We start from the raw sequence: 115343 nt of genomic DNA on the forward strand, positions 1-115343 counted from the left end.
CGGCACGACCTACTGGTGGCGCCTGCGCTCGGGCGGCGGCACGCAGTGGAGCGCGACGCGCTCCTTCGTCGTCGACGCCGTGCCTCCGGCCTTCTCCGGACCGCAGATCGCCACCAACTCCGCCACCGGCCCCTGGACGGCGCTGCCCGCCGCCGTCTACATGTCCTCGAACGTCGTCACCCTGCGGCTCAACGTCCAGGACGCCCTGGCCGGTCTCATGGCCTCCACCGGCGTGCCGCAGGGCCTCGCCGGGCAGTGGCACCTCGACGAGTCCTCCGGCGCGGCTCTTCTCGACGCCTCCGCCCTGCGCCTGGACGGGTCGCTCTTCGGTTATCCCCAGTACGCGGCGGGCCGGCGCGGCTCGGCGCTCGTGCTCGGCGGCGCGGGGCAGTACGCCGACTTCGGCGACCAGAGCGCGCACAACTTCGGCGCCGGCGCCTTCTCCGTCAGCTTCTGGCTCAAGACGACCCAGGCGGGCGCGCGCGGCATCCTCGCCAAGGACGATACGCTCAACGCCGGCTACCGCGTCGGCATCAACGCCGGCCGCATCCAGGCCTACATCTACGACGGAGCCGCCAGCGTCATCGTCAACGGCACCCGCCTCGTCAACGACAACGGCTGGCACCACGTCGCCATGGTCCGGACCTCCGCCTGGCTGCAGGTCTACATCGACGGCGTGCTCGACAAGCAGAGCGCCTCCGCGGCGGTCGGCAGCACCGACTTCGCCACGCCCCTGCAGCTCGGCGTCTGGAACTCCCTCTTCTTCACCGGAACGGTCGACGAGCTGCGCCTGTTCTCCGTCGCCCGCTCCTCGGTCGAGGTGCTCGGCGAGTACGAGAGCGACCAGCTCGCCGCCCACGAGCGCGGCAAGGCCTACGCCGTGGCCTACTCCACGACCGCCGGACTCTCCTGGACCTGGGTCTCGACGACGAGCCTGTCCCTCGCCGGCTCCTTCAACACCGACAAAGCCGCTCGGGTCCTGCAGGCCTCGAGCATCCATCTCGTCTGCTCGACGGGATCCTTCGCCGGCACGAACAGGATCGCCGTCGCCGTCTCGGACTACGCGGGCAACGTCTCCACCGCGGTCTACACGGTCTACGTCGACACCGTCATCCCGCCGGTCAGCCCGATCGTCGCCGCCGTGGGCTCCTCGAGCATCACCGTCAGCTACGGCCTCGTCGGCGCCGACGGCTACGTCGTCGAAGCCTCCACCCGTTCGGACTTCGCCGCCTCGTCCATCGTCTCCTCCGCCTCCCTGACGACGCTCAACGCTCTCGCGCCGCAGGATCTCGACCCGAACACGACCTACTATCTGCGCGCCGGCGCCATCTGGGGCGCGACGACGAGCTACGCCTACGCGACGCCGAACTCGACGGCGACGCTCGCCCGCGCGCCCTCGAACCTCCAGGTCTTCGCCGTCTTCGTCACCTCGATGACCGCGAACTGGCGGGCGATGCCGAGCGCGGCCCTCGCGGGCTCCTCGAGCAGCGCTTCGGGCTACCTCCTCCAGGTCTCCAGCTACAGCGACTTCTCGCAGGCGGTCCAGTCGAGCGCGACCCCGAACATCGCCCTCTCGACGATCCCGGCCGTCGGCCTCTACGGCGGAAAGACCTACTGGTTCCGCGTCGCCGCCTACAACCACAACGGCGTGCCGAACTTCAGCGGCCTCGTCTCGCAGCTGCTGCCGGTGGTGCTCTCCATCGACATCCCGAACGCGACGGTGGACCTGGGGACGCGCCTGCTCGGCGACGACATCGTCGTCGCGACCCGCACCTCGGTCCTCAACGACGGCAACGTCCGCGAGACCTACACCCTGCGCGCGACGAGCGTCACGGCCGGGAGCCCCTGGGCGATCGCGGCCGCCGCGGGCGACGACCAGTACGTCCTCTGGAGCATCTTCGACGGCACCGTCCAGCCCCTCACGGGAGCCTTCCTGGCCGAGGACCGGCTGACCCACGCCGACCAGGTCTGCACCGGCACGCGCTTCACCAACGGCGCCGTCAGCGGCGTCGGCGTCCCCTACGGGACGCTCGAGTACCTCTGGTTCCGCTTCGCGATGCCCACCGGCACCACGACGCGCGTCCAGCAGGACTTCCAGGTCACCGTCACGGCGGAGGAGGCGCCATGAAACCCATGAAAGGCGCGAACCGGCGCGTCACGGCTCCGGCGGCCTCGATGCCCGCCGCCCTGCGGCTCCTCGCGGTCCTGCCGCCCGCCCTGGTCCTCGTTTGCGCCCCGGCCCTCCTGGTCGACGCCTTCTCGCTCCCGAAAGCCGCCCTGCTGCGCTTCGGAGCCCTCCTCCTCCTCGCCCTGGCCCTGCGCCCCGGGACCGCGCTCGCCGAGCGCTCCCTGCACGACGACGCGCCGCTGCTGGCCTGGCTCGGGGTAGGACTCCTCTTCACCTTCGCATCCATGGACTCGTCATTGAGCTTCTTCGGCCGCTATCAGATGTACATCTGGGGCTTCTGGACGCTCGCGAGCCTCGCCGCCGTGCACGCGGCCGCTTCCCGGCTCGATCCGGAGCGCACGCCGCGGGTCCTCTTCGCCGGCACCTGCGCGGCCGCCGGCGCCGCCGTGCTCCTCGCCTTCCCGATGAGCGCGGGGGGGCGGCCGCACTCGACGCTCGGCACGACGCTCAACTACGGCGGCTTCCTCTCCATGGCCCTCCCCCTCCTCCTGTGCGCGTCCCTCACGGAACGCCGCGGAGCCCTCCGGGCGCTCGCGGCGGCGGCCTTCGCCCTGGCCGCCTACCAGCTGCTCGGGACGCTGAGCCGCGGCGCCTGGCTCGGCGCCCTCGCCGCTCTCGCGCTCTGGGCCGGGCTCAACCGCGGCCTCCTTCGCCGCGGTCCGGGACGCCCCGTGCTCCTGGCCCTGCTCCTCGCGGCCGCGGCCGCGGCTGCGGCGCTGGGAGCGGGCGCCGTCCGCCAGCGCGCCCGCGTCTTCCTCAGCCCCTCCGAACAGAGCGCGAGCACCCGCCTCGAGCTCTGGAGGATGTCCGCGCGGATGGCGCTCGACGCGCACGGCTGGGGCAGCGGGCTCGACAGCTTCGGCCTGCGCTCTCCCCGCTACGAGAGCCCGGAGATGCGCCAGCGCGCGGCGAACCTCTTCATCTCGACCTACGCCCACAACGAGGTCCTGCAGGTCCTCGTCACCCTCGGTCTCCCCGGCCTGGCCGCCTACCTCTGGCTCTGGGGCTCCTGGATCCTCGCCGCCCTGCGCCGCCTGCGCGCCGCCTCGGAGGAGGAGCGCCCGGTGCTCTCCGCGCTCCTCTGCGCCGCGCTCGCGCTCTGGGTGCACTCCCAGTTCAACTTCCCCAGCATCTCCACCCTCGCCCTCCAATGGGCCTTCCTGGGGAGCCTGTCGGCCGTCCCGGGCCGCCCGGCCGCGGCGAGCCGGCCGCGCCTCGCCCGCTCCCTGCTCGTCCTGGCCGCCCTCGCCGCGGCGTTCTGCGCCTCCGAGCTTGCGGCCGACGGGCTCATCCGCTCCGCCCGCTCGGCGACCCTGCGGCGCGCGTACCCCCTCGCCGTCGCCCGCGCCGAAGCGGCCGTACGGCTCGATCCCCGCGGGGAGGGCTACGCGATGGCGCTGAGCGACGCGCTGCGCCGACGCGCCCTCTCCTCGGCCGACGCGGCCGTCAAGCGCGCCGACCTCGCGCGCGCGATCGAAGTCACCCGCCGTGACGCGGAGCGCCACCCCTTCTTCGCCGACTCCTGGCACAACCACGCGATGGCGCTCATGTGGAGCGCCCTGGACCTGCGGAAGCCGGACGCGGCGGAGGCGGTCGAGGCCGAGCGCGTCGAGCTCAAGGCCGCGGGCCTCGCCCCGACCATCGCGCAGTTCTGGAACGCGGTCGGAGAGATCCGCCACTTCCGCGGCGACCTCGCGGGCGCGAAGAAGGCCTGGCTCGAGGCCGTCCGCGTCGACCCGGGCCACCGCAAGGCGAACGCCTGGCTGGAGAACTACGTGGAAGAGGACGTCTTCCTCGCGGCGCCGCAGGACCTCGAGGTCCGCGGTCTCTCTCCGGAGACGGAGACCGACCTGCGCGCGGCGGGCAAGCCGCTGCTCAAGATCGCCAACCTGCGCGAGCGGGACCTGCGCCTGCAGGTGCGCCGGGTCTTCGGCTGGGGTTCGCTGGCGCGCTGCCCCGAGGGCTGGCCCGAGGCCGCCGAAAGCGTCCCCTTCACGCCGGAGGCGGAGGAGTTCACCCTCGCGCAGAACGGGGTGCGCGTCCTTTCCTTCCGGCTGCGCGCGCCGCGGGGACGCGCCTGCTTCCTCGTGCGCGTGCGCTGCATCGATTTCGAGGTCCCCGTGGACCGCACCGTCCAGGTGCTCACGGACACGGCCGTTCAGGAGAAGCCATGACGATCTTCAACGCCGCGCTCGTTTTCGCAGCCCTCCTCCTCCCCGCGCGGGAAGCCGCCGCCCTCGGGCTCTCGACGACGATGGGCCGCGTCTTCGTGAACAACGTGCCGGTCGGCTCGACCGTGAGCGTCCGCGACCTGAGCGGCGTCAGCTACAAGCTCACCAACACCTCGATGAACGCCGAGGACGTCGAGATCGCGGTGCTCAAGCCCTCCGCCGAGGAAGGCATCCTCCTGCCCGGCTACGAGCCCATCCCGGACGCCGGCTGGGTCTGGCTCTCGCAGAACCGCTTCCACCTGGCCCCCGGCCAGCAGGCGGTGGCCGACGTGATGATCGACATCCCCAAGGACCCGAAGCACCTGGCGAAGAAATACCAGGTGAGTCTGTGGGCGCGCAGCGTGACCGAGGGACGCTTCCTCGCCGTCGGCCTCAAGAGCCGGCTCATGCTGGACGTCTCCTCCAGGCTCATGACGGCCGACGAGATGAAGCGCTCCGACCAGATCGCCGAGAACCTCGACTTCCACTTCAGCCCGCCGGACCTGCGGCTCGCGGACGTCCCCCTCGGACGCAGCGTGGACGTCCGCAAGGAGCTCAGAAAGAGCTTCAAGCTCATCAACCTCTCCGACAAGCCGATGCGCATCAAGCTCAAGCCCATCGCGCGCGTCCTCGCCGGCCTGGGGAGCGCCCAGGGCGTACTCGACGACGTCGGCACCGTGACCCCCGAGAAGCCGGAGCTCGTCGTCCCGGCCAACTCGATCGGCATCGTCGGCTTCTCCATCAAGCTCCCGGACGACCGCGCTCTCGCCGGCAAGAAGTGCCGGGTCGTGCTCCAGGCGGAGCTGCAGGACCAGGCCGTCCCGGTCTCGGCGTTCGGCCAGATCACTCTCGACGTGAAAAAGGAAGGTGATGCCCGATGAACATTTTCCGCACCAGCCGGATTCTCCTCGCGGGAGCGGCCCTGGCGCTGCTCGCCGCCGGCGCGGAGGCGGCCAGTCCCGACACGCTCACGCTGACGGTGGCCATCGGGAACCAGCTCTCCGTGCGCCTCAGGGACGCGGGAGGCGCCGACCTGAGCGCCTACGACTTCGGCCCCATGTCCCTGGGCCAGGCCTCGGTCAACTCGAGCCCCATCAACGTCGACAACGACAGCGGCGGACTCATGGAGTCGCTCCAGCTGTCCGTCGGCGACACCGGCGGCGGGCTGATCCTCCGCACGACGACGGGCGCGCTGGCCCAGGACGAGTACCGGCTGCAGGCGCTCTTCCAGGACGCCCAGCCCGCGCACGGGGACTTCGGCAGCGAGGACATCCTGACGGCCTCCGCGCAGGCGGCACAGGCGCAGGGTGCGGGGGCGGTCTTCGCGACGGCCTCGACGGTCACCGCCGAGGACGGCGTGAGCGTCGCCGACAACAACCGCCTCGGCACGCCGCCGACGGCGGAGGTCCGGCTCTGGCTGCGCCTCGAACTGGCGGGCAGCTCGACGCTGAGCGGGACGCAGGCGAACTTCGCGACGGTATACGTCAATGCGTACTAGAGGATTTCGAGAGACGAAGATGACGACGGACCCGATGACGCAGACGCATAAAACCGACGCCCGGGCCTCCCGGGGCATGGGCGTTCGAGGAGAAATGAACATGAAACGACTGCTGTCCGCCTTGCTGCTCGCCGCAGCATTGGCTTCCTGCGCGCTCGACGCGCTCGCGGCCAACCCCGACACGCTCACGCTGACCGTGACCATCGGCAACGCCCTGTCCGTGCGCATCCGCGACTCGGCGGGAAGCGACCTGGCCAACTACGACTTCGGCTCGATGTCGCTGGGCCAGGCCTCGGTCAACTCGAGTCAGATCAACATCGACAACGACAGCGGAGGACTCTCGGAGTCGCTCCAGCTGTCCATCGGAGACAACGGCGCCAACAACATGCTTCTGCGCACGACGACCGGCGCGCTGGCGCAGGACGAATACCGCCTGCAGGCGGTCTTCCAGGACGCCCAGCCGCCGCACGCGGACTTCGGCACCGAGGACATCGTGACCGCCGCGGCGCAGGCGGCGCAGGACTCGGCCGGAGGCCGCTTCTCGGTCACCGGCGTCGCGGCGGCGGAGGACGGCGTGAGCATCGCAGAATCCAGCCGCCTGGCGGCCTCGAGCTCGGAGGTGCGGCTCTGGCTGAGGTTGGAGCTGGCCGCGACCTCGGTCTTGAGCGGCGTACAGACGAACTTCGCGACGCTCTACGTGAGCGCGGTATAGGAGAGCGCCGAGGACCGAACGAGGAATGAGGCGCTGAGATGAAAGGGACCGCGGACAGCGGCAGCCGAAAACGGACCTCCGGGGCCGGGACCCCGGAGCGGATCGTGCGTGCGCAGGGCGTTCGTGAGGACATCGGACGGAGGCAGGCCATGAGCATCGAGACGACGGATAAACAGATTTCGACGCCGCACGACGTGCGTTCGCCGCAAAAATCACCCGGCTCTCCTGGAGCCGGCTGGAGAGGTGTCATGAGAAAAAGGCTGTCCACTGTGCTGGTGCTGTTCGCCGCATTGTCCGCCCCCGCGCTCGACGCGTCGGCGGCCAACCCGGACACGATGACGCTGACCGTGACCATCGGCAACGCCCTGTCCGTCCGCATCAAGGACTCGGGCGGGACCGACCTGACCAACTACGACTTCGGCTCCATGTCGCTGGGGCAGGCCTCGGTCAACTCGACGCAGATCAACGTCGACAACGACAGCGGAGGCCTCACGGAATCGCTCCAGCTGTCCGTCGGCGACAACGGCGCCAACAGCATGCTTCTGCGCGAGACCTCCGGCGCGCTGGCGCAGGACGAATACCGCCTGCAGGCGGTCTTCCAGGACGCCCAGCCCAGGCACACGGACTACGGCAACGAGGACATCGTGACCGCCGCCGCGCAGGCGGCCCAGGACTCGGCGGGCGGGCGCTTCTCGATCACCGGCATCGCGGCGGCGGAGGACGGCGTCTCCGTCACCGACGTCAACCGGCTCGCGGGCTCGGCCTCGGAGGTGCGGCTCTGGCTGAGACTCGAGCTGGCCGGGACCTCGGTCCTGAGCGGCGTGCAGACGAACTTCGCGACGCTCTACGTGAGCGCGGTATAGGAGAGCGCGAGGGACGAACGAGGATGAGGCGCTGAGATGAAGCGGACAGTGGACAGCGTGAAGCCGTCCTCCGGGGCTCAGGACCCCGGAGGGGTCGTGCGTGCAGAGGTCGTCGGTGCGGACATCGGACGGAGGCAGGCCATGGACATCATGACGACGGATAAACAGATTTCTACGCAGGCGTTCGTGCGTTCGCCGCAAAAATCACCCGGCTCTCCCGGAGCCGGCTGGAGAGGTGCCATGAAAAGGATGCTGTCCACTGTGCTGGTGCTGTTCGCCGTATTGTCCGCCTTCGCGCTCGACGCGTCGGCGGCCAACCCGGACACGATGACGCTGACCGTGACCATCGGCAACGCCCTGTCCGTCCGCATCAAGGACTCGGGCGGAAGCGACCTGACCAACTACGACTTCGGCTCCATGTCGCTGGGCCAGGCCTCGGTCAACGCGACCCAGATCAACATCGACAACGACAGCGGCGGTCTCACCGAGACCCTGCAGCTGTCGGTCGGCGACAACGGCGCCAACAGCCTGCTGCTGCGAACGACCGCGGGTGTGCTGGCGCAGGACGAATACCGCCTGCAGGCGGTCCTCCAGGACGCGCAGCCGACGCACGCGAACTTCGGCAGCGAGGACACCCTCACGACCTCCGCGCAGGCGGCGCAGGACTCCGCGGGAGGGCGCTTCGCGGTCACCGGCGTCACGGCGGCGGAAGACGGCGTCTCCGTCACCGACGACAACCGGCTGGCGGCCGCCAGCTCGGAGGTGCGGCTCTGGCTGCGGCTGGAGCTGGCCGCGAGTTCGACCTTGAGCGGCGTGCAGACGAACTTCGCGACGGTCTTCGTGAGCGCGGTCTAGGAGACGCGAGGAACGGACGAGGATGAGAAGCTGAGATGAAACGGACAGTGGACAGCCGCAAGGCGCGGACCGCACTCCGGGGCTCGGGACCCCGGGGGGACGGAGCGCCGTCGGGCCGGACGACGGGGACGCGGGACGGCGGCGCATGCGCACACGATTTTTCGACGGAGACGGGACGGACGCAGAGACGGGACGGACCGCGCGCGCCGCGAGGCGCGGGCGGAAAACCACGGGGAACGGCGCTCTTGGCGCCCGCCCCCAAAGGAGCGATGAGATGAAAAGACTGATGAGACTGCTCGCGGCGAGCGCGATGCTCGCCGTGATCGCAGCGTCGGGAGGACCGGGAGACGCCCAGGCGGCGACCCCGGACTCCGTGACGCTGACCGTGACGATAGGCAACGCCCTGTCGGTACGGATCCGCGACGCCGCCGGAGCCGACCTCACGAACTACGACTTCGGCTCGATGCTGCTGGGACAGGCCTCGGTGAACACCAACCCCATCAACATCGACAACGACAGCGGAGGCCTCACCGAGACGATGCAGCTGTCCATCTGGGACAACCCGGGCAACCCCCTGGTGCTCCGGACGGACACGAACCCGCTCGGCTCGGGCGAGTTCCGCGTCGCGGCGCTGTTCCAGGACGCCGCGCCCGGCGTGGCGGCCTTCGCCAACGAGGACATCGTCACGGGGGCGCCGCAGACGGCGCAGAGCTCCGGGGCGAACGCGGTCTTCGCGACCTCGACATCGGGGCCGGCGGAGGACGGCGTCAACGTCCCCGACGACAACCGCCTCGGCACGCCGCCGACGGCGGAGATACGGCTCTGGCTGAGGCTGGAACTGGGTGCGAGCTCCCCGGTCACCGGGCTCCAGACCAACATCGCGACCGTGTACGTCAACGCGATATAGGAGAGCAACGAGAGGACCCGCTGAGGCCGATATGACGCGACGAAAGGCTCCGCGGGGGAGAGCGCGCAAGCGCTGAGATAGTGCTCGAGATGAGCGAAAGGTCGATTAGAAGCATCGGGATCATGGGCCGGCTGGTCGCGGTCTGGGGGCTCATCGCCCTCCAGGCAGCGCTTTGGCCGGCGTCCGTCCATGCCAAGAATCCCGATGACCTTTCGCTCACCGTCACCATCGTCCCCCAGGGGCCGCCCGCGGACATCACGGACCTCGTCGCCGCACCCGGAGGCGTCGACGGGATGGTGCACATCACCTGGACCGAGCCGGGCGAGGACGGCTGGCTCGGCACGGCGTCGACCTACACGATCCGCGTCTCGACGATCGCCAACATCGAGAGCAACGCGGACTTCAACGACTCCGCGCTCGCGCGGCCGCTCTCGTACTTCTCGCCGAGCATCATCGCCCCGCCGGGCCCCGGCGGCTCGCTGCGCACCGAGACCATCATCGGCCTGACGCCGTCGGTGACCTACTACTTCGCCATCCGCACCACCGACCACGAGGCGCCGGCGAAGAACAGCGACTGGAGCCGCGCCGGCGGGCTCAACCCGGCCAACTTCGTCGTCGCGCCCGACTTCGTGCCCCAGATGCCGCACAACCTCAACGCGCTCTCGAGCAGCGGGTCGGTGAAGCTCACCTGGGACTCGAACGTCGAGCCCGACATCTCCTTCTACGTCGTCTACCGCGACACCAACGAGGTGGCCTCCGACGCGGGCTTCGTCTGGTACACGACGACGTCGCTGACGACCTTCACCGACACGGGGCTGATGAACCGCGTCACCTACTACTACCGCATCGCGGCGGCGGACACCCCGCCGAACGTCCTGTACAGCCCCCTCACGCCCTGGGCGACGGGCTTCCCGGACTCCGTGCGCGTAGCCGAGTTCGGAGCGACCTCGCGCCAGCGCCGCGTCTACCTCGGCTGGCAGGACCTGCCGCCCACGACGAAGACGGGCAGCTTCGTCTCCTACAAGATCTATCGCTCGACCCAGAACCAGCCCGGGACGGTCCTCATCTCCACCACCTCGTCGACGGTGGCGATCGACACCGCCGTCATCGTCGGAAGCACCTACTACTACCAGGCCACCGCCGAGATCGCCCCGGGCACCGAGCTCGAGCGCTCCTCCATCGTCGCGGTCTACGTGCGCTCCTCGCCCCCGCTGAGCCCGTTGGGCCTGGGCCTCGCGGTGACGACGAACTCGATGACCCTCGAGTGGGCCTCGGTGAAGAACTTCGAGGACTGGCAGTATTTCGCGGTCTCCACGGCCCCGGTCCCCGACGAGCTCAACGGCTACCGCGTCTACCGGGCGACCCAGCCCGCCGGCGCCTCCTGGGCGCTGGTGGCCTCGCTCTCGACGGCCACGCTGAGCGTCACCGTGAGCAACCCCTCCGCGCAGGACTATTACCAGGTCTGCTCGGTGAACGCCGGCGACATGTCGCGCCGCTATCTCGTCCGCTCGGTGGCGACCCGCAACGCCTTCGTCGTCGCTCCCGACGAGCAGAGCACCCTCGAGATCCCGGCGGCGACCGCCGACGCGCTCTTCTCCCCCGCGGGGGCCAGCTACCAGATCATGTCCTCGAGCCACCCCGAGGACCTCGGCGGACGCGTCGTCAAATCCGTGGCCTTCACTCCGGTGCGCGACGGCATCACGCTCGCGGCGAGCGCGATGGCCATGTCGAGCAAGGTGAAGGTCCACCTCCGCTACGACCTCCAGAACGGCGTCGTACGCGCTTCGGGCGTCGGCGCCGCGGCCGCGGTGAGCCCCGACCAGATGAGCATCTACTGGAACAACGGCAGCCGCTGGGTCCAGGTCTACGGCACCAACGACGCGCTCGCGCAGGCCCTCACCGTCGAGACGAGCAACCTCGGCCGCTACCAGCTGCGCTCGGTCGAGCGCACCGCCGGCTTCACCTTCAACGCGGCGGGCATCTCCAACCGCATGATCACGCCCAACGGCGACGGCATGAACGACGTCGTCATCTTCACCTTCGACAACCCGCGCGATTCCCAGGTCTCCGGCAAGATCTTCGACCTCAAGGGCGCCGAGGTCACGACCATGGTCCCCGGCCCGGCCTCGGGCACGCTGATGTGGGACGGCAAGGCCGGCGGCGGCTCCGTGCCCGGCGGCGTCTACATCTACCAGATCGAGGCCGAAGGCCAGGCCTTCAACGGAACCGTCGTCGTTATCAAGTAGCTCAGCGCCAGCCTCTCGGTACCCGGCGCGCAGTCCGTCCTCCTCTCGCGCCGCACCTTCGGCGCCAAACCCGCCGAAGGTGTGATACCCGATTCGACGGGTGTCTGGCACCGCGCGTTTTGGCGCTGAGCGATGGCTGTTAGCCATCCCCCCCGCGTGCACGCGCGTCTCCTCATCCTTCCTGATAGGTAGGTGCAACGATTCGCTCGGCACCGAGTCGAGCGGTGCCAGACACCCCGGGGTGCCGGGTATCAGGCACCGAGTGGACGGTGCCGAGCGACCTCATACGCCCGCCCGCGCGTCCATTCATACTTCCTGATAGATAGGCCTCCTGCGAAGCCTCGCAGCTGGAAACGCGTTTTAAACGCATTTTTGTTTCAAAAAAGTCGATTTTAAGCGCTTTATTCGCACCGCCGTAACATGTACTTCGCGCGTTCTTCCCATACTCCTAGTGCGGACGGACGAAGAACATGTACGCGACCCTCTGGCGCCAGATCCTCCTCCCCTTCCTCGCGGCCTCGCTCGGCTTCGGCGGGACGATGACGCCCAAGGGCTTCTCCTTCTCCTCCTCCGGTCTCTCCAACCGCATCCTCACGCCCAACGGGGACAGCCTCAACGACGTCGTCATCTTCACCTTCTCCAACCCGCGCGACTCCCAGGTCACCGGCCGCATCTACGACATCCAGGGGAAGTACGTCGCCGATCTGCAGACCGGCCCCACCGCCGGCACGACGCTCAAGTGGGACGGCAAGGTCGGCGGAAGCTCCGTCCCCGGCGGCATCTACGTCTACGTCATCGAGGCGGAATCCGCGGTCTATTCCGGAACCGTCGTGGTGGTGAAATGAAGGCCCTGCGCTTCGCCGTCCTCGGCGCCCTCCTCGCCTTCCCGGCGACGGGCGCCCGCGCGGCCTTCGACAACCTCGGCGCCGGCGCGCGCGCCCCCGGCATGGGCAACGCCTTCACCGCCGTGGCCGACGACCTCTACGCGGTCTACTACAACCCCTCGGGCCTCGCCCAGGTCGAGCGGCCCCAGCTCTCGGCCGCCTACTCCCGCCTGCACGTCGGGCTCTCCGACGGTTCCGACCTCGGCGTCTCCCAGCTCACCTACGCGCACCCCCTCAAGCGCGGCCGCTGGGGCACGATGGCCGGCGCGCTGCAGCGCTTCACCCTCGACGACCTCTACGCCGAGCAGAGCCTCTACATCTCCTGGGGCCGCCGCATCCTTCGCCGCGACAACGGCTCGACCCTCCTCGGCGGCCTCAACTTCAAGCAGCTCTCGCGCTCGTTCAAGGCCATGCCCGAGTCGACCAACGCCATCGGCGACACCGGCGCGGCGACCGGTCAGCCCGACCCCGTGCTCTCCGGCAGCACCGGGAAGAGCTGCTACGACGCCGACATCGGCTTCCTGTACCGCTTCCCCCACCGCTGGCAGTTCGGCCTCATGGCCGAGCACGTCATGGGCCCCGACGTCGGCTTCAAGGCCCCCGACAAGCTCCCCATGAACCTCCGCTTCGGCGCCGCCTACAAGAGCCTCTGGATGAACCTCACCGGCGAGATCCGCATGGAGAAGTCGGCGGCCGGCAGCACCGACCGCGACATCGTCCTCGGCGGCGAGCGCTACTTCCCCTCCCTCGACCGCGGCCAGTTCGGCATCCGCGGAAGCCTCGGCTTCGGCGCCCGCCAGTGGAAGCAGATGACGATGGGCTTCTCCTACCGCATCAACAAGATCCAGGCCGACTACGCCTTCCTGATGCCGCTGGGCGGGATCAAGGGCACCATGGGCACGCACCGCATGGCGATGACCTTCCACTTCGGCGCCCCCACCGCCGAGGAGGAGATCTCCCAGGACCTCCTCAACCAGGCCAAGCGCATGCAGTCGGGCCAGGGCGGCCGCTACGGCTACGAGTTCCTCGACGCCCAGCGCCCGCGCTCCATCGACGACCCGCAGCTCGCCGCGGTCAAGCGGCTCATCGAGACCGGCTTCTTCCGCAAGGCCCACCAGGCGCTCCTCGACATGGCGAAGGACGGCGTGCCCGACGAGTCCCTCGTGCGTCTCTCCAACCGCCTCGAGCTCGTCGCCTCCTACTGGCCCGAGTACGCGGAGGCGCGCGAGACCTGGGAGAAGGTGCTCTTCTCCGGCCTGCAGAGCTTCGTGCGCGGCCGCGACCGCCAGGCCCTGCTCCAGTGCTCCTACGCGTACAGCCTCGTGCCCTCGAACACGAAGCTCGACAACTTCCTCGGCCGCCTCGAGGAGGGCGTCGGCATGAAGGCCGAGCGCCTGCCGGCCGGCAACCCGCGCGGCTTCATCGAGGAGCTGCACTACCGCGTGGAGGCGGCGAACTCCCGCGGCGAGCACGAGAAGGTCCTGGACCTCCTCAAGGACATCCTCATGCTGACCCCGGAGAACGTCACCGCCGTCGAGCGCACCGGCTCGACCTACTTCGTGCTCGGCCGCTACCGCGAGGCCATCGAGGCCTGGAACCGCGCCCTGCCCATGGAGTACGACCCGAAGGAGCGCCAGTCGCTGCTCGAGTACATCGACCGCGCCCGCGCCCAGCTCGGGATGCCGCAGGCCCCCCGCCCCGTCGAGCGCCCGGCGGCCGCCCCGCAGCCGGCCCCCGCGCCCGCCGCGGGCGCGGCGCGGCAGGAGGAGCCGCAGACCCCCCGCGCGCAGGCCCGCCGCGCCGACCCGCAGGAGATCGAGCGCCTCTACCAGCGCGGCGTCGAGCACTACGCCCGCGGCGAATACCTGCAGGCCACGGCGATGTTCATGCGCATCCTCCAGAGCGACCCGGAGAACGCTCAGGCGCGCAAGGCCCTCGAGCGCATCCAGCGCAGATAAGCGGGGATCCCCGCGGGATTCCCGCTCGTCAAGATAAGCAGGGAACTCCTCCATAATGCGTCCTAAAGGCGCTACAATACGACTCGTGAGGGATAGGCGGGGTGCTGCGGACGTCGATTCTATCGGGCACTTCCACTTCGGGTGGGGGTTCAGCCGTCCTGGCCCTCGGCCGAGCGGAACCTCGGCCGAGTTGGCCGACGGCGCCGACGAAACGGGGGAGGGCCCGGCCCTCCCCCTTGGCGAGCCGCCGCGCGAAGGCCACATCGGAAGGACACTTCCCCTCCGAAGCGCGGGCACCCGAGTCCCTCCTGCCCGACTAACAGTCGGGCGAGCGGACTCGGGCGGCGACAAATGAGCATCCGGGTAAAGTTGTCGCTCGTCCTGGCGGCCGGCATGGCCGCCGCCATCCTGAGCTCCGCCGCCGTCTTCGTCCAGCTCCAGAAGACCGCCCTGCGCTCCTCCGAGGCCGAGAAGGTGCGTCTCCTCATGGAGAGCGTCGCGCGCATGGGCAACGAATCCCTGCTGGCGAAAGACCCCCTGATGCTCCTCGACTACCTCGCTTTCCTGCGCAAGGAGCGTCCGGAGGTGCATCGCGCCCGGGTGCGCATGGAGGGCCGCTGGCAGGAGGTCGGCGCTCCGCAGGACGCGAACCCGGCCGGAGGCGTCCGCACCGAGACCCTTTCCGTGGCCCCCCCCGGAGACCCCTCGAAGGCCGTCGAGATCGAGGTCCACTTCTCCGCCGCGGTGCTCGCCGAACGCGAGCGCCAGGCCTACCGGTCGATGCTCGAGAACATCGGCCGCGCGGCGACGGTCGTGCTGCTCGTCTCCATCCTCCTCTGCATCCCGCTGAGCCTCACCCTCACCCGCCGCATCGTCTCCATCGAGGCGGCCCTGGCCGCCATCGGAGAAGGGAAGCTCGGCCAGCGCGTCGTCGAACGCGGCTCCGACGAGATCTCGCGCCTGGCCCGCAGCGTCAACCGCATGTCGGACAAGCTCAAGGAGCTCGAGGACCTCAAACGGACCTTCGTCGCCTCCGTCACGCACGAGCTCCGCTCGCCGCTGGGCGCCATCCAGAGCCTCATCAAGCCCCTGCTGGCCGCCCCCGACCGCCTGAGGCCCGAGGACCGCCCGAGCATCGAGCGGGTGCAGAAGAACGCCGCGCGCCTCGAGCACTTCGTCACCAACCTGCTCGAGATGTCCCGCATCGAGCGCGGCAAGCTCGACTTCCTGCCCCGGCCTTCCGACGTCGGCCAGATCGTCGAAGACACCGCCGCCTTCTTCGCGCCGCGCGCCGCCGAGGCCGGCCTCACCATCGAGGCGCAGGTGGAGCCGGGCCTGCCGACGCTGCGCGTGGACCCCGACCTCGTCGCGCAGGTCGTCACGAACCTCGTCTCCAACGCCATCAAGTTCACCCGCAAGGGTGGGAAGGTGCGCGTCGAGGCCCGCCGCAGCGCGGAGGGCATCGAGTGCTCGGTCCGCGACAACGGGGTCGGCATCCCCCCGGAAGCCCTCAAGCGCATCTTCCAGCCCTTCGAGCGCGTCCACAACCCCCTGAGGGCCACCGGCGCCGGCCTGGGCCTGGCCATCTCCAAGTCCATCGTCGAGATGCACGGCGGGAGCATGGCCGTGGAATCCAAGGTCGGCGAAGGCTCGCGCTTCTCCTTCACGCTCCGTCCGGTGCCTCCGGGAAAAGCCGCCCCGACCCCGGAAACGCCGAAATAAATAGGAAACCTGGTTCGATTACTCTAACAGGGGAATACGTAACATCTATCCTTCTGATATGAGGACACCCGCGCCTATGCGCCGCTTCCGCGCGCTCACAGTGCTGCGACCGCCGCATATCGTCCGATTCGCCCGGGCGCTTTTGTCCAGGCGAGACGAGGAGCGAGGAGCGAGCATGCTGTCGGCATGTGAACGACGAGCGACGCGGTCGCAGCCCAAAAGCGCCCGGTCCCTATTCCGGAAGACTCGCTGCCTTCTGCAGCGAGTCTATCCTGGACGGGGAGGCCCGCTCCCAACCGATCCCAGCGTTGCTCGTCGCTCAGATAGCTCAAGCTATCCTCGCTCCTCGCGCCTCGGGCTCGGCTCAGGCACGGGCCTCCGAATGGGACGATATGCGGCGTTCGCAGCACTCGCCCGTTCGGGGGCGGCCGCCCTGCTGTTCGCCGGCTTGCTCCCCCTCCTCGCGGCGGCCGAGCTGCCCGAGAACGAGGCGTCCCAGCGCATGGCGGCCGACGCGATGGAGTTCCTCGACCGCCTTCTCGGCCCCGGCCGCGCCAAGGTCTTCATCACCCTCGAGGGAGAGCGCTCGCAGGTGCAGACCCAGTCCGAGGTCTCCACCCCGATGACGAAGCCGAAGCTCCCGGTCGGGGACAAGGCCCTGCCCGGCTACGTGGCGAGCAGCGAGACGGGCAGCCAGGTCGACTACTACCAGAAGGACATCGAGCGCTCCCAGCGCGACGCCAGCTTCAAGGTCCGCAAGATGCAGGTCTCGGTCGTCCTCGACGCGACCCTGCCCGACGCGAAGGTCCAGGAGGTCCGGAAGGTCCTCCCCGACTTCCTGCGCATGAACCCGGAGCGCGGAGACGACATGACCGTGCTGCGCGCCGCCCTCCTCCCCTCCTGGAAGGCCGCCTTCCTCGACGTCGAGGGCGTACGCCGCCTCCTCGTCGTCGGCGCCGCGGCCCTGCTCGGGCTCCTCTTCTGCCTGACCCTCTACGTCACGGGCATCGGCGCGATGCGCACCCTCGCCCGCGAGATCGCCGCCTCGCGCGGCACCGGCCCGGAGGGCGCTCCTCCCCTGCCGGCGGCGGGCGCCGCCGGAGGCGGGGAGGGCCTCGAGCTCGCGGGCGACATCCCGGGGCTGCTCGACGAGGGCTCGGGAGAGGCCGGCGGGGCCGGGCATCCCCTCCCGGCGCTCGGCCGACGCTTCGACTTCCTCACGGCGAAGGAGGCCCCCGAACTCGCCCGCATCGTCGAAGCGGAGAAGCCGGAGGACGTCGCCATCCTCTTCGCGCACCTCACGGACTCGAATCCCGACCTCGCCACCCGCATCTTCTCCGCCCTGACCCCGACGGCCCAATCGGCCGCGTCGCAGGCCCTCGTGAAGCTCTCGCGCGTGGACCCCGAGCGCCTCGCGATGCTCGAGAGCCGCCTCCAGCAGGCGATCGAGTACGGCGTCGAGGGCGGAGAGCGCCTCGGACGGATCTTCAGCCGCCTCCCCGCCGACGAGCGCGAGGCCCTGCTCGGGGACCTCATGTCCTCGAACCCCGCGGCCGCCGAGGAGGTCGAGCGCTCGATGCTCACCTTCGAGAACCTCGCGGACCTCAAGGCCGAGGACCTGCGCCGCCTCATCATGGCGGTCAACTTCCAGGAGTGGAGCACTTCGCTGCGCGGCGCGCCGCCGGACCTCGTCGCCCGCATCCTCGCCGAGCTGCCGCCGGGCGCCCGCGCGATGATCGAGGACGCGCTCAAGCAGGCCCAGCCGCGCGACAAGGTGCTCGAAGCCCGCTCGAAGGTGCTGATGACCGCCTATCAGCTCTCCGCGAAGGGACAGATCTCCCTGCGCCGCCAGGGCGCGGAGCCGGAACTGATTTGACCGGGAATCCCGACGTAGGATTCCCGGTCCAGGCGTGCGTGAAGTCGCCTCGGGCGTTTGAAATGACCGAACAAATCCCTCCGGCAAACGCCGCCGCCGGGGAGGACGCGCCTCGGCGGCGTTTGCCGGACTGACATGGACGACCCGAACCTCGAACGCTCGCGCGCGATGATGCGCAGGACGCTCCTCGAAATGGAGAGCCTGCGCCGCGCCGCGGCCCCCCCGGGGGAGCGCCGGCGCTACACCGGCCCGCGCGCCTGGCGCCTGCTGCGACGAACCCTGGAGCGGGTCCAGCAGGTCCTCGGCCGCGTCCGCGAAGGGAGCTGGCCCGACCCCGTCTCGAGCCGGCCGGAGTGGGAGCGCCGCCGCCGCGAGCTCGAAGCCCGCAGCCTGCGCGCCGAATCCGCCCAGCGCGAGCTCGAGCGCCGCCGCCAGTCCGACGGCGCCGAATGGGACCGCGTCTTCTCCGAGCTCGAGGCCGTCCAGGAAGGCTGGCTCCTTCTCCAGAAGGAGCTTCCCGCCGGCGACCCCGCCGCGACCCTCGCCGCCCTCCAGGAGCGCCTCGCGCGGGTCGAGGTCCTCTTCGGCGAGCTGCTGGAGGAGGAATCCCAGCTCCAGCGCGAGCGCGCGCTCGTCGACCGTCTCTGGCGCTGGCTCTCGGGCGTCTGGGTGCCCGCCGCCGAGGAAGGCATCCCTGAGGGCGCGGCTCAGGAGGCCTGGAGCTCCATGCGCCGCCGCGTCGGGGACCTCGACCGCCGCTGGCGCTCATCGCTGCTCGACCTCAAGCGCGTCCTCACCGAGGAGGAGTCTTCCCGGTGGCGGGAACGCTGCGAGGAGGCCGAACGCCGCGCCGACGCCCTGAGCCGCGACCTCCTCGCCCTGCGCGAGGGACGCCTGGCGGAGGGCTCCCCCTCCTCGCTCGAGCCCCAGCTCGCGGCCCAGGGAAAGGCCCTCGAGGATGCCCGCGCCCGCCTCCAGCAGGAACGGGCCGAGAAGGAAGCGCTCGCGGGGGACTCCCGCCGGCTCGAGGAGAAGGTCCTCTCCCTCGAGCGCGGACTCGAGAACGCGCGGCGCAAGCGAAAGGAAGCCGAGCTTCTCCGGGACGCCGCGGCGCGAGAGAGCGAGCGCGCCCGCGCTCAGGAGCGCGCGTCCTCGAGCGAAGCGGCCTCCCTGCAGGCCCGCCTCGACTCCGCCGAGGGCTCCCTGCGCGAGGCCCAGGAGAACCTGCACCGTCTCGAGGCCGCCGCCTCGCGGGAAGTCGACCTTCTCCGCCAGAACGCCGCCCTGCGCAGCTCCCTCGACGCCCTCCAGTGCGAGGTCGAGGCGCAGGCGGAGCTCGTGGAGAAGGGCCGCCGCACCCTCGCCGCGGCCCTGCGCGCCCGCCGGCGCGCCCTCGCCGAGCGCCGGGCGGCGTTCGACGCCGTCGAGGAAGTCCGCTCCCGCGGCGGAGAACGCCTCGAGGCGGCGCGCGAGGTCTCCTTCCAGCGCGAGAAGGAGCTGCGCGATCGGGTCCTCAAGGACGAGGCCGAGCTGGACGCTCTGCGCCGCCAGCTCGCGCTCGAGCGGGCGGCCGCCGGACAGGCGGTGCGCGTCATGCGCGACGAACGCGACGCCTGGCGCCAGCGCGTGAGCAGCGCTCTCGACGAGTTCAGCGAGCACCGTCTCGAGCCCCTACGCGTGGACAAGCATCGCCTCGAGGACGAGCTCCTCGCGGCTCAGAAGGAGCTCCACCGCCTGCGGCAGGGCTCCGAGGACGAACGCCGCCGCCTCGAACTCGAGGTCCGCGGCCTCCAGGACCGCCTCGCGGCCCTGGCCGCCGAGGCCGATCTCCTGCGCTCTCAGCCCCCTCCCCTGGTGGAGCCGCCGCCCCCGCCTGCGCCTGTCGCCCCGGCGCCGGTCCCGACGCCCGAGCCCGCCGCGCCCCCCGAACCCGCCGAGACGGGCCTCCCCTCCATCGAGCCCGTGCTCGACCCCGCCTGGGCCCGCGTCGTCGAGCGCCTGCGCGCCTCGCTCACCTCCTCCTTCGCCTACCTGCGGCGCCTCGCCGCGGGCCGCCTGCCGGACGGCCAGAAGGCCCTGCTCAAGATGGCCGCCGGCGAGATCGTGAAGAGCCAGGACACCCTCCGGGTGCTCGCCGAGTACCTCGGAGACCCTCCCGAGGGGGTCCCGCACCGGGCCGAGACGACGCTGGACTCGGCCCTCACCGCCTGGGAGCCCGCCCTGCGCCGGCGCCGCATCGCGCTGGTCCGGCGCCTGGAGCCCTGCCCGCAGGTCCGCGTCCACCCCGAGACGCTGCGCATGGCCTTCTACCAGCTGCTGCGCAACGCCTACGAGGCGATGCCGCGCGGCGGGACCCTCACCGTGCGCTGCGCGGTCGGCGAGGGCGGGACGGTCGGCGCGACCTTCACGGACACCGGCGGGGGCTTCGTCGCGGACGCCTTCGCGCGCCTCTTCGAGCCCTTCTTCACGACCAAGGCCGGCCACCTCGGCCTCGGCCTCGCTTTCGCGCGCCGCGCCGCCGTCCGCTACGGCGGGACCCTCTCGGCCGAGAACGTCCTCGGCGGGGCCGCCGTCCGGCTCTCGCTTCCCCCCGCCGAAGCCGCCGCGGAAGAGCCCCCCGCCCTCGACCCGTCGAACCTCCAGGAGTAAGGCGCCAAGAGTGGTATCATAAAGGCCGATGAGCCTCCTGACCCGCTTTTTCCTGGCCCTCCTCCTGGCGGCGCTCCTGCCGGTGCTCATCGTCGGGTCCTGGTTCATGCGCTCCAACGAGCGCGCCGAGGAGAACGCCCGCCAGCTCCACCGCCAGATCGCCGTCCTCTCCGCGGACATGGTCGAGAAGGCCGCGCAGGACATGAACCGCGCCTTCGGCTTCGTCCTCGACCTCGAGCGCGGCGGACGCCACAGCGAGACCGACGACCTTCGCATCCTCCAGCAGACGGTGACGACGCATCCGTCCTTCGTCCTCCTCTCCCTGCTCGACCGCGAGGGCCGGGAGGCCATCAAGATCTCGGATAAGACGCTCTTCCCCGAGCTCGACCGCGTGGACCGCTCGAGCGACGCCGTCGTCGCGGCCGCGCGCCTGAACGGGAAGGTCTCGCTGGGGAAGGTCGAGCTGCGCCAGGGGAACCCCGTGCTCCCGCTCGCCTACCCCCTGAGCACCGGCCGCTGCCTCTACGCGACCTACGACCTCAACTCGCTCTGGAAGCGGCTCCAGGGCCTGCACGTGGGCGACGGCGGCCGCGTCCTGCTGGCCGCGGCCGACGGCTCCCCGCTCCCCGGCATCGCCGACCCCGCCCTCCCCGCGGCCTGGAAGACGCCGCCCATCGGAGAGGACAGCATCGGCTGGTACGACGAGATGGAGCTCAAGTCCCAGCCCTTCGTCGGCGCCTACGCGGTCACCCCCTCCTTCGGCTGGCGCGTGCTCACGCTGCAGCCGCGCAAGGAGGCCTACGCCATCGGCGAGGGCTTCCGCCTGCGCGCGGCGGTGTTCCTCCTCCTGCTGATGGTCCTCGTCGTCGCCTTCGCCTACTGGCTCGCCGGCAAGCTCGCCCGGCCGCTGGCCTCGCTCATCGCCGCGGCCCGGCGCGTCGCGAAGAACGACTTCTCGGTCAAGGTCCCCGAGCCCGGCTGGGGAGAGCTCAACGAGCTCGCGAAGGCCTTCAACGACATGATGGGGACGCTCCAGAACTACGAGGAGCTCCAGGTGGAGAAGCTCCTCGAGGAGAAGGCCAAGATCGAGGCGCTCATCCAGACCATCCCCGACGGCATCCTGCTCGCGAGCTTCGACGGCTCCATCGCCTACATGAACTCCTCGTCGAAGACGATCCTGCACAGCCCCCAGGACTCCACCCCGAAGAACGTCCACGAGGTCATGACGCAGCCGGTCCTGCGAGAGATGCTCACGGCCCTGCTCGGCCGCCGCCGCCGCCTGTCGAACGCCGAGCTCGAGATGCTCGACGAGAACGGCGCGCCCATCGGCCACTTCGCCTGCCGCGGCGTCACCGTGCTCAAGGACCGCCGGGAGATCGGCGTGCTGCTCCTGATGCACGACGTCACCGCCCAGAAGCAGCTCGACCGCATGAAGGAGGACTTCTTCCACTCCATCGTCCACGACCTGCGCAACCCGGTCGCGACGATCGAGGGCTTCATGCAGATGCTCCTCTCCCGCGGCAACCTGACCGACCAGGAGAAGAGCTACATCGACTACGTGAACCGCTCGACCGAGCGGCTGCGCGACATGGTCGACAACATCCTCACCCTCTCGAAGATCGAATCGGGCACGATGTCGATCGCGGCGAAGCCGATCTTCCCCTCCGAGCTGATCAAGCGCTCCCACGGCATCCAGCTCATCCTGGCCGAGCGGCAGGGCGTGGCGCTCGTCGCCGAACCGGGGCCGGACCCCGCCGAGCCCCTCCACTGCGATCTCGCGCTCATCGAACGCGTGTTCGGCAACCTCGTGGGCAACGCCCTCAAGTTCACGAAGAAGGGCGGGCGCATCATCATGCGCTCGCACGCCCAGGGCTCGGAGGTCGTCTTCTCGGTCACGGACACCGGCCCCGGCATCCCGGCCGACAAGATCGCGCTCGTCTTCGAGAAGTTCCGCCAGCTCGCCGGGTCCCACCAGCGCTCGGGCTACGGCGTCGGCCTCTCCGCCAGCAAGAAGATCGTCGAGCTCCACGGCGGGCGCATCTGGGCGGAGTCTCCGGAAGGTCAGGGCGCGACCTTCAGCTTCCGCCTGCCGCTGCGTCCGGCGGCGCCCGTCGCCGCCGTGCCTCAGACCTAGTCGGCGATCGTCAGGCTCCGTCGGCGGGCGCCGACGCTCAGCTCATAGCGGCCGGGATAAGGAAGCCTCAGCTCGAAGCGCCCGTCCCCTCCGCATCCGGCCGCATCGGTGTAGACGAAGGGCCGGCCCTGCCCGCTCGTCAGCCGGACGGAGGCCTGCACGGCCTCCCCGGGCCGGCAGCGGCCGCGGACCGGAGCGCCCTCGACCACCTCGAAGAGCTTGAACGCGTGGACGCCGCCCCGGGAATGCGGGGATTCGTAGACCAGCCGGAAGCCTTCGACCGCGGGGACGGACCGGGAGCCCGCGACCGCCCGGGAGCCGTCCAGAGCGTAGAGCCGCAGATACACCGACTCCCACATCGCCGGAGGGATCTCCAGCGTCCCGGGACCTTCCTTCAGCCGGTGGCCGGGGATGCCGAAGGTCCGCGCGTAGAACGGCAGCAGTCCGTTCGCGAGCAGCTCCGGCAGGAGGACGTAGCGCATCCGCCGCTCGCGGAGGAAGCGGACGGCCTCACGAGCGTCCTTGATGAAGAAGAACCCGATGGACTCGTCGATCTCGGCGGGGAGGGTGTGCATGTTGGCGGCCAGGGCGGGGCGCTGCGCGATCGCCGCGACCTCCCCTCCCATGGAGTGAAGGGCGAAGACCCCGTACTCGGGCGCGCCTTCGTCGGAGTACAGGGACCGGGTCGCCGGAGTGTTGTCGCGGATCCACTCGCAGGCCGCCTGCAGGTCTCCGTCTCCGAGCGTGCGCGCCTGCCGCTCGGCGACGCCCCTTGCGAAGCGCAGCTGCGGAGACAGGGAGGCGATCAGCGCGGCCGAAGCGGCGACCTTCGCGAGGGGACGGATGGGCGCGCGCAGCGCCGAGAGCTTCCCCCAGAGCCGGTCCGCGGTCCAGCCCGCCAGGAGGCAGAACGGCAGGGTGAGATGGTAAACGTAGCGGAGCTGGCCGACGGCCAGCAAGGCGGTCGTCGCGAGCCAGACCATGAGCAGACGGCTCGAGGTCGTCCCTCCCTCCCGTGCCAGAGCGACGACGCCGATGGGGAGCAGCAGGAGCAGACCCCCGAACTGGTCCCAGGCGTTGTGCGGAGCGAAGGCGCCTCGCACGGACAGGAACGGCTGCATCTCGACGGCGAGGCGCGCGAGCGTCTTCGAACCCGCGAGGAAGTGCGCGAACGACCCCATGGACCCGAAGAGCAGCAGGACCCCCAGGGCGCCCGCCGCGGCGAACGCGGACGCCGTGAGGGCGTCCCAGCCCCGGCGGATGCGCCGGTGGATCCCGAAGGTCAGCCCCGCCAGGACGAGGCAGAGCGCGGGCTGGAACAGCGTCGGGGCGTCGAAGTCCATGCGCCCCGCGCGGACCCAGGGATTCCCGGCCGTCAGGGCGAGGAGGAACGGGACCTGCCCGGCGAAGACGACGGCGAGCCAGGCGCGCCGCTCCGACGCTCCGTCGGCGCCGCCGCAGCGCATGTCCCACGCGAAGACGAGGAACAGGATGAGCTGGAAGACGAAGGAGCCTTCCCACGACAGCATCCCCCAGGAGAGGAGGGCGGCCGCGGAGAACGCCCGGAGCGCCGGCCGTCCGGCGTCGTCGCGGCCGAGGAGACCGAGGCACGGGAACAGGGCCAGGACGAACGGAAGGTTCTCGATGCAATGATGGTCCGGACGGCCCAGCAGCGTGTTCTGGACGGACATCGGGGACAGGGCGGCGAACAGCAGGGCGGCGAGCGCCGCCCACTCGCCGAAGAGGCGCCTCGCGAGCAGGTAGAAGGCGGCCAGCGTCGCGACCCCGAGGACCGGCGGGGCGAGCGCGGCCGTCGTCTGAACGAGGAGAGGGCCCGGATGCCCCGCGCCGACGACGAGCGCGAGGGCCGAGAGGGCCAGGTCATGGAGCGGCGGCCAGATGCAGAGATAGCCCCCGGGATACCCGAGGTAGGGGTCGAAGGTCGGCAGGAAGGGGAAATTCGCGATGCCGACGAGGATCCTGCGCAGATGATAGTAGTCGTCCGTGTCGAGGAACAGGACCCTCCCGTCGCGGAAGACGGAACTCCAGCCCGACACGCGCACGGCGAACGCCAGAGCCAGCAGCGCGAGGAGGGAGCCCCGGCGGGAGAGCGCCCCCTTCACCGCGCGGCGGAACGGAGGCGGATCTTCGTCAGCAGGTCGTTCAAGAGCCGGAAGACGGGGAGCGCGGGGTCGACGTCGTAGGTGCACGAGGGGATCGCGACGGCCCCTTGAGGGGCGTTGAAGGCGTACGTCCGTTCCTGCCCGTCGAAGGCCGTCGGACAGGTCCCGGAGAACCTGCGGGCCATGACCGCCTCGAAATCGGTCTTCCGCACGGCGGCCTTCAGCGACGAGAGCTCCCGCGCGCTCAAGCGGCCTTCCCGAAGAGCGGAGCGCCCGTCCTTCCAGACCCAGCGGCCGTCCCTTCCGATCACGACCTCGGAGGAGCACTCCCCGCGGGGACACAGGCCCCCGCGGTCCGTGACCTTCACGAGCCCCTCAAAGGACGCGGCCGGCCGGGCGGCCTCCGCGCGGCCGGGCGCGAGGGACGCGGCGAGCAGAAGCAGGACGGCGAGGGCCGTCCACCCGGTGTTCTTCATCTTCAGAAGCGGACTTCTAGGCCCCCGCGGTACGCTCGGCCGGGCATGGGGACATCGGAGGTCTCCTCGCGGTACTTGTTGCTGAGGTTGTCGACCGCGAAGAAGCCGGTCCAGCGGCCCAGGAAGCGCGCGCGGACGACGGTGCCGAGGACGTGATAGGCCGGGAGCATGCCGAGGGTGCCTCCGGAATAGCGCCGTTGTCCCACCCAGAGGTTGTGGAGGTCCCAGTCCAGCCAGGGCCGCGGCTGGAGAGTCAGCCCGGCGGTGAACTTGTGCTCGGGTGCATAGAGGAGCTGCCCCTGCACCTGAGCCGCCAGGATCCCGGTCCCGCGCTGGGTGATGGTGTTGTTCGTCGTCTGCTGGAAGGAGTGGTTCCCGTAGAGGCGGAGCGGGGGCAGGAGCCGCTCGCTGATCTCCGTCTCGACTCCCCAGATGGACGCGGAGCCGCTGTTGAGGACCTTCAAGGCGTTGGCGGGACCGCGCAGCCCGAGGATGTCCTTGGCCTCGTTGTTGAAATAGGTCACGCCGAGATGGTGGCGGTCCGCGGCCTGAAACTCCACCTTCGCCTCGACGGTCTGGAGGGACTCCGGGGTGAGCTCGGGGTTCTCGGCGATGGTGAGTCCGCCGGCTCTCCTCTCGTAGACCTCGCCGAAGTTGGGAGCGCGGAAGGAGCGGCCGTAGGAGCTCTTCAGGGTCCAGTGCTCTCCGAGGGTGTAGACGAGGCCGGCGCGCGGAGAGAAGAAGCTCGGCGACAGGGAGTTCTTGTCCCAGCGGCCGCCCGCCTGGAGGTAGAGGTCGGGCAGCGGACGCATCTCGAGCTGGGCGAAATAGCCCTGCTCGGTGATGTCGTGACGGTCGGCGTCCGTCACGTCCTCCCAGTTGTTGCGCAGCTGCACTCCGGACACCAGGGAATAGTCCTCCAGGAAGGACCAGGTCGCCTGCAGCTCCCCGCCGACCCGGTAGCTCGTGAGTATCCCGAGGAAGCTCTGCGCCTCGTAGTAGTTCCAGTACGCCCGGGGCACGAGCTCCAGCGTCTCCACGGGCTTCCAGGACGCGGAGGTGTTGGCGAAGTACTCGGCGTAGTGCGTGTCGTTATGGGTGCTGGGCGCGCTGCGCGTCATGGAGTACTGATGGATGCCCTGGTCGTAGCCCAGGGAGAGCTCCGCGGGGCCGCGGTCGAGCCGGAGGAAGAGGTTCCCGGCGTAGGTGGATTCGTTGCTGTTGACCAGATGCGGGCCCTGGGACTGGTAATAGCGGCCGGAGACGAACATCGCGGACTCCCGTTCCTGCCACTCGCGCCCGTACTCCGCCCCCCCCTCCTTCGTGTCGAAGGAGCCGTAGCTCCCCCGCGCGCGCAGGCCGGGGTCGGTCCGTCCGCTCTTGGTGAAGATCTGGATGACCCCGTCCATGGCGTTGGTCCCGTAGAGGGAGGAGGCGGGCCCCTTGAGGATCTCGATGCGGCGGATCTTGTCGATGGAGATGCGCTCGTCCGGGTCGAAGGAGCCGAAGAAGTAGTCGTTGACCGGCCGGCCGTCCATGAGCAGGAGGATGCGCTTGTTCGTGTGGGTGGAGCTGCCGTTGAGGCCGCGGTTGTCGACGTGCACGACCTCGTAATCGGCGGCGCCGGTGGCCGAGTTGCTCACGCGCACGTCCATCCCCGGGACCAGGCGGAGGATGTCGGCCAGACTCCGCGCGCCCAGGCGCTTGAGGTCCTCCGCGGTGAAGACGGTCATCGAGGCCGCGACCGTGCGCAGCTTCTGGGGCTTGCGCCCGGCGGTCGTGACGATGGCCTCCTGCTCGAAGAAGTCGAAATCCGACTTCGAGGCGTCCTCCGCCTGCGCGGGAATCGCCGACAGAAGGGCGAGCAACGCGAGTAGCCTTCCCATTTGTTCCGTTTATAGCATTTCCGGTCGCGCGGCTAACATCCACTTATCGAGGCAGTGCTCGCATCATCTTGACGAGCGTCGATCCTGAAAGGATTCACGCTTTCCGGCGGAGGATGTTGATCTCGATGCGTCGGTTGGCGTTGCGGCCTTCCGGGGTGTCGTTGGGCTTGATCGGCCGGTACGCGCCGAAGCCGATGGCCGAGAGGCGCGAGGAGGGCACCCCGTAGGCCTCGAAGTACTTGAGGATGGTGAAGGCGCGCGCGGCGGAGAGCTCCCAGTTCGTGCGGAAATAGGAGCTCCGCCCCAGAGGGCGGTCGTCGGTGTGTCCCTCGATCTGGATGGGGTTGGGGAGCTCGGAGAGGGCCTCCGCGAGCTTGATGAGATGCGGCGTGGAGCTCTCCTTGAGGCGGTCGCTGCCCGACTCGAAGAGGATGGGAGAGAGGAACACGATGCGCATGTTGTCCTCGGTCACCTCGATGCGGGCGATCTGCTGGATGCCGTGCTTGGAGAAGAGCTCCTTGAGCACGGTGCTCTCCTTGCCGAACTGCTCCTCGACTCCCTGCAGGCTCATCTGGAGGCTCACGCTCTTCGTCGCGACGGCCGCGTAGAGGAGCAGGAAGAAGATGACGAGGTAGCTCATCAGGTCGCCGTAGGTGACGGCCCACAGGGCGCTCTTGTTGAGCTGGGATTCGAGGTCTTCTTCGCGCTCCTCCCAGGAACTCACGCGGCGGCCTCCGGCGAGCGCAGGCCCGAAGCCATGTCGAGGCGCCGCTGCTCGGAGTAGGAGGCCAGGTGCAGCTCGACGAGGTAGGGGGCCTTGCCCGAGGTGATGTCGAGCACGCCCTCGAGCACGATCTCGAGGATGAGGGTCTCGCGCATCGCGGTGAGACGGAGCTGCCCGGCGACGGGGACGCAGAGCAGGTTCGCCATGCCGATGCCGATGAACGCCGAGGAGAGGGCGAGCGCCATGTAGGGCCCCATCTTGGAGGGGTCGGAGAGCGTGCTGAGCACGTGGATCATGCCGAGCAGGGTGCCCATGATGCCGAACATCGGCGAGAGCACGCTGACCGTGCGCCAGAAGTTCGCGTCCTCCTGGCGGGCGAGGCGGCGGTGCTTGATCTCCTTCTCCATGATGCGGCGCGTCTCGTCGGACTCCCCGGTCGAGATGGCGACCATGATCGCCCGGTTGACGAAGCCGTCGAGGATCCCGCGGCCCTCGTCGCGCAGGGCGAGGAGGCCGCCTCCTCCCTGGGCGACGCGCGCGAGGCGCACGCCCTCGGCGACCGCCTCGTCGACGCTCATCTCGCGCTGCGGCAGGAGCAGGCGCAGCAGGGCCTTGAGCGCGCTGAAGCTCGTGCCGATGGGCGTGCTGATGAGCATGGCCGCGAAGGTCCCGCCCACGACGACGAGGATGCCGTGGCCGTTGACGAAAGCCTGGCCCGCGCTCTTGCCGATGATGTTCGAGAGCACGATGGCCAGCCCGCCGAGCAGACCGATCCAGACTCCGATGTTCATCTTCCCCTCCCCGTCTCGTTACGCAGGATGTAGCCGACCCGGATGACGGCCTCGATGCGGCGGCCGGCGTCTCCGAGCTTGCGGCGCAGATTCTCGATGTGCTTGTCGACGGTGCGCGTCGTCATCGTCGGGTCCCCGCCCCAGACCTGCTCCAGCAGGATGCTGCGCGTGAGCACGCGGTTCGACTGGCGGATGAGGTAGACGAGGAGGTCGAACTCCAGGCGCGTGAGCTCGATCTCGTTGGCCTTCACCCTGCAGACGCGCTGGTCGAGGAACACGCTCACGTCCGAGAAGCGCAGGACCTCCTCCGGCGGAGCGGAGGCGGCGGTGCGGCGCAGGAAGCCGTCGATGCGGACCAGCAGGAAGTCCGGGTCGAAGGGCTTCACGAGGTATTCATCGGCGCCCGAGTGGAAGCCCGCGACCACGTCCGCGGTCTCCTTGAGCGCCCCCGACATGGCGATGATGACGAGGTTGCGGGTCTGCTCGCTGTTGCGCAGGACGCGGATGATCTCCTTGCCGTCCATGCCCGGGAGCTGCATGTCGAGGAGGACGACGTCCGGCTTCGTCTTGAGCATCGCGTCGAAAAAGCGGCCGGCGGTCGGATGCAGCGAGGTCTTATAGCCCTTCGTCGAGAGGAGCTTGACGAGGTAGTCCCCCATCTCGGGGTCGTCCTCGACGACCGCGACCGAGGGGCTCCCCGAGGAAGCGCCTCCTCCGGACGCGGTCCGATCGCGGCCGGCCGAGGGAGGCATCAGCTCCGCGGCCCCTTCTTCAGCGCGCTCTCGACGCGCGCAAGGAGGTCGTGGACCTCGAAGGGCTTGACCACGTAGTCGTCGGCCCCGGCCGCGAGCCCCTCGGAGACGGGGCCGAACTCGGCGCGGACCGTGCAGAGGATGATCGGCGTCCCCGGGCGGGGGCCCGCGCCGCGGATGCGGCGGCAGATGTCGATGCCCGTCATGTCGGGGAGGTGGACGTCGAGGACCACGAGGTCGGGAGACTTCTCCGCGTAGAGCGCGAGGCCCTCCTCGCCGTTGACGGCCGCGTGGACCTCGTAGCCGGCCCCTCCGAGCACGTCCTTGAGGACGGCGCGGAAGTCTTCGTCGTCCTCGACGACCAGGAGCCGGGCGCTCACGGGAGCTCCACTTTCAAGCCGTCGCGGGCCGCGAAGCAGTCGATGTCCGCCCCGGCCTTCCGGATGAGCCCGCGGCAGTGCTCGATGTGGGCGTCCATGAGCTCGTCGGTGTGCTCGGGGTCGTGGTGGAAGACCGCGAGCCGCCGGGCCTCGGCGCTCAGGGCGACGCGGACGGCGTCGTCGAAGGTGCTGTGTCCCCAGCCGCGCTTGCGGGAGTACTCCTCCTCGGTGTACTGCGCCTCCCCGATGAGCACGTCGCTGCCGCGGGCGAACTCGACGATGGCCGCGTCCTGGCGGCGCGAGGTCTCGTTGTCCCCGTCGAGCTTCGCGAAGGGCTCGTGGTCGCTGAGGTAGGTCACGACCCTCCCCTGCGCCTCGATGCGGAAGCCGATGCAGACGCCCGGGTGGTTGAGGTGGTGGAAGGAGACGCGGGCGACCCCGAAGTCCACCGCCGTTGTCATCTCGACGAAGCTGAGCCGGCAGGAGAGGCTCGCCAGAGGGATCGGGAAGTAGTCCGAGGCCATGGAGCCGCTGAAGACCTTCTCGAGGCTCCCGTGGGCTCCGCGCACGCTGTAGAGCGTGAAGGAGTTCTTCGGGTTGTAGAGCGGAGTGAAGAAGGGGAAGCCCTGGATGTGGTCCCAGTGCGTGTGTCCGACGAAGATGTGCCCGTCGATGGGCCGGTCGGGGTTCTCCTTCAGGAGCTGGAGCCCCAGCTCGCGCAGCCCGGTGCCGCAGTCGATGATGAGGTGGAGGTCGCCGACGCGCACTTCGGTGCACGAGGTGTTCCCCCCGTAGCGGGCCGTCTTCGGCCCGCCGGTGGCGCAGGAGCCGCGGGTGCCCCAGAAGCGCACGAACATGGGAGGACGCGCGGAGCCCGCGACCGAGGCCGGCGCGGGAGCCGGGCGCGGCGCGGGGGCCGCCGCGGGGGCCTGCGGGCGGGGAGCGGCCGCCGACGACCGGCTCGGAGCGCCGCGCAGCAGCGCAAGGACCTTCGCGCGCAGGTCCTCGATGGAGAAGGGCTTCACGATGTAGTCGTCGGCCCCGGCGGCCTTCGCCTGGCTCTTGTCGGTGGCGAAGGGCTTCGAGGAGCAGACGAGGATGCGGACCCCCGGGACCCCGTCGGGAGCCTTGAGACGCTGGCAGAGCTCGTAGCCGTGCATGCGCGGCATCATGAGGTCGGTGACCACGACGTCGGGCCGCCAGGCGAGGGCCTTCTCGAGGGCGTCCTGCCCGTCGACGGCGGTCTGGATGTCGTACTCCTCGGCGAGGAGCGTGGCCGCGAACTCGCGGACCATGGGGTCGTCTTCGACGACCAGGACCTTCCGTTTATCAGCCATCGAGGTTCCTCAGAGTGTCGAGCAGGGCCGCGTGCTCCGCGGAGGCTTCCTGCCGGCGTTTGCGCAGCTTCTGCACTTCGGCTTCCGGGGCGCGGCCGGCGAAGACGGGGTCCGCGAGGCGGTCCTCGCACTGCTTCACGTCGTTGGAGAGGCGCTCGACCTCCTTGGCCAGGCGCTTGCGCTCCTTCTCGAAGTCGATGACGCCCGCGAGCGGGACGTAGAAGGTCACGCCCGAGACGGCGGCGGTGGCCGACTGCGGAGGCCGGCCGGCGGCGGGCGCCAGCGCCTCGATGCGGGCGAGCTGGCGCAGGTAGGCGGCATGCTCGAGGAGGAGCCGCTCCTCGGCGGCGTCCTTCGCCGCGTGGTGCGCGACGATCTTCAGGGCGGGCGGGACGTTGAGCTGAGAACGCAGGGCCCGCAGGGCCTTCACCGCGTCCATCACGAAGGCCATGCGCGCCTCGGCCTCGGCGTCGGTCCAGCCCTCGGGCCGGGGAGCGCCGGACTGGAGCAGGAAGTCCGCCTTCTCCCCCGAATACGGCTTGAGGGCGCCCCAGAGCTCCTCGGTGATGAACGGCATGACCGGGTGCAGGAGCTTGAGGGTGCCGGAGAGGACCCCGACGAGCACGGTGCGCACGGCGCGGACGTCGGGGGTCTCCTCGCCGGCGGGGGCGGCCAGGAGGCGCGCCTTGGCGAGCTCGACGTACCAGTCGCAGAACTTGTCCCAGAGGAACTCGTAGACCGCGTCGGAGGCGGCCGCGAACGCGTAGTCCCCCATCTCGGACTCGACGCGGCCGCAGAGGGCCTGGAACTCGGAGAGGATCCAGCGGTCGGAGAGCTCGAGCTTCGAGCGGTCGAGGTCCTCGAGGCGATAGGACCCCTGGGGGACCTCGGGGAGGTTCATGAGCACGAAGCGCGTCGAGTTCCAGAGCTTGTTGGCGAAGTTGCGCGGCCCGCGCAGCGAGTCCTCGGCGTAGGGGATGTCGCGGCCCGGATAGGCCTGCATCGCCAGCGAGAAGCGGAAGGCGTCGGTCCCGTACTTGTCCATCATCGTCAGCGGGTCGACGACGTTGCCCAGCGACTTGGACATCTTCTTGCCGCTCTTGTCGCGCACGATGCCGTGGATGACGGCGTCGCGGAAGGGGGCCTTGCCCTCGAAGTGGAGGCCCATCATCTGCATGCGCGCGACCCACAGGTAGAGGATCTCGTAGCCGGTGACGAGCGTGCTCGTCGGATAGAAGAAGTTGAGGTCCGCCGTCTTCGCGGGCCAGCCGAAGACGGAGAGCGGCCAGAGCGCCGAGGAGAACCAGGTGTCGAGGACGTCGGGGTCCTGGAGCCACTGCGAGCCGCCGCACTTCGCGCAGGAGCCGGGCCGGTCGGCCTGGACGCGCACGCCCGGGGTCTTCAGGTCCTCGCCGGAAAGGCGGATCTGGACGGCGGTGGCGTGCGCCTCGATCTCCGAGAGGGAGAGCCCCGCTTTCAGATGCGCGCTCAGCGGGCCTTCCGCGCCGAGGGACTCCCCGCCCTTCTCCTTCGCGGGCATGAAGGCGACGACTTTGTCTCCGTGGCAGCCGACGCAGTACCAGACCGGGATGCGGTGCCCCCACCAGATCTGGCGCGAGAGGCACCAGTCGCGGATGTTCTTGAGCCAGTTGCGGTAGGGGACGTCCCAGGTCTCGGGCTGGATGCGGAACTCCCCCTTTTCGCTGGCGGCCAGCGCCTTCGCGGCGAGCGGCCCCATCTTCATGAACCACTGCGCGGAGACGAGCGGCTCGATGGGCTGCTGGCAGCGGTAGCAGACGCCGACGGAGTGCTTGTAGTCCTCGGTCTTCTCGAGGCAGCCGACGGCCTCGAGAGCGGCGACGACGGCCTCGCGGGCCTTCTCGCGGACGAGGCCCGTGAAGTGCACGCCCGCCGCGGGCGCCATGTGCCCCTGGAAGTCGATGACCTGCAGGGGGCCCGACATCTCGGTCTTGTGCCGCGTCCAGATCTCGAAGTCGTTGGGGTCGTGCGCCGGCGTGACCTTCACGGCGCCGGTCCCGAAGGAGGCGTCGACGTGCGGATCGGCGACGACCGGGATCTCGCCGTTGGAGGCGCCCTCGCGCAGGGGCAGGCGGAGCTTCTTGCCGACGAGGGCGCGGTAGCGCTCGTCGTTGGGGTTCACGGCGACGGCGGTGTCGCCGAGCATCGTCTCGGGGCGGGTCGTGGCGACGACGAGGCCGGGGCCGCCGTCGGCGGCGGGATAGCGGATGTGCCAGAGGTGCCCCTTGCGCTCCTCGAACTCCACCTCGATGTCGGAGAGCGCGGTTCCGCAGCGCACGCACCAGTTCACCATGCGCGCGTCGCGGTGGATGAGTCCCTCGTCCCAGAAGCTCTTGAAGGCGGCGAGGACGGAGGCCGCGCGGGTCTCGTCCATCGTGAAGGCCTCGCGGCCCATGTCGAGGAGGCAGCCCAGGCGCTCGAGCTGGCCCATGATGGTCTTCTTGCAGTCGCGCGTCCAGGTCTGCATGAGCGCCAGGAACTCGGCGCGGCCGACGTCCTGGCGGCGCTGGCCCTTGGCCTTGAGCTGCTTCTCCATCACGTTCTGCGTCGCGATGCCGCCGTGGTCGGTGCCCGGGACCCAGCAGGTCTCGCGGCCGTGCAGCTTGTGGTGACGGATGAGGGCGTCCTGGAGCGTGTTGTTGAGGGCGTGGCCGATGTGGAGCGCGCCGGTCACGTTGGGAGGAGGGATGACGATGACGAAGCGGTTGCGCGGGTCGCCGGCGGCCTTCGCGTGGGCGAGGCCCGCCTTCTTCCAGGCCTCCACCCACTTCTTCTCGACGTCCTGCGGCTGATAGACTTTATCGATCACGCCGCGATTATAGGATATGGACTCGCGCGCGCGCCAGCACACGCGCGTACGGGCGGAGGCCTAGCGTTCGAGGAAGGCTTCGAGGCCGCGCGCGAGCGCGCGGGCGAGCCTCTTCTGGAAGGCCGGGTCCGAGAGCCGTCGGGCTTCCTCGGGGTCGCGGAAGTTCCCGAACTCCACGAGCACGCTGGGGACGTCCTCCCCCTTCACGATGACGTACTGGCCGCGGTCCACCTCGGCCGCCGGGAACCCCCCCTCGCGCAGGGAGCGGGCCAGAAGCACGGCCAGCCGGCGGGAGGCCTCGACCTGCGCCTGCGGGGGCGCGGGGAGGAGGAGGCGGCGCAGCAGGCGCTCATGGGAGCGCCCGTAGAAATAGACCACGATGCCGCGGCCGGCCTGATGGGAACCGAGCCGCCGGTCGTCGACGTGCAGGCTCAGCAGCGCCCGGGCCCCGGCGGCGCGGGCCTTGTCCACGCGCTCGACGAGCCCGATGTACTCGTCGCCCTCGCGCAGAAGGAGCGGACGGAGCCCCGGCAGGGCGCGCAGCTCCTCGGCCAGACGCCGGGAGAGGGCGAGCGTGGCCTCCTTCTCCATCCTCCCGCGGAACGTCACCCCGAAGTCGCGCCCGCCGTGCCCCGGGTCGACGGCCACCACGACGGCGGCCGTCGAACGCTCCACGGCGCAAGCCGGAGAGACTAAGAGCATCGTCACCAGGAGGAGATTCATCTCGGGAAGGCCGTCTTCCGCCCCCCGCAGTCCCCCTCTCCCGCCACGCCGGGAGAGGGGGTGCTGGGGGTGAGGGGCGAGCTAGAGGAGTTCAGCAGCGAGCGCAGCGAGCGGCGAGCGCTCGATCTTCGTGAACTTCACGTGCCCGAAGAGATGCTGGCCCTTGAAGCGCTCGACGAGGTTCGTGAGGCCGTTGGAGGCCGAGTCGAGGTAGTAGTTGTCGATCTGATACGGGTCGCCGGTCAGGACGATCTTCGAGTTCCGTCCGACGCGCGAGATGATGGTCTTGATCTCGTGCGGGGTCAGGTTCTGCGCGTCGTCGATGAGGATGTACTGGCCCGGCAGCGAACGGCCGCGCAGGTAGGCGACGGCCTCGACCTCGAGGCGTCCGTCGTCGAGGAGCATCTGCACGTCGAGGTCGCTGTCCTCGCGGCGGGAGCGGTCCATGAGGAACTCGAGGTTGTCGTAGATCGCGCCCATCCAGGTGTTGAGCTTCTCCTGCTTGGTGCCGGGGAGGTAGCCCAGGTCGTGCCCGACGGGGACGACGGGCCGCGCGATGAGGAGCTTGCGGTAGGCGTGCTCGTTGAGGACCTGCTCGAGGCCCGCGGCCAGCGAGAGCAGCGTCTTGCCCGAGCCGGGGACGCCGACGAGGGTGACGAGCTGCATCTCCTTGCGCATGAGCAGCTCCATCGCGAAGCGCTGCTCGGTGTTCAGCGGCTTGATGCCCCAGGGCATGGACTCGGAGCGGACCAGGGGGACCACGGACTTGCTCTCGACCTCGTAGCGGGAGAGCGCGCTCGAGGAGCCGCCGCCCTCGTTCTTGAGGATGAGGAACTCGTTGGGGCGCAGCTCCTTGGCCCTCGCGTCGTCGAGCTGGAGGCGCTTGTCGCGGTAGAAAGCGTCGATGTCGGCCTGCTTGAGCGCAAGCTCGCGCATGCCGGTATAAAGGTCGTCGACGTTGACCTTCTCCTTCTCGTAGTCCTGCGTGTCGAGACCGATGCTCTCGGCCTTGATGCGGAGGTTGATGTCCTTGGAGATGAAGATGACCTGGCTCCCCTTCTTCTTCAGGTACTGGGCGACTCCGAGGATCATGTTGTCCTTGGAGCTCGAGAGGAACTGTGCGGGCAGGCCGTCGGAGTGCATCATCTCGACGCGCAGGCTCCCCCCGTGCGGCAGGGGCACCCCGTCGGTCAGCCGACCCTTCTGGCGGAGCTGGTCGAGGGAGCGCGCGACCATGCGCGCCGCGCGGCCGCGCTCGTCGTTGCTCCGCTTGAAGGTGTCGAGCTCCTCGATGACGGGCAGCGGGATGACCACGACGGAGCCCTCGAAGGCGTAGAGGGATTCCGGGTCATGGATCACGACGTTGGTGTCGAGGACGAAGGTCTTCATTTAGCGCTCCACAGAGGATAGGATCGGTCCCCCTGATTCGACGGGAGTATCCGGGGAGTCGAACGGCGCGACGAACGAACGGAAAGCCTCGTTGGCGAGGAACACGCCCTCGCGGGTCAGGCGGGCGAGGCGCGGAGTCCCCGTGCGGGGACTGCGCACGAGCTCGACGAGCCCGCGGCGGCGCAGGGCCTCGAGCTCCGCGGAAAAATGGCGGCGCATCGCCGGGGTCAGGAGCACGCCGTCGATGAGGCGCAGGCCGAGGAGCAGGTCCTCGCCGGCCTTCGCCTTCCCCGCGAGCGACTCGGTCATGATCGCGGGGCTCTCGCCGCGCTCGATCTTCGCGCAGTAGTCGGGAAGCCGGTCGTCGTTCTCGTAGCGGACCCCGTCGAGGTGGCCGGCGGCGCCGCAGCCCAGGCCGATGTAGGAGCCGTTGAGCCAGTAGTTCGTGTTGTGGACCGACTCCTTGCCCGGCCGGGCGAAGTTGGAGATCTCGTAGTGCCTGTAGCCGGCCCTGGCCAGGGTCTCGATGGCGGCCTCGAGCATCTCCCGGGAGAGGTCCTCGTCGACGGCGACCTTGCGCCGGGAGAAGAGGGTGCGGTCCTCGACCTTCAGCGCGTAGACCGAGAGGTGGTCCGGGCCGAGGTCGATGAGCTGGCGCAGGCTGCCGAGGGCTCCCGAAAGGCTCTGCCCGGGCAGGCCGAGCATGAGGTCCACGTTCGGGGAGAAGCCGCGAGCCACGGCGTCCCCGTACACCTTCCGGAAGTCCTCCCAGCCGTGCTTGCGTCCGATGGCCTTGAGGAGGCGGTCCTCGGTGGTCTGCAGGCCGATGCTCAGCCGGCTCACGCCGGCGCGGCGCAGGACGTCGAGCTTCTCCGCGTCGAGGCTCTCGGGGCTCGTCTCGACGGTGACCTCGCGCAGGTCCTCGAGACGGCCGTAGCGGCGGGAGAGGATGCCGAAGAGCTCGGCGAGGGCCTCGACGGGCAGCTCGCTCGGCGTCCCCCCGCCCACGTAGAGGGTCTCGGGACGCGGGCCGGGGCGGACCTTCGCCTCGCGCTCGAGCGCGCTCAGGTAGCGGCCGACCTGCGACCTCTGGCCGGAGAAGGCCGTGAAGTCGCAGTAGAAGCACTTGATGGAGCAGAACGGGACATGGACGTAGAGCCCCGGCGTCGGACGTGGTCCGCGCGCGGACGGGCTCCTTCGTCCCGGATCTCGTTCAGTCAAGCGTGCGGGTCAGGCGAGCTTCTTCATGAACGCCGTGATGAGGTCCATCGGCAGCGGGAAGATGACCGTCGAGTTCTTGTCCGCCGCGATCTCGGTGAGCGTCTGCAGGTAGCGCAGCTGGAGCGTCGCCGGGCTGCGGCTCATGATCTCCGAGGCCTGGGCCAGCTTCTCGGCGGCCTGCTGCTCGCCCTCGGCGTGGATGATCTTCGCGCGGCGCTCGCGCTCGGCCTCGGCCTGCTTGGCCATGGCGCGCTGCATCTCCTGCGGGAGGTCGACGTTCTTGACCTCGACGTTCGCGATCTTCACGCCCCAAGGCTCGGTGTGGGTGTCGAGGATGCGCTGGAGCTCGACGTTGATCTTGTCGCGGTTGGAGAGGAGGTCGTCCATCTCCATCTTGCCGAGCACGCCGCGCAGGGTCGTCTGGGCGAGCTGGCTCGTCGCGTAGTAGTAGTTCTCGACCTGGAGCACCGCGTTGCCGGCGTCGATGACGCGGTAGTAGACCACCGCGTTGACCTTCACCGAGACGTTGTCGCGGGTGATGATGTCCTGCGGCGGGACGTCGAGCACGACGGTCCGGAGGCTGATGCGGGTCATCGCCTGGATGCCGGGGATGACGAAGATGAGGCCGGGTCCCTTGATCCCGGAGAAGCGGCCGAGCGTGAAGATGACTCCGCGCTCGTACTCGTTGAGGATCTTGATGGACGTGAAGATGAGGACCGCGACGATGATGACGATGGGGGACAACCCGAACATGTCAGCCTCCTGTGAGGACCGTCTGGGCGCATTCTCTCATTAAACGCCCCCCGCGTTCAAGGCGGAGGGGTCCGGGGATCCTCAGCGCGGATTCCCGGGCGAAGTGCTAAGGCCGCAGATAAAAATCTTCCGGAGTGTTGGGCTCGCTTCGCCGGATGAAGAGCCGCTTCTCGGCCGCGATGCCGAAGAGGGTCTGGAGGATGTCGGTCAGGATGGGCCGCGAGGCGTAGTAGCCGTGGCCCAGCCCCCCCACGCCGAGCGCGGGGGCGTCGATCTCCCCCACGTTGACGACGTCGACGCCCGGCTCGCGCTCGCAGGCGCCCATGCGCCGCCCCTTGTTGTAGCTCTCGGAAGCCGCGATGGCGTTGTCGTTATAGGAGCAGTAGACCGTGACGCGGTCGGCCAGCGGCTTGAAGCGCGGGGACAGGCGCTTGAAGTCCTGGACGGGGAAGTCCGGCGCGTTGAGGATGAGCTCGCCGACGACCCCGCGCCCCGTGAGGGCGGGGGCCGCCTGCGCGAGCGCCGGAAGCACGACCTGATGCCCCATGGAGTGCACGACGACGTGGGCCTTGCGCCCGCTCTCGGCGAGGAGGCGGAAGAAGGCGGCCGCCTGCGGCTGGGATTTCGCCGCGTTGGCCCGGTTGTTCTGATAGGTGATGTTGACCATGCGCCCTTCGAGCGCGCCGTCCCCCGATCCGGCCGGCCAGGAGAAGAGCAGGACCGGCCCTTGGAACTTGAGGTCGTAGGCGATCTGCGCCGCGCGGAAGACGGCCTCCTGGAACTTCACGTTGAAGCCGTGCACGAAGACGAGGACGTCTCCGGGAGGTGCCGCACGAAGCGCTTCGAGCAGGCCCTTCTCGTCGAAGGAGGTCTGGGACACCGCCCGGTAGTAGCGGTGCGGGTCCGCCCGCGGCCCGTCGGCGAGTTCGAAGCCGCCGACCTTGTGATGCTTCGGGACGTTGATCCCGCAGACGCCGAAGGACGTCTCCTTGGAATGCTCGATGCCGAAGGCGGCGTCCCCGCACTCGGAGAGGTCGCCGAGCGGGGCGCGGCTCGTCGCATAGTACACATCGACGGTCTGGGTGTCGGAGTAGGGCCGGGTCAGGAGCGCGTCGAGCTCCTTGAGCAGCGCCGGGGAGCCGTAGGCACGGGTCGGGACGACCGGGGCGGCGGGCGGGGCGTGGGAGCAGGCGGCGAGGAGGGCGGTGAAAAGGTAAAAGAGGATGCGGGGACTCGGCGTTCTCATGGGATGATTCTAATCCTCCTCCCATGCCGCGTCAAGCAGGGCGGGTATTCCCGGAGGGAATCCCCGCCGGGGGGTAAGATAAGCTGTTACAGGCGCCCGAGATGCTTTCATAAAACGGTCCTCGTTTCACCAAAGGCCTCCGGACGCCGGCAATAGCTTATTTTGACGGTCCGAGAATCCCCCCAGGGATTCTCGGACCCTAAATTGGTATGCTCGAGGCCATGAAAGGGCAAGTGGTGTACATGTACGCCTACGACGTGGCGTACGAGATCGACCTCCCGAAGGTCCGCGAGCTCATCACCCAGCGCGCGCAGTTCCTCGAGGTCCGGCCCGACAAGACCATCCCGCGCGACGTCCCCTTCCACCGCCCGCTCGTCCTCGCCGAGCATCCCATCATCGTGCAGACCGCGCGCGGTCCGATGACGCTGCACCGCGAGGCCAAGCTCTACTCCATCGGCGCCGTCTCCATCTCCATCCGGGCCGACTTCGAGGTCCCCGCGCTCAAGGACCTGCTCCCCTACCACGACCTCAAGCTCGAGGGGGAGCGCAGCATCGACGACGTGGCCGGCGGCTTCGCCGAGCAGGTGCTCGACTCCATCCGCCCCCACCTCCTGCGCCCCTCGCCGACCAAGGGGAACCCCGAGGCCTACACGGTGTTCTGCCTCTACTCGCTCGAGCTCGGCACGAGCAAGGACGCGCAGGAGTGGCTGCGGGCCAACCGGCGCGAAGCGGCCGGACTCCTCACCGAGGAATCCCATTTCGAGGGCCTCAGCGAGGCCGAGGTCATGGAGACCGTCTGCCACACCCATTCCTACACCACGAAGGACCTCTTCGTGGTGGACTGGAATAGCGCGCTCATCATCGACCCCGACGGCCAGCCCGACGACCTCCTCTACCCCGTCGAGACGGCCAACGTCCAGCTCACCGAGTTCCGCGTCTACGACCGCATCCTCGAGGAATCCGTCGACCGCGCCTACGACGACCTCGAAGAATACACGCGGAAGAACCCCCTCATGCGCGCCCCCGGGGACATCCTCCAGCGCCTGCGCAGCATGCGCATCGACCTTGAGAAGATGTCCGACGAGGTCTCGAACATCACCAAGTTCTTCGGCGACTGGCACCTCGCCCGCGTCTACATGTCCTGCGCGGAGCGCTTCCACATCAAGGACTGGCAGGCCTCCGTCGAGAGCAAGCTGCGCACGCTCGACAGTCTCTATAACATCGTCATCAGCGACATCAACAACCGGCGCATGCTCGTCCTGGAGGCCGCCATCGTGGGCCTCTTCGTCGCCGACCTCATCCTCATCTACCTCACCGCGAAGTGAGCGCCCCCCACCGCGCCGGCTTCGTCGCCCTGCTCGGCCGCCCCAACGCGGGCAAGTCCACCCTGCTCAACGCCCTGCTCGGCCAGAAGCTCTCCATCGTCTCCCCCAAGCCGCAGACGACGCGTCACAAGCTCCTCGGCATCATCAACGGCAACGACTACCAGCTCTGCCTCCTCGACACCCCCGGCTGGCTCGACGAGGCCCAGGACGGCCTCCAGAAGACCCTCATCCAGATGGCCCGCTCGGCCGCGCGCGACGACGCCGACGTCATCGTGCTCGTCGTCGAGCCCACCCCCCCCGCCGCGGCGGACCTCGAGTCCCTGCGCTCCTCGCTGAGGGGCGACAAGCCGCTCGTCCTCGTCGTCAACAAGTGCGACTTGCGCGAGGCCCCGGCGATCGAGGCGGCCAAGACCGGCTGGGCGGCGCTCAACCCGGTGAAAGTCCACGCGGTCTCCGCGATGAAGGCGACGGGCGTCGCCGCGCTGCGCGCCGACCTCATCGCCCTGCTCCCCGAGTCCCCCGCCTTCTACGACAAGACCCAGGCCTCCGACCGCTGGGAGCGCTTCTTCGCCACCGAGTTCATCCGCGAGACCATCTTCGAGAACCTGCACGAGGAAGTCCCCCACGCCTGCGCCGTCGAGATCGAGCGCTACAAGGAGCGGCCGGGCAAGCCCGACGAGATCAACGCGACCATCTACGTCGAGCGTGCAGGGCAGAAACCCATCCTGCTCGGGAAGAAGGGCGCGATGATCCGCACGCTCACCGAAGAGAGCCGTCGGAAGATCGAAGCCTTCACGGGCCGCAAAGCCGACCTCGAGATCTGGATCAAGATTCGAGCGAACTGGCGCAAAGATGCCGGGGCGCTCAGGGAACTCGGTTACACGCTGTAACGTCTCATCCGTCCCCCACCCCAGAAACCAAAGCCGGCAGGAATCTTGCCTCCTCGTGGACGCGGTTGCCTCGTGACGCTCGGCACCGCTCAGACCTCATCCCGCGGCGACACGAGTGCCGCGGGACTCCGGTATGCCCCGGTGGAGGCAAGATTCCTGCCGGCTCCCTCACCCCGGATGAATGCGGGCGGCGATTCGAACAACCAGCAGATCGATGCGAGTCCCGAACGGGACGCGGCGGCAGTTGCGGCAGTGTCGCTGGGGGGAGGCACCCCCCACCCCGTCATCGCCGGGGCCGATTCCCGGTAGGCGGCGCGAGCGGTATTGCGCGGCGCGCCGCCCTTGCGGCGGGCCCTAGCGCCGCAGGGACAACGCGAGAGGAGAACGACCTGCGCGTAGCCGACGGATAGAAGAAAAAGGAAACGCGCCCGAGACTCGGGCGCGCAACCTTTACAAAAGCGAGTTCGGTCTCAGCAATCGGGGAGGTCGTACGGCTCTTTGCTCCATACGCCCTTGCGGCAAGGCCGCTTAGGGCGTTCCTTGGGCTCCACTTCAACACCGCCGGACGGGCCCTGACTCGAAGACCCCGGCAGAGACTCGATGCGCTTCTTCAGGGTCTCCGCCGTCGGGCGACGCATGCGGGTGTCGTTGTTCCATTTCATGAGATCGGCGGCGAGAACTTTCGAACAGCCATCGAGCGGGTCGGTCTGCCGCACGATTTCATCAGCGGAATATCTGGTCACGCAAGAAAGGAATGGGTCCCAAGTCCCGGCGCTCTGCGGACTGGCGCACCACTTGATGGCCGCTTCGACCAGTTTCGTCGGATCTTCAGGAGTCCCGACACAATAGGGGATGGCGGGCGCGGCCGCCTGAGGCGAGTACGACGGGAACGTCGGCTGCGTCGGCATCGTCGCAGCTTTGGGCGGATCAGGCCGCCATACAGAGGAGTCTTCTTGTCCGGCCTCCTCCTGATTCACGAGGCGAGACTGCCTCGCCTTCCTGATCTCATTCTCTCGGATCTCTTCGCTCTTTTGGTCGACGGAAGCGCGCAACGCGTCGGCTCGCTTATTGATTCGCGCCAGCTCCTCTCGGATATCCCCCGCTGGGTGCTGATCCTCGAGGGGGGCTGAACGTCAGTTTATTCGAGTCGAACTGCGGGTAGTATTTTTGGGTATTGTTCTGGCGCTCCCGGGCCCAGTCGACATAGTCCGACTTCGTCCCAAGATTCTCAGCCCGAGTGACCTCCATGCCGTACGCATGCCGTTCGCATTCGATCATCGACGCGGAACAGTCGTCCGTATGCGTGCGGTCTTCGAAATGCGTCCGCTCATGATAGATTGACGACGCCAATACGTCCGTCCGGAAATGCGGCGAGTCAGGGTCGTAATCGTCGTCCAATAGCATCTCAGAATGTATCACCGTCAGCCCGTCATAAGACGTCACTCCGTTGTACTCCTCCCTGGTGAAATAGCGCAGATACCTCGCCGATCCCGGAGTCTTGTGTCCCTCCGCCCATTCGCTCAAGCCGCTCAGGCCGATGCCGCTCGCAACTCCGCTGAGCAGCCCGAGCGCCTTATCATGGTATTTGTCGAGTCCCTCGGAAGGCGCCGGATGCGCCTCCACCGAGTGCTCATACAGGGAGCCATCCCCACCCTTGTGTCGTTCCATCCCCAGGATTCTCCAAGTCGAGGAAATCCCTTCATGCGGCCCGGGAACGATGACCTGACGTACGGGATCATCAAGTTCCAAGCTGTTTGCTTTCATTATCCATAGGGCTGCACGAGTAAAAGCATCATCGCGAGAATCTCTGAACGTAATCGCTTGCTGCTCGAGGGAGTCTTTGGCGTCGAGATCTTTCGCCCTCTTCGCCTTACTAAGGAGATCTTGATACTTCGCATCAATCTCACGCCCGTTCCTCAATTCCTCTTTTGCGGCTGAAATGAATTCTTCTTTGTATGGTGACGGAGCCGGCTGTTTGCGGCCGAACTCCAAGATAAGCGCCGCGCTGCACGGCCCCCCGTACACCAACGCGGCAAGCAGAAGAAACTTCATTTCAAACGAATCCGCACTGAAGGAGTCTCCACGTAAACGTCTTCTGGATGCGGCTGGACCCCTGCCTTTTGAAGAATCTTCAACACTTCGTCACTGGAGTGCGCCCCGTAAACGGCCTTGACGATGAAATCCGGTCCCCACTCAAGACGTGGCATCTCCCAATATTGGGCGTACTGGCCGATGGGCTTCGAGGCGGGAGCCCTTTTGCTGGCATAACGGGTGCACACCCAGGGAGGAGTCGTAACGCTCTGACCCGGCTGGAGTTCATATTCTTTTATCTGCGGTGCAGGCGGCGCGGGCGGCAGATAGTTCTCCACCAGATAGTTCTTCTCCTTCAGCATCAGGGCATCGACGACATGCTCGGACAGGCCTGCGCGCCTGAACTCGGCCTGTTTGGCCTTCAGGTGATCCGAATCTTCCTTGGTGTATTGGATCTTGATGGATTCGATGAGCGGGCCGCGGTCGGGAGCGCAGCCTTCCCCTGGCAATGTCCCCGTCCCGGCAGGTCGACCCTTGAGATCAAGGACTTTGAGGTAGACACCAAAACGGCTGTCTACAGGGTCGCTCGGATGAGGGAAGAATCTGCTGTCGAATTTGATGGGCCGCTTCCCGACGTTCTTGATCTCGATCTGATAGCGAAGCTTTTCCGCCGCCGGGAAGGACTTCTTGTATACGCGCAGCGTCAGCTTGACCGGGCCGCTGGAGGCGGTGACTTCGGCTTCCGGCGGGATGTAGGCAGGACTCTCCCCCTCGGCCGCGGAGACCGAGAGCCCGAATGAGAGCAGAAGGAATCGAATCAGAAAATGAATCATGTGCCCCCGAAGGTCAAAGTACGCATTTGATTGTAGCTATTGTCGGAATCGCACGGGTGGGCCTATCGGGCATTCACGCAGGGGCATTGGACCCATGTGAGCCGCAGGGCCCGAGTACCGACATGGTGAACGGTGACTGTGGCCGACGCGGAATGGCTGTGATTATCCCCTCTCATTAAGCGAACGGCGCCGTCGCGGACATGTCAACCCGGGGTTCTTTTCCCACCCCCGTTTGGGAACTCCCGCCGCTAGACCTGAAAGACCTCCCCTCGATGCCCAAAGCTCCATGCGGGGAGGGGCCGTCCCGGGTATCCTCCGGATATGCCGCGGTGCATGAGTGCCCGGACGACCAGGAACCTCCCTTCGCGGGGGGTCGCACTGCTGCTGAGCGCGGTCCTCCTCCAGGCGTCGCTGGGAGGGGCCTCCGCGCAGACCGTGAAGACCCCTGTCCCTGCCGGCGCCATGAGCGCGGCGGCGGGAATCCCGGTGCAGACCGTCCTCCTCGGGACGCCGCTCGGCGGCGCCCTCCATCTGGAACAGCCGCTCACGGGGATCGTCCCGCTTTCACCGGACTCCGTCCATCTGACGGTGCAGAACGCGCCCGCCCGCGGAGAACTCGACGCGCCGAACGCGGCGACGACCCCAACCACAGCGACCCTCCCCCATGCGAAGGCCGTCGTGAACGCCTCCCTGCAGCGGGATGCCCTCACCCCCGTCCTGAAGACCTCCGAGCTCCCCTCCGCATCGGTCCCTGGGCTCACACTCACGGCCGCCGGCGAGTCCGCGCAGGGGCCTCCGGACCCGACGCTCGACGATCCCGACCGAAAGCACTCGGCGACCGGCGCCACGATGCGGGCCCTCGTGGAACTGTCGCAGAGGCTGCGCGGGAAGCCCGCAGACGAGGTTTCCGCCTCCCTCGTCGAGACGGACGGAGCTGCGCCTCCACGAGCATCGGATGATGCAGGGATCGCCGCCCCCTCCAAGGAGGTCGTGCTGATCCTCTCCATGGAGGACCCGCTGACGCTGCTCCCCTCGATGGCCTCCTGGGGTCTGGCCAGAAGGTATAGGCAGGCGTATCCGGATCGAAGGATGGTTTCGATCACGGCCTACGACCGCGAGAGCGCGAAGGAGGGCATCTCATCAGCGTTGAGGGAGGGCGAGTCCATACGACATCTCGTCGTCCTCTCGCATGGGGGCAACGACATCTTCGAGGCCGACAACGAGCCGGACGTCCCCAAAGGAGCGATCTCCGGTGCCGGGGCGCTCGTTTCCGCTTCCGATCTGCAGGACATCGGGAGCTTTTACGCCGCCCTCCGCTCGCCGCGCACGCGCTTCGTCGGGCATGAGTTCGACGAGCTCTTCGCTCCGATCCGGGGGAGACTGTCGCAGGATGCGCGCGTCGTATTATGGGCGTGCTCGGTCTTCGGCGGGAGCGCGCGCCACGCCGCGCGCAGGGCTCAGGCGGTCCTGGAGTATTTCGGCCTCTCCGACGGCAGCGTCATCTCCGCCCGTCATACGACCATCGAGTTCATGGGCCCCCTGCCGCTGGTCGCCCTCTTTGTGGGGCTCGGAGCCCTGCTGGCGCCTTTCGCCTTCGCGGTCGCGATATGGGTCCTCGGAGTGGGAGGTGCGATCATCTCCGGGCTCATGCTCTACCAAGCCTGCGAACGATGGCTCGAAGTGAGGCAAGAGAACGACCGGGCCGTCCGCCTGCGCATCGTCCCCCTCCGGCGCCTGTCCGAGATCCTCGGCATCGGGGGAACGAAGAGCCCCCGCTGATGTCTCCCGCCGGCGGCGTCCCGTCGAGCTAGGGCGTGAACGACGCGGGGCAGACGGCGGCTAGGCGGCGGAGGTAGTGGCGGCGGGCCTGCTCGACGCGGGCGGGGTCGTCCCAGAACGCGAGCTGCTCCTTCATCGAGGCGAGCAGGACGGGGCAGGCTTTGTACTGCTCGTCGGACTTGTCGATGCGCGGGCAGGCTTCCTCCAGGACCGCGGCGCGTCGGCGCAGTTCCGCCGCATGCTCCTCGAGCTCCGCGGGCTTCGCGAAGAGGCGCGGCTTGACCGGATGGAGCGCGGCGACGTAGCGTTCGAGCTTGCCGCAGCCCTTCGTGTAGGCGTAGAGCGCTCCGGCCTGCTGGAGCAGGCCCTCGTCCCGGGACCCGAGCCGCTTCACGGCCTGACCTTCCCTGGAGAGGACCTCGTCGCGCAATCCCTCCCACAGACGGTAGAGGCGCACGTGCTCCTGATAGGCCGTCTCCGCCTCCTCCTCGCGCCCCGCTTCCCGCAGCTCGTCCTGCCGCTTCCGAAGCCCGGTGATGCGCTCTCCCAGGGCGTTGAGCCGCTCGGAAGCCGGCATGAGCTCGTCGATCCAGATGCGCCCCGCAGCAAGAGCCGCCGCGCCGCCCGCGCGGGGGTCCGCGCGGATGAACGCGCATTCGTACGCCCAGCCGATGAGCTCGGACTCGAGGTTGCCCGCGACACGGAAAGGGAGCCCGGCGGCCGTCTCGGCGTGGGCCGCCTCGTGCACGACGTAGGGCGCCACGCGGACGGCGCAGTCCCGCAGCGCCGACGGGGAAAGCGTCGAGGAGGAGGAGACCGCGCCGCAGCCGGCGACGACGGCCGAGGAGAGGACGACCGCGTCGCCTTCCCGGTCCCAGGAGGCGAAGGTCTCCTCGTCGTCGGGGTCCGGGGTCCAGTCCACGCGCAGACGCAGCGTCGGGTGGGAATCCAAAAACGCGAGCGCCTCCCGGGCGACCGACACCGACGAGCGCTCGAGGAGATGGACGCGGACGGCCTCGAAGAGCCGGGCGTCGAGCGGGGGAGCGTCGACGGCCCGGACCTCCCGGACGGGGAGAACGGCGAGCAGCGTGAACAGCCAGAGGCTTGGGTTCAACGAAGGGGCGCGTGCGAGGAAAGGGAGGCGAAGCAGCCGCCGAACATCAGGAGGAAGGCGGCGAGGGCGGCGAAGAGGGGCAGGACGGGGCAGCGCTTCCAGCCCTTCTTCGCGCCGAAACCGGCGAGCCAGACGGAGACCCCGCCGACGAAGAGCCCCGCGCCGATGATCGCCCCCTCCCGGAAGGCGGCGCTGAAGGAGAGCACGGAGACGATGACGAGGAGGATGCCGAGCGAGCGCAGCGACTGATAAGCCGGCCGGTGCGGCGTCATCGCCTCCCCGCCCATCCTAATGTTTCCCGGTGCTGCCGTAGCCGCCTTCGCCTCTCGTGGTGGCGGAGAGCTCGGAGGCCTCGGTGAAGGCGGCGTACTCCACCTTGTTGAAGACCATCTGCGCGATCTTCTCGCCCTTGCGGATCTCGTAGGACTCGCGCGGGTCGAGGTTGATGAGGACGATGCCGACCTCTCCCCGGAAAGGCGCGTCGACCGTGCCGGGGGTGTTGAGGACCGTGATGCCGTGCTTGAGCGCGAGCCCGGACTTGGGCCGGACCTGCCCCTCGTAGCCGTGCGGGATGGCGAACTTGAGCCCGGTGGGGATGAGTACCCGCTCGCCGGGCGGCAGGGCATGATCGATGGTCGAGTAGAGGTCCACTCCGGCGTCGCCGTCGTGGGCGTAGGCGGGAGTCTTCACGTCCGCGCTCAGTTTCTGCACCTTCACTTCGAGCTTGCTCATGGCGTCTCCTAGAAGATGAAGTCGGTCGAGAGGAAGTTCGAGCGGCGCTCGCGCACGATGTCGGTGAGCAGGCGCTGGTTGATCTCCTCGTCCTTGGCCGCGACGAGCGTGCGGATGGCGAAGGCGCGCAGGGCGTCGGTGACGGAGAGCGTCCCTTCGGCCGAGTCCTTGCGGCCGGTGAACGGGAAGGCATCGGGACCGCGCTGGCACTGGCTGTTGATGTTCACGCGGCAGACCTGGTTGACGAGCGGGTCGACGAGCGCGGCGATGCGCTCGGGGTCGGTGCCGAACACGCTGACCTGCTGGCCGAAGTCGGAGTCCTCGACATAGCGCACCGGGGTCTCGAGGTCCTCGAAGGGAACGACGGGGACCACGGGCCCGAACTGCTCCTCCTTCCAGACGCGCATCCCCGGGGAGACCGGGAAGAGCACGGCCGGATGGAAGTAGGTGCGGTGAGAGCTCCCCCCGCCCGGGTTGACGACGCGCGCGCCCTTCTCCACGGCGTCCTCCACGAGCCCGGAGAGGTACTCGGTCTTGCCCGCCTCGGGCAGGGGCGTCAGGGAGACCCCCTCCTCCCAGGGCATGCCGGCCTTGAGCTTGGCCAGCGCCGCGGTGAAGCGCCGTAGGAACTCGTCGGCGACCGCGCGGTGGACGAAGAGGATCTTGAGCGCCGTGCAGCGCTGTCCGTTGTAGGAGAGCGCTCCCAGCAGGCACTCGCGCACGGCGAGGTCGAGGTCGGCGTCGGGCAGGACGATGCCGGCGTTCTTCGCGTCGAGCCCGAGCACGCGGCGCAGGCGGTTGAGTTTGGGGTGCTGCTTCTCGATGAGGTTGGCGACCTTCGAGGAGCCGATGAAGGCCAGGACGTTCACCTTGCCCGTGGCCATCAGCGGGCCGACGAGGCGCGCGCCCTCGCCGTAGACCACGTTGACGACGCCCTTGGGGAAGCAGTCGCGGAAGGCCTCGAGAAGCGGGCGGTGCAGGAGCACGCCGAACTTGGGCGGCTTGAAGAGCACGGTGTTCCCCATGATGAGGGCGGGGATGAGGGTGGTGAAGGTCTCGTTCAAGGGATAGTTGTAGGGGCCCATGCAGAGCACGACGCCCAGCGGCGCGCGGCGGATCTGCCCGATGACGCCGCCCTGCACGACGAAGCGCGAGGAGACGCGGTCGAGGTCCTTGAGGGCGTCGACCGTGTCGCGCACGTACTCGACGGTGCGGTCGAACTCCTTCTCGGAATCGGCGCGGGTCTTGCCGATCTCCCACATGAGCAGGCGCACGACCTCGGCGCGGCGCTCCTTCATGGCCGATAGGAAACCGCCCACCGCGCGGATGCGCTCGCTCACGCGCATCGTCGGCCAGGCGCCCCGGCCGTTGCCGTAGGCGCGCACCGCCGCCTCGAGCGCTTCGAGCGCCTCGGCCTCGCCGAGCAGGGGGTAGGAGCCGATGCGCTTCTGCATCGTCCCGGCGCCGGTGCGGGTGCAGAGCGGGGAGAGCACGGCCTGCGAGGGTCCGTCCCAGGAGCGCAGCTCGCCGTCGACGAGCCACTCCTTCTGCTCGAGGAGCGGGGCCTTCCAGAGCGGCGGGATGGAGCCCTCCTCGGGGAAGAGCTCGGCGAGCGTCTTGAGCGTCTCGGTGTCCGTGGTCGTTGCCATACGGCTTATACTATCATACGAGGATGGCGACGAGGATTCCCGCCCTGCTCCTGCTCCTCCTGCCCGCGCTCGCCGCGGCGCAGGGGCAGCCCCAGCCGCCTCAGCCGCCGCCGGCGGCCAAGAAGCCCCCGAAGCTCGACCCCGCCTCGCTCTGCGGGCGGGCGGAGAGCATCCTGGCGGACCCCGCCGGCTTCGAGCCTTCCGCGCGCCCCGCGTACCTGAGCGAGCGCTACTTCCGAGAGCTCGCCGGCCGCATCAGCGAGCGCGACGTGAGGGAGTGCCCCCAGCTCTGCCTCGAGGAGGTCTTCGGGCTCGTCAAGGAAGCCGCCGCCTACTCCCGCCGCGCCGAGCCCCTCCCCGAGCTCGAGCGCCTCTTCCGCGAGATGGAGAAGCGCGGACGCATCCCGGGACTGCACAGCGAGGAGCTCATCGACCGCTACGTCGCGCTGCGCATGTTCGAGAAGGCCGCCGCTCTCGCGGCGCGCCGTCCGCCCCAGCGCCCGCTCCGCGTGCCCGCCCTCGTCCTCCCGGCCCCCGTGCTCGCGAAAGGCGGCGCCCGCGTGCTCTCCTTCAGCGTCGACGGGAAGACCCTCACGCTCGAGAACGTCTCTCTCGCGGGCGTGCGCTTCGTCCTCGTCGCGCGCCCCAACTGCGAGTTCACGCGCGCGGCCCTCAAGACCGTCGCCGCCGACGCGCGGCTGCGCAAGGCCTTCGACGGACGCCTCCTCCTCCTGCTCCCGCCCGACGAGGAGCTCTTCCTCGAGGAGTCGGCGCGCTGGAACCGCGCGCGGCCCGACACGCCGCTCCATCATGTCTACCGCGCCGCGGACTGGCCGCAGGTCGACGAATGGGCCTCCTCGTTCCTCTACGTCCTCAGCGACGGGAAGCTCGTCCTCAAGCTCGACGGCTGGGCCCCCGGCCGCGACGTCGCCAAGCTGAAGAAGATGCTCGCCCCCCTCGGTCTCTGAGCGTCCGGGGCGACCCGGAGGGGTTTCGGCGCTTCGGATTTAGTAAAATATCCTCAGTTCTTTCATGAAAGCCCTGCTCTGCGAGGCCTCCGGCCGCACGCGCATCACCGACGTCCCCGTCCCCGCGCTCCGCGCCGGGGAAGCCCTCGTCGCGACCGAGGTCTGCGGCCTCTGCGGCTCCGACCTCCTCAAGCTCAACCCCAGCGCCCATTCCAAGCCCGGTCCCCTCGGCCACGAGGTCGCCGGCCGCGTCGCCGCCCTCGGTCGCGGCGTCCGGGGCTTCAAGGTCGGCGACCGCGTCGTCGTCGCCCACCACGTCCCCTGCTACGAGTGCCACTACTGCCGCCGCGGCAGCGTCTCCATGTGCCGGGACTTCAAGCGCACGAACCTCGACCCCGGCGGCTTCGCCGAGTTCGTCCGCGTCTCCGCCGGCCACGTGAAGCACACGATGCTGCGCCTCCCCCCGCGCGTGGGCTTCGCCCAGGCGACCTTGGTCGAGCCCATCGCCTGCGCCGTCCGCAACCTGCGCCGGCTGAACCCGCAGAAGGGCGACACCGTCGTCGTCATCGGACTCGGCTTCATCGGGCTCATCATGTCCCGGCTCCTCCAGCTCAAGGGCGCGCGCGTCGTCGGCCTCGAGATCGACCCCGCGCGCATCCGCACCGCCCGCACCCTGGGAGTGCCCCGCGCCTTCCCCGGCTGGGGCCCGACCGCGAAGGCCGCCGTCGCGAAGCTGAGCGCCGGCCGCGGCGCAGACTCCGTGGTGTTCACCGCCGGGCCCGTCGCCCTCGTCGGCGAGTGCCTCTCCTGGCTGCGCGACGGAGGGACGGTCAACGTCTTCGCGAGCTTCTCCCTCGCCGACCCCTTCGCCCGCGTGGACATGAACCAGGTCTACCACCGAGAGCTCACCCTGCTCACCGGCTACTCCGCGGAACCCCGGGACCTGCGCGAGGCCCTGCGCCTGCTCGCGGCGAAGAAGATCGACGCGCGTCCCTTCGTGCGCTGGAGCTACCGCCTCGACGAGTTCGACGAGGCCCTGCGCCGCTTCCGCTCCCGCGAGATCCTCAAGGCCGTCTTCCGCCTGCGGCCGCAGGGCGACTCCCGATGACCGCCCCCGCGCGCATGCAGGCCGTCATCTTCCGCGGCCCCAAAAGCATCCATCTCGAGGAGGTCCCCGTCCCGAAGCCCGGGCCCGGGGAGGTCCTGCTCAAGGTGGGCGCCGCGCTGACCTGCGGCACCGACTTCAAGGCCTACCGGCAGGGGCACAAGGTCCTGCTCGGCGACGGGCCCGCCCCCTTCGGCCACGAGTTCGCGGGCACCGTCGTCGCCGTCGGGCTCGGCGTGACCGGCGTCCGGCCGGGGCAGCGCGTCGTCGCCGCGAACTCGGCGCCCTGCGAGGGCTGCTTCTTCTGCGCCAAGGGCCAGCCCCAGCTCTGCGAGGACCTCAAGCTCCACAACGGCGGCTACGCGCAGTACAACCTCGTGCCGGCCCACATCGTCCGACACAACCTCCACCCCCTCGCCGACTCGGTCGATTTCAAGACCGCCGCCTTGAGCGAGCCCCTCGCCTGCGCGCTCCACGCCGTCGACGTCATGGGCGTGCGCGGCGGCGAGAACGCCGCCATCCTCGGCTCCGGCATCATGTCCATGCTGCTCACCGGCGCGCTCAAGGCGCGCGGGGCCCGCGTGCTCGTCGTCGGCCGGACCCCCGCGAAGCTCGAGCGGGCGCTCGAGGCCGGCGCCGACCGCGTCGCGAGTTCGCTCAAGACGGACCCCGTCGCCGCCGCCCGCGACTTCGCCGGCGGCCATGGTCCCGACTGCGTCTTCGAAGCGGTCGGCAGCGCCGAGACCTGGACCACCGCGGTCTCGATGGTGAGGATCGGCGGCCGCGTCTGCCTCTACGGCGGCTGCGCGCAGGGCACGAAGGTCCCCATCGACGCCCACCGCATCCACTACGGCCAGATCTCGCTGCACGGCGTCTTCCATCACACGCCGAAGCACTTCCGCCAGGCCCTCGACCTGCTCACGGAGCGCAAGGTGGACTCCCGGCGCTTCATCGCCTCGGAGATCCGCCTCGACGAGGTCCCGTCCTACTTCGCGAAGATGCACGCGCAGTCGCCGCTGAAAGTGGCCGTCTTCCCCGGGGTGAGCTGATGGGACGCCGACGCCAAGCCCGCGAACTCGCGCTGCAGGCGCTCTACATCGCCGACTGCGCCCACGTACCGGCCGACGAGGCCTTCGACATCGTCAAGGTCGGCTGCGACCTCGACGAGAAGCACACCCTCTTCGCCCGCTCGCTCGCGGTCGGCACCGCCCTGCGCGGCACGGAGCTCGATGAACGCATCCAGAAGATCGCGGCCAACTGGGAGATCGCCCGCATGGCCTGCGTCGACCGCAACCTCCTGCGCATGGCGTCCTTCGAGCTGCTGCATCATCCCGACACGCCGGTCGGCGTCATCATCGACGAAGCGCTCGAGATCGCGAAGTCCTATTCGGGCGAGGACTCGGCGCGCTTTCTGAACGGCATCCTCGACAAGGTGAAGGACGCCCGCCCCAAGCCGACGGCTCCCGAAACCCCCGAAGAAGAGAAGAAGCGCGCGGAACGCCGTCGCAAAGCCTAAGGAGACGCGCGGGGCTCGCCCCGCTCCCCGGCCGACGGGGACGCGGTCGGGCCGTGACGCGGCCCGCCGCTCAGGTCTCTCCCCTCGTCGATACAAGTGCCTCGGGGCTCCGACATGCCCCGCTGGCCGAGGAACGGGCCGCCCGCGCGCTCCTAGTGAAACGACGCCGCTCGGCGGCGCACCCGGGGGACGCCGTCCCCACCCCCTGGCGCCGGCGGCAAGGTCTGGTAGGCGGCGCGAGCGGTATTGCGCGGCGCGCCGCCTACGGATAGAAGAAAAAGGAAAACCCCCGGCCTTAAACGCAGACCGGGGGCCTCTTTATCAAACGCTGATTGGATGTTTAACGCCTCGATGAGCCGCCGCGCACTACGGATTCCGCCCGCGTGCGCGGGCGGCTCCATCGGATGTTAGGCGTCGTTTCGTGTTCTTGATCATCGGATAATACGAGCGTTAGTCGTTAAGCACGGTGTAGCAGAATAGGAGTTTCCTTCCATTTTTTAACAGCGTTGGCGGCACACGCTTTTCACCCCTCGACGTTTGGAGCGCCTTGATCTCAAGGGTGGCATTTGTGAGCTCCTTGTACTTGAGCGGAAAGACTAAGTGGATGTCGGTCGCTCGGTCGTACTCGCTGCTTATGTGGATACTAAAGATGCCGTCACGCATGCCGTATTCGTTGGCATATGGGTCAGGCACCGGTCCTCCAAACGTATATCCGCCGTTCCCATATGGCACCAGCTTTGTTTGACGGACGATGTAAGTGAATGTGGATGGTAAATATTCTTCTTCCCCAACTTTCAGCGAGACATCCTTCGGATCGAGCCGGACATCCAGTTCGACGGGAGGGCCTCGTCTCCATACTCGCGCAAACGTTAATATCGCTTCTACATTCTCCTCACTATTATCCCGACTTTTCGCCATGGTCCGTCTAATAATTCCAGGCGGCCAAGGAATAACAGGCAGCGGGACGACCGGGCTAAAAAACAGCGTTTCACTGATTACCGGGCGCAGCAATCTAATCGTCAGAGGAGGATCTTTTACCCACATTAGGTCGCTATTGCCATATGGGAATTCGTTTATCCCTGTATTGGGGTCCGGAGTTCCCAGGGTTCCAAGCTGCACCCCATGCTGGGTTTGAATGAACGCTGCGCAGCCGCATTGACTAGCGACGAGGGCAACTGCGATGGTCGACCTGAAAAGTTTGAGCATAGAACGCCTAACTATAGAGTAGACTGACCTGTATATCACGACCTGGAATCAATCATAGCATTCAAAATGTCAAATTAACATTACGCTATTTCACGCGGCATCGCTGATATTTCAGGGCGAAAAGGCCGACCGGGCCGGTCTGACTCTTCCCCAACGGGGCTCGCCTTGCGCTATGATATCCGGGCGCCGAGGTCCGCGCGCGGGGGAGCGACATGGCTCGATACATCGAGAAGCCGTCGGTCGTCGAGGCGGCGGGGAACAAGCCGAAGATCATCGAGGAGTACATCGGCCGGGTCAACACCGGGACGACCCCCATCAGCGTGGCGCGCATGGTCAGCCCCGCGGGCTGGGAGGAGCCGGCGCAGGAGCCGCGCTTCGCCGAGTACACCATCGTCCTGAAGGGCATGCTCAAGGTCGAGACGAAGAAAGGCACCTATGAAGTCCGGGGCGGGCAGGCCGTCATGCTCGGGCCCGACGAGTGGGTCCGCTATTCGAGTCCGGAAAAGGACGGCGCCGAATACGTCTCCATCTGCCTTCCTGCTTTTTCCTACGAAACGGTCCGCCGCGCAAACTGAGCACCGTCGCTGAAGACGAAGAGCCCCGGGCGGCAAGCCGCCCGGGGCTCCGTTTCTCGAGGACGCGGCTCTTAGAGCTTCGCCTCGATCTCTTTTTGATTGTGGCGGGAGAGCTCCTTTCCGCTCGCGTCGGAGAGGATGATGTATTCCCCTTCGGTGCGGGCGTTCATGAGCACATTGCCCTGCCCGTCGCGCGCCACCATCCCGTTCGCCCCCTTCTCGAAGACGAGGGTCCCGGTCGGGCGTCCAGCGATGAAGTTGTCCACGCGCAGGCGGCCGTTGTCGCGGTCGTACTTGAGCACGACCTGCTGATCGCCCTGCTGGATCGACTTCGTCGATGCGGTGATCGGATTCTTCCCCGTCCAGAACTCGACGGAGTTGAAGATGATCGCGTCGCCGATGGTGGCGACGAAGTAGGCCGGGAGGATCGCCAGGCCGAGGAAGGTCCCTTCGACCGCCCACTTGTTCTGGCTCACTTCGCCGTTCCACTTGTGCAGCTTCTTCGTCAGGTTGAACGGTCCGTAGCAGCCCGCGGTCACCGAGACGACCAGGGCCAGCGTCAACAGCACGCGGAGACTCTTCAACATCTGCGTCCACCTCTCTTTTTGCGGCGATGGCCGAAAGCCCGGCCTGCCACGACCTTATGAAGCTTCCCGGGGAGTGTCAATGGCATCGGTCAACCCCCGTCCGCCGGAGGCCGGGAGCGTTGAATTTTGGTAGATTCCCCCCATGAAGGACGCGAGCAGGGAGATCGAGGCTCTCCGTCAGGAGATCCGCGGACACGAGCGCCGCTACTACGTGCTCGAGGACCCCTCGGTCTCCGACGAGGAGTTCGACCGCCTCCTCGAACGCCTGCGCGCCCTCGAGGCCGCGCACCCCGAGTTCGCGAGCCCCGACTCCCCCACCCGACGCGTGGGCGGCGGGCTCTCGGCGCAGTTCAAGCCCATCCGCCACGCCGTCCCCATGCTCTCGCTCGACAACTCCTACAACGAGGCCGACATCCGCGCCTTCGACGAACGCGTGCGAAAGGGCCTCGGCCGCCCCCCCTCCGGCTACGCGCTCGAAGCCAAGATCGACGGGCTCTCCTGCGCGCTGGTCTATGAGGACGGCCGGCTCATCTGCGCGGCGACCCGCGGCGACGGAGAGACCGGCGAGGACGTCACCGCCAACGTCCGCACCATCCGCGCCATCCCGCTGACGCTCGCGCTGAAGACGCCTCCGAAGCTCCTCGAGGTGCGCGGCGAGGTCTACCTCGCGAAAAAGGACTTCGAACGCATCAACGAGCGGCTCAAGAAGGACGACCAGGAGCCCTTCGTGAACCCGCGCAACTGCGCCTCGGGCTCCCTGCGCCAGAAGGACCCCGCGGTCACCGCCGCGCGCCGCCTGCGCTTCTTCGCCCACTCCTTCGGCCGCGTGGAGGGCTTCGAGCCCCCCGCCTCCCACACCGCCTGGCTCGACTTCTGCGCCGAGGCCGGCTTCCCGGTCCCCTCCGTGCGCCGGCGCTGCGCGGACATCGACGAGGTCGTGGCCTTCTACCACGATTTCAAGGAGAAGCAGTTCGACCTCCCCTACGAGGTCGACGGCCTCGTCGCCAAGGTGGACCTGCGCGCCGAGCAGGCCGTGCTCGGCATGACCGCCCGCAGCCCCCGCTGGGCCGTCGCCTTCAAGTATCCCGGCCGCCAGGCCACGACGACCATCGAGGGCGTCACCTACTCGGTGGGCCGCACCGGCGTCGTCACCCCGGTGGCCGACCTGCGCCCGGTCTTCCTCGCCGGGGTCACCATCTCCTCGGCGACCCTCCACAACTTCGAGGAGGTCGAGCGCCTCGACGCGCGCATCGGCGACACGGTCACCATCGAGCGCGCCGGAGAGGTCATCCCCAAGGTCGTGAAGGTCGTCGCCGAGCGCCGCACCGGCCGCGAGAAGCCCATCCGCCCGCCGCGGGAGTGTCCCGTCTGCGGCGGCACCGTGGTCCGGGAGGAGGAGTTCGTCGCCTGGCGCTGCATCAGTCCCTCCTGCCCCGCGCAGCTCAAGCGCGCGCTGCTCCACTTCGCCTCCCGCGACGGCCTCGACGTGCAGGGCCTGGGCGAGCAGGTCGTCGAGCAGCTCACGGCCAAGGGTCTCGTGAAGGACTTCGCCGGGCTCTTCGCCCTCAAGAAGGACGAGCTCCTCACCCTCGAGCTCTTCAAGGACAAGCGCGCCGAGAACCTCCTCTCCGAGCTCGAGAAGGCGAAGGCGAAGCCGCTCTCGCGCCTGCTCTTCGCGCTCGGCATCCGCCAGGTGGGCGAGAAGACCGCCCGCGATCTGGCCGCCCACTTCAAGACCCTCGCCGCCCTGCGGAAGGCCGGCGTCGAAGAGCTCACCGCCGTCCCCGAGATCGGCCCCATCATCGCCGACAGCGTGGCCGGCTTCTTCCGCCAGGAGGGCATCGGGGCGCTCCTCGAGCGCCTCGAAAAGGCCGGGCTGAACATGACGGAGCCGGAGACGGCCCCGCGCGCCGACGCCCCGCTCGCCGGCAAGACCTTCGTCTTCACCGGGGAGCTCGAGGCCATGCCCCGCGCCGACGCCGAGGAGAAGGTCCGCGCCCTCGGCGCGAAGACCTCCTCCTCGGTTTCGAAGAAGACCTCCTACGTCGTCGTCGGCCGCGAGCCGGGCTCGAAGGCGAAGAAGGCGGAGACGCTCGGCGTAACGGTGTTGGACGAGGCGGCTTTCTTGAAGCTCATCGCATGAGTGTGAACCAAAGATCCCCCTCCCCCTACCCCCTCCCGCAGGAAGGGGAGTTGAGGAAACTGTGAAGACGGCACTCCTTAGCGTCTCGGATCAGACCGGGATTGTGGAGTTGGCCCTCGGCCTCTGCGAGCTGGGCTACCGCATCGTGAGCTCCGGCGGCACCGCCTCCGCGCTCAAGCAGGCCGAGATCATCGTCACCGAGGTCCCCGCGCTCACCGGCGCCCCCGAGCTCCTCGGCGGCCGCGTGCGCCTGCTCCACCCCAAGCTCTTCGCCGGGATCCTGGCCGACGTGAAGGACGCGAAGCACGTCCGCGACCTCGACCAGAACGACATCCCCGCCTTCGACCTCGTCGCGGTGAACCTCTATCCTCTCTCCGAGGTCCTCAAGAGCAACCTCCCGCAGGAGGACGCCCTCGACTTCCTCGACGTGGCCGGCTCCGCGCTCCTGCGCGCGGCCGCCCGCAACTTCCCGCGCGTCGTGACGCTCTGCGACCCGAAGGATTATCCCGGAGTCCTCGAGACCCTGCGCGAGGGCGAGGTGAGCCGCGAGCGGCGCCGCGCGCTGGCCGCCAAGGCCTTCTACGCCGTCTCCTACTACGACTCGACCATCGCGCAGTTCCTGAGCACCGGGGCCGAGCTCCTCGGCGAGGAGATGGTCGTCGCCTTGAAGAAGGCCGCGGACTTCCCTTACGGGGAGAACCCGCACCAGCGCGGCGCCCTCTACACGCTGAGCGGAGCGCGGCCCTGGGGGCTCACCGCCGCGACGCTCGTGCACGGCCGCGCGCCCAACTTCAACCACTACCTCGGCATGGACCTCGCCTGCGACATCGTCGGAGAGTTCCAGGACCGCGCCGCCTGCGCCATCGTGCGCCACTCGAACCCCGCCGGGGTGGCGGCGGCCGACCATCCCGGGGAGGCCGCCCGCCTCGCCTACCGCGCGGACCCGGCCGGCTGCACCGGCGGCGTGGCCGCCTTCAACCGCCCCGTCGACGAGGACGCGGCGAAGGCGCTCGCCTCCGAGCACCTGGAGTGCATCGTCGCTCCCGACTTCAGCCGCCAGGCCCTCGAGCTCCTGCGCCCCAAGAAGGACCTGCGCCTGGTCTCGCTCCCCTCGCTGCTCCTCTTCCCCGAGGAGATCGACTTCAAGTCCGTCGCCGGCGGCCTGCTGGTGCAGGACAAGGACCTCCTCACGAGCCCGGCCGAGCGGCGCCCGGCGACCCGCCGGCGGCCCAACGACCTCGAGGCGGCCGCGCTCGACCTCGCCTGGAAGGTCGCCAAGCACACCCTCACCCATGCGGCGGTCATCGCGCGCGGGCCGGTCACGCTCGGCATCGCCGGCGGACAGACCGCGCGCCGCGACGCGGTGAAGCTCGCGCTGGCCAAGAGCTCCGAGCGCCACCCCATCGTCGCCCCGGAGCTGCCGATGGTCCTGGCCTCCGACGGGCCCCTGGGGCCCGCCCATGTGAAGGAAGCGGCCGCCGCCGGCATCAGCGCCCTCATCCAGCCCGGCGGCTCACCCGAGGACCGCGACACCGTCGCCCTCTGCGACGAGCACGGCCTGGCGATGCTCTTCACGGGCGTGCGCCACTACCGCCACTGAGTTTCCGGGGTCAGACGTCAACTTTCGCAACTTGTTCGAGCTATATAATGAGCCTGCCGGTCGTCGGGAAATGAGAAACCCATATAAATAAAGGATTTCCCCTCTGGCACCGAAAGTTGCATAAGTTGTGGTGCCTGACGCCGGGGGGATGGGGAAGAGCGATTTAAATGAAGAATGAGAAGCCCTCTTTTGAGATCCGCCTCTGCCGCGGCGACGCGGAGCGACGCGCCTGCGCCGAGATCATGGCGACGACGGACCCCTGGCTCACCCTCGGCCGCGACCTCGCCTTCTGCTATGCGGCCCTGGAAGGTTCCGGGAAAGAGCTCTATGTCGCCGTCGACGACGGGAAGGTCCTCGGGCTCATCGCCCTGAACATGAAGGGCTCGCTGGTCGGCTACATCCAGAGCGTCGCCGTGCGCGCCGACGCGCGCGGCCGGGGCGTGGGCCGCGCCCTCGTCGCCTACGCCGAGGAACGGGTCTTCTCCGAGGTCCCGAACGTCTTCCTGCTCGTCTCCTCCTTCAACGCGGGGGCCCGGAAGCTCTACGAGGAACTCGGCTACTCCTTCGTGGGCGAGCTCAAGGATTTCGTCGTCGCCGGCCACTCCGAGAACCTCATGCGCAAGACCCTCGGCCCCCTGCGCGGCTACAAGCCCTCCCCCCGGCCTCCGTCGTAAGTCACATCCGTCCGTACTTGAATCCCCCCCGTCGGTCTTCCACCCTATGAGGACCATGGCGGAAGAGCGGCACATCCTCGTCGTCGACGACGACGAGTCGCAGTTGGATTTCTGCGCCACCGCGCTCCAGCTCTCCGGCTACCGGGCCTCGGTCGCGGCGACCTCCGAGCGGGCCCTCGCCCTCCTGCGTTCGGCCCCCTTCGACGCCGTGCTCACCGACCACATGGGAGAGCGCGAGGGGCGCTCCTGGGTCGCGGTCCTGCGCGCCGCCCAGCCCTCGGCCGCGGTGCTCGTGATGACCGCCCGGCCCGCCCTCGCCGACGCGCTCGCCGCGGTCGCGGACGGAGCCCGCGACTACCTCCCCAAGCCCTTCAGCGCCGCCCGTCTGCGCGAGTCCCTCGAGCGCTGCCTGCGCCCGGCTTCGGAGGTCCCCGGCCGGCAGGTGGACTGGCTGCGCGTGCTCTTCGAGGACTTCCTCAGGAAGCTGGCGAGCTCCCCGGCGGCCGGCGCCGCCGGCCGCGTTCGCATCACGGTGGAGACCGTGCTTCCCCCCGAACTGCCCGCGGGAGCGCTCGCGGAGCTGCTCAAGCGCTTCGCCCCCGAGCTCGCGCCCTCCCAGGAGTCCCCCGCACCGGAGGACCAGCCCCTGCGCCGCTTCGGGCGCTACGCGGTACTGCGCAAGATCGGGAGCGGCTCGATGGGCAGCGTCTACTACGGCCTCGACGAGCGCATCGGACGGACGGTCGCGCTCAAGACGATGCGCCTGGACCCGCGCTGGGACGCGGAGACGCTCGCGCGGCTCAAGCGCCGCTTCTTCCGCGAGGCGGAGGCGGCCGGCCGGCTCGACCATCCCGGCATCGTGCGCATCTACGACGCCGGCGAGGACGGCCCCGCCGCCTTCATCGCGATGGAGTACCTCGAGGGCGCGGACCTCTCGCTCTGCGTGCGGCCCGAGGCGCCCATGCCCGTCCTCGACGCCGTCGCGGCCGTCGCGGCCGTCGCTCGGGCCCTCGACCACGCGCACCGGCGCGGAGTCATCCATCGCGACGTGAAGCCCGCGAACATCGTCCGCCTGGCGCAGGACGGCTCCGTGCGGCTGACCGACTTCGGCATCGCGCTCTGTCCCGGCTTCGAGGAGGAGGGCGGCGGCTGGGTCGGCACCCCGTACTACATGAGCCCGGAGCACATCGCCGGCCGGCCGGTGGACGGCCGCGGGGACCTCTTCGCGCTGGGGGTCGCGCTCTACGAGCTGCTCGCCGGAGAGCGGCCCTGGAAGGGCGGGGAGGCGCTGGAGTCCATCCTCTTCCAGATCGCGGGGGAGCCCCCGCCGGACCTCGCCGCCCTGCGCCCGGGCCTGCCGGCGGTGCTGCTCGGCGTCGTGGAGCGCGCGCTCGCGAAGGACCCGGTCGCGCGCTACCAGACGGGCGCCGAGATGGCCCAGGCCCTCGAGGCCATCCTCTCCCGCGGCGGCCGCTGAGCGGACTCAGCGGGCCGCGGCGGCCTTCGCCTTCACTTCGCGGGTGAGCTTCTCCAGCCAGACGCCCTTGCGGTGGTCGTAGGTCTTCACCACGACCTTGTCCGGATAGAGGAACAGGGAGTTCGACCACAGGTCCTCATGCGTCGTCGTCTCCTTGTCGCCGGCGCGGAGGTAGCTGCGGCCGTCCATGTCGGGGGTGTGGACGTTCAGCACGCGCCCGTCGAAGAGGTTCACCTTGTGCGCGTAGTGCGCGTTCACGGGCGCGACATGGACGTGCCCGGACGCCCACAGGACGACCTGCGGGTTCTTCCGGAGGATCGCCCGGATCCGCTCGTGCGGCTGGGCGACGAAGCCGTCGCGCTCGGAGGCCGCGTTCTTCGTGCGCAGGGTGCCCTTGAGCGGGGCATGGAAGAAGACGGCGGTCGGAGCGTCCTTCGCGCGGGAGAGCTCCCCCTCCAGCCAGGCCAGGCTCCCGCTCGAGAGCGCGGCGTTGTAGTTCGTCTCGAGGTCGTCGGGGGTCAGGAAGACGAGGAGCCAGCCCCCGAGACGGCGGGTGTAGCGGACGGAGTCGAGGCCGAAGGCCGCCCGGAAGCGCTCGAGGTTGGCCGTACGCTCGCTCGCCCCGGCCCGGCCCATCTTCCCGTCGACCATCGCGTAGGCGTAGTCGTGGTTGCCGCCGACGGGGTAGACCGGCGCCTGAAAGCCCCCGAGGTAGGCCTTCGCGGCCGCGAGCTCCTCCGGAGTCCCGACCCCGTTGCAGAGGTCCCCCAGCACGGCCACGCCCTCGACGTCCGCCCAGGCGTTCACATCGGCGCGCGCCTTCTCCTTCATCGCCCCGCTGCGGCCCGGGAGGTGAGGGTCGGCGAGGAGGACGAGCCGGTGATAGGCCTGCTCGGCGGCGCATAGGGGCGCCGCCGAGGAGAACAGGAGCAGGAGGGGCAGAAGACGCAGAGCGCGGAGGAGGCGGGAGGTCATGCCGGAATTATATGATAGCCCCCATGAAGACATCGACCCTCGCCGCCCTTCTCCTTTTCGCTGCGCTCCCGCTCCGGGCGGCACCCGAGCTCTCCCGCTCCGACTTCAACCGCCTGGCGGCGAACGCGGGGCTCCCCCTCTTCTGGACGGGCGTCACGACCGACACCGCCGCCGTGCGTCCCGGGGACCTCGCCCCGGTGGGCTCCGGGATCGGCCTCGAGCGCTGGGTCGCGGAGGGACGCTTCACCCCCGCCTTCCAGGAGGCGTACGCCGGACTCGTCGAAGCGCGCCGCCGCGAGGCCGTGCGCGCGGAACTCGCGCAAGGGCGCCCCGTGCTCCTTTCATCCGACTTCCGCGACGCCTCGAGGGAAGACCGCGCCCTCGTCGAACGCATGGCCGCCGCCGCCCGGCTCGTCGACGAGCTCTACGAGCGCCAGAAGGGCTCCCATGCGCTGCGGGCGTCCCTCCCGACGGACCCCGAAAGCCGCGCCCTCTTCGAGCGCGCCCACGGCCCCTGGTGCGAGGCCCCGGAGACCGAGCACGACCCCTTCTGCAGCGCCCTGCCCGGCTTCCCGCCGCATCGCTCCGACGCCTACCCCTCCGACCTGAGCGAGGGCCCCGCCCTCTGCACGGAGCTGCGGGCGCGGCCCGACGCCAAAGTCCTGCTCGACCCCTTCAAGGTGGTCCGGCGAAAGGACGGGAAGCTCGTCTCCCTCCCCCTCACCGCGGCCTACGGTCCGACGATGCGCGCGCTCGCCGCGGAGCTGCGCGCCGCCGCCCGCACCCAGGGCCGCGGCGAGGCCGCGCTCTCCGCCTACCTGCTGGCGGCGGCCCGCGGCTTCGAGGCCGACGACTGGGCCGGCGCCGACGAGGCCTGGTCGCGCATGGACGGACGCAACAGCCGTTGGTACCTGCGCGTCGCCCCCGACGAGACGGAGTTCGAGGCCTGCCAGGAGAAGGCCGGCTTCCACCTCTCCTTCGCGCGCATCGACGCCTCCTCGCTCTCCTGGCGCGAGCGGCTCCTGCCCCTGCGACAGGAGCTCGAGGACGCGCTCGCGAAGCTCGTCGGCCCGCCGTACAAAGCCCGCAAGGCCGGCTTCGCCCTGCCGGAGTTCATCGAGGTCGTCCTCAACGCGGGAGACTCCCGCACCGCGCTGGGCGCCATCCTCGGGCAGTCCCTGCCCAACTGGGGGACGGTGGCCTCGGAAGGGCGGCGTCGGACGGTCGTCATGACGAACATCGGGACCGACGCGGATTCCCGGCGCATCCGCAGGGAGAAGGGCGCGGAGCTCGTCGACGAAGCGACCCTCGCGATCCTCAGCGACGACCGTGAACCCGAGCTCCTCGACACCATCCTCCATGAGGCCTCCCACAACCTCGGGCCGGACTCGAACGCACGCATCGACGGGAAGACCCCCGCCGAGGTCTTCGGCGGGGAGCTGGAGGCCGTGCTCGAAGAGCTCAAGGCCGAGACCGCGGCGCTCTGGTACGCGGACTTCCTGCGGGCCAGAGGGCTCATCGACGAGCGGCGCCTGCGCGAGATCTATACGGAAGAGCTGCTCTGGGCCTTCGGGCACGTCCAGGAAGGGATGTTCACGCCGACCGGTTCCGCCAAGCCCTACGCCCAGCTCGCCGCGATCCAGATCGGGAGCTTCCAGGAGGCCGGCGCGCTCGTCTGGAGCCCCGGCGCCGACGGGGTCTCGCGCTTCAGGATCGTCTACGAGAAGATGCCGGCGGCGGTGGAGACCCTGCTCGCGAAGGTCGGACGGCTGAAGGCCGCCGGGAACGCGGCGGAAGCGAGGGACCTCGTCGGGCGCTTCGTCACGGGCCCCGACGCGGCGAAGGTACGCATGCGCGAGGTCCGCGAGCGGCTCGCGCGCTTCCCGAAGGCCAGCTACCTCTACAGCGTGCGTTACTGAGGGCTCAACGGCCTCTAGCCGCGTCGTCGGGGCCCCGGAAGCCCGCGACCTGGCGGTGATGCGCGCACAAGGTCTGTTCTCCCACCCGGATGAGCCCGTGCCTTTTCAGGCAGCGATGCGGCGCGGCGTAGGTGGACGGCTGAGTCACGGCCTCGCATTGCCTCATCTTTGCCCCCTATACATCATTTAAAAGTGTGCCTCGGTAGCAGGCACCTGGATACACGTTTAAAGCCACTCTCTCATGAGGGCTTTGATCTGCGACTGGTACGGCACCCCGTGGAGGCCGGCCTTCTCCTTGAACGCGGAGAGCAGCGGCTCGGGGACCTTCATGCTGATGAGCCGGCTCGGATGGGCCCCGCCGTGCAGGCGGCGGTAGTCCTCGAGATAGCGGAGCACGCTCTCCGCGCTCATCCTGCGCGAGCGCGCGAGGTACTCCGCGGTGAAGACGTGGAGCCCGCTCACCCGCGGGTCACGCGCCCGAAGGAGGTGGGGACCGCGGCGGGCCGCACGCGGCGGCGCTCTTCGCTGGCGGCCCGACGCAAGGCGGCCGAGCCCGCGTCCTCCTCCGTCATCCTCTTCTTGTCGTCCATCCAGGCGTCCATGATGCTCATGCTCGTATCCCTCTGAGCGCGCGGACGTCCTCGAGGTCCTGAGGACGGCCGGCCGCTTCTTTCATCCGGATGAGTTCGTCCTTCTCCACGATCGGGAGGCTGAGCCGTCCCGCCCGCAGCCGCCGCACCCGCTTGCCGGCGAGGTCGTCGGTCAGCACGATGTCGACGAGGGCGCCGGGCTCGTCGGGACGGTGGAAGCCCCAGGAGTGTACGCCCCGCCGCCGCACGAGCTCCTCGCGGAAGGCGAGGACTTCGGCCGCGCTCGCGGGCAGCCGGGGGAGGAACCCGATGCCCGCGAGCGCGGCTTCCGCGTCCTCGAAGTCCTTGCGGCGCAAGCGCAGGAGGAGGTCCAGGTCCAGCGTGCCGCGCAGCGCCCCGTGCAGGGCGACGGCGTAGCCGCCGACGACGGCGAACTCGACCCCCTTCGCATCGAGCGCTCCCGCGACCTTCTCTATCATCATATATACCAAGTATATATGTTTTCAAGCACGCGGAGTCAAGCGGAAAAGACCACGGAAGAAGTTGATATGATAGGGGCCCCTCGATGGAACCCATCGTCTCGGCCCAGGGACTCGTCAAGCGCTACGGCGACTTCACCGCCGTGGCCGGCATCGACTTCGAGATCCGCCCCGGAGAGTGCTTCGGCCTCCTCGGCCCCAACGGCGCCGGCAAGACGAGCACGGTCGGGATGCTCACCTGCACGCTCCCCCTCAGCGGCGGGGACCTGCGCATCTTCGGCCTCGACGCGCGGTCGCATCCGCGCGAGATCAAGGCGCGGCTCGGGGTCTGCCCGCAGGAGAGCAACCTCGACACCGACTTCACGCTCACGCAGAACCTCACCGTCTACGCGCGCTACTTCGACATCCCCCAGGGAGAGGCGCTCGCGCGCGCGAAGGAGCTCATCGCGCGCTTCCGCCTCGAGGACAAGGCCGACGCCTGCGTCGACGACCTCTCCGGCGGCCTGCGCCGGCGCCTCCTCGTCGCCCGGACCCTCGTCAACCGCCCCGAGCTCGTGGTCCTCGACGAGCCGACCACCGGGCTCGACCCCCAGTCCAAGCACCAGATCTGGGACGAGGTCCGGGCGATGAAGGCCGCGGGCTCGAGCATCCTCCTCACGACGCACTACATGGAGGAGGCCGCGCTCCTCTGCGACCGCCTCATCATCATCGACGCCGGACGGGTCCTCGAGGCCGGCGACCCCTGCGGGCTCATCTCCAAGCACGTCGGAGGGATCGGCACGCTGGAGGACGTCTTCCTCAAGCTCACGGGGAAGGCGCTGCGCGAATGAACCCGGGACTCGTCAGCCGCCGCTGCCTCCATGTCTGGCGCCGCAACTACGACGTCAGCCGCCTCACCTGGAAGACGAACGTCCTCCCCCCGCTCATCGAGCCCCTGCTCTACATCTTCGCCTTCGGCTTCGGTCTCGGCGTCTACGTCCAGCACATCCAGTATCAGGGACGCTCCTTCGAGTACCTGACCTACCTCGCCCCCGGGATGATCGCCGTGGGCACGATGTTCCACGCCATCTTCGAGTGCATGTACGGCTCCTTCGTGCGCATGCGCTATCAGAAGACCTTCGAGGCGACGCTCTGCACCCCGCTGCTCATCGAGGACATCCTCGCCGGCGAACTGCTCTGGGGCGCGACGAAGGGGGTCTTCGGCGGCCTCGCGGTCCTCGTCGTCTCCGCCTGCTTCGGCCTGACGGCGTGGCCCCACGCCCTCCTCGTGCTCCCCGTGGCCCTCGTCTCCGGGCTGATGTTCGCCGGCTTCGGGCTCCTCTTCGCCGCCGTCTCCCCCTACATCGACAACCTGAACCTGCCCACCTTCCTCTTCATCAACCCGATGTTCCTCTTCAGCGGGACTTTCTTCCCCCTCGACGGCATGCCGCTCTGGCTGCGCGCCCTCTCGCGCCTTCTCCCGCTCACCCACGTCGCCGACCTCATGCGCGCGTCGACGACGGGCCTTCTGAACGCCGGACTCCTCTCCAGCGCGCTCTACCTGCTGGTCCTGACGCCGCTGGTGTGCGGGTATGCTATGTGGCGAATGAAGAGAAGGTTGATCAAGTGAAGACCAACCCTTCCTTAACTCCCTTCCCCTCGGGGAAGGGGCAGGGGAGAGGGAGAACTCCCTCAAACCGACATTTCCCCCCTCCCGGCCCTCCCCCGCAGGGGAGGGAGGGCCGGAAGGTCGCCGCCTCTGTCATCCACTACCTCTTCGTCAAACGTCTCTCATCCTCACGCCTCGCGGAATTGGTCGTTCTCTATAAGGCCGCGGGATGGTGGAAGCGGGGCGACACGCCCGCCCTGCTGCGCCGGATCGTCGCGGGCAGCCACTGCTACATGCTCGCCGTCGAGAGCGGCCGTCTCGTCGGGATGGGCCGCGCCCTGAGCGACCGCGCGAACGACGCCTACATCCAGGACGTCTTCGTGACGCCCGAACGGCGCGGCCGCGGGATCGCCTCCGCGCTCGTGCGCCGCCTCGAGCGCCGCCTGCGCTCCGACGGCCTGCGCTGGGTCGGCCTCATCGCCGCCGACCGCTCGCGCCCCTTCTACGAGAAGCTCGGCTTCCGCCGGATGAAGGACGCCGACCCGATGCTCAAGGAACGATGAACCTCAAGAAGATGACGCCGGCCGACGCGCCCGCCCTGCGCCCCTACTTCGTGCGCGGGGTCCCCGCGCTCTCGACCTACGCGCTGCCCTCCCTCGCGGCGTGGAGCGGCTGCCTCTACGACTCGCTCTACGCGGAGGAGGGCGGCTCCCTCATCCTCGCCGAGGCCTCGCTCGAGGACCCGAAGAAGCGCCACCTCCTGCTCCCGCTCTGCCCCGAGCCGGAGCGCTCCCCGCGCCTGCTGCGCGAGCGGGCGCTCGCGCTCGGCTTCCCGGAGGTCCGTTATGTGCCGCAGAGCTACGTGGACCTCTGGACCCGGGAGGAAGTCGAGTCCCACTTCAACCTCGTCGAGCAGCCGGAGTACGCGGATTACGTCTACCGCCGCGAGGACCTCGCGGAGCTCGCCGGCCGGCCCTACGCCAAGAAGCGCAACCTCGTGCGCCAGTTCGAACGCGAATACATGGAGAAAGGCGGCGTGAAGGTCGAGGAAGTCACCGCGCTGAACGCGGGACGCTGCGCCGAGGTGCTCAGGGATTGGCGCTCGGAGAGCCCCGAGAAGGGCTGGAACGCGGTGCTCGAGTGCGAGGACCGCTCCATCCGCCAGGCCTTCGAACACTGGGACGCGCTCGGCCTGCGCGGCGTCCTCGTCGCGATCGACGGCCGCGTGCGCGGCTTCGGGGTCTCCGCCCCGCTCACCGCCGACACCGGGGTGCTGGTCTTCGAGAAGGCGTCCGACGAGGTGAAGGGCCTCTACCAGTTCCTCGACCGCGAGTGCGCGCGCCTCCTCTTCCCCGGGATGGAGTTCGTCGACAAGGAGTGCGACCTCGGAGACCCGGGGCTCGAGAAGGCCAAGCGCTCCTATCACCCCGCCTTCCGGGTGAAGTCCTTCCTGCTCGTCCCGAAGTGACCGACGCGGCCGACGCGCTTCGACGCTCGACGGCCGCGGGCCGTTCACTCGTCGAGCGCCTCCCCGCGCCGAAGACCATGGTCCCCCTGTCGCATTAGGCCCAAAGCCTGAAAGCGCGTCAGGACATTGGGCCCATCTCCCTCCCCCCCGGCCTTTGTACCCTCCACAAGCCGCACGATCCTAACGCCGAGGGGGTCGCACCATGCGTTCATGCCTGCGCAGCATCCGTCTGGATACCGCCGTTCTCGTGTCGTCCTGTATCATCTTCTCTCAAACCGTTTTCGCGCAGAACGTCACGGCTCCGGCGTCCATCGGAGCGGTGCCGCTCGCCGGACTGAACGCCTCCGCGGCCGCCTCGACGCTCAGGATCGACCCCTTTTCCCCTTCCTTAGGGATGGGTCTGCCGGCGCTGACGCCGCCGGTCCTCCCCCTCCAGCCCGGCGCGCTGAACGTCGCGGCGAAGGCGCCCTCCGCCCGCCTCGAGACGATCGTGCGGGCGGCGACGCTGCACCTGCCCGACGCCTTCCGGGCGGCCTTCGTCCCCGCCGCGACCGTCAAGGACGGCGTGCTCCCCGCGATGCAGGCGGCCGCGGCGTTCACGGCCCTGCCGCAGGACGGGAAGCCGGGCGTCGACGCCCGCCTCTCCGCGGAGGTCTTCGACGGGGCCGTCGAGGGCGGAGCGGCGCAGGACCTCGGCACGGCGGTCTCGGCCGACCTGCCCTCGGACCCGGCGCCCCGCGCCCGGCTCTCGACGCTCTATCCGCGCGTCGTCTTCCTCCAGGACGTGTTCACCGGACCGGCGCCCGACGCGGTCGTCGCGTATCTGCAGAAGATCGTCGACGCCGGCGCGCACGTCGTCTTCCTCACCTGGCGCCCCCAGAAAGGTCCCGATTCCGCCGAGGAGATCCTCCTCGGCCGCATGAAGGCCGGGCGCGAGAACCCCGTCATCGTCGTCAGCTACAACGGCGGGAAGGTCGCCCTGCACGGCCGCGCCGCGGACCCCAAGCCGATCCTCCCCCCCGACGCGCCCCGGATCGCGGATCTCTCGGGCTTCAGCGCCGAGGAAGACTCCGTCCTCCACGGCATCACGGCCTCCCTCGCCAAGCCCCTCCACCTCAAGGAAGCCCTCGCGGAAAGCCGCCAGGTGTCCGACGGGCAGCTCCTCTCCTACGTCGTCTCGCTGCCGGCCTCGGTGCCGGAGGAGAAGGTCGCGCCGCTGCGCGAGGCGCTCCTTAAGAAGTACAACGCCTCGCTCAAGGCCGCGGGCCTGCCCTATCAGGTCGCCGCGCATCCGAGCGATCCCCGCGCAGTGATCACGCATTCGATGCCCCTGCGCTTCTCCCTCCCGCGGGTCTTCCAGGCCCTCGCGGCGCAGTTCCCGGACGAGAAGCTCGGCGAGCATCCCGAGAAGCTCCTCATCCTCACCGACTCGATGAATTCCCCGAAGTTCACCTCCTCCTTCCCGACGGGAAGCGAGATCCAGGTCGTGCGCTCGGGCGCGGACGTCGAGCAGACCCTCGGCGCGGTCCTCGGCGACCGCCAGCTCGACGCCGTCTCGCTCAAGCTCGGCAAGCTGCGCGGCTACCTCGAGTACTGGGAGCCCTCCCACAGCGCCTACCGCCCGTCCTCGGGCGGCGGAGCGCGGGTGGCCTCGGACGCGGAAGGACGGGGCCAGCACCAGAAGTTCACCATGTTCGTCGGCGGGATCATCTACCAGCTGATGAACGAGATCTACGAGAACGTCTGGCGCGGACAGGACCGCCTGGCGTCCCTCGCCCAGGTCCAGGCGCGGCTCGCCGACATGTGGAAGCGGCCCCTCGAGAACGGCGTGCCGGTCTCGAAGTCGATGGCCGCGCTGCTCAAGACCGCGGGCTGGAAGTCGAACCGCGGCTACCTCGACTACGCCACGAGCTTCCTGACGAACTACTGGCTGCGCGAATTCGCCGCCTACGGCACCGCCGCTCGCGACATCCGCGACAACCTCGTGAGCCTCTCGACGGACCGCAAGAGCCTCATCACGCTGGAGTTCTCGTCCCCCTCCACGAAGAAGCTCTACCGCATCCACACGCGCATCCCCCGCCTCATGCGGCGCGACAGCGACGAGGGCCGCATCCTCACCGCCTACGCCTACCGCAGCGGCAAGGAGACGCCCGACGACGGAGAGGAGGCCTACGCCGAGATCCTCGCGCTGGCCATCCTCAAGGGACACGGCCGCAAGGGCGCCGACGGCCTCTGGCATCACGGCGCGGCGGACGGCCCCCTGCTGGGCAAGCTCCGAGTGCAGTTCGAGTATCGTTCGAGCCACCGGACCTGGGAGTTCGACCCGAAGGAATTCCTCACCATCGAGGAAGGGCGGGAGAGCCAGGGGCCCATCGTCCGGCGCCTGACCGCGGCGATCGAGCGCATGGAGGCGGACTCCGCCTACCAGAAGCATTACGAAGAGCAGGAGGAGCGGGCCACCGCGGAGGACCTGGCCGCGGAGCAGGCGACGCCGCTGCCGGCGGACGCCGTCGAGCCCGCCCCGGACGCGGAGGCGAAATGACGCGCCCCGTCGCGCTCGCGCTCGTCCTCGCGCTCCTCGCACAGCCGGGGTCGGCGGCGTTCGTCGCGCCGACGCCGGTCCCGGTCGCCGGGACCGTCCTCCCCGCGGCCGGAGTCTCGGCCGCGGTCCCGTTGACGGCTCCGCTCGTGCCGGGCACGATCCTCGAGAACCCCGCGCCGGACCTGGGCCTACTGCCCGCGGCCGGGGTCCTGCCCGCCGTCCAGCCGGCGCAGAGCGCCGACGCCGCGAAGGCGCCGCCGCGCATCGAAGCGGCGGTCTCGCCGGTCCCGGCCGCCGCGGCCGCGAAGCCGGCCTCGCGCCGCGGGAAGCGGAAAGCCGCGGCGGCTTCGTCCGCCGAGAGTCCCGCGCCGGCGACCTCCGCGGGCGCCTCCGACCCCGGCCTCCCCTCCGAGGGGGAAGCGCCTCAAAGTGCGGGGGAGACGCTCACCCTGCTCGACCCCGCCGCCGACGGGGCGGCCCTGTTCGACGGCGCGTCCGCCCGGCCCGCCGGGAGCGCGGAGCTCCCCGCCGAGTTCGCGGAGCAGCCCGCGGAGACCTTCGACCTGCGCTTCAGCCGCGACGCGAAGAAAGCGCTGACCGACTCCGAGCTCACCGCTTCCATCCGCCTCGTCAACGGCTCCGGCTCGCAATGGTACTGGGAGCGCTTCGTGCCGGGCAGCATCCTGCGCATCATGACGGGCGGAAAGACGATGTTCGCCACCCGCGTCATGGACGCGCGGACGGTGGAGATCGGGAAGCTCGCGCGCGAGGACTTCCAGGGCGTCTATCCCGCGGCGATGCTCGAGGAGCTCAACGAGAAGGGGCGCATGAAGTGGACGGCCGCGAAGCTGCGCGCGAAGCTCCTCGAGGACCTCACCGCCTACCAGCGCTTCGGCAAGCGCGGCGCCCCCCGCGCGCTGAGTTCCTCCGACAAGGTCCGCGTCCTGCGCTTCATGTCCTATCAGGAAGCGAAGCTCCTTCCCGAGAACCGCGACGAGCCCGTCCTGACTCCGCGCCTGCGCGCCCCGCTCGAGATCCCGGCGTCCCTCTCCTCCCTGCCCCGCGTACTCCCCAAGGTCGTTTTCCTCGACCTGCGCCTCCTCTCCGCTCCGCTCTCCTACGACCTCATCGAGGACATCGGCAAGCTGATGAAGGCGGGCGTCTACTTCGTCCTCGTCTCCGAGCGCCCCCAGGAGGGCCCCGGCTCGGTGAAGGAGCTCCTGACGGGCGCTCTCACGCCGCGACAGCGCGACGACCTCGTCACCTATAAGCTCCTGAGCCTCAGCGACGACGGGAGCACCCTGAGCACCCTCAAAGGAGCGTTCCCGCAGGAGCTGCCGCTGCGCCGCTTCTCCGTCTCGGAACTCGACCTCCTCGAGCTCGCGGCGCGCCGGCTCGGCGCCTCGGTCCTGAGCCTGCACGGCAAGGAGTCCTCCTTCGCCCTGCGCGCGGGCGCCCTCGCCGCCGACTTCACGAGGGACCTCCGCGCGGCGCTCGGCCGGCTCGGCGTCGACGCCGGCGCCTGGTCGTTCGCGTACTCCGAGCGCGAGGGGAAGACGACGCTGGTCCTGCGCCCGCGCTCGCTTGCGGGAGCCGTCCCGGAGGTCCTCGACGCCCTGCGGGAGAGCGAGGGGACCTACGTCAACGCGAGCGACCTCCTCGTCGTCAGCCGCGACGCGGAGCTCCTGGCCGCGACGCGGGGCGCCGTTCAGCCCTCGGAGCACGCCCCGGCCCTGGAAGGGGCCGCGCTCATCGAGACGTCCCTGGCCGCGATGCTGGGGGACTACCGTCAGAACGTGCCGGGAGACCTCGCCGCCTCGGCGTCGAAGATCTCCGCCTTCCTGCAGGGCTACAAGGACTCCGGCGGCTCCCGCGGGAACGTGTACATGCTGATGGGCCACGTGATCCACTCGTCCTTCAACTGGGCGGTGTGGATCTACCGCAACACCGGAGCCCTCCCGCCGGCCGAGGCCGTCGTCGAGCGGGCGGTGAAGACCTGGCAGCACGAGGACCGCGAGCGCGTCGGCAACATCCTCGACGAGCCCGGCAGCTCGATGGCGGACTACCTGCAGGTGACGAAGACCCGGCTGCGGAACATGCACGCGCAGCTGGCGGACCAGCTCGCGCAGTATCCCATCGTCGTGGGGACCGAGCTCCCGAACTTCGCGGTCCTCGGCCGGGCGAAGAAGAGCCGCGGCGGGATGCTCTACTACCGGGACGTCCTGCGCTACGTCTTCGACCTCGTCCTGGCGCGGCGGACCCCGGAAGGCCTCGAGCTGCGCGTCGTGGACTTCAAGACCGGCCAGACGCCCACGCTGCAGAACCTCACGAAGGACACCCAGGTCCTCCTCTACGACGCCCTGCCCCGCTCCGCATGGCCCGAACTGCCCCTGCCCTACGGCGTCGGCGGGACCCCGGAGAAGGTCTCCAAGCTGGATGTCGCGTTCATCTTCCCGACCGCGACCTACGTGCCGGCCATCACCGACTGGGGGCGCCTCGCGTTCGCGAAGTTCCTCAAGAACGTGATGAACCGCATCCGCAAGCACAACGCGCCGCCCGCCGAGAAGAAGGCGGAAGCGCCTCCGGCGCCGGCCTGGGAGCTCAAAGCCGACGCCCCCGCGATGATCGAGGTCCAGGGCGTCGGCTACTCGAGCTATGAGCCGGTCCGAGTGGCGAAGGTCACGCGGACGAGGGTCTACGCCGAGCACGGCGCCGGCGGCAAGCCGGTCGCCTTCGACCGCAAGACCGGTCTGCAGACGGGTTCCGGCGTCCCGGGCGTCTCGATGAGGATCCTGCCGGTCCCGGCGGCCGGGGTCCCCTCGGGGGTCCGCATCGCCGGCGAGCATCCCGTCGACAGCGCCGCCCGCTGAGAGAAGACTCGGAGCGTCCGCCGCATCGGTCCTTTGCCGATGCGGCGGAATTCGCTAGAATAACCCCGACGCAACACCCCCCCTGGAGGTTTTGATGAGCAAGATCACGAGCGTGTCCGCGATGGAGATCCTCGATTCCCGCGGCAACCCCACCGTCCGCGTCTTCGTCGGCCTCGACAACGGCGTCCGCGTCTCCGCCTCGGTGCCCTCGGGCGCCTCGACCGGAGAGAACGAGGCCGTCGAGCTGCGCGACGGCGACAAGAAGCGCTACGGCGGGAAGGGCACGCTCAAAGCCGTCGCCAACGTCAACAAGCTCATCGCCCCGAAGCTCCTCGGGCTCGACCCCTTCCAGCAGGCGCAGATCGACCGCCTGATGATCGAGCTCGACGGCACCCCGACGAAGGCCAAGCTCGGCGCCAACGCGCTCCTCGGCGTCTCCATGGCCGTCGCCCGCGCCGCCTCCGAGACCGCGAAGGTCCCCCTCTACGCCTACCTGGGCGGGGCCTGCGCCAAGCGCCTGCCGGTGCCGATGATGAACATCCTCAACGGCGGCAAGCACGCCGAGAACTCCGTCGACCTCCAGGAGTTCATGGTCATGCCCGTCGGCGCCCCCTGCTTCGCGGAGGCCCTGCGCTACGGCGCGGAGACCTTCCACGCCCTCAAGGGCATCCTCAAGAAGAAGGGCTACGCCGTCGGCGTGGGCGACGAGGGCGGCTTCGCGCCGGACCTCAAGAGCAACGAAGAGGCGCTCGACGTCATCCTCGAGGCCATCGCCGCGGCCGGCTACAAGCCCGGCAAGGACATCGTCATCGCGCTCGACCCGGCCGCCAGCTCCTTCTTCGAGGACGGCGCCTACAACCTCGCCAAGTCCGGGCAGGGGAAGAAGACCACGGCACAGATGAACGCGATGTGGAAGTCCTGGTGCGCCAAGTACCCGATCCTCTCCATCGAGGACGGCCTCAACGAGAACGACTGGAAGGGCTTCACCGAGATGACCGCCGGCCTCGGCTCGAAGGTCCAGATCGTCGGCGACGACCTCTTCGTGACGAACTCCAAGTTCGTCCGCCGCGGCATCGCGGAGAAGGCCGCCAACGCCGTGCTCATCAAGCTCAACCAGATCGGCACCGTGACCGAGACCGTCGAGACCATCGAGCTCTGCCGCAAGGCGGGCTGGAGCTACGTCATCTCCCACCGTTCGGGCGAGACCGAGGACGCCTTCATGGCGGACTTCTCGGTCGCCATGCACGGCGGGCAGATCAAGACCGGCTCCGCCTGCCGCAGCGAGCGCATCTGCAAGTTCAATCGCCTCCTCGAGATCGAGGCGGAGCTCGGAAAGGCCGCGGAATTCTCCTCACCCTTCGCCTGCGCCCAGTCGCCGAAAGCTGCCGCTGTGGCCGCATAAGTTCCAAGGCCTGTCTGGACAAGGGGCCCTCCGACCATCGTCGGAGGGCCCCTTCTTTGCGCCTATCGATGGGCTCTCGTTCTCCCCGAATCGTGCGCCGCATCTCCCCCACCTCCCCATTCGAGGGCGGTGCCGAGCGCCCTTGATAAGGTTATAATCCCGCGCAGTGAGAACGCTCCTCTTCCTGCTCCTCCTGCCCCCCGCCGCGTACGCCCGCGCGGGAGACGACGGGCTGCGCTCCTACATCTGCTCGGAGCCCTATGCCCCCTTCTTCGCGGCAGAGCCCCAGCCCGACGGGAGCGTCCTCATGGTCCCGAAGAGGCGCGGGAGCGCCGCCCCGGTCTTCCGCGTCCCCAACAGGGACGGACGACGCCGCATCTTCGTGGCCGGCGAATCGGCCGCCGGGCTCCTCTCCGCCGTCGACGACGACGGCAGGGACCCGCTGGTCCGCGCGGCCGAACGCCTCGTGCCGGAGGGGCCGGGTGTCGAAGGCGTCAACTGCGGCATGGGCGGCTACGACTCCGAGCGCATCCTCCGGGTCGTGCGGGAGGTCGCGCGCTACGGCCCCGCCGAGATCGTCGTCCTGAGCGGGAACAACGAGGGGGTCGCCGACGACTGCCCGGGTCTGCGCGCGCGCCTGCGACGCGGACTGCGGGAGGCCGAGGAGCGCCTGCGCTCCCTGTTCTCCGATGCGCGGGCCGTCCGCCATGCGATGCGCCTCGAGCGTCACGAACGGAACCTGCGCCGCATGGCGCGCGCGGCCCGCCGCGCAGGGGTCCGCCTGGCCTTCTGCACGCTCCCCGTCGACCTCCGAGACGTCCCGCCCTCCTCCCCCCCCTATCCGGCCTCCGCCGGGCACTTCGCCGCCCGCGCGGCGGCCGAACGCGGGGAACTCCGGACGGCGCGCGGCCTTCTCGAAACGCTCCTGCGGCACGACCCCCTCGACGCCCATGCCCACTACGCGCTCGCCCGCCTCCTCGAGCGGCTCGGTGAGTCCGCCCCGGCGGCGGAGCACTACCGCCGAGCCGTCGAGTGGGACCCTTCCGCCGGCCGGGCGACCCCGCGCATGAACGAGGCTCTTCGCCGCGTCGCCCGCGAGGAAGGCGCCTGCCTCGCGGACCTCGAGTCCCTCTTCGCGAGCGCGCCCGACGCCCGGAGCTTCAGCGACGGGGTCCACTGGCTGCCGAGCCGGACCCCCGCCGTCGACGAGGCCGTCCTGGGCGCGCTGGCCGCCTGCGCGGGCCGCGCCGCGCCCGTCCGCCCCCCCGCGCTCCCCGCCGGCCCCGCGCCGCCCGCCCCCGCGACGGCGCGCCGCCTCCTCCTCAACGCGCTGCGTGTCCTCCAGACCGCCCGGGGCGGCGGCGACGGGGACATCGACGAGGCCGCCCTCGCCTACCTCCGCCGCTCCGACGCGCTCGACCGCGAGAGGCTCGAGCGCGCCGCCTCCTCCCGCGCCGGCCTGGAGGGAGCCCTTGAAGAGAACTTCTTCGTCCGGGGACTGCGCGAGGACGCCGACCGTCTCCGACTCGCGCTCCTGCGCCATCTCGGAGAACTCCGCCGCCGACAGAGAGCCCTTCCCGCCGCCCTTCGCCTCACCGACGAGGCCCTCCGCCTCGATCCGGGCGCGCGCGCGACGCAGGCCCAGCGGGCGCTCATCCTGGCCGCCATCGGCCGCCGCAAGGAGGCCGAAGACGCCTTCGAGACGCTCATCGCCGGACCTGATATGCGGCAGGACCGCGGCGCGGAGCTCCTCGCGCTCGCCCGCGCCTACGGGCTGACGCCCCGGCCTGAGCGTGCCGCGGCCGCGCGGCGCAGCGCCAAGGCGCTCTCCGACGAGGGAGTGCGCCTCCTGCGCTCCGGGGACGCCCGTGCGGCCGAGACGGCCTTCAGCGCGGCCCTCCGGGCCGAACCCCGCAGCATGGAAGCCCACCTCAACCTCTGCGCCGCGCTCACGCGCGCCGGCCGCCGCCAGGAGTCGCTGGAGCGCTGCACTCAGGCCGTGCGAACGGCGGAGGGAGCCCCGATCCTGCGGGAGCAGGACCGTTCCTTCCTCCCGAGCGCACTCGCGGCGCGCGCGCGCGCCCGGCGGCTGGCGGGCGACCCGCAGGGGGCCGCCGTCGACCTCCGCGCCGCCCTGCGGAGCGCCCCCCGCGATTGGCCTGAGTCCGCCGCCGTCCGCCGGGAACTCGAAGCCCTCGAACGATAGCCTGGGAGTCCCCGCTTCATCTCCGCGACGATGAAGCCGCCCCTCTTCCAAGGGGCGGCTTCATCATGAAGGGCCCCCTCTCCCATCCCATGGGAGAGGGGGCCTTGGGGGTGAGGGGGAGCGAGGGCTCTAGCGCACGAGCCCGAGCTCCCGTCCCACCTTCCCGAACTTCTCGAGCGCCGTCTCAAGGTCGCTCTGGCTGTGGCCGGCGCTGACGATGGTGCGCAGGCGCTCCTTGCCCTTCGCGACGGTGGGAAATCCGATGGCGAGGGCGAAGACCCCCTCGTCGAAAAGGCGCGCGCTGAAGGCCTGCGCCTTGGCGGTGTCTCCGACGATGACGGGAGTGATGGGGGTCTCGCTGACGCCGGTGTCGAAGCCGAGCGCCTGGAGGCCGTCCTTGAAGAATCTGGCGTTCTTCCAGAGCTTCTCGATGAGCTGCGGCTCGCCCTCGAGGACGTCGAGCGCCGCGATGCAGGTCGCGGTGACCGACGGGGGATGCGAGCTCGAGAAGAGGAAGGGGCGCGCCGTGGAGACGAGATAGTCGCGCAGGGAGGCGCTCGATGCGACGTAGCCGCCGATGGAGGCGATCGCCTTGGAGAGGGTGCCGATCTGGACGGGGACCCGGTCGGTGAGCCCGAAGTGGTCGGGCGTGCCGCGGCCGTTCTTGCCCATGACGCCGCTGGCGTGGGCGTCGTCGACCATGACGATGGCTTCGTAGCGCTCGGCGAGCTCGACGATCTCCGGCAGGGGCGCGAGGTCCCCGTCCATCGAGAAGACGCCGTCGGTGACGATCATCTTGCGGCGCGCCTTGCGCGCCTCCGGGGACTCGAGGATGGCCGTCAGCGCCTTCATGTCCTTGTGCGGATAGATCTGCCGGGCGGACTTCGCGAGGCGGCCCCCGTCGATGATGGAGGCGTGGTTGAGCGCGTCGGAGATCAGCAGGTCCTCCTCGCTCGACATGAGGCTCTGGCAGCACGCCGTGTTCGTCGTGAAGCCCGACTGGAAGACGAGCGCCGCCTCCGTCCCCTTGAAGCGCGCCAGGCGTTCCTCGAGCTTGACGTTGAGGTCCATGGTCCCGATGATGGTCCGGACCGCCGCGGTGCCCACCCCGTGCGTCTTGATCGCCTCCTGGGCCGCGCGCTTGAGCTTCGGGTGGACGGTGAGGTTGAGGTAGTTGTTCGAGGTCAGGTTCACGACGCGCTTGCCGTCGATGACGGAGACGGGCTCCTGGGCGCCCTGGAGCACGCGCAGGCGGATGCGGCGGCCCTCGCGTTCGAGGGTCCGCAGCTCCTCGTCGAGGAAAGCGAGCGACGGGTGGCGGACGGGCGTCGGAGTCTGCGGCGGGAGCTTGGTCTTCATCGGACCTCCTCGGCGGAAACCTCGCGGGCGTCGGCGTCGAAGTGGAAGCGCCAGGCCTCGCGGCCGGAATAGAGCAGGCGGCTGTCGACGGCGCGGCCGCTGCGTCCCTTGAGCGTGACGACGTCGAGCGGCTTGTAGACGAGGCGTTCGGCCCCGTCGCGCAGGATCTCCGCGGCGAGCAGGGAGACCCGCAGGCCCTGCGCGGGGAGCTGCTCGAAGTAGGCGCGCAGGCGGCGGCCGTCCACGCCCGGGATGCCCACGGTCTTGAGCTCGCGGCTGCGCGCCGAGACGTCCTCGAGCCAGGCCTTGAAGACGTCGTCGAGGAGCATGACGTACTCCTGCTCGGCGACGGTCTCTCCGAGAAGTCCCCTTCGGGGAGCGACGTGGAGCTTGCCGAAGGCGTCGGCCCAGAGCCGATAGCGGCTCCCGGAGAGGCGGAAGTCCTCGGGCTCGTCGGCCTTGTAGAAGTTGCTGCCCGGGTGGTAGTCGAAGGGGACCTCGACGAACTCGGGGCGGTCCTCGGTGAAGTCGGTGATGCGGATGGCGGGACGCTGGCCGAGGTCGGCGTAGCGGAAGGCGAGCCTGCGGCCGTCGACGACGCGCGTCGTCCCCGCCACCGTCGCGGTGCTCAGCGAGAAGCGCAGGGGCGGCGCGGCCGGCGGGCCGCCGGCGGCCGACGCGGGCTCGGGCGCCCCGTCGCGCCAGGTCTTCTCGACCTTCTCCTTGGCCGCACGCACGACCTCGCCGCTCTCGACGCGGATGAGCCGGGCGTTGACCTCGACCTTGCGGCCCGACTGCGTGAGGGTCCCGGTCACGAGGAGCTCGGCGCCGGCCATGCGCCCGAGCGTCATCGCGGAGTCCGTGCCGACCGCCCCGGTCTTCTGGAGATGGAGCTCCTCGAGGAGCTTCTCGAGCTGGGCGCGCTCGACGATGACGAGGCCGCGCCCCACCAGCGCCGTCTGCAGGGCGGCGGCGACCACCGTCCCCCCTTCGCCGGGGCGGCCGTCGGTCCACGCGAAGGGGACGACCGCGGCCTTCTTGCCGGCGTCGGACCCGAGCTTCTTCGTCAGGCCCTTCGCGAGGGCGGCGTAGGGGTCGGCGTGGGCCGTCCCCGCCAGCAGGAACGGCGCGGCGGCGAGGAACGCCAGGAGGAGGCGCCGGAAGCGGCTCATGCGAAGAGGTTGCGCAGCACGAAGAGGACGTTCTCCTTGCGCTCCCGCAGGCGCCGGTAGAAGTAGGGGAACCAGTGCGTGCCGTAGGGCACATAGACCCGCACCGTGCAGCCCAGCTCGACGAGCTCCGTCCAGCGCTTCGAGCGCAGACCATAGAGCATCTGGAACTCGAAGCGGTCCTTCCCGATGCTCTTCTCCGCCGCGTGGCGGAGCGCCGCCTCGATGCGGTCGTCGTCGTGGGTCGCGATCGCGTGCCGACCGCCGGAGGAGAGGAGGAGCTTCGCCAGCTCGTCGAAGCTCGCGCAGATCTCCTCCTTGGTCGGGAAGGCGAGTCCCGCGGGCTCCTTGTAGGCGCCCTTGCAGAGGCGCACGCTCGCGCCGGCCTTGAGGAGGTCCGACACGTCCGTCTTGCTGCGCCGGAGCATCGCCTGGATGACGATGCCGACGTTCTTATGGGTCTTGAAGGCCTCGCGGAAGCAATCGAGGGTGTCCTGGGTGTAGGCCGAGCCCTCCATGTCCACCCGGACGAAGTTGTTCCGGCGCCCGGCTTCCTCGAGGATGAGCGCCAGGTGCTCCGCGGCGGTCTTGCGGTCGAGGTTGAAGCCGAGCTGGGTGAGCTTCACGCTCACGTTGGAGTCGAGCTTGCGTTCGTCGATGAGGCGCAGGAGCTTGAAGACCTCCTCGCGCGCCTCGCGCGCCCCCTCGGGGGAGCGGCACTCCTCGCCGAGGCAGTCGAGCGTGGCCTTGATGCCGCGGGCGTTGAGCTTCTTGACCGCGTCAGCGGCCTCTTCGGCCGTCTCGCCCGCGACGAAGCGGCTCGCCAGGAACGTAAGAGCTCTCATCGACCCTTTTTACAAAATTAGGGGCCCCTTGAGGCGTTTTACAGCTTCCGGAGGGCCTCCCTGGCCCCGCGCAGCAGCGGCTCGGCCGACACGTCCGAACCGACGGCCGCCGTCATCCAGGCCCTCGGGGTCAGCCGGCCGAGCCGGCACATGCGCTCCATCTCGGCCCCGATAGGATGGGAGCGGAAGTAGTCCCGCAGCTGGGCCGCCACGACGTGTCCGAGCGGGTAGTTCGGGAGGTAGAGCGGGTAGGAGATCATGTGCGAATACACCGCGAGGACCGTGCTGTCCTTCTCTCCGAAGAGCGGGGCGTAGTAGCGGTTCCAGGTCTCGCGGGCGCCGGCGAGCACGGCCTCCCGGAACTCCGCGGGAGAGGCGTCCGGATGCGCGTAGAGCCAGCGCCAGGCGGCCATGTCGACGAGCGCCACGCCGGCGATCTCGCGCGCCGACCAGAAGTCGTCGAGGTCCCGGAGCGCCTCCGCCTTCTCGTCCTTCCCCCCCACGCCGAGCAGCTCGAGGTCCCGGGCCTGGAAGAGGAAGGCGAAATCCTCCGTGAAAGCGTTGTTCGGCACGCCGTGCAGCAGCGTATGGTCGATCTTGTAGAGGCTCAGGACCTCCTCGACGCAGTGGCCCAGCTCGTGCATGGCGGTGTTGAAGCCCTGATAGTCCATCCCCCCCTTGGGCACCCGCGTGCGCAGATGGGCCTTTTCCGTCCTCATGCGCGGCTCGCGCGCGTGCCCCGCCCCCCGGGCGGGGTCGGCCTCGATGCGGGCCGCGATGAACTCCGCGGCGGCGTTGTCGAAGCCCAGGCGGACCAGGATGTCCGGAAGGCCCTTCTGGAAGGCCTCCAGGTCGGGATACTTCGCGGCGGCCAGGCGGTCGAGCTCGACCTGGGAGACGACGCCGCGCGCCTTGAAGCCGTCGTACCAGATGTCGAAGGGCTCGAGCCGCCGGCCCAGGCGCCTGCGGATGAGCGCGGCGGTCTTCGTCCCGGCGTCGGACTCCAGGACCTGCCGGAAGAGGGTCTCGACGTCCGCCTCCGGGATCTGGACCTCGAGGCCGAAGTTCCGCGCCATGTGGCTGGGGAAGGCCGGGTAATAGGGATCGTAGCGGCGCATCGCCTTGAAGACCTCGAGCCAGTTCGCGTAGCGCAGGTCCGGCTCCCGCTCGGCGGGGACGCCGTCGACCGTGTTCGCCTCCGGGTCCCAGAGGACCTTGGGGTTGTCTACGACGACGCGCGGGATCTCCTGCGCGATGATGCGGCGCATGACGCGGTAGATCGTCCGCTGAAGGCCGAGGTTCGCGGCGGGAGCCGCGTAGAGCGAGCGCAGTTCGTCGCGCAGGCCCCAGTGGGAGATGAGCCGCAGGCCCTCGCGGAAGAGGGGCTTGCCGTCCTTCCCGACGACGCGGTCGAGGCGGATGTTGTAGCCGTCGACATAGTCCTGCGCCCGGGTCTGCGCCCGGGAGGCCGCCTGGTTCACCTCGGCCGGCACGCGCGCGATGAACGATTGGGAGAGCCGCGCCTCGGCCCACTGCCGGCGCGACCACTTCGGACCTTCGCGCAGGCAGTCCTCGAGCGTGCGGACCGGGAAGTTGAGGAGGGCGGCGAAGGAGACCTTCCCCTCGAAGAGGTCCTCCTCGACGTGGGCGGCGGGGGCCAGAGCGCCGAAGAGCTTGTCGATCGGGAGCAGTGGGCCGAGATCCTCGTCCTGCTCGCGCGCGAGCTCCCGCTGCAGGGCGTCGAAATGCCCCTCGATGAGCTCGGATTTCGTCTCGAAGCGCTCGAAGAGCGCGTCGAGGTCCGCGCCCGTCGCGAAGTGCCCGGCGCAGAACGCCTTGAACTCCTCACGGCTTCCGTCCTCCGCCCGCCAGAACGCGGCCGCCTGCCTCACGCCGACGGCCAGGCGCGCGCGCTCGGGCTCGGGGAAGCGGACAGAGAGCTCGCGGGCCGTCGCGGAGGCGAAGTCCTCGGGGATGAAGGGCTCCGGCGTCTGCGCGGCCCGCGCGGGAGCGGTGCAAAGCGCGAGGAGGAACGCGGCCGTCCTGAGGATGGGGGATCTCATGGTGGTCGGTATTATACCCGACCTTGCGTTCAGGCTCGCGGAGCGTCGATGGGAAGGATCCGGATGCCGTTGCGCGCGAGCAGCGCGGCGGTCACGCCGAGGCCGTCCCCGCAGGAGGGCGAGCGGGTCTTCATGTACGCCGCCCGGCAGCCCGCGGCCTTCGCCTTCGCGAGGGCGATCTGCGCCCCGCGCACGAACGCGTCGGTGACGTCGCGGCCGGAAGCGGTCAGCACGCGGGCGCGGCCGTCGAGCACGTCGGCGCCGGTCCCCCCGACGACGTTCGCCGGCTCTCGGGGGATGGGCAGCCCCCCCTCCATCTCCGGACAGATGACGATGACGCGGCCCTTTGCGAAGAGCTTCAGGAGCCGCTCGTCGGGCACGAGGTCCTTGCCGTCATAGCGCACGTGCAGGGCGAGCAGGCAGGCCGAGCAGAGCACCGGTGGGAAGAAAAGCTTGGTGAAGAGGGCCGCCAGCTTCGCCAGCAGTCCCTTCGGTTCGGGCACGGCGGGGATGGGAAGCCCCGCGGAGAGCGCGGGCTTCGCCGACGGGACCGCGGGCCGGGAGAGCCGGACAGGGGACACGAGCGCTCCGTCGGCGGCGCCCGCGTCCACGTCCTCCACCGACCGCCTCCCGAACGCCGCCTTCAGTTCGGCGAAGCGGAGGTTCACGCGGCGGACGTCGGCCGCAAGGGCGCCGGAATGGACGACGGAGACTTCCGCGAAAGAGGCCTCCGCAGCGCTCAGACCCTTCGCTGCGGCGGAGAAAGCGGCGCCGACGGCCGGCTGGGCGCCTGGGAGGAGAAGAGCGGACGCCGCAGGTTTCGGAAGAGCGGTCTCCATGGATGCGGCCCCCGCGGAGAGGATGAGTCCCGGTCCGCTCTTCAGCGTCGGCAGCGCGGTCACGGAGAACGCCTGCCCCGCCCCGAGCGAGCCGACCGCCGGGACGTCGAAGCGGACGGTCCTCACGGAGAAGGTCGGCGTCGCGCCCGCGGCGCCGCGCAGGAGGGCCGCGCCGACCTGCTGCTGGGCGGAACACGGCCCGGCCGCGGCCAGGAACAGCGCGGCGCACGTAAGAAAGGCGGCTGCGAGCGGTCTCCTGCGGTCGAACGACGCCGGCATCCAGCGGCCTCCTGCGAGAATCTCTGCGTCTTGTCCATGATAGCCGCGAAGCTCTCCTCGCACATGAGTCCTCCGGCCTGGTCCACGCGGGGGTCTCCAGGTCCGTTCCAACGGGACCGCGGAGGTCTACGGGAGGTTCTCTCCGGTCCGTCCCCGCGCGAGCGAGCGGCGGATGGCCCGGAAGCTCTCGTGCCGCGGCAGCGCGCGCAGGCGGCAGCCCGACTCGTCCTCGTGCGCGCAGCCGGCCGGGCAGGAGGCCGCCGCCGCCTGGAGTTCGGGGAAATGCGGGAGCAGACCGTCGGCGGCGACGTCGTAGAGGCCGAAGTTCATGACGCCGGGAGTGTCGACGAAGCTCGACGACTCCGGGCCGGCGAGCATGACCGCGCCGGAGGTCGTGTGGCGGCCCATCCCGCTGCGCTCGTTGACCGCGGTCGTCCGGCCGTAGTCCTCGTCGTTCAGGAGCCGGCGCAGCAGCGAGGTCTTCCCGACCCCGGAGTTCCCGCAGAACGCGGAGACCTTCCCGCGCACGAGCGCCGCCAGGTCCCCCGTGCCGCGTCCGTCGCGGGCGCTGGCCTCCACGAGCGCGACCCCCGCGCGGACGTAATGGGCCCAGGGCCGCTCCTCGCCGGGCGCCAGGAGGTCGGCCTTGTTGACGCAGAGTATCGCCGGGATCTTCTGGGCCGACGCCGCCACGAGGAAGCGGTCGACGATGCCGCCGTTGAAGCCCGGCTCGCAGGCCGAGGCGACGACCACCAGCGCGTCGAGGTTGGAGGCCAGGACGTGGAGGGTCAGGTCGCTGGCGTCCGGGGCGGGGCGCAGGAGGCGGTTGCGGCGCTCGCAGCGGCCCGTGATGACCCCCGCCTCGACGAGGACGCGGTCGCCGACGCAGACCGGAGAGCGCTCCCGCACCGCGGAGCCGAAGGCGAGCGTGGACATGCGGTAGCCGCACAGCGACGGAGCGGCCTTCCCATCGAGGAGGACGGCGCTCTGGTTCGGGAAGAGCTCCGTGACGGTGCCGTTGCCTTCCTCCGGCGGCAGGACCTTCGCGCGGTTCAGGACGGGCTTGTTCGCCGCCTTGCGGCGGGTGAAGGCCTCGAAGTCCGGCCAGTCGTCCTCGCTGCCGACCGACCGGGGAGGGATCTTGGAGCTCGACATGCGTGGAGAGTATAGCTGAAGGGAGGCGTGCCCGCGATGTGATAGACTTGGCGCCATGCGTTTCCTCCCTTTCGCGGCCGTCACGGCGTTCAACGGGGCCTTCGCGGGCCTCTGCGCAGGCCTCGTCACGCGGGACCTCCTGCACCGGCACTGGATCCTCCCCTCGCTGGCCGCCTTCCTCTCCTACCAGTGGGTGTTCGGCGCGCTCACGCCCTGGGGCCGCCGCGAGGCCGCCGGGCCCTGGCGCGACGCGGTGCTGAGCCTGCTGGCCTTCACGACCGCGCTGGGCCTCGTCGTCTACCCGGGGATGCTGAGCTGTCCGGAGTCCTGCGCCTTCAAATCCGCCTGCGCCGCCCTCCTGGCCGCCCTGGTCTTCTGGAACCAGTCGCTCGTGCGCGAGGACCGCTTCTGGGACGGCCTGCGCGCCCGACTGGCCGCCTTGGGCTGCCTGCTCTGGGGCCTCTACCTCCTGCTCTACGGCCGGCACCTCACCTTCTGGGTCCTGGACCTCGTCTTCTTCATCGTCGCCCTCGGGCTCTGGCTGGGGCGCAGCCGAGCCGTGCTCCTCATCGCCTCGGTCGGCATCGTCGTCCTGGCCGCCGTGCGCAGCGCCGACAACGAGCTCCTCATCGTCCTGCTGGACCTGGCCCTGCTGACCGGGCTCTTCCTGGGAGGCGGCCGCTGGGTCGAGCGTCGCCTGGCCCGGGACGGCCGACCGGAGTCCCGCGGCAGCCCGCTGGCCGTCGTCGCGGCCGGAGCCCTCTTCATCGTCCTCGCGGTCTACGCGGCGCAGCCGGCGTGGCTCATGGTGAGCCCCGAGCGGCGGCGCGCGGCCCTGGAGGCCCTCGCTCCGAGCTTCCCGGTGCAGGACCCCGCGACGCTCTCTCCCCTGGCGGCCCGTCTGCACGCGCATGTCCGGGCGCTCGCCGGGGACATCGGGGAGCGTTCCGCCTATCAGCCCGACCGCCAGGGACGCGCCCGGGACTACATCGTCGGGCGCCTGCGCGAGGCCGGCTACGCCCCGGACGTCCAGCCCTTCGCCGCCGAGCGCGGGACCGACTTCATCCGCCGCGAGCCCTACGACAACGTGGAGGCGCGGCTCAAGGGACGCGACGACGGCCGGGGGGTCTGGGTCGTGGGCGCCCACTACGACAGCGCCCCGGGCACGCCCGGCGCGGACGACAACGCCAGCGGGGTCGCCGTCCTGCTGGAGGCCGCCCGCCTGCTGCAGGGCCGCGGCCTCAAGGCCCCGGAGGTCCGCTTCGCCGCCTTCGCCGCCGAGGAGCCCCCGGCGTTCGGGACGCGGGACATGGGGAGCTTGCGCTACGCGCGCGCGCTCAAGGACCGGGGCGTCAAGGTCCGCGGCATGGTGAACCTCGAGATGGTCGGCTACTTCAATCCCCGACGGGGAGCGCAGCTCTTCCCGCCCTTCATGCGTCCCTTCTATCCCGACCGCGGAGACTTCATCGGCCTGGCCGGGAACCTGCGGAGCGTCCGCCTGCGCCGCGAGCTGACCCGGGCCTGGCCGGCGGACGCGAAGGTCCCGCTGATCCCGGCCCTCCTGCCCTCGGTCTTCTCGGTGCTGGCGATCTCGGACCAGCTCAACTTCTGGTACGCCGGCTTCCCGGCGCTCATGCTCTCCGACTCGGCGTTCTTCCGCAATCCCCACTACCACCAGGAAAGCGACACGCCCGAGAAGCTCGACTACGAGCGCATGGCGGCCCTCACCGAAGCGCTCGTCGGCGTCCTGGGACGCTGAGCCGCGCCGCATCGGCGGTGCCGGGAAGGCCCCGCTTGCGGTATGATATGCATGTGGAGAGGATCACCGAGCACCCCGTCCTCCAGCCGCCGCCGCGCGGCACGGTCTCCTTCACCTTCGACGGCCGGGAGTGCACGGCGCTCGAGGGCGAAGTCCTCTCGAGCGCGCTCTTCGCCAACGGCGTGAAGGTCTTCAGCCGCCACGAGAAGGACTCCAGCCCCCAGGGCATCTTCTGCGCCAACGGGCAGTGCGCCCAGTGCTCCGTCATCGTCGACGGCCTGGCCGTCAAGTCCTGCGTCACGCCGGTGCGCGCGGGGATGAAGGCGACGACCCTGCGCGGGGCCGCCCGGCTCCCCCGCGCGGCCTGCGTGCAGGAGTTCGGCCGCGTGGAGGAGCTCGACATCGACGCCCTCATCATCGGCGGAGGGCCCTCCGGCCTGGCCGCCGCCGTCGAGCTCGGGAAGCTCGGCGTGCGCACGCTCGTCGTCGACGACAAGGCCCGCTTCGGCGGCAAGCTCGTCTTGCAGACGCACAAGTTCTTCGGCTCCGTCGAGGACTGCTACGCCGGGACCCGCGGTATCGACATCGCCGAGAAGCTCGAGGACCAGCTCAAGGAGTACCCCTCCGTCACGGCCTGGACGAACGCGACCTGCCTCGCCGTCTTCTCCGACCGCAAGGTCGGGGTCCTGCGGGGCGAGGAGTACGTCCTCGTCCGGCCCAAGGCCGTGATCAGCGCCACCGGCGCGCGCGAGCGCTCCCTCGCCTTCCCGGGGAACACCCTCCCGGGGGTCTACGGCGCGGGCGCGTTCCAGACCCTCGTCAACCGCGACCTCGTGCGGCCCGCGAAACGCCTCTTCATCGTCGGCGGCGGCAACGTCGGGCTCATCGCCGCCTACCACGCCCTGCAGGCCGGCATCCAGGTCGTCGGACTCATCGAGGCGCAGGCGGAGTGCGGCGGCTACAGAGTGCACGCCGACAAGATCAAGCGCCTGGGGGTGCCGGTCCTCACGCGCCACACGGTCCTTCGCGCCGAGGGGGACGGCCAGCTGGAGCGCGTCGCGGTCGCCGGCGTCGACGAGAAGTTCCGCCCCCTGCCCGGGACCGAGAAGACCTTCGAGGCGGACACCCTCCTCATCGCCGTCGGCCTCAACCCGGTCGACGAGTTCCACCTCCAGGCCCGCGAAGCGGGCATGGACTCCTTCGTCTGCGGCGACGCCCGCGAGATCGCCGAGGCCTCGGCCGCCATGTTCAGCGGGAAGATCACGGCGCACGAGGTGCTCAAGAGTCTCGGCGTCATGGCCGCGCCCGTCCCCCCCTTCTGGTTCGACCGTCTCGAGGTCCTCAAGTCCCGGCCCGGGAAGACGAAAGCCCCCTCCGAGGAGCGCCCCGACCGCCCGGTCTACCCGGTCCTGCACTGCCACCAGGAGATCCCCTGCAACCCCTGCGTGACCGTCTGCCCGAAGAAGTCGATCCAGCTCTCGGGGAGCAGCATCATGGACACCCCCCGCTTCTCGGGGGACTGCATCGGCTGCTTCAAGTGCCTCATCGTCTGCCCCGGCCTCGCGGTGACCCTGGTGGACCGCCGCAAGGACGCGAAGGCCCCGACGGTGGCCGTCCCCTTCGAGATCGGCCGCGGGCTCGTGAAGCGAGGCGACAAGGTCCGCGTGGTCGGCTGGGAAGGCGCCGACCTGGGCGAGGCCGAGGTCGCGGACGTGAAGGACTTCAAGGCCGACAACACCCTCCTCGTCGTCGTGAAGCCCCCCCCGGAGACGGCGGACCGCGTCGCCTCGCTGCGTCTCTACACGGCCGAGGAAGGAGCGCGCTCCTGCGCCGAGCTCAAGGACGCCGACGACGCGACCATCCTCTGCCGCTGCGAGCGCGTGAGCCTCGGAGAGATCCGCCGCGCCATCCGCTCCGGCGTCCGGGACCTTAACCAGCTCAAAGCCGTCACGCGCGCGGGGATGGGGGCCTGCGGCTCGAAGACCTGCTCCGCCCTGCTCATGAACGTCTTCCGAAGCGAGGGCGTCGACCCGAAGGAGGTCACGGCCTTCACGCGGCGTCCGCTCTTCGTCGAGGTCCCCCTCGGCGCCTTCTCCAACGTGAAGTGCCGCACGCAGGCGGACGAGAACGCCCGCTGGAGCGGGTTCTAGGATGGAGAACTCCTTCGACGTCGTCGTCGTCGGCGCGGGCAGCATCGGGACGCCGCTCGCCATGTCCCTCGCGGAGCGGGGCCTCGCGGTCCTGACGCTGGAAGCCGCCGCCTCCCCCGGACAGGGACAGAACAAGTGCGCCATCGGCGGGGTCCGGGCGACCCATTCCGACGCCGCCAAGATCAAGGCCTGCCTGCGGAGCCTGGAAGTCTTCTCCGGCTGGAAGGAGAAGCACGGAGACGACATCGGCTGGATCAAGGGCGGCTACGCCTTCCCCGTCTACGCGGAGCGCGACGAGGAGGTCCTCCGGGAGCTCCTCAAGGTCCAGCGCGGCCTCGGGCTGAACATCGACTGGGTCGGTCCGGAGAGGATGCGGGCGCTGGTGCCGGGCATCGCCGAGAAGGACCTGCGCGGCGGGACCTTCTCGCCGGACGACGGCTCGGCCTCTCCCCTCCTCTCCGTCAACGCCTTCTACCGCCGCGCGCTGAAGCTCGGCGCCCGCTTCCGCTTCAACGAACCGGCCGCGGAGATCCTCGTCGAGAAGGGCCTCGTGAAAGGCGTGCGCACCCCGCTGGGGAGCTACGGCGCGGAGTGGGTGGTCAACGCGGCGGGCGCCGAGGCGGCGGCCGTCTCCGAGCTCGCCGGCGTGAAGGTCCCGGTCCGGCCGGACTGCCACGAGGCGGGCATCACCGAACCGGCCGAGCGCTTCTTCGACCCCATGGTCGTCGACATCCGTCCCGGCGACAAGTCCAAGAACTACTATTTCTACCAGAACTGGGAAGGGCAGATCGTCTTCTGCCTGACCCCCCAGCCGCCGATCTGGGGTCATGACCGGCGCTCCACCTCCGAGTTCCTGCCCGAGGTCTCCCGCCGCATGATCTCGCTCATGCCGAACCTGGCGACGCTCAAGGTTCGCCGCACCTGGCGCGGCCTCTACCCGATGACCCCCGACGGCTTCCCCATCGTCGACTTCCCGGCGTCCCCGAAGGGCTACGTCCTGGCGGTGGGCATGTGCGGCCAGGGCTTCATGCTGGGCCCCGGCCTCGGAGAGACGCTGGCGGCGCACATCGCGGGCTCCCCGTCCGCGGTCGACCGGGAGATCCTCTCCGGCTTCCGCCTCGAGCGCAACTTCTCCGGACAAGAAAAGCTGAAGTAGCGGTCGCCCGCCTCACCCCGCGCAGGAGGCCGGGGCGGGCGGCGGCTATTTCAGGCTGTCCCAGTAGGTCTTGAAGTCCCTGGGCGGGGGCGCGGTGAAGACGACGGGTTTGCGGGTGCGCGGGTGGATCAGGTTCAGGCGCCAGGCGTGGAGCATCATGCGGGGAGGGGTCGGGAGGCCGAGCTCCTGGATGCGGGCGCGCTCCGCGCTCTGGATCCACTCCATGTCGCCCATCACGGGATGCCCGATCATCGCCAGGTGGGCGCGGATCTGGTGCGTCCGCCCGGTCTTCGGCTCGGCGCTGACGAGCGAGACGCCCTTGCGCAGGCCCAGAGACTTGAAGGCGGTCTCCGCCTCGCGGCCCCACTGCGTGGCCTGCACCCGCCGCATGCCGCTGATGCGGCCGACCGGAGCGGAGACGCGGGTCGGCTTGAGCGCGCCGAGCACCAGCGCGCGGTAGGTCTTGTGGATGGTGCGCTCGCGGAAGCCCGCGAGCAGGAAGTGCTGGGCGGCCGGCCGCTTCGCCACGAGGAGCACGCCGCTCGTCCAGCGGTCGAGCCGGTGCACGAGGCCGCAGCGCTCGACGCCCGAGCGCGCCGCCTGGGGACGCCAGCCGAGAAGGAGACCGGCGAGGTTGGGCTCGGGCTCGGTGAGCGCGGCCTCGGGAGAGACTTCCCAGCTGCCCCCCATCGGGTGCATGATGAGGCCGGCGGGCTTGTCGAGCACGAGGAGGTCCGCGTCCTCGTGGATCACGCGGTCCTCGAGCGAGGTCCCGTTCCAGCCCGTCTCGGGCCAGTCCACGCGCACGATCTCGCCGACGTGCAGGCGGTAGTCGGGGCTGCGCTGCGTCCCGTCGACGCTCACGCAGCCGCGGTCCACGAGGTCCTTGAGGAAGTTCCGGCTGTAGCCGTCGACGCGGTCGGCGAGGAAGCGGTCGAGCCGGAAGCCGCCCACAAGGACGTGTAAAACAAGCGGTTTAGTCATCTGCGTTTCCTTAACTCCCTTCCCCGCGAGGAAGGGAACGGGAAGGGGGGCTCTTTTTGCCATATGACATCTTAGCAGTTCCCTCTCCCAATCCCCGTCGAAGGGTGTGAGAAAGAGAAAGAACGGCTAAAGGTTCCCCCTCCCCCCTGCCCCCCTCCCGCAGGAAGGGGAGTTAAGGTAACGGTACAGGAAAACCGAGGCCGCGAGCACACACAGAGATATCCACTGCGACACCGAAAGGCCGAGCGCCCCGCCGCGGTCGTCGCCGCGGGAGAACTCCACCAGGAAGCGCAGGACGGCGTAAGCGGCGAGATAGACGGCCAGGGCGGAACCCTGCGGGCGCTCCCCCCGCTCGACGCGTCCGAGGACGCGCAGAGCGAAGAGGGCGATGACGAGGTTCCCCGCGGCCTCGTAAAGCTGGGCGGGATGCAGGGGCACGCCGAGGAGGTCGCCCGAGACGAGGCAGTCGGGGTGGGTGAAGCGCAGCCCCCAGGGAAGGGTCGTGGGCTTCCCCGCGCAGCAGCCGGCGGCGAGGCAGCCCAGGCGCCCGATGCCGTGCCCGAGCGGCAGGGCGACGGCGAAATAATCGGCCAGCCCCAGGAACGGGCGCTTCAGGGGCCTCGCGAAGAGGAAGCCGACGAGGGCGGCGCCGAGGAAGCCCCCGTAGAAGACGAAGCCGTAGCGGAAGTCCGCGACGATGCGGTGGCTGCCGTCGAGCACGGAGCGCCACTCGACGGCCCAGTAGAGGAGCTTTCCGCCGAACACCGCGCCGAAGAAGAGCCAGTAGATCATCTTCCAGAACGAGGACTCGTCGAGCCCCATGCGCTCCCGACGCGAGGCCAGGAACTGGATGCCGGCGAGGTAGCCGGCGGCGACGAGGAGTCCGTAGGTGGCGACGCGGAAGCCGCCGAGCCGGATCAGCGTGGGGAACATGGGATCTCCAGATATCTCCGCACGGCGTCGAAGCCGCGCAGCGGCCGCGCGGGGACTCCCGCGCGGCGGCAGTGTCGGAGCAGGTGTGCGCGCGCGAACACGGCGTCGGCGGCGCGGGCGGCGCGCAGGTCGCCCGTCCCGTCGCCGACGAAGAGGACGCGGCGGCCGCGCCGCCGGTGGGCGAGCACGCGGCGGCGCTTGAATTCCTCGATGCCGCAGCCGCGGAGGAAAGGGTAGCGCACGACGAGCCCGCGGGAAGTCCTGCGCGTGGTGGCGCGCCAGCGCGGGAGCCCCGCGAAGCCCCAGCGCGCGAGCAGGGGGTCGAGGTAGAGGTCGAGTCCGCCGCTGACGACCTCGACCGGGACGCGGCGCGCGCGGCAGGCGCGCAGGAACGCGGCGAGACCTGCGCGCGGGCGCACGGTCCGCAGCGCGTAGCGCTCGAGCTCCCCCGCGGGCCGGCGCACGCGCAGGAACTTGCGGCGCATCCAGGCGGCCACCGAGACCTCCGTGCCGTAGGAGGCGAGGATCTCCTTGAGGGTCAGCCCGCCGAAGCGCGCGAGCAGCGCGTCGGAGACGTCGTGCGTCGTCATCGTGCCGTCGAAATCGAGGAGGACGGCCCAGCCCTTCACGGGTCCACCTCCTTCAGAAAGCGCTCGAGCGGCAGGCGCAGGGCGCCCGCGAGATAGGGGTTCTCGCGCTTCTCGTCGCCGAGCCGGGCCGCGGGACGCGGCCCGTACGCGTGGCCGGGCATGACGAGAAGGTCGTCGGGGAGCGCGCCGAGCTTGCGCAGCGAGGCGTACATCCGGCGCGGATCGCTGCCGGGGAGGTCGACGCGTCCGCAGGCGCCGATGAAGAGGGTGTCGCCCGTCAGGAGGCGCTCTCCCGCGCGCAGGCACTGCGAGCCGGGAGTATGCCCGGGCGTGTGGACGAACTCCAGGCGCGAGTCCCCCAGGCCGAGCGCGCTCCCGTCCCCGGTCTCGACGATCCGGCGCCCCTCCCCCCGGACGGCGGAGGCGTCCTCCGCGTGGACATAGACCGGCACGTCGGAGCGGCGCAGGACGTCGGGGAGGCCGTCGCTGTGGTCGAAGTGGTTGTGGGTCAGGACGACGGCCGCGAGGGTCCAGCCCTCGCGCGCGGCCTCCGCGAAGACGGCCGACACGTCCCAGGCCGGGTCCACGGCCGCGAAGGTCTTCGACGCCTCGTCGGCGACGAGGTACACGAAGTTGGCCATGGGGCCGAGCTGAAGGCGTCGGACGGCGAGGCTCACTTCCTCCTCTCGGGGGGCGGGAAGCGGTACTCGACCTCGCCGGGCTTCAGGTAGCCGAGCTCCTTGCGCGCGCTGCGCTCGAGTTCGCGGTCATCGCCGGTCGCCGCGGTGACCTGGCCGCGAAGCTCGGCCTCTTCCTTCTTGAGCGCGGCGGTCTCGCGCCGCAGGGAGCGCAGTTCCAGGCTCTGGCGCACGAGGCGGCGGAAGCCGCCGTTGACCAGGAGGAGGAGGAGCGCGGCGCCGGCCGCCAGAGGCAGCCAGCGCTCGCGCGCCCATCGCAGGGACATCGGGACGCTACTTCCGCGCCTTGCCGAAGACGATGCGGCGGCCTTCCTCGACGAGAGCGTCGAGCGAGCGCTTATCGAAGGCCTCGGCGTAGAGGCGCACGACCGGCTCCGTCCCGGAGAGACGCATCCCGAGCCAGCGTCCGTCCTTGAGGACGAACTTGAACCCGTCGGTCTCGTCGATCCGCCAGACGGAGGCTCCGCCGATGACCGTCGGCGGCTTGAGCTTGAGCCGGTCGTTGAGGTCCTTGGCGAAGGCGAGGCTCTCGAGGTGGAAGTTGTGGCGCACGTTGAAGAACGACCCGTGCTTCTTATGCAGCGCATCCAGGATCTTCACGAGCGGCTTGCCCTCGCAGGCGACGAGCTCGGCCATGAGCAGACAGGCGAGCGGGCCGTCCTTCTCCGGCACATGGCCGATCATGGAGAGGCCGCCGGACTCCTCGCCGCCGAGCAGGAAGCCCCCGCCGCGCAGGAGGTCCCCGATGTACTTGAAGCCGACGGGCGTCTCCCGCACGCGCATGCCGTGGAACTTCGCGACGGCGTCGACGAAGTGAGAGGTCATGAGGCTGCGCGCGACGTTGCCCTTCATGCCCCGGTGCTCGATGAGGTGATAGAGCGCGAGCGCGAGCACGTCGTTGGGGGAGATCCAGACGCCTCCGGCGTCGAGGATGCCGAAGCGGTCGGCGTCGCCGTCGCAGGCGAGGCCGAGGTGGAGCTTCTTCTTCTTCACGAGCTCGACGAGCGGGCCGAGGATCTCCGGCGAAGGCTCGGAGGAATGTCCTCCGAAGAGCACGTCGCGGTCCTCGTGGAGGGCCGAGACCTCCACGCCGCACTCCTCGAGGAAGGGCCGCAGGTAGTTGCGCCCCGCGCCGTTGAGCGCGTCCACGCCGACCCGCAGGCGCGCCGCCTTCAGCCGCTTGAGGTCGAACATCCCGCGCAGCTTCTTGAAGTAGCCTTTCCGGAAGTCGGTCGGCACGATCCAGCCGTCGCGCAGCGCCTTGTCGTAGTTCATCGAGCGGATCGCGTGCTGCCCGAGCAGGGCGAGCCGGCGCTCGATGTCCTCGGTGACCGCCAGGGTGGCCGGTCCGCCCCAGTACGGGGTCCACTTGTAGCCGTTGTACTGCGCCGGGTTATGGCTGGCGGTGATGACGACCCCGCCGACCGCCTTGTGCTCGAGCACCGCCCAGGCGAGCGCGGGGGTCGGGGTGTCGGAATCCGCGAGGAAGACGCGGATGCCGGCCGCGGCGAAGACCTCGGCCGTCTCGCGGGCGAAGGTCTCCGACATGAAGCGCGTGTCGTAGCCGACGATGACGACCGGCGGCTGCGAGGTGCGTTCGGGGCCCGCGTACTGCCCGTATTCCGGGCTGATGAAGCCGAATTCGAGGTTCTCCTTCACGTGGCCGGCGATGATGTGCGTGAGACGACGCACGTTGTCGACCGTGAAGTCCTCGGCGAAGATGGCGCGCCAACCGGACGTCCCGAATTTGATGGACATGGCGCGAACGATATCAAATCGAACGGCCGCGTTCAACCCGCGCGCGCGAGTAATGTATCATGGGCGCTATGGACGCCGCCCCGGACCTGCTGATCGCCGGCTCGAGCCCGCTCGCCGCGGCGCTCTTCCGCCGCGCCGGAGAGCTGGGCCTGAAGGCCCTCTGGCTCGACGAGGACCCGGAGTCGGACGACTCCCCCCTCGAACTCCTGCTCTCGGGGGGACCCGAGAGCCTGCGCCGCGACCCGGCCCTCTGCGCCCTGCGGGCGAAGGCGCTCGACGGCCTCATCCGCCGCCACCCCGTCCTGCTGAGGCGCCGCGGGCTGCTCCTCCCGCTCGGACGCATCGGCGCGGAACGCGCCTGGCGCGCCTACGACCTCCTCGCCCCCCTGCGCCGCTCCGCTCCCGGACGGGTCCTCTCGGCCGACGAGGCGCGCGCCCGACTCCCCTCGCGCTCGGAGAGCGCGGGAGGCGGGCTCCTCCGATGGGAGGAGTGGGGGCTCGCGCCCGGAACGCTCGCGCGGACCTGGGCGGAGGAAGGGACGGCGCTGGGCGGACTCCGCCTCCCCGGAGCGCGCGCGAGAGAGTTCGAGCGCGCGCGAGGAAGGATCGCGGAAGTGCGCTGGAGCTCGCCGGACGGCCGCGGCGGCGCCGCCCGCCCGTCCGTCGTCGTCAACGCCGCCGGAGCCCGGGCCCTCTCCCTGGCGGAACGCGCGCGCTGCCGCCTCTTCGGCCTCGAGGTCCGCGCCGAGCACGGACTGCTCCTGCGCGCCTCGCCGGGCGAGGACGCCGTCCTGCTCGACGAACGGGAACCCCGCCTCGTTCTGGTCCCCTGCGAGGGGGGCTCCCTGCTGGGCCCCATCGCCGGGCCGCCCCGTTCCCGCGAGGCCGACGAGGCCGCGCTGTGGACTCTGAACCGGACGCTCCCGGGGCTCGGAGAGCCCGGCCCGGGAGCCCCGGTCGAGCTCGGCCGCGCGCGCGTACGCGGGACTTTCCTGCGCGGGCATGAGGACGACGGGGCCGCGAACCTGCTGACGGCGCTCGCCGACGACCCCCTTCTCGAGTGGGCCGCCGCCGAACGCGCCGCCGCGGCGGCGCTGCGGCTGCTCGGCCGTCGCCCGCCGGCCGCGACCCCCGGGGCGCCGCTCTGGGTCCGTGCCCTGGGCGCGCTCCCCCCCTTCCCCTCGAGGGTCGCCGGGCGCCTCCTGGACCTGGCGGCGCGGAAACGGTAATATCGCCAATATAGGCCCTTGGTCCTATTGCGCTATGGGACCTCTGGGCTTGCGCGCGCAAGGCCCCTCCCCTATACTATCGCGGGAAAGGCGTTATGCTCCGACTCATCGCCGCCGTACTTCTCGTCCCGGCCCTCGCGGGGGCGCAGGCCGTCGCGTCCGACCCCGAAGGGACCGCCTCCGAGCCGTCCTCCACCGGCATCACGCTCGGCTCCGGACTCACGGAAAACCGCCCGGGCCTCACCGCAGTGACGACCCCGGCCGGGGCGGAGCTCAAGCTCAAGTACGGGGTGGACGCCGAGAAGGTCCTCCCCACCCCGAAGCTCGACGCCGCGCTGACGGAGGCCCTCCCCCAGACCCCGGCCGCGGAGCCGACGGATTTCAAGGCGAAGATGATGAAGGACTCCTTCCTGCAGTCCTACCAGAAGGACGGGAACCTCGGCGCCAACGCGGCGAACTTCGCCGAGGGCGCCATGAAGATCGCCGCCGACCCGAAGGCCTACTTCGTGGACGGCAGCGGGAACAAGATCCCCCAGGACCAGGCCTTCAACCTCGCCGGCGTCGCCGGCTTCTGCAACGACACGATGTGCGTGCCCGCCAACCAGGGGCTGATGACCTCCTTCCAGCTCCTCAAGGGCGGGGACGCATCGACGCCGGACACCCCGCTGACGGGCCCCGCGGGGAAATATCCCACCTATAACGCCTGCATCGCCGCAGGGGAATGCATGGGCCCCCCCTCCCCGGAGCCCGACCCCGCGGTCTCGAAGGAATGCCCCGGCCCGGGAGGAGTGCCCTGCTCCCCGGAGCGCATCGCGGAGCTGAGCGCGCAGAAGAACTTCTGCCCCGCGCCCACCGAAGGCGGCAAGCCGCTCACCTCCCTCGGCGCGGCGTTCAACCTCGACTCCCCGGAGGTCCCGATCGCCGAGAAGGAGCAGGCGATCAGGGAATCGCTCCAGGCGAGCGCCGCCGAGACGGAGAAGGGCACGGTCTCCCAGCCCGAGACCCCCTCCTTCGGGAACGGGACCGGCGGTGGCCGGACGGCGGAGGCCGAGGGACAGGTGAGCGCCCCCATGGGGAAGGCCATGACTCTCACGGACCCCGGAGACCAGGACCGCTATACGAAGTCGGTGCTGGCGACCGTCGAGGGCGCCGCGGCCTTCAACCCCGACGATGTGCTCCCCGAAGGAAGCCGGGTCATGGACGCCCAGAAGTTCATCGAGGCCCAGCTCGGAGGCTCCGACACGCAGGGCCTCGCCGCGGGCGACAGCGCCATCCGCCAGGCCAGGACCCTCAAGGACGATGGGCATGTCGCCGTGAAGATCGGCGCGAGGGACGACAACATCGAGGGCCTCACGGAAACGGCCGGAAGAGTCACCAGCGGCAACGGCCTGTCCCCCCGCGTCGCCTGCGTGAAAGAGAAGCCGGGCATGTTGGGCTCCACCGAAGTCTCCCCCGACAAAGACGGCACCTGCTCCCCCGTTCCCCTCAACTGAGCCCGTCGTCGAACCCCCGGCGACGTTCATAGGCCCCGGGTCCTATTTCCTCATAGGCCCCTAGGGCTTCTCCGTCTGGGCCCTCCGACACTTTCCGCCGCCTCTCTCGCGGGCTATCCTGAGGACAGGAAAGGCAATGACCACGAAACTCCTCGCCGGACTGGCCCTCCTCGCGGTGACCTCCTTCGCCGCCGCCCAGGAGAAGCCCGCCGCCCCGGCACCCACCCGCGGGAAGTTCACCAACTGCATGTGGCCCAACCCCTGCGGCGCCACCGGGTCCGCGCCGATCCTCCCTCCGAAGAAGGATGAGGTGAAGGCCCCTCAGGCCGTGCCGAACCTCCCCCAGCCGCTGAAGGGCCGCACCGAGCTGGGAGACCCGCTCAACCAGAAGATCGTGGAAGGCCGCATCGTGGACGAGGAGAACGGCGGGGTCGTCTCCGCCCTCCGCGGCAAGGACGGGAGCATCGTCTACCAGGGAGAGCCCCTGCGCGACGCGGTGGGCTCCACCCTCGCTCTTCCGACCTCGACGATCCCCGCCAAGGCCAACGACGCCGTCTCCGCCCCCGCCGACAAGGACTGGAACAGCGTCGCGCTGAAGACCGTGTCGGCCGGCCAGGTCAACGGCATGCGCGCGGAACAGAAAGCCGTCAGCAAGGGCTCCTCCGAATCCCGCACCGGCGCCGCCGACCGGATGTGGGGCTCCGGCCGCAAGTAACCCCTCCGACCACCCCAGCCCCATACGCGCGCGGTCGTATTCCTGCGGGGAGTCCCGTCCCCACGGAGACGCGCGCCGCCGACGGATGGGGCTAGAACTTGACCTGGAGGGAGTACAGGTAGGAGTCTCCGAGTTCGCCCCTCGGGACCCAGGAGAAGTCCAGCTCGAGCTGACGGTAGCCGACCCCTCCGCCCAGGGAGACCCCTCCGAAGCCGTCGGCGTCCGTGTTCGAGCTGTTGTAGCCCGCGCGCAGGGAGCCGGAGAGGTCCTCGGCGAAGCGCCGGCGGTGCTCGAGCCCGAGCGAGCCGCCGAGGCGGTGGTCGCGCGGCGAGCGCAGATCGGCGGCGATGAGCCAGGCGTCCGCGGGGCGCCAGGCCGCGCCCGCGTAGAGGGCGAAGGGCAGGGGATCCGCGGCGTTGACGAAGCGGACCTTCCCTCCGAAGTTGCGCAGGCCCGCGGAGAGCGAGAGGCGGCCGGCCCGGTAGAGCCCGCCCGCGTCCACGGCGACGGCCGAGGCCCGGTACGCGTCGATGCGCTGCTCGATGCGCTTGAGCGTCAGCCCCCCGGAGAGCCGGGGTCCGAAGGCGTAGCCGTAGCCGAGCGCGTACGCGAAGTCGGCGGCGCCGAAGCTCCCCGTCGGCTCGTCGGTCTCGACGACCCCCCGCCGCTCGAGCCCCCCGACCGACAGGCTCGTCAGCGCCAGCGAGAGCACGCCGAACTCGCTGCGTTCGCGCTTGGACTCCGTCCACGAGAGCAGCGGGACGGCGGCCGCCGCGAACTCGTGCGCGATGCCCTGGAAACGCTGCTGATGCGAGGCGGCGACCTCGACGCGGCGCAGGCGCGCGAGGCCCGCCGGGTTGTAGTACGCCGCGTAGGCGTCCTCGCAGGCCGCGCTGTAGGCCTCGCCCATGCCCGTCGCCCGGGCGCCGGGAGCGACTTTGAGGAACTGGGCCGCGGAGGTCCCCCGGTCGGCGGGGCCTCCCAGGTCGCCGGCGCTCGCGCAGAGGGGCAGCAGCGCTCCCAGAGCCCCGAGAGCCCAGATCCGCGCGATGCGGCGAAGGGTCATCGTCCTCATTTGACCAGCGCCATCTTGAAGAACGCCGCCTTTTTGCCCACCTTGACCTGGGCGATGTAGACGCCGCTGGCGACCTCGCGCCCCGCGTCGTTGCGCCCGTCCCACGGCCGGTAATAGAACTGCCCCCCGGCGAGCGCTCCGAGCTCGATGCGCCGCACGCGTTCGCCGGCGACGTTGAAGATGTTCACGACGCCTTCGCCTCCGGAGTCCGGCGGGACCGCGATGCGCAGCATCGTGCCGCGCACCCCCAGGAACTCGCTCTGACCGACGTTGCCGTGGATCGGCGTCACGTCCTTGCTCCCGAGGTCGAAGGGGTTGGGGAAGTTGAAGGCGGTCAGGTCCCCTCCGGAATAGGCGCTGCCGGTGATGACGGCGACCCCGCTCTCGAAGAGGACGAAGGTCGAGAAGTGGTTGATGTTGATGGTGTACGTGCGGTTGGCGGCGTCGAGGACCGGCGCGGCGCCCGTGACGTCCTGCTGCAGGACGTAGGAGTTGGCCGCCGGGTTGTACCAATAGAGGTTGAGGCTCGAGACGTTCGCCGCGCTCGAGTACTGCACGGTCAGCTGGGCGGGGCGCGCGAGCGCCGTGCGCAGCCCCAGCGGAAGGAGGATCTCGTAGAACGCGCTCAGCGCCCGCACGCTCGGCGGCACGGCGGCCAGCGCGGCGCGCAGGCCCTCGGGATAGGCCGCGGCGCCATGAGCCGAGACCCGCGTCCCCGAGGCCCCGAGATTCGTGTCGGAACGCTGGATGGAGACCTGCACGGAGGAAGAGGAGTCGACGAAGAAGGCTCCCCGGGGCAGGCGCACGCGCGCGGGGTCGGCCTCGAGCGCGAGCGTGCCTCCGGTCGCGTTGGGGATGTTCGCCCGGTTGTAGCCGTCGACGCCCGCGTAGAAGGTGAAGGTCGCGACCTGCAGGTAGCCGGGGTCGGAGACGCTGAGGGTCTCCGGGTCGGGCTCGGCGCTGTAGCCCCGCAGGCGGATCGTGAAGCTGGACTCGCTCACCCCGGGACGGTAGGTCACGCTGACGCGGCGCCGGTCGGCGGAGATCTCGCCGTCGAGGAAGGAGCCCGCGGCGGCGACCGTCGCGACGAGCAGGGAGAGGTCCTCGTCGACGCCCGTGCGCGAGCGCAGCGGGGAGCTCAGCATGAAGTCGATGAGGAAGTCCCCTCCCGAGCGGCGGGACTTCGCGGAGACCAGGGGCCGCGAGGGCCGCAGGACGAGGTCGAGGGAGCGCTCCGTCGTCGTGTCGCTGAAGACCACGCTCCCCGCCTCGACGGGGACCGCGGTCTGTCCGTCGCGTCCCAGGAGGAGGATGCGATAGGGGGTGTTGCCCCGGAAGCCGCCGATGCGGTAGCCCGTGACGGCGCGCGTGTTGGGGTCCTGCGCGAGAGTCCCCGAGAGGACGTCGTCGGTCCCGGCCGTGGCGGCGAGGATGGAGACGACCTCGTCCTCGCCGATGACGCTGCCGTCGCTCTTGAGCAGGGACCCGGAGAGCGTCGCCCCCAGCCCGAGGGTCACGGTCCCGAGGTCCAGCGAGCCCGCGGAGAGGTTGACCGTGCGCGAGAGCGTCGCGAAGCCGAGCGCGGAGAAGACGACGCGGTAGACCCCGCTCGAGAGGCCGGGGACCGCGAAGAACCCGAGGTCGTCGGTGCGGACGGAGACGTCGGCGAGCGCCCCTTCGAGCGGGATCGCGCCCTGCTTCTGCACGTAGACGGCGGCCCCGGGGGCGGTGCCGTCGCCCAGGGACGCCTTCAGGGGCAGCCCGGCCGTCCCGACGACCCGTCCCGAGAGCGAATACGGCGCCGCCTGGAGCGAGAAGTCCACCGTCCCGGTGCTGACCAGGTCGACGGCGGCGGCGATCTTCTGCGCGTAGCCCGGCACGTAATCGCCCGGCTGTCCTTCCCCGCGCGGCGCGGCGACGACGTCGTAGAAGCGGACGGCGGGGTCCAGACCCTCGAGGGCGTAGCTGCCGTCGGAGGCCGAGGTCGTCTCCGGAGCGGCGCGCCGCGCGGTGGTCTGCCCGGGAACGCTCACCGTAGGCCGAGCGAGGACGCGGATGTTCGGCAGCGGGGCCCCCGTCGACGCGTCGCGCACCTTCCCCGCCAGCGCGAGGGAGGAGCGCAGGCGCAGCGTGCCGGCGTCCACCGACTGACCCTCGCGCACCTCGATGCCGGAGAGGGAATCTCCGACGAGGCTGAGGGCGCCGTCCGCGGAGCCGGCCGGGGCCGCGGCCTCCACGTCATAGAGGCCGGGCAGGACGCCGGGGATGAGGAACTGCCCGTTCGCGTCGATGGCGACGGCGCTGCAGGCCGAGCCGCCGCAGTCTTCGGACAGGGCGGGGAAATAGCCGCCGTCGACCCAGGGGACGGCGACGGCCTGGAGGCTCAGCCCGACCGGCAGGAGCGAGCGGTTGCCGGCGCCGACGAGGACGAACTCGCGCGTCCCGTCGGCCTTGCGGAGCTCCACGGCGACCCGCCCCCGGACGCTGCCGGCGAGCACGAGGGAGACCTGGAGGTCTTCCATGTCGGCCCCCCGGACGCGGACCGCTGCGGGTCGGGCGGCGTAGCCCCTCGGCCAGCCGGTGTCCTCGGCGGCCAGGGTGTAGTCCCCGTCGCCGACGCGCTCGAAGGAGAAGGAGGCGGAGCGCTCACCGTTGAACTGGGCGAGGATGCTGCGCGCCGTCCGTCCCGCGGAGTCGAGGAGGCGCACCGTGACCGGGCGGCCGGGCGCCACGGAGTAGGGGAGCGTGACGAGTCCGGAGACACGCGAGCCGACCCCGACCGGGACCTGGACGCTGGTCGGCCCCTTCACCTCGACGGTCCTGGAGGCGTCGGCGAGCTCCTCGCCGTCGTCCGCGCGGCCGTCGAGCTCGCGCGGGGTGCGCAGGAGATAGCTCCCGGCCGGGACGCCGTCGAAGCGGAAGGAGCCGTCGGCCCCCACCGCGGCGGCGTAGGCCAAGAGCGGCGGCGGGCCGTCCGCGCCGCCGGGCACCGCGTAGGCGGCGCAGGAGGCCGTGCTGAGCAGCAGCGGCCCCGGCGCGGGCCCGCCCCGCAGGTCGAGCGGGAGGAGCTCGACGTGGAAGCTCGAGAGGACCGTCGGGTGGCTGGAGGAGAGCAGGCAGTAGGCCGAGGAGCTCGACAGCGCCGTGATCCCGGCCGGCGAACTCGCGGACAGCGTGTAGCCGGCGGCCGACGGGAAGGAGACCGGTCCGGAGAGCGCGAGACTCCCGGTCACCGTGTAGGTCGCCGCGCTCAGGTCCAGGACCGCCGTCTCCGTCGAGCCGTTGACGAGCGGAAAATAGAGCTCCCGGCGCTGGCCTCCGGGTCCGTAGACGGCCTGGAAGCGGTAGAGCCCCGTCGCCATCGGCGGAGAGAGGAAGGTCATGCTCGAGCAGTGGAAGCTCTCCACGACGCCGTTGGTCCCGTTGAGCGCCGTGATGTCGGCCGCCGCCGGCAGGTCCGTCTGCGGTCCGCTCATGTAGATGCCCACCGCCTTGTAGTCCGCCGCGTTCCGGCAGCCGGAGGCCGGCGGGAGGACGAGCTGGAGGCGGACCCTCGAGGAGTTCGGAGCGAGGGAGACCGTCACGGGCGCGGCGCTCCCGGAGCCCGGGACCGTCGCCAGCTCGGGCGCGGGCGGGACCTTGTCGAAGCCCGCGAGCGCGGCCGTGACCCTCCAATCCCCCGCCTCCAGCCCCGTCAGCGAGAAGGTGGCCGCGGCGAGGACCGCGGAGGTGGCCAGGCGCACCGTCACGCCCGCGTGCGCGAAGGTCGCGGGGTCGTAGGCGTCGACGCGCACCGCGAAGCCGGGCAGCCCGTCGCTCCCGCCCAGGCCCCGCGTGTCGCCGGAGACGGAGACCGTTCCGCCGAGCACGCGGCCCCAGCCCAGCGGCAGGTCCGCGCCGCCGAGGCCCGTCGCGGGGTCGCCGACGTCGCCGGTCGAGAGGACGACGGTCGTCCCCGTGGAGAGCCAACCCGGAGAGACCGCCTGCACCGTCCAGGTCCCCGGGTCGAGGCCGTAGAGGGTGTAGGTCGCGCTGGTGGGCTGCACGGCCCCGGCCGGCGGCGGTATGTAGACCGAGGCGTAGGCGCCGGGAGAGCGTCCCCCCTGGGGGATGGCCTGCACCGAGATCCAGGCCCCGGCGGGCGCCGTCGAAGGGAGGACCGCGCGGCCCGAGACGTTCAGGCGCCGCGGCATGACCAGGTTGAGGTCGCTGCGGCCGCCGTCGGCGAGGTCGACGGCGTAGTAGGTCGTGGTGATGCCGACCTGGAAGAGGGAGACGTCCAGGTCGTAGCGTCCCGCCGGCAGGGCGAGCGCCGTCCAGGTGCTCGCGGAGCGGCCGGTCGCCTGCGTCCCGTCGTCGGAGACGGCGCTCCCCGAGGAGTAGTGCAGCGTCCCGAAGGCCTGCCCGCTGAAGCCCGCGTCGTGCGCGTAGACGCTGCCCCAGAACTCGTAGGGGGCCGGCAGCGGGATGGTGACGCTCATGCGGATGAACGACGGAGAGGGGAGCGCGAGCGTTCCGAGGTCCGTGCCCGGCGCGCTCGCGACCGCGCCGGAAGCCGTCGTGCTCAGGTACACGCCCTGGCCGAGCGCCGTGGCGAGGGTGGAGGCCGTGACGTTGTACCGACCGCCCGCGCTGAGGCCGTAGACGACGAAGTAGCCGGTGGAGCTCGCGACGGCGAAGGCGCCCGGGCCGGCGCCGGGACCCTCCGCGCGAACGAAGGCGTCCGCGCCGGCGCTGCCGAGACGCCCGCGGATGGAGGCGGTGACGGGGACGCGGACCTCGAGGACGCGGGCGTCGGCGCCGGCCGCGCGCAAGCGGAGGTAGTAGCGGCCGGGGTCGGCGTAGCGGCAGAGGACGCCCGGAGGGCAGACGACCCCGTTCCAGGGCACGGTCTGCGCCGCGGCGGCGCCCATCCCGCTGGCGGCGAGCAGGGGAGGATGATAGGAGGACGGGTCGGTCGAGAGGACCAGGTCCCAGGGGACGCGCGAGTCGGCGAGCGTGAAGCGCACGTACGCCATGGCTCCGGTGACGCCGACCTGCAGGAGCGCGCTCGTCGCTCCCGGCAGGAGGGTCCCGGTGTCGATGGAGACTCCCGCGAAGGTCGCGGAGCTGGCGAGGAGCGTGACGTAGCGCGCGGCCTCGGCCGTCGCGTTGAGGACGGTGGCCGTGGCGCGGACGACTTCGCCCGAGAGGCCCGTCGTGGAGGTGTAGTAGTAGAAGGGCTGGGAGCTGTCGTCTCCGGGGGCGATGAAGGCGCCCAGCGTCGGGACGGCTCCGACGAGGAAGAACTGGGCGCTATCGTCGACGGCGAAGCCGCCGGCGTTCTGGACGCCGGCCATGAGCCCCGCGTTGATGGTCGCGGTCGCGGTCGCGGGGTTCCCGCAGAGGTCCGTGACGCGCAGCTGCATCGTCGGGGAGGTCTGCAAGGGGCCGAGCGCCACCGGCTCATAGGAGGTGAAGCTCAGCAGTCGGGCGGGGCCGCTCGTGATGTAGATGCTCGGGGAGAGCGCGACCGGGAGCAGCGCGCCGCCCGCACCGCCCTGCGTGCGGAGCTCGAAGAGCTGGGGCCCGGTCCCCGGGCCGGAGGGCGGGTAGCCGTTGTAGACGAAACGGATCTGTTCGCCCGACTTGAAGCCGTTGGGGGCGCCGTCTTTGACCCGGACGACGACCCAGTTGGAGCCGAGCGTCGTGCTGGCGATGCTGGGAGGATTCACGAGGATCTCGCTGGAGCCGGCGACGGTCCAGGCCAGAGAGGTCGAGAGGATCGTGACGAACCCGAGGTCCGGATCCGTCTTCGGGGTGTAGCCGGCCAGCGGAGTCCAGCCCTCGGGGATGTGGAGGGCGACCATGCCTCCCGGGCCGATGCCGTCGTTGCCGGTCCCGAAGGTGACCGTGGCGGTGCTCAGGGCGGTGCAGGCGGCGGTGGCCACGGGGGTGATGAAGCCGCCGCCCTGGCCGTCGCCGGCGCCGAAGACCAGCCTGCTCGTGCTGAAGGTGAAGGTGGATTCGTGGTTGGCGAGCAGGCCCGTCGGGTTCGAGGAGCGCACGACCGCGTAATAGGAGGTTCCCTCCGTCAGCTTCTCATCGCTGAACGGGATGCTCCAGATGACGCTCTTCCCGTTGGGCGGTGAGAGCGTGGATTTCCCGAAGACCGGCGTCGCCGAGTCGAAGGCCCCGGAGGTCCAGTCATAGAAGAGCATCGCGACGTTGTCGCGGAAGGCGACGTCGACGCGCGCGATGGCGACGTCGTCGGCGGCGGTCCCCGCGATGCGCCCGCCGAGGGTCGGGACGAAGGCCCCCGGAGGGATGGAGATCCGCACCGTCGGGCTCGTGAAGTTGAAGGAGAAGATCGAGAAGGTCGAGCTCACGTTGGAGAACTTCGTCCCGTCGGTGGCGTCGTAGGCCCGCATCGAGTAGACGCCGGTCGAGTAGACGATGGCGCCGCCGAGGGTCGCGACGCCGGCGGAGAGCGCCTGCGGGGCCGGAAGCGTCTTCGAGGAGGCGGAGAGCGAGTCCACGGCGACGACGTGGGCCGGCGCGGCGTCGATCCGGTTGTAGAAGCGGTCCACGGCGCGGATGAGGACCGCGAAGGGGACGCCGGAGGTCTGGACGTCGGCGACGCTGGTCTTGCCGCTCGGGGAGCCCGGCAGGGCGTCCTCGCCGACGAGCAGGATCTGGAGCCGGTCGAAGGCGGTCGGCTGCACGCTGAGCGTCGACATGGCGATGCCGAAGGTCTGGGCGCCGGAGGCGCTGAGCGTCGTGGTTCGCGGGTTGGGCTCCGCGCGGCGCAGCACCACGTCGTAGGTGGTCGTGCCGTTGACGAGGGTCCGCACCCCCAGGCCCGTGGCGAAGATGTCGCTCGACCCGATGCTCACCGGGGCGCTGTAGTTGCGCACCATGCCGAAAGCGTCGGAGACCGCCTGGACGGTCACGGTGAAGGTCGACCCGGCGGTCTGGAGGTCGGGGGGGCCGCTCTTCCCGGACCATTCCGTGAAGGTCTCTCCGGGAGCGACGACGACGAGCTTGGGCAGGAAGTTCCAGTTGACGTTCTCCCCCCCGTCGATCGTGAGACCGTCGTTGGCCTGTACCGTGGCGCCGGTGGGGGCGCTCGAGTAGGAGACGTCGACGCTGCTCACCGTCGAGACCGAGACGACCTGGAGGTTCCAGCGGGCGCCCGGCGCGCTGCAGCGCAGGCGCAGGCGCGTCGTCGGAGCGCCGCCGTTCGCGCGGAAGTCATAGATGCGGTGCATCCCGGAGGGGACGAAGTAGACGAGGCCGCTGGGCCGGTCGGCGGTGAAGACCGCGGCGTCGAACTGGGAGGCGAAGGCCATCGTGGTCACCGAGACCTGGAGGCCGTTGAAGACCGGGTGGTTGGCGTCGGTGAAGGTCTGCCGCGTGAAGGCCGCCGGGTTGACGAAGGCCACCGTGCTCGCCGCGGCTTCGAAGAGGGCCAAGCCGCCGACCCAGTTGCGATAGAGGTCGATGCGCGCGACGCCCCCGTTGAGGGTCCCGGCGGTCATCACCAGGTCGTCGTAGAGCGTGAGGCCCGCCCCCGCGACGCGCACGACGCTCGCGGAGGCGACCTCGTAGCGCCAGAGCTTGTCGCCGGCGCGCAGCTCCAGGCGCTGCTCGACGGGACCCGTCATGCGCAGAGTCGAGGTCGTGTCCGCCGTGAGGTCGACGACGCCGCCGCTGTTGACGAAGTCCCCCTGGACCTCGATGGTCGGCGTGAAGCTCGAGCGCAGGGTCCCTTTCTCGAGGATGAGGTGCCCCGTGACCTGGACCGTCGAGAGCTTGAAGGAGTCGGTGACGCTCGCGGGGCTGAAGCGGAGGTTGCGCAGCGGACCGGTGGAGATGGACATCGCGCGGTCCGTGCCTCCGCCCTCGAAGACGATCCAGGAGGCGGCGTTGGAGAGGTACTTCGTCCCGGTCGGGGCGAAAAGCAGGTCCGAGGCGCCGCGGAGCGTGATCGTGCTCGAAAGGGCGCTGAGGAGCGCGCCGGAGAGCACGCTGAGGTTCCCGTCGCCGATGTTCAGGGCGCCCAAAAGCGTCGCGCGAGTGGACAAGAGGACCTGGGCGCTGACCGTGCTCCCGGCCGAGACGTAGATCGGGCTGGACCACTTCACGACGTGCCCCGCGGAACCGACGTAGTCGGCGCCCGCCGTGTCCCAGAGCGCGCTCGAGCCGTAGAGGTTGAAGACGCCCGCTCCGCCGTCGAAGCGCGTCCCGGGCGACACCGTGAAGTTCCGCCGCAGCGCCACGGTGCTCGCGAGCAGGACGCCCGCGCCCGTGTTCGCCGCGACGAGGCTGTCGAGCGCGTCGCCGGCGCGCAGGGCGAGGGTCTGCAGGGCGGTCCCGTTGAGGGTCACGGTGGAAGCGTTGGCCGCCGTGGACGAGGAGCCCAGGTTGCGGAAATCGCCGCCGACATGCACGGACATCGTCGAGAAGTCCAGGATCCCGCGCGCGACGATGAGGTTCCCTTCGACGCTGACGGAGCTGACCAGCCGCACGGACAGGGCGTTCGAAGAGATGAAGTTCTGGAACGAGGTCCCCGGCAGCAGCGAGACCGTCTGGACCGCGCTGCCGTCGAAGACGAGCGTGCTGCCCGCCACCGACAGCGTCCCTCCCATCTGCGTAAAGTGCCCCCGGACGCTGTGTGAGAGCCCGTCGAGGTCGAGGGTTCCGGTGGAGAGCGTCAGGTTCCCGGTGACCGTCACGGGGACGCGCAGGAGGAGACTCCCCGCGGCCTTGGCCAACTGGAGGTTCGGAAGACTCCCTCCCGCGTAGTAGTTCTGGTCGCCGCTCGCCGCGATGAACGAAAGCGTGCTCCCCGGCGCGTTGAAGGTCCCGTAGTTCTGCCAGTCCCCGTAGACATTGAGGCGTACCGCCGCGCCGTTGAGCGAGGTGCCGGTGTCGACGAGGACCTGTCCGACGACGCTCATCGAGGAGCCCCCCGGGATGAGGGCGCCGAAGGGGTTGCTGATGCGCAGGTCGCTGAGCCTCGGGAGCGACAGGGTCTGCAGCTGCGAGCCGCCGAGGAGCGTGAGATGTCCGGCGGCGAAGTCGATCTTGCCCAGCGCGGTGAGGCTCCCGCTGCTCCAGAACACCGTGGGGGACGGGAAGCTGATGGTGGACCCGGCCTGGGCGGTGATGTTGCCGCGCAGCGCGAGGTCGCTGACCACCGTCACCTGGGCGCCGGCGAGCGCGTTGAAATGATAGAGCGTCGAGCCGGTGAGAAGCGTCGCGGTCTGCGGCACGGGCCCCGTGAAGGTGACGCTGCCGCTGTTGAGGTCGAAGCGCCCTCCGGTCTGCTGGAGGTCGCCGCCCAGCAGCAGCGGGAGGTTCGCGTTCATCGTCACCGTCCCGTTCTGGACGAGGAAGCGCCCGCTGACCGTCATGTTCGTCGTCACGCGGAGGTTCCCTGCGTACGAGGGCCTCAGGGTCACGGATCCGACCGTGACCGCCGGCGGGACGTCCCAGAAGCAGCCGTACGTCGGGTTCGTGGAGCCGAAGACGACGTGTTCGCCGCTCTGGGGGCTGATGTAGCCGCTCCAGTTGAGGGTGTTCCGGCAGGTCGAGCCTTCGCCCGCGTCGCCGGTCCAGATCTTGGGCTCCATGACGACGAGCCCCGGTCCCGTCGGCGCCGTGCCGAAGCCGGCGCCCGTTCCGCCGTTGCCGGACGCCGAGGAGATGCGCACGCGGGCGTAGTTCTCGCCGGTGACGCGGACGGCCACGCGCCCGCCGGAGCCGCCCCCGCCGCCGAAGTTCGTCCCGTTGGCGCCGTTGCCTCCCAGGACGGTCATGGTCCCTGTCCCGAGGAGGTAGGAGGTCTTCACGTTGATGGTGCCGCCGGCGCCGCCGCCGCCGCCGCCGAGACAGCCGGTCGTCCCCGAGTTCCCGTCGGCGGCGATGTAGCCGTTGAGCGTCGCCGAGGTCGCATCGATGCGCACGACTCCGCCCCCGGCGCCCCCGTAGCAGGGCGCCAGCGCGCCGCCGCCGCCGCTGCCGTGGTCGTAGGGGTCGAAGAGGTCGTCGTAGAGGTTGCCTCCGGTGTGCCCGCTTCCGTAGCCGATGCCGCCGTACTGCGCGTGCCCGCCGCCGTCGGCGCCGTTGGTCGTGCCGAACCCGGAGCCGGGTCCCGAGCCCGACTGGACGGCGAAGCCGCCGCCGTAGCCCTTCCCGCTCACCGAGACCGTCGAGCCCAGCTGCATGACGAAGACGTCGGCCTGGATGCGCACCGTGGCGCTGGAGAGCGCCAGAGGCCCGGTATGCGTGACGAGCCCGCCGTTCTCGACGGTGAGGTTCGCGACCGAGACGGGCGCGGTCGTCTCGAAGAGGAGGGTCGCCTTGTTGCGGACGTTCATCGTCGGCGTCGCGATGATCCCCGTCGAAAGGCGGAGCGTGGCCGCCGACGCGCCGCTGCCGAGGTTCAGCAGGTTCACGCTGATCGCCGGAGAGCTCGCGTCGACGTAGACGCTCCCCGAGGGGATGAGGACGTCGTCGGCAGGCCCGGGCGTCCCGCTGGGCGTCCAGTTGTCCGGGGTGTACCAGTTGATGTCGCCGGCCGCGCCGTTCCACAGATAGAACGTCGCCCGCGCACTCGAAGGGAGGGCGAGCAGCGTGAGTGCTGCGACCGCGGCATATCGCCCCATTCGGCCGAGCGCGTTTGTCCAGGCGAGACGAGGAGCGAGAAGCGAGCATGCTCTCCGCATGTGAGCGCCGAGCGACGCGGTCACAGCCCAAACGCGCTCGGCCCCGATCCTGGGAGTCTCGCGGGACATCGCCGCGAGACTATGCAGGATGGGGAGGCCCGGACCTGGCCGGCTGCGTCGTTGCTCCTCACTCACATAGTTACCCACTATGCTCGCTCGTCGCGCCTAGCCCCCGGCACACCCCCGGGCCTCCGAATGGGGCGATATGCCGCGGTCTCAGCACTGGCAGAACGGCGAGGCGGCTATTCCTCATGGCTGGACATGAACCTCCTCCTCTCGGCGGTCTTCTTCATCTCGTCGGCGAAGCCGGGGTTCTGGCGGAGCACCGACTGGAAGTCCGCCGCCAGGAGCACGAAGAAGCGGCTCTCCTCCTCGCAGCGGATCGTGGCCGTCCGTTTGTCCTTCGCGAGCAGGGCCATCTCGCCGAAGAAGTCTCCGGCCTTGAGCTCCGCGACCGACTTCGAGAAGAGGAAGCCCTTCCTCACCCGCACGCTCACCCGTCCCGCGCGGAGGATGTAGAGGGCGTCGCCGACGTCTCCCTGAGAGAACACCGTCGTCCCCTTCACCCCGCGGTAGAGCATGATGTAGGGGAGGATCTTCTCCAGCTGCCCGATCGTGAGCGCCGCGAAGAAGTCCACCCGGCGCAGCGCCCGCGCGAGCTCCCCGTAGTCCTCCGGCGTCATCGTCACCTTCTCCATATCCCCCCCGTGCGCTCAATATTCGTACTGCAGACCGAACAGATAGTCCGTGGCGGCGTAATCGTAGCGGTAGAACTGGGCGTAGCCGTAGTTCGAGGTCGTCCGGCCGTGCTCGAGCTCGAAGAGGAGCGCGAAGTGCGGCGCCATCGGATAGCGCAGGTCCGCGCCGAGCGACCAGGTGTTCTGGCGGAGCGTCTCGCCCTGATAGGTCCCGGAGGCGTCCTGCACGGACCGATGCGGATACGTCCGGCGCGAGAGCGCCAGCGAGAGCGCGGCGCTCACCGGCTGACGCTCGTCGCCCCAGTCGATGCGGACGGAGCCGCCGACGCCGACCTGCAGGTAGTTGTAGTACTGCGAGAGGAAGCGCGTGCGCCGGGCGTCGTAGGAGTTCTGGTTCGAGATGAGGCTGGCCGCGCTCAGGCTCCCCGCCAGGACCGCGCGCAGGTCGAGCCCCAGCTCGACGGGAGAGCGCAGGCTCGCGGAGAGGTCCGTGCGGTAGTCCGCGCGCTTGTCGGTGGAAAAGAGGCCGCTCTCCTCGACGATGGGCTGGCGCGGGTAGAGGGTCTGCGTCTCCCGCACGGAGAGCTGGGCGCTCGAGGCGTCGCCGAAGGGCAGGTCGAACGCGGCCCCGAGCATGTTGGCGTAGGTGTCGAGGACCCGGTCGCCCGCCAGTTCCCGGGAGAGGGGCTGTCCGGTGAAATCGCCGGCGGTCTGGGATTCGAGCGACCGGTAGTTCGGGAAGAAGGTGTACGCGTAGTCGTAGGTGAGCCGCAGGGAGAAGGGGTCGCGGTAGACGTATTCGGCCTCCGCCCCGGCCTCGAGGGCCTGGTAGTCGAAGAGTCCTCGGGTCCAGCGCTCGTCGGTCGTCTCCTTGAGCAGCTCCATGCGGCAGCCGAGGCCGGCCTTCCAGCGCCAGAGGGACCCCTCGGGAGAGTGCACGGCCTTCAGGGAGACGCGGTGGTCCATCTGCTCCTGGAAGAGGGTCCCGGCTCCCAGGAGGTCCACGACCCGGCGCGTGCCCTGGTAGGCGCTCGAGAAGGTCGGCAGGAGCGCCCAGCGCCCGTTGAAGCGGACGGCGGGAGCGGCGAGGAAGGAGAGGTTGCCGGCGAGCGCTCCGCGCTCGCTCCCGACGAAATGCTGGCCCCCGAGCAGCTGGGCCCGGATGATCGGCTCGACCTCCGCCGCCCCCGCGGGGACGGCGGCGCCGAGCAGGGCGGCGAGGAGGAGGTTCCTCACTGGATGAGCCCCGACTGGATGAGGATCTTCGGCTCCACCACGAGGTCGATCTTGCGCCCCGAGAACTCGGTGGCCGTGACGACCTGCTCGTAGTTGTAATCGAGCAGACGCGACCGGAACGAGGCGCCGGAGAGCCCTTCGAAGACCGAGCTGCGCGCGACGACCCCCTGGTCGTCGATGATGTAGTTGTCCCAGGAGATGGAGGAGCCGTCGGAGTACGACTCGTAGACGCGCTGATGGACCCGGTCGGCGTTGGGGAAGGTCGTGTTGACCGTGCGCAGGGAGAGCGAGCCGCTGTCGTCGAGATACGCGTTCGCCGAGGTCAGCGCGGCGCCGGTGAGGGGGTCGTTGGAGCTGGCGGAGACGGCCTCGGCGTAGGAGCCGATGTCCGTGCCCGACCACCCGTACTTGAGCTTGCCGTTGAGGTAGAACCCGTAGCGGTCGAAGAGGGTCTGCCAGACGGAGTGCCCCTCGGCGTCGAGGTAGCGGTCGTGTTCCGCGTCGAAGAACTGCGCGACGTCGTCGGTGAGCTCGGCGTTGTTGTTGACGTCGACGAGATGCCCCCCGGACGCCGTCTCGCGCAGGGAGTCGAGCGTGTTCGAGCGCCCGGTCTCGAAGCCGGTCAAAAAGTAGTCCGGCGCCGCGTCGAGTCCTCCGGGGAGCTGGCGCAGGGCGAGGCTCAGGTCCGTCGGCAGGGAGCGGTTGAAGGTCCCGAGGAAGTAGAAGTAGTCGAAGCGGGTGGGCCGCGAGTTCAGGACGACGAGCTTGAACTGGTCCGGACGCGGGCGCAGGATGTACTCCTCGACGCGCACGCGCTGGCCGTTGACGTCGAGCAGGGCCTTCCCCTGCTGGTACTCGGCGAGCCGCGCCTCCTGCGCGGCCGCCGCGAGGACCTGCTCGCGGCTCATGTCGAGAGCGACCTCGCGGCGCATCTGCGCGTGGAACGCCCCGCGCAGGGCTTCCCGCTGCGACGGCGAGCGTTCCTGCGCGCCCATCCCGCGCAGGTCCACGCCGATGCGCTCGCCGGGGTGCAGGAGGATCTGGCGTCCGCGATTGTCCTCGACGCCGAGCAGGCCCTTGAAGAGGTCGACGGTGGTGCGCCCGCCGGCGGCGACCGAGACCTGGAACTCGGTCCCGCGCACGGAGCAGACGGCGGTCGGGGAGCGCACCTCGAAGCGGCGCGAGAACTGCCGCTGGACCCAGGCCCGCAGGCGTCCCATGCGCAGGCGCATGGCCGAGCGATTGGGCCCGGAATCCTCGAGGATGAAGACGGTGTCCGGCCCGAGCTCGATGCGCGAGTCGTCGGCGAAGACGATGGTCGTGCGCGCTTTGGCCCCGGTGCGGACCTGGTCGCCGTCGGCGAGGCGCACGGGGAGCCGCTCCACGTTGAGCCAGAGGCCGACGCCCGAGCGGGTCTGGACGACCCCGGTGGCCGCGCGCAGCACCGCTTCGGCGAAGGCCGAGGCCGGCAGGGCCAGGAGGAACAGGACCGGCAGGAGCAGCCGGCGGCTCATGGCCGGCGCTCCTCCCGGTCGACGGGGAAGGCGGTAGGTTTCTGCGTCATGGCTACGGTAGCCGGACGTCCCCTGTATGGGATCCTGGCTTTGCGCCCCTCGCCTTGCGGCGGGGTTTGCCTTTTTCGCGCCCTTATTCATAATTATGAGCTTTAAACGCCCCAAAACAAGCTTCCGAGGAGGTGATTTCGGTCACCCCTCTCGGCGTCTGTCCCTATAGGGTAATGCGCGCACGCGTTCAATTCATGAAGAAAAGATGAAGCCGTAATGGAAACGTCGCGCGGGCTCAGAATGTAGTTTTTCCGCCCCTCCCTTCCCTGCGGGGGAGGGCCAGGGAGAGGGGGAGGCCTATAAACGAAGAAGGCCTGCTCTCGCAGGCCTTTTATGCGCCCCCTCCCCCTTCCCCCTCCCGCAGGAAGGGGAGATAGGGAAACTGAGCGATTAAAACTTCAGATGGATCGAATACCGGAAGGTGTCGCCGAGCACGCCGTAAGGGACCCACGCGAAGTCGAAGGAGACCTTGTTGAGCCGTCCGCCGACGCCGAGGGTGAGGCCGTTGAGCCCCTCGTTGTCCTTGCGGTGCGTGGTGTAGCCGAAGCGCAGGGCGCCTGAGAGCCCCTCATCGAAGGAGTGCTGGTACTCTCCGCCCAACGCTCCGAAGAGGTCGGTGTCGCGGTACTTGGTGAGGTCGAGGTCGAGCTTGAAGTTCTTGACCGGCTTGTAGCCGACGCCGACGACGACGCCGACAGGGAGCGGATCCGAGACGCCGGCGAAGCTCGGGCGCGTTCCCACGTTCTTGATCACGAGGGCCAGCGCGACCGGGCGCTCGGCCTCCGGGTTCATCCGGTAGTGGGCGCCGGCGTCGACGGCGAAGGCGGTCGAGGAGTAGCTGTCGATGCTCTGCGAGATGATCTTCCCCGTGACGCCCAGCCCGAGCCGGCGCTCGGGTCGGTAGGCGTAGGTGAAGTTGTAGGCGTAGTCCCCCGCCCCGAAAGTGCCGAGATTCGTCTGCGTGTCGTCGGTGCGGCGCTCGATGTCGGCGACCGAGAGGTTGTAGATGGCCGCGCCGAGCACGTGCCGGGAGTAGTCGAGCTCCCGCGACAGGGGGTAGGCGAAGGAGGCGAACTCGTAGGAGATGCCCTGGAAGTGCTGCGTGTGCGCGGCCGCGAGCTCGGGCTTCGTCAGGTTCGTGAGCGCGCCCGGGTTGTAGTAGACCGCGTAGACGTCGTCGGCGACGGCGGAGTAGGCCTCGGCCATCGCGCCCGCGCGCGAGCCCGCGCCGAGCTTGAGGAACTGCGCCGCGCTCGTTCCCGCCATGGAGTTGACGGCGGCCGCGGGGC

The 115343-nt window shown here is 69.9% G+C and carries 87 protein-coding genes and 1 riboswitch (1 of these 88 running past the window's edge); of the genes, 42 read left to right on the top strand and 45 right to left on the bottom strand.

Annotation, left to right across the window (positions count from 1 at the left end; genetic code table 11):
* From WC969_09430 to WC969_09500, 15 genes are all read left to right on the top strand, one after another.
* A partial coding sequence (locus WC969_09430) for a LamG domain-containing protein (GenBank protein ID MFA6030062.1) occupies window positions 1-2128 on the top strand: 2128 nt, incomplete at its 5' end.
* Entirely contained in the window at window positions 2125-4362 is a 2238-nt protein-coding gene (locus WC969_09435) for an O-antigen ligase family protein (protein MFA6030063.1), read from the top strand. The genes WC969_09430 and WC969_09435, both read left to right, overlap by 4 nt.
* Window positions 4359-5279, top strand: a complete 921-nt coding sequence (locus WC969_09440; protein MFA6030064.1) for a hypothetical protein — start codon at window positions 4359-4361, stop codon at window positions 5277-5279. Before WC969_09435 ends, WC969_09440 begins: the two co-directional genes overlap by 4 nt.
* A complete protein-coding gene (locus tag WC969_09445; protein MFA6030065.1) occupies window positions 5276-5896 on the top strand; it encodes a hypothetical protein in 621 nt (206 codons plus the stop codon). Before WC969_09440 ends, WC969_09445 begins: the two co-directional genes overlap by 4 nt.
* Before the next feature lie 100 nt (window positions 5897-5996).
* A complete protein-coding gene (locus WC969_09450; protein MFA6030066.1) occupies window positions 5997-6608 on the top strand; it encodes a hypothetical protein in 612 nt (203 codons plus the stop codon).
* A 248-nt stretch (window positions 6609-6856) separates the two neighbouring features.
* Complete coding sequence (locus WC969_09455) at window positions 6857-7471, top strand: hypothetical protein (GenBank protein ID MFA6030067.1); 615 nt, start codon at window positions 6857-6859, stop codon at window positions 7469-7471.
* Between the two features lie 36 nt (window positions 7472-7507).
* Window positions 7508-8326 (top strand): hypothetical protein, encoded by an 819-nt coding sequence (locus WC969_09460; GenBank protein MFA6030068.1) that lies wholly within the window; start codon window positions 7508-7510, stop codon window positions 8324-8326.
* A gap of 286 nt (window positions 8327-8612) precedes the next feature.
* Window positions 8613-9233 (top strand): hypothetical protein, encoded by a 621-nt coding sequence (locus WC969_09465; protein MFA6030069.1) that lies wholly within the window; start codon window positions 8613-8615, stop codon window positions 9231-9233.
* Between the two features lie 122 nt (window positions 9234-9355).
* A complete protein-coding gene (locus WC969_09470) occupies window positions 9356-11479 on the top strand; it encodes a gliding motility-associated C-terminal domain-containing protein (GenBank protein MFA6030070.1) in 2124 nt (707 codons plus the stop codon).
* Window positions 11480-11949: 470 nt separating this feature from the next.
* On the top strand, window positions 11950-12324 hold the full coding sequence (locus tag WC969_09475) for a gliding motility-associated C-terminal domain-containing protein (GenBank protein MFA6030071.1): 375 nt from the start codon (window positions 11950-11952) through the stop codon (window positions 12322-12324).
* Window positions 12321-14321: a type IX secretion system membrane protein PorP/SprF gene (locus WC969_09480; GenBank protein ID MFA6030072.1), complete on the top strand. Its 2001-nt coding sequence runs from the start codon at window positions 12321-12323 to the stop codon at window positions 14319-14321. Before WC969_09475 ends, WC969_09480 begins: the two co-directional genes overlap by 4 nt.
* Window positions 14322-14672: 351 nt before the next feature.
* Window positions 14673-16043, top strand: coding sequence for a HAMP domain-containing sensor histidine kinase (locus WC969_09485; protein ID MFA6030073.1), 1371 nt, complete (start codon window positions 14673-14675; stop codon window positions 16041-16043).
* 382 nt (window positions 16044-16425) lie between these two features.
* The gene (locus WC969_09490) at window positions 16426-17919 is read left to right on the top strand and encodes a FliG C-terminal domain-containing protein (GenBank protein ID MFA6030074.1); all 1494 of its coding nucleotides are present in this window, start codon (window positions 16426-16428) and stop codon (window positions 17917-17919) included.
* A 135-nt stretch (window positions 17920-18054) separates the two neighbouring features.
* Window positions 18055-20568, top strand: a complete 2514-nt coding sequence (locus WC969_09495; GenBank protein MFA6030075.1) for an ATP-binding protein — start codon at window positions 18055-18057, stop codon at window positions 20566-20568.
* Window positions 20569-20596: 28 nt separating this feature from the next.
* On the top strand, window positions 20597-22702 hold the full coding sequence (locus WC969_09500) for an ATP-binding protein (GenBank protein ID MFA6030076.1): 2106 nt from the start codon (window positions 20597-20599) through the stop codon (window positions 22700-22702).
* Here the strand turns inward: WC969_09500 and WC969_09505 are convergent.
* The 14 genes from WC969_09505 to WC969_09570 all read right to left on the bottom strand — a co-directional run bounded on the left by WC969_09505 (window position 22699) and on the right by WC969_09570 (window position 39351).
* On the bottom strand, window positions 22699-24825 hold the full coding sequence (locus tag WC969_09505; protein MFA6030077.1) for an STT3 domain-containing protein: 2127 nt from the start codon (window positions 24823-24825) through the stop codon (window positions 22699-22701). The two genes, WC969_09500 and WC969_09505, sit on opposite strands and share 4 nt — an antisense overlap.
* Window positions 24822-25301 carry a hypothetical protein gene (locus WC969_09510; GenBank protein MFA6030078.1) on the bottom strand — a complete coding sequence of 160 codons (480 nt, stop codon included), beginning with the start codon at window positions 25299-25301 and terminating at the stop codon, window positions 24822-24824. Before WC969_09510 ends, WC969_09505 begins: the two co-directional genes overlap by 4 nt.
* A 2-nt stretch (window positions 25302-25303) precedes the next feature.
* Window positions 25304-27187, bottom strand: a complete 1884-nt coding sequence (locus WC969_09515; GenBank protein MFA6030079.1) for a TonB-dependent receptor — start codon at window positions 27185-27187, stop codon at window positions 25304-25306.
* A 94-nt stretch (window positions 27188-27281) separates the two neighbouring features.
* Window positions 27282-27911, bottom strand: a complete 630-nt coding sequence (locus WC969_09520) for a flagellar motor protein MotB (protein ID MFA6030080.1) — start codon at window positions 27909-27911, stop codon at window positions 27282-27284.
* On the bottom strand, window positions 27908-28702 hold the full coding sequence (locus WC969_09525; protein ID MFA6030081.1) for a MotA/TolQ/ExbB proton channel family protein: 795 nt from the start codon (window positions 28700-28702) through the stop codon (window positions 27908-27910). The genes WC969_09520 and WC969_09525 overlap by 4 nt, the downstream gene beginning before the upstream one ends.
* Window positions 28699-29454 (bottom strand): response regulator transcription factor, encoded by a 756-nt coding sequence (locus tag WC969_09530; GenBank protein ID MFA6030082.1) that lies wholly within the window; start codon window positions 29452-29454, stop codon window positions 28699-28701. Before WC969_09530 ends, WC969_09525 begins: the two co-directional genes overlap by 4 nt.
* Complete coding sequence (locus WC969_09535; GenBank protein MFA6030083.1) at window positions 29454-29834, bottom strand: response regulator transcription factor; 381 nt, start codon at window positions 29832-29834, stop codon at window positions 29454-29456. The genes WC969_09530 and WC969_09535 overlap by 1 nt, the downstream gene beginning before the upstream one ends.
* The gene (locus tag WC969_09540) at window positions 29831-31171 is read right to left on the bottom strand and encodes a response regulator (protein MFA6030084.1); all 1341 of its coding nucleotides are present in this window, start codon (window positions 31169-31171) and stop codon (window positions 29831-29833) included. Before WC969_09540 ends, WC969_09535 begins: the two co-directional genes overlap by 4 nt.
* Window positions 31164-34019, bottom strand: a complete 2856-nt coding sequence (locus WC969_09545; protein MFA6030085.1) for a valine--tRNA ligase — start codon at window positions 34017-34019, stop codon at window positions 31164-31166. Before WC969_09545 ends, WC969_09540 begins: the two co-directional genes overlap by 8 nt.
* A 60-nt stretch (window positions 34020-34079) precedes the next feature.
* Window positions 34080-34742, bottom strand: a complete 663-nt coding sequence (locus WC969_09550) for an N-acetylmuramoyl-L-alanine amidase (protein ID MFA6030086.1) — start codon at window positions 34740-34742, stop codon at window positions 34080-34082.
* A gap of 81 nt (window positions 34743-34823) precedes the next feature.
* Window positions 34824-36131, bottom strand: coding sequence for a PhoH family protein (locus tag WC969_09555; protein MFA6030087.1), 1308 nt, complete (start codon window positions 36129-36131; stop codon window positions 34824-34826).
* Window positions 36132-37352, bottom strand: coding sequence for a radical SAM family heme chaperone HemW (gene hemW / locus WC969_09560; protein ID MFA6030088.1), 1221 nt, complete (start codon window positions 37350-37352; stop codon window positions 36132-36134).
* A 9-nt stretch (window positions 37353-37361) separates the two neighbouring features.
* Window positions 37362-38105 carry a slipin family protein gene (locus tag WC969_09565; GenBank protein ID MFA6030089.1) on the bottom strand — a complete coding sequence of 248 codons (744 nt, stop codon included), beginning with the start codon at window positions 38103-38105 and terminating at the stop codon, window positions 37362-37364.
* Window positions 38106-38211: 106 nt separating this feature from the next.
* Window positions 38212-39351 (bottom strand): alpha/beta hydrolase, encoded by a 1140-nt coding sequence (locus tag WC969_09570; protein MFA6030090.1) that lies wholly within the window; start codon window positions 39349-39351, stop codon window positions 38212-38214.
* 221 nt (window positions 39352-39572) lie between these two features.
* Between WC969_09570 and WC969_09575 the strand changes: the two genes are divergently transcribed.
* Window positions 39573-40676 (top strand): hypothetical protein, encoded by a 1104-nt coding sequence (locus WC969_09575; protein MFA6030091.1) that lies wholly within the window; start codon window positions 39573-39575, stop codon window positions 40674-40676.
* Entirely contained in the window at window positions 40673-41566 is an 894-nt protein-coding gene (gene era / locus WC969_09580; GenBank protein MFA6030092.1) for a GTPase Era, read from the top strand. Before WC969_09575 ends, era begins: the two co-directional genes overlap by 4 nt.
* Window positions 41567-42036: 470 nt before the next feature.
* Here era and WC969_09585 read toward each other — a convergent pair whose 3' ends face one another.
* Genes WC969_09585 through WC969_09595 form a run of 3 tightly spaced genes read right to left on the bottom strand, consistent with a single transcriptional unit; the run spans window position 42037 to window position 44430 of the window.
* Window positions 42037-42618: a hypothetical protein gene (locus WC969_09585; GenBank protein MFA6030093.1), complete on the bottom strand. Its 582-nt coding sequence runs from the start codon at window positions 42616-42618 to the stop codon at window positions 42037-42039.
* Window positions 42619-42631: 13 nt separating this feature from the next.
* Entirely contained in the window at window positions 42632-43618 is a 987-nt protein-coding gene (locus WC969_09590) for a hypothetical protein (GenBank protein ID MFA6030094.1), read from the bottom strand.
* Window positions 43615-44430, bottom strand: coding sequence for a hypothetical protein (locus tag WC969_09595; GenBank protein ID MFA6030095.1), 816 nt, complete (start codon window positions 44428-44430; stop codon window positions 43615-43617). The genes WC969_09590 and WC969_09595 overlap by 4 nt, the downstream gene beginning before the upstream one ends.
* Before the next feature lie 321 nt (window positions 44431-44751).
* Here WC969_09595 and WC969_09600 point away from each other — a divergent pair, with 321 nt between their 5' ends.
* The gene (locus WC969_09600) at window positions 44752-46209 is read left to right on the top strand and encodes a hypothetical protein (protein MFA6030096.1); all 1458 of its coding nucleotides are present in this window, start codon (window positions 44752-44754) and stop codon (window positions 46207-46209) included.
* Window positions 46210-46237: 28 nt separating this feature from the next.
* Here WC969_09600 and WC969_09605 read toward each other — a convergent pair whose 3' ends face one another.
* The 4 genes from WC969_09605 to WC969_09620 are packed head-to-tail and all read right to left on the bottom strand — an operon-like array spanning window position 46238 to window position 49704.
* The gene (locus tag WC969_09605; protein ID MFA6030097.1) at window positions 46238-47323 is read right to left on the bottom strand and encodes a hypothetical protein; all 1086 of its coding nucleotides are present in this window, start codon (window positions 47321-47323) and stop codon (window positions 46238-46240) included.
* Window positions 47320-47595, bottom strand: a complete 276-nt coding sequence (locus WC969_09610) for a hypothetical protein (GenBank protein ID MFA6030098.1) — start codon at window positions 47593-47595, stop codon at window positions 47320-47322. The genes WC969_09605 and WC969_09610 overlap by 4 nt, the downstream gene beginning before the upstream one ends.
* A gap of 16 nt (window positions 47596-47611) precedes the next feature.
* Window positions 47612-48055: a dUTP diphosphatase gene (gene dut / locus WC969_09615; GenBank protein ID MFA6030099.1), complete on the bottom strand. Its 444-nt coding sequence runs from the start codon at window positions 48053-48055 to the stop codon at window positions 47612-47614.
* A gap of 8 nt (window positions 48056-48063) precedes the next feature.
* On the bottom strand, window positions 48064-49704 hold the full coding sequence (locus WC969_09620; GenBank protein ID MFA6030100.1) for an NADP-dependent glyceraldehyde-3-phosphate dehydrogenase: 1641 nt from the start codon (window positions 49702-49704) through the stop codon (window positions 48064-48066).
* Window positions 49705-49727: 23 nt separating this feature from the next.
* Between WC969_09620 and WC969_09625 the strand changes: the two genes are divergently transcribed.
* The 4 genes from WC969_09625 to nusB all read left to right on the top strand — a co-directional run bounded on the left by WC969_09625 (window position 49728) and on the right by nusB (window position 53293).
* Window positions 49728-50672 carry a hypothetical protein gene (locus WC969_09625; GenBank protein ID MFA6030101.1) on the top strand — a complete coding sequence of 315 codons (945 nt, stop codon included), beginning with the start codon at window positions 49728-49730 and terminating at the stop codon, window positions 50670-50672.
* A gap of 64 nt (window positions 50673-50736) precedes the next feature.
* The gene (locus WC969_09630) at window positions 50737-51780 is read left to right on the top strand and encodes an alcohol dehydrogenase catalytic domain-containing protein (protein MFA6030102.1); all 1044 of its coding nucleotides are present in this window, start codon (window positions 50737-50739) and stop codon (window positions 51778-51780) included.
* On the top strand, window positions 51777-52826 hold the full coding sequence (locus WC969_09635; protein MFA6030103.1) for a zinc-binding dehydrogenase: 1050 nt from the start codon (window positions 51777-51779) through the stop codon (window positions 52824-52826). The genes WC969_09630 and WC969_09635 overlap by 4 nt, the downstream gene beginning before the upstream one ends.
* Window positions 52826-53293: a transcription antitermination factor NusB gene (gene nusB, locus WC969_09640; GenBank protein MFA6030104.1), complete on the top strand. Its 468-nt coding sequence runs from the start codon at window positions 52826-52828 to the stop codon at window positions 53291-53293. Before WC969_09635 ends, nusB begins: the two co-directional genes overlap by 1 nt.
* Before the next feature lie 450 nt (window positions 53294-53743).
* Here nusB and WC969_09645 read toward each other — a convergent pair whose 3' ends face one another.
* Window positions 53744-54499 (bottom strand): hypothetical protein, encoded by a 756-nt coding sequence (locus tag WC969_09645; protein MFA6030105.1) that lies wholly within the window; start codon window positions 54497-54499, stop codon window positions 53744-53746.
* A 212-nt stretch (window positions 54500-54711) separates the two neighbouring features.
* On the opposite strand from WC969_09645, the gene WC969_09650 reads away from it, so the two are divergent.
* Window positions 54712-55074, top strand: a complete 363-nt coding sequence (locus WC969_09650; protein ID MFA6030106.1) for a cupin — start codon at window positions 54712-54714, stop codon at window positions 55072-55074.
* Window positions 55075-55145: 71 nt separating this feature from the next.
* Here the strand turns inward: WC969_09650 and WC969_09655 are convergent, their stop codons facing one another.
* Window positions 55146-55661, bottom strand: a complete 516-nt coding sequence (locus WC969_09655) for a DUF3332 family protein (GenBank protein ID MFA6030107.1) — start codon at window positions 55659-55661, stop codon at window positions 55146-55148.
* Window positions 55662-55803: 142 nt separating this feature from the next.
* Here WC969_09655 and ligA point away from each other — a divergent pair, with 142 nt between their 5' ends.
* The 4 genes from ligA (at window position 55804) to WC969_09675 (ending at window position 61555) form a co-directional block, all read left to right on the top strand.
* Window positions 55804-57804, top strand: a complete 2001-nt coding sequence (gene ligA, locus WC969_09660) for an NAD-dependent DNA ligase LigA (GenBank protein MFA6030108.1) — start codon at window positions 55804-55806, stop codon at window positions 57802-57804.
* A 61-nt stretch (window positions 57805-57865) separates the two neighbouring features.
* Window positions 57866-59404 (top strand): bifunctional phosphoribosylaminoimidazolecarboxamide formyltransferase/IMP cyclohydrolase, encoded by a 1539-nt coding sequence (purH, locus tag WC969_09665; protein MFA6030109.1) that lies wholly within the window; start codon window positions 57866-57868, stop codon window positions 59402-59404.
* A 167-nt stretch (window positions 59405-59571) separates the two neighbouring features.
* On the top strand, window positions 59572-60078 hold the full coding sequence (locus WC969_09670) for a GNAT family N-acetyltransferase (GenBank protein MFA6030110.1): 507 nt from the start codon (window positions 59572-59574) through the stop codon (window positions 60076-60078).
* A gap of 55 nt (window positions 60079-60133) precedes the next feature.
* A complete protein-coding gene (locus WC969_09675) occupies window positions 60134-61555 on the top strand; it encodes a protein kinase (GenBank protein MFA6030111.1) in 1422 nt (473 codons plus the stop codon).
* Between the two features lie 6 nt (window positions 61556-61561).
* Here the strand turns inward: WC969_09675 and WC969_09680 are convergent, their stop codons facing one another.
* Window positions 61562-62530, bottom strand: a complete 969-nt coding sequence (locus tag WC969_09680; GenBank protein MFA6030112.1) for a metallophosphoesterase — start codon at window positions 62528-62530, stop codon at window positions 61562-61564.
* A gap of 23 nt (window positions 62531-62553) precedes the next feature.
* On the opposite strand from WC969_09680, the gene WC969_09685 reads away from it, so the two are divergent.
* Window positions 62554-64449: a hypothetical protein gene (locus tag WC969_09685; GenBank protein ID MFA6030113.1), complete on the top strand. Its 1896-nt coding sequence runs from the start codon at window positions 62554-62556 to the stop codon at window positions 64447-64449.
* Between the two features lie 225 nt (window positions 64450-64674).
* On the opposite strand, the gene WC969_09690 is transcribed toward WC969_09685, so the two are convergent.
* From WC969_09690 to WC969_09700, 3 genes are read right to left on the bottom strand one after another with little or no spacing between them, the layout of a single operon-like run.
* Window positions 64675-64911 (bottom strand): hypothetical protein, encoded by a 237-nt coding sequence (locus WC969_09690; GenBank protein MFA6030114.1) that lies wholly within the window; start codon window positions 64909-64911, stop codon window positions 64675-64677.
* On the bottom strand, window positions 64908-65060 hold the full coding sequence (locus WC969_09695; GenBank protein ID MFA6030115.1) for a hypothetical protein: 153 nt from the start codon (window positions 65058-65060) through the stop codon (window positions 64908-64910). Before WC969_09695 ends, WC969_09690 begins: the two co-directional genes overlap by 4 nt.
* Window positions 65057-65521, bottom strand: a complete 465-nt coding sequence (locus WC969_09700) for a hypothetical protein (protein ID MFA6030116.1) — start codon at window positions 65519-65521, stop codon at window positions 65057-65059. The genes WC969_09695 and WC969_09700 overlap by 4 nt, the downstream gene beginning before the upstream one ends.
* 83 nt (window positions 65522-65604) lie before the next feature.
* On the opposite strand from WC969_09700, the gene WC969_09705 reads away from it, so the two are divergent.
* The 8 genes from WC969_09705 to WC969_09740 all read left to right on the top strand — a co-directional run bounded on the left by WC969_09705 (window position 65605) and on the right by WC969_09740 (window position 77594).
* Window positions 65605-66348: an ATP-binding cassette domain-containing protein gene (locus tag WC969_09705; protein MFA6030117.1), complete on the top strand. Its 744-nt coding sequence runs from the start codon at window positions 65605-65607 to the stop codon at window positions 66346-66348.
* Window positions 66345-67127 carry an ABC transporter permease gene (locus WC969_09710; GenBank protein MFA6030118.1) on the top strand — a complete coding sequence of 261 codons (783 nt, stop codon included), beginning with the start codon at window positions 66345-66347 and terminating at the stop codon, window positions 67125-67127. The genes WC969_09705 and WC969_09710 overlap by 4 nt, the downstream gene beginning before the upstream one ends.
* Window positions 67128-67309: 182 nt before the next feature.
* On the top strand, window positions 67310-67669 hold the full coding sequence (locus WC969_09715) for a GNAT family N-acetyltransferase (GenBank protein MFA6030119.1): 360 nt from the start codon (window positions 67310-67312) through the stop codon (window positions 67667-67669).
* Window positions 67666-68574: a phosphatidylglycerol lysyltransferase domain-containing protein gene (locus WC969_09720; protein MFA6030120.1), complete on the top strand. Its 909-nt coding sequence runs from the start codon at window positions 67666-67668 to the stop codon at window positions 68572-68574. The genes WC969_09715 and WC969_09720 overlap by 4 nt, the downstream gene beginning before the upstream one ends.
* 202 nt (window positions 68575-68776) lie before the next feature.
* Window positions 68777-71116 (top strand): hypothetical protein, encoded by a 2340-nt coding sequence (locus WC969_09725; protein MFA6030121.1) that lies wholly within the window; start codon window positions 68777-68779, stop codon window positions 71114-71116.
* A complete protein-coding gene (locus WC969_09730; GenBank protein MFA6030122.1) occupies window positions 71113-73986 on the top strand; it encodes a hypothetical protein in 2874 nt (957 codons plus the stop codon). The genes WC969_09725 and WC969_09730 overlap by 4 nt, the downstream gene beginning before the upstream one ends.
* A 91-nt stretch (window positions 73987-74077) precedes the next feature.
* Window positions 74078-75388, top strand: a complete 1311-nt coding sequence (gene eno, locus WC969_09735) for a phosphopyruvate hydratase (protein MFA6030123.1) — start codon at window positions 74078-74080, stop codon at window positions 75386-75388.
* A gap of 166 nt (window positions 75389-75554) precedes the next feature.
* Window positions 75555-77594: a tetratricopeptide repeat protein gene (locus tag WC969_09740; protein MFA6030124.1), complete on the top strand. Its 2040-nt coding sequence runs from the start codon at window positions 75555-75557 to the stop codon at window positions 77592-77594.
* Between the two features lie 129 nt (window positions 77595-77723).
* Here the strand turns inward: WC969_09740 and WC969_09745 are convergent, their stop codons facing one another.
* The 6 genes from WC969_09745 to rsgA all read right to left on the bottom strand — a co-directional run bounded on the left by WC969_09745 (window position 77724) and on the right by rsgA (window position 85303).
* Complete coding sequence (locus tag WC969_09745) at window positions 77724-78953, bottom strand: glycine C-acetyltransferase (protein MFA6030125.1); 1230 nt, start codon at window positions 78951-78953, stop codon at window positions 77724-77726.
* Window positions 78950-80125, bottom strand: a complete 1176-nt coding sequence (locus tag WC969_09750; protein ID MFA6030126.1) for a FlgO family outer membrane protein — start codon at window positions 80123-80125, stop codon at window positions 78950-78952. The genes WC969_09745 and WC969_09750 overlap by 4 nt, the downstream gene beginning before the upstream one ends.
* Window positions 80122-80967, bottom strand: coding sequence for a proline dehydrogenase family protein (locus WC969_09755; GenBank protein ID MFA6030127.1), 846 nt, complete (start codon window positions 80965-80967; stop codon window positions 80122-80124). Before WC969_09755 ends, WC969_09750 begins: the two co-directional genes overlap by 4 nt.
* A 38-nt stretch (window positions 80968-81005) precedes the next feature.
* Window positions 81006-83030: a hypothetical protein gene (locus WC969_09760; GenBank protein MFA6030128.1), complete on the bottom strand. Its 2025-nt coding sequence runs from the start codon at window positions 83028-83030 to the stop codon at window positions 81006-81008.
* Between the two features lie 29 nt (window positions 83031-83059).
* Window positions 83060-84148 (bottom strand): DUF523 domain-containing protein, encoded by a 1089-nt coding sequence (locus WC969_09765; GenBank protein MFA6030129.1) that lies wholly within the window; start codon window positions 84146-84148, stop codon window positions 83060-83062.
* Between the two features lie 126 nt (window positions 84149-84274).
* Window positions 84275-85303 (bottom strand): ribosome small subunit-dependent GTPase A, encoded by a 1029-nt coding sequence (gene rsgA, locus WC969_09770; protein ID MFA6030130.1) that lies wholly within the window; start codon window positions 85301-85303, stop codon window positions 84275-84277.
* Between the two features lie 55 nt (window positions 85304-85358).
* On the opposite strand from rsgA, the gene WC969_09775 reads away from it, so the two are divergent.
* From WC969_09775 to WC969_09785, 3 genes are read left to right on the top strand one after another with little or no spacing between them, the layout of a single operon-like run.
* Window positions 85359-87062: a M28 family peptidase gene (locus WC969_09775; GenBank protein ID MFA6030131.1), complete on the top strand. Its 1704-nt coding sequence runs from the start codon at window positions 85359-85361 to the stop codon at window positions 87060-87062.
* A 47-nt stretch (window positions 87063-87109) separates the two neighbouring features.
* A complete protein-coding gene (locus WC969_09780) occupies window positions 87110-89212 on the top strand; it encodes a 2Fe-2S iron-sulfur cluster-binding protein (GenBank protein ID MFA6030132.1) in 2103 nt (700 codons plus the stop codon).
* A 1-nt stretch (window position 89213) separates the two neighbouring features.
* Window positions 89214-90368, top strand: coding sequence for an FAD-binding oxidoreductase (locus tag WC969_09785; GenBank protein MFA6030133.1), 1155 nt, complete (start codon window positions 89214-89216; stop codon window positions 90366-90368).
* A 45-nt stretch (window positions 90369-90413) separates the two neighbouring features.
* Here WC969_09785 and WC969_09790 read toward each other — a convergent pair whose 3' ends face one another.
* The 6 genes from WC969_09790 to WC969_09815 all read right to left on the bottom strand — a co-directional run bounded on the left by WC969_09790 (window position 90414) and on the right by WC969_09815 (window position 95331).
* Window positions 90414-91352 carry an RluA family pseudouridine synthase gene (locus WC969_09790; GenBank protein ID MFA6030134.1) on the bottom strand — a complete coding sequence of 313 codons (939 nt, stop codon included), beginning with the start codon at window positions 91350-91352 and terminating at the stop codon, window positions 90414-90416.
* A gap of 126 nt (window positions 91353-91478) precedes the next feature.
* Entirely contained in the window at window positions 91479-92285 is an 807-nt protein-coding gene (gene lgt / locus WC969_09795; GenBank protein MFA6030135.1) for a prolipoprotein diacylglyceryl transferase, read from the bottom strand.
* Window positions 92270-92914 (bottom strand): HAD-IB family phosphatase, encoded by a 645-nt coding sequence (locus WC969_09800; protein MFA6030136.1) that lies wholly within the window; start codon window positions 92912-92914, stop codon window positions 92270-92272. Before WC969_09800 ends, lgt begins: the two co-directional genes overlap by 16 nt.
* Window positions 92911-93552: an MBL fold metallo-hydrolase gene (locus WC969_09805; protein MFA6030137.1), complete on the bottom strand. Its 642-nt coding sequence runs from the start codon at window positions 93550-93552 to the stop codon at window positions 92911-92913. Before WC969_09805 ends, WC969_09800 begins: the two co-directional genes overlap by 4 nt.
* Entirely contained in the window at window positions 93549-93839 is a 291-nt protein-coding gene (locus WC969_09810; GenBank protein ID MFA6030138.1) for a septum formation initiator family protein, read from the bottom strand. The genes WC969_09805 and WC969_09810 overlap by 4 nt, the downstream gene beginning before the upstream one ends.
* A 7-nt stretch (window positions 93840-93846) precedes the next feature.
* On the bottom strand, window positions 93847-95331 hold the full coding sequence (locus tag WC969_09815) for a phosphoglucomutase/phosphomannomutase family protein (GenBank protein MFA6030139.1): 1485 nt from the start codon (window positions 95329-95331) through the stop codon (window positions 93847-93849).
* Window positions 95332-95399: 68 nt separating this feature from the next.
* Between WC969_09815 and WC969_09820 the strand changes: the two genes are divergently transcribed.
* From WC969_09820 to WC969_09830, 3 genes are all read left to right on the top strand, one after another.
* On the top strand, window positions 95400-96560 hold the full coding sequence (locus tag WC969_09820) for a hypothetical protein (protein ID MFA6030140.1): 1161 nt from the start codon (window positions 95400-95402) through the stop codon (window positions 96558-96560).
* A 95-nt stretch (window positions 96561-96655) separates the two neighbouring features.
* A complete protein-coding gene (locus WC969_09825) occupies window positions 96656-98053 on the top strand; it encodes a hypothetical protein (protein ID MFA6030141.1) in 1398 nt (465 codons plus the stop codon).
* Between the two features lie 136 nt (window positions 98054-98189).
* Window positions 98190-98768 (top strand): hypothetical protein, encoded by a 579-nt coding sequence (locus tag WC969_09830; GenBank protein ID MFA6030142.1) that lies wholly within the window; start codon window positions 98190-98192, stop codon window positions 98766-98768.
* 91 nt (window positions 98769-98859) lie between these two features.
* Here the strand turns inward: WC969_09830 and WC969_09835 are convergent, their stop codons facing one another.
* The 6 genes from WC969_09835 to WC969_09860 all read right to left on the bottom strand — a co-directional run.
* Window positions 98860-99843, bottom strand: a complete 984-nt coding sequence (locus tag WC969_09835) for a PorV/PorQ family protein (protein MFA6030143.1) — start codon at window positions 99841-99843, stop codon at window positions 98860-98862.
* On the bottom strand, window positions 99840-110495 hold the full coding sequence (locus WC969_09840) for a carboxypeptidase regulatory-like domain-containing protein (GenBank protein ID MFA6030144.1): 10656 nt from the start codon (window positions 110493-110495) through the stop codon (window positions 99840-99842). Before WC969_09840 ends, WC969_09835 begins: the two co-directional genes overlap by 4 nt.
* Before the next feature lie 302 nt (window positions 110496-110797).
* Window positions 110798-111253, bottom strand: coding sequence for a cyclic nucleotide-binding domain-containing protein (locus WC969_09845; protein ID MFA6030145.1), 456 nt, complete (start codon window positions 111251-111253; stop codon window positions 110798-110800).
* Window positions 111254-111268: 15 nt separating this feature from the next.
* A complete protein-coding gene (locus WC969_09850; protein ID MFA6030146.1) occupies window positions 111269-112489 on the bottom strand; it encodes a hypothetical protein in 1221 nt (406 codons plus the stop codon).
* Window positions 112486-114003: a FecR family protein gene (locus tag WC969_09855; GenBank protein MFA6030147.1), complete on the bottom strand. Its 1518-nt coding sequence runs from the start codon at window positions 114001-114003 to the stop codon at window positions 112486-112488. The genes WC969_09850 and WC969_09855 overlap by 4 nt, the downstream gene beginning before the upstream one ends.
* A 53-nt stretch (window positions 114004-114056) precedes the next feature.
* Window positions 114057-114134: riboswitch (cyclic di-GMP riboswitch) on the bottom strand.
* 310 nt (window positions 114135-114444) lie between these two features.
* Window positions 114445-115343, bottom strand: the 3' portion of a protein-coding gene (locus WC969_09860; protein MFA6030148.1) for a PorV/PorQ family protein. Its footprint extends 55 nt past the window's final position; only the last 899 of its 954 coding nucleotides appear in the window; its start codon lies off the right edge, out of view — the gene reads right to left on this strand; its stop codon occupies window positions 114445-114447.

This window comes from Elusimicrobiota bacterium, from assembly GCA_041660925.1.
Classification (GTDB): Bacteria; Elusimicrobiota; Elusimicrobia; order UBA1565; family UBA1565; genus JBAZUV01.

Bases quoted from the DNA above. Each gene is read 5' to 3' on its own strand.
- WC969_09435 (MFA6030063.1), top strand. From the start codon at position 2,125: ATGAAACCCATGAAAGGCGCGAACCGGCGCGTCACGGCTCCGGCGGCC.
- WC969_09440 (MFA6030064.1), top strand. From the start codon at position 4,359: ATGACGATCTTCAACGCCGCGCTCGTTTTCGCAGCCCTCCTCCTCCCC.
- WC969_09445 (MFA6030065.1), top strand. From the start codon at position 5,276: ATGAACATTTTCCGCACCAGCCGGATTCTCCTCGCGGGAGCGGCCCTG.
- WC969_09450 (MFA6030066.1), top strand. From the start codon at position 5,997: ATGAAACGACTGCTGTCCGCCTTGCTGCTCGCCGCAGCATTGGCTTCC.
- WC969_09455 (MFA6030067.1), top strand. From the start codon at position 6,857: ATGAGAAAAAGGCTGTCCACTGTGCTGGTGCTGTTCGCCGCATTGTCC.
- WC969_09460 (MFA6030068.1), top strand. From the start codon at position 7,508: ATGAAGCGGACAGTGGACAGCGTGAAGCCGTCCTCCGGGGCTCAGGAC.
- WC969_09465 (MFA6030069.1), top strand. From the start codon at position 8,613: ATGAGACTGCTCGCGGCGAGCGCGATGCTCGCCGTGATCGCAGCGTCG.
- WC969_09470 (MFA6030070.1), top strand. From the start codon at position 9,356: ATGGGCCGGCTGGTCGCGGTCTGGGGGCTCATCGCCCTCCAGGCAGCG.
- WC969_09475 (MFA6030071.1), top strand. From the start codon at position 11,950: ATGTACGCGACCCTCTGGCGCCAGATCCTCCTCCCCTTCCTCGCGGCC.
- WC969_09480 (MFA6030072.1), top strand. From the start codon at position 12,321: ATGAAGGCCCTGCGCTTCGCCGTCCTCGGCGCCCTCCTCGCCTTCCCG.
- WC969_09485 (MFA6030073.1), top strand. From the start codon at position 14,673: ATGAGCATCCGGGTAAAGTTGTCGCTCGTCCTGGCGGCCGGCATGGCC.
- WC969_09490 (MFA6030074.1), top strand. From the start codon at position 16,426: ATGGGACGATATGCGGCGTTCGCAGCACTCGCCCGTTCGGGGGCGGCC.
- WC969_09495 (MFA6030075.1), top strand. From the start codon at position 18,055: ATGGACGACCCGAACCTCGAACGCTCGCGCGCGATGATGCGCAGGACG.
- WC969_09500 (MFA6030076.1), top strand. From the start codon at position 20,597: ATGAGCCTCCTGACCCGCTTTTTCCTGGCCCTCCTCCTGGCGGCGCTC.
- WC969_09510 (MFA6030078.1), bottom strand. From the start codon at position 25,301: ATGAAGAACACCGGGTGGACGGCCCTCGCCGTCCTGCTTCTGCTCGCC.
- WC969_09515 (MFA6030079.1), bottom strand. From the start codon at position 27,187: ATGGGAAGGCTACTCGCGTTGCTCGCCCTTCTGTCGGCGATTCCCGCG.
- WC969_09525 (MFA6030081.1), bottom strand. From the start codon at position 28,702: ATGAACATCGGAGTCTGGATCGGTCTGCTCGGCGGGCTGGCCATCGTG.
- WC969_09530 (MFA6030082.1), bottom strand. From the start codon at position 29,454: ATGCCTCCCTCGGCCGGCCGCGATCGGACCGCGTCCGGAGGAGGCGCT.
- WC969_09540 (MFA6030084.1), bottom strand. From the start codon at position 31,171: ATGGCTGATAAACGGAAGGTCCTGGTCGTCGAAGACGACCCCATGGTC.
- WC969_09550 (MFA6030086.1), bottom strand. From the start codon at position 34,742: ATGAATCTCCTCCTGGTGACGATGCTCTTAGTCTCTCCGGCTTGCGCC.
- WC969_09555 (MFA6030087.1), bottom strand. From the start codon at position 36,131: ATGAAGACCTTCGTCCTCGACACCAACGTCGTGATCCATGACCCGGAA.
- WC969_09565 (MFA6030089.1), bottom strand. From the start codon at position 38,105: ATGTTCGGGTTGTCCCCCATCGTCATCATCGTCGCGGTCCTCATCTTC.
- WC969_09570 (MFA6030090.1), bottom strand. From the start codon at position 39,351: ATGAGAACGCCGAGTCCCCGCATCCTCTTTTACCTTTTCACCGCCCTC.
- WC969_09575 (MFA6030091.1), top strand. From the start codon at position 39,573: ATGAAAGGGCAAGTGGTGTACATGTACGCCTACGACGTGGCGTACGAG.
- WC969_09590 (MFA6030094.1), bottom strand. From the start codon at position 43,618: ATGAAGTTTCTTCTGCTTGCCGCGTTGGTGTACGGGGGGCCGTGCAGC.
- WC969_09595 (MFA6030095.1), bottom strand. From the start codon at position 44,430: ATGATTCATTTTCTGATTCGATTCCTTCTGCTCTCATTCGGGCTCTCG.
- WC969_09600 (MFA6030096.1), top strand. From the start codon at position 44,752: ATGCCGCGGTGCATGAGTGCCCGGACGACCAGGAACCTCCCTTCGCGG.
- WC969_09610 (MFA6030098.1), bottom strand. From the start codon at position 47,595: ATGACGCCGCACCGGCCGGCTTATCAGTCGCTGCGCTCGCTCGGCATC.
- dut (MFA6030099.1), bottom strand. From the start codon at position 48,055: ATGAGCAAGCTCGAAGTGAAGGTGCAGAAACTGAGCGCGGACGTGAAG.
- WC969_09620 (MFA6030100.1), bottom strand. From the start codon at position 49,704: ATGGCAACGACCACGGACACCGAGACGCTCAAGACGCTCGCCGAGCTC.
- WC969_09625 (MFA6030101.1), top strand. From the start codon at position 49,728: ATGGCGACGAGGATTCCCGCCCTGCTCCTGCTCCTCCTGCCCGCGCTC.
- WC969_09630 (MFA6030102.1), top strand. From the start codon at position 50,737: ATGAAAGCCCTGCTCTGCGAGGCCTCCGGCCGCACGCGCATCACCGAC.
- WC969_09635 (MFA6030103.1), top strand. From the start codon at position 51,777: ATGACCGCCCCCGCGCGCATGCAGGCCGTCATCTTCCGCGGCCCCAAA.
- nusB (MFA6030104.1), top strand. From the start codon at position 52,826: ATGGGACGCCGACGCCAAGCCCGCGAACTCGCGCTGCAGGCGCTCTAC.
- WC969_09645 (MFA6030105.1), bottom strand. From the start codon at position 54,499: ATGCTCAAACTTTTCAGGTCGACCATCGCAGTTGCCCTCGTCGCTAGT.
- WC969_09650 (MFA6030106.1), top strand. From the start codon at position 54,712: ATGGCTCGATACATCGAGAAGCCGTCGGTCGTCGAGGCGGCGGGGAAC.
- WC969_09655 (MFA6030107.1), bottom strand. From the start codon at position 55,661: ATGTTGAAGAGTCTCCGCGTGCTGTTGACGCTGGCCCTGGTCGTCTCG.
- ligA (MFA6030108.1), top strand. From the start codon at position 55,804: ATGAAGGACGCGAGCAGGGAGATCGAGGCTCTCCGTCAGGAGATCCGC.
- WC969_09670 (MFA6030110.1), top strand. From the start codon at position 59,572: ATGAAGAATGAGAAGCCCTCTTTTGAGATCCGCCTCTGCCGCGGCGAC.
- WC969_09675 (MFA6030111.1), top strand. From the start codon at position 60,134: ATGGCGGAAGAGCGGCACATCCTCGTCGTCGACGACGACGAGTCGCAG.
- WC969_09680 (MFA6030112.1), bottom strand. From the start codon at position 62,530: ATGACCTCCCGCCTCCTCCGCGCTCTGCGTCTTCTGCCCCTCCTGCTC.
- WC969_09685 (MFA6030113.1), top strand. From the start codon at position 62,554: ATGAAGACATCGACCCTCGCCGCCCTTCTCCTTTTCGCTGCGCTCCCG.
- WC969_09695 (MFA6030115.1), bottom strand. From the start codon at position 65,060: ATGAGCATCATGGACGCCTGGATGGACGACAAGAAGAGGATGACGGAG.
- WC969_09700 (MFA6030116.1), bottom strand. From the start codon at position 65,521: ATGATGATAGAGAAGGTCGCGGGAGCGCTCGATGCGAAGGGGGTCGAG.
- WC969_09705 (MFA6030117.1), top strand. From the start codon at position 65,605: ATGGAACCCATCGTCTCGGCCCAGGGACTCGTCAAGCGCTACGGCGAC.
- WC969_09710 (MFA6030118.1), top strand. From the start codon at position 66,345: ATGAACCCGGGACTCGTCAGCCGCCGCTGCCTCCATGTCTGGCGCCGC.
- WC969_09720 (MFA6030120.1), top strand. From the start codon at position 67,666: ATGAACCTCAAGAAGATGACGCCGGCCGACGCGCCCGCCCTGCGCCCC.
- WC969_09725 (MFA6030121.1), top strand. From the start codon at position 68,777: ATGCGTTCATGCCTGCGCAGCATCCGTCTGGATACCGCCGTTCTCGTG.
- WC969_09730 (MFA6030122.1), top strand. From the start codon at position 71,113: ATGACGCGCCCCGTCGCGCTCGCGCTCGTCCTCGCGCTCCTCGCACAG.
- WC969_09745 (MFA6030125.1), bottom strand. From the start codon at position 78,953: ATGAAGACCAAGCTCCCGCCGCAGACTCCGACGCCCGTCCGCCACCCG.
- WC969_09750 (MFA6030126.1), bottom strand. From the start codon at position 80,125: ATGAGCCGCTTCCGGCGCCTCCTCCTGGCGTTCCTCGCCGCCGCGCCG.
- WC969_09755 (MFA6030127.1), bottom strand. From the start codon at position 80,967: ATGAGAGCTCTTACGTTCCTGGCGAGCCGCTTCGTCGCGGGCGAGACG.
- WC969_09760 (MFA6030128.1), bottom strand. From the start codon at position 83,030: ATGAGATCCCCCATCCTCAGGACGGCCGCGTTCCTCCTCGCGCTTTGC.
- WC969_09765 (MFA6030129.1), bottom strand. From the start codon at position 84,148: ATGCCGGCGTCGTTCGACCGCAGGAGACCGCTCGCAGCCGCCTTTCTT.
- rsgA (MFA6030130.1), bottom strand. From the start codon at position 85,303: ATGTCGAGCTCCAAGATCCCTCCCCGGTCGGTCGGCAGCGAGGACGAC.
- WC969_09775 (MFA6030131.1), top strand. From the start codon at position 85,359: ATGCGTTTCCTCCCTTTCGCGGCCGTCACGGCGTTCAACGGGGCCTTC.
- WC969_09780 (MFA6030132.1), top strand. From the start codon at position 87,110: ATGCATGTGGAGAGGATCACCGAGCACCCCGTCCTCCAGCCGCCGCCG.
- WC969_09785 (MFA6030133.1), top strand. From the start codon at position 89,214: ATGGAGAACTCCTTCGACGTCGTCGTCGTCGGCGCGGGCAGCATCGGG.
- WC969_09790 (MFA6030134.1), bottom strand. From the start codon at position 91,352: ATGACTAAACCGCTTGTTTTACACGTCCTTGTGGGCGGCTTCCGGCTC.
- lgt (MFA6030135.1), bottom strand. From the start codon at position 92,285: ATGTTCCCCACGCTGATCCGGCTCGGCGGCTTCCGCGTCGCCACCTAC.
- WC969_09810 (MFA6030138.1), bottom strand. From the start codon at position 93,839: ATGTCCCTGCGATGGGCGCGCGAGCGCTGGCTGCCTCTGGCGGCCGGC.
- WC969_09815 (MFA6030139.1), bottom strand. From the start codon at position 95,331: ATGTCCATCAAATTCGGGACGTCCGGTTGGCGCGCCATCTTCGCCGAG.
- WC969_09820 (MFA6030140.1), top strand. From the start codon at position 95,400: ATGGACGCCGCCCCGGACCTGCTGATCGCCGGCTCGAGCCCGCTCGCC.
- WC969_09825 (MFA6030141.1), top strand. From the start codon at position 96,656: ATGCTCCGACTCATCGCCGCCGTACTTCTCGTCCCGGCCCTCGCGGGG.
- WC969_09830 (MFA6030142.1), top strand. From the start codon at position 98,190: ATGACCACGAAACTCCTCGCCGGACTGGCCCTCCTCGCGGTGACCTCC.
- WC969_09835 (MFA6030143.1), bottom strand. From the start codon at position 99,843: ATGAGGACGATGACCCTTCGCCGCATCGCGCGGATCTGGGCTCTCGGG.
- WC969_09840 (MFA6030144.1), bottom strand. From the start codon at position 110,495: ATGGGGCGATATGCCGCGGTCGCAGCACTCACGCTGCTCGCCCTCCCT.
- WC969_09845 (MFA6030145.1), bottom strand. From the start codon at position 111,253: ATGGAGAAGGTGACGATGACGCCGGAGGACTACGGGGAGCTCGCGCGG.
- WC969_09855 (MFA6030147.1), bottom strand. From the start codon at position 114,003: ATGAGCCGCCGGCTGCTCCTGCCGGTCCTGTTCCTCCTGGCCCTGCCG.